We start from the raw sequence: 115343 nt of genomic DNA on the forward strand, positions 1-115343 counted from the left end.
GGCGTTTTTAGAAGCAGAACACATAGAAGCCTCCTGTCTTTAGGTGATACATATAGCTATATCCCTAAAACAGGAGGCTTCCCTTTTTCATCCCATTACAAAGTTCGGGATGACTCATGCTTTTTGATCCTAGAAGTGAGCATCATAAGTGGCGGATGACCCTAAGCTTCAATACGGTTTTAATAAGTGAAAAGAGTGTTCCTCCAGTCATTCTTTTAACATCTCTTACCAATACACGCTTAGCTCTGTCCACAATATGAGCTGGTGCATTTTGCAGGGAGCCGGTATTGAATGGGGGCTGTGGGTCGTATTCCTGTATTAACTGCAATGCCTTGGCAGTTTCCTCTCCAAATTCCAGTGAAGCCAGGTACAATGCTGCATCAATACCAGCAGAGACCCCTGCAGCAGTAATGACTTTACCATTTCTCACAAACCGCTCTGCTACCGGATGAGCTCCGAGTTTTCCCAACTGATCGTATAAAGCCCAATGAGTAGTTGCTTGCTGATCTTTAAGTATACCCGTAGCAGCTAAAATAACAGCCCCTGAACACACAGCCAATGTCCACTTTGTCTTTTGATGTACTTCACTAATCCATTCCAAAAGCTGTTTGTCTTGTATAGCCTGTAGAAAAGTGATGGTTGAGCCCGGCAACACTAGAATATCTGCACTGCTGATCTCAGAAATGGAATAATCTGCAATGAGCCTGGCATGTTTATAGTCACTTTCGATAATGCCCTTTTCTTTGGCAACAAATACCACCTGGGCACCAGGCAGACGGCAGAGTGTTTCGTATGGCCCTATTACATCTAAAGCCGTAAACCCATCATAAAGCAATATTACAATTTTCATTTTCCCCTTATTTCTTATTGCACAAAGGTATATGCTAATGGAAGCTGTCCTTTTACATCATTTGGTCAATCTGTTACATAAATTCCAAAAGTAGGCTTCAATTAATAAGGCTTCTGTGCAGGTGTATCATGCTATATATTTAAACTAATCTCCCTTCTCTTTTGGAATCTATACTTTCTCACCTATATTTGAATCGACTTTAGGGGTGTCCTTTAAACAGGGCTGAGATTTTACCCTTTGAACCTGATGCAGTTCATACTGCCGTAGGGAAAAGCGAATACATACCGGGATTTTTTTCTTTCTCTCCCCAGGTCCATTCCTAAGGTCTATTGCACCAAATCTACAGGAATGGAAATTTCAGTAAACCAAAAAGCACAAACCGTAGCCGACAATTGCTCTTTACAGCAGTTGCTTCAAACGCTATTGCCTCAGCACCAAAACGGATTTGCTGTTGCGGTCAATAACGCCATTGTTCCAAAATCCAACTGGGACGATCACTCCTTACAACCAAACGATTCAGTCACCATCATCAGAGCAACGCAGGGCGGTTAAGCCTTAGCCTTTTCATCTGTAATTATACTTTTATGAAGAAAGAAAAAATACCCCAACAACAAACCATAACGCGCGCACCGTTTCCGGCATCGAAAAAGGTGTATGTAAAAGGCCAGCTACACGACATCTCTGTGGCCATGCGCGAGATCAGCTTAACCGACACCAAAATCTTTGGCTCAGAAGGCCAGGTGGAGAAAAACGCTTCTGTAACGGTATACGATACCAGCGGACCTTATACTGATCCGAACATCGAGATCGATTTAAAGCAAGGCTTGCCCGCCCTGCGCAAAGACTGGATTCTGAACCGCGGTGATGTAGAGCAGTTGGATGGCGTTACATCGCAGTATGGCAAGCAGCGCCTGGCTAACAACAGCCTGGATTACCTGCGTTTCCAGCACCTGAGCAAGCCGCTTTGTGCCAAAGATGGGCAGAATGTAACGCAGCTGCACTACGCTAAAAAAGGGATCATCACGCCGGAGATGGAGTACATCGCCATCCGTGAGAACCAGCGTATCGATACACTGAACGAGCAGCTGAAAGACCAGAATCCTATACTTTCGCACCAGCATAGCGGCCATAGTTTTGGTGCCAACACGCCAAAAAGCCACATTACCCCGGAGTTTGTAAGACAGGAAGTAGCCGCAGGTCGTGCTGTTATTCCTGCCAATATCAACCACCCCGAAAGTGAGCCGATGATCATTGGCCGAAACTTCTTAGTAAAGATCAACGCCAACATCGGCAACTCTGCTGTTACTTCCAGCATTGAAGAAGAAGTGGAGAAAGCCGTATGGGCCTGCCGTTGGGGAGCCGATACCATCATGGACCTTTCTACGGGCAAGAACATACATGAAACCCGCGAGTGGGTGATCCGCAACTCCCCTGTTCCGATTGGCACCGTGCCGATTTACCAGGCCCTGGAGAAAGTTGGCGGTAAAGCCGAAAACTTGACCTGGGAAATCTTCCGCGACACACTGATCGAGCAGGCTGAGCAAGGGGTTGACTACTTTACCATACATGCCGGTGTGCTGCTGCGTTATGTGCCATTAACGGCTAAGCGTCTGACCGGTATCGTATCCAGGGGTGGTTCTATTATGGCAAAGTGGTGCCTGGCACATCATAAAGAGAACTTCCTGTATACGCACTTCGAAGAGATCTGCGAGATCATGAAAGCCTATGACGTTTCTTTCTCGCTGGGCGATGGGTTACGCCCTGGAAGTATAGCCGATGCCAACGATGCAGCGCAGTTTGCCGAACTGGAAACGCTAGGCGAACTCACCAAGATTGCCTGGAAACACGATGTACAGACGATTATTGAAGGTCCGGGCCACGTGCCAATGCACCTGATCAAGGAGAACATGGACAAGCAACTGAAGGAGTGCCACGAAGCACCGTTCTACACGCTTGGACCATTGACTACTGACATCGCACCTGGTTACGACCACATCACATCTGCCATCGGTGCGGCCATGATCGGCTGGTTTGGAACGGCCATGCTTTGCTATGTAACGCCAAAAGAGCACCTGGGCCTTCCGAATAAAAAAGATGTGAAGGATGGTGTGATTACTTATAAGATTGCCGCACACGCCGCCGACCTTGCCAAGGGACACCCGGGAGCACAGTACCGCGACAATGCCCTGAGCAAGGCACGCTTCGAGTTCCGTTGGGAAGACCAGTTTAACCTGTCTCTGGACCCGGACACAGCCCGTGAATTCCATGATGAGACCTTGCCTGCCGAAGGTGCTAAAATTGCCCACTTCTGTTCTATGTGCGGACCAAACTTCTGCTCTATGAAAATAACGCAGGAAGTACGTGAGTATGCCGACCAGCAGGGTGTGCAAGAAACAGCTGCCCTGCAAAAAGGCATGGAAGAAAAAGCGAAAGAGTTTGCCCAAAAAGGAAGCGAGCTATACCTGTAAATGAAGCTGATAGTTATCTCCAGTCCCGAACCGATAGCCGAAGAGGCACAGCGCATCAACGAGTTGTTTGAGGCGGGGCTGGAGTACTTTCATTTACGCAAGCCATACTTTACAACAGAAGAACTTAGGCAGTTATTGCAGCAGATAAAGCCGGAGCACTGTGCAAAAATAGCATTGCACCAGCACCACGAGTTGGCAGCTTTGTTTGAAATAAACCGCTTACACTTTATCGAAGCCAACAGAAGTATGACTACGGCAGAAGACCTGATTAAACTGCAAACCGCAGGATATCAGCTCAGCACTTCTGTGCACGAAATAGCATCGTTGCAAAGGCTAAGTCCATGTTTCTTCTATACTTTCTTCGGGCCTGTGTTCGACAGCATTTCAAAGCCAGGTTATACTTCTAAGGTGGCAGACGGCTTTTACTTAACTGCAGCAGAGAAACCTATTCAGGTGATCGCCCTGGGTGGGATTGATGCGCAGAATGTTGCCATGATCCGAAGTATGAATTTCGACGGAGCAGCTATACTTGGCAGCGTCTGGAAACAACCTGAGCAGGCAGTTACTTCTTACCTGAAAATTAAAGAGAAATGTCAGACACCAGACCTTACGTACTAAGCATTGCCGGTTTCGACCCGAGTGGCGGGGCCGGTATACTTGCCGACATCAAAACGTTTGAGCAGCATGGTGTTTATGGCTTTGGCGTATGCTCTGCTCTAACGGTTCAAAACGACACAGAATTCCTGAAGCTGCAATGGATAATTGCACAGGAGATCATAGACCAACTGGAGCCACTGGTAAGCAAGTTTCCTATACTTTCATGCAAGATTGGGATTGTGCAAAGTATGGGTGCGCTGCTGGAGATTATTTTATACTTGAAGCGACAGCAGCCTGAGATACAGATTGTTCTTGACCCGGTTTTAAAAGCCAGTGCAGGTTTTGCTTTTCATGATGCTTTACAAGAGCAGCAACTAAACGCTGTATTGCAGGAGCTAACCCTGGCTACTCCAAACTACAACGAGATACAGCAGCTCAATCCGGAGTTAGCACCAACAGACGCTGCCGGAGAAATGGCAAAGCACTGCGCCATACTTTTGAAAGGCGGCCATAATCCCGAAGCCTTAGGTACAGATTACTTTTTCTATCAGGACACCTGCACCGCATTAGAGCCAACATTATCAAATATTTCTCCTAAGCATGGTTCCGGCTGTGTGCTGTCGGCTGCCATTGCGGCCAACCTGGCATTGGGCCATACTTTAGAAGAAGCCTGCCGCCGGGGCAAGCGCTACACCGAATCATTTTTAAGCAGTAACCCTTCCCTACTCGGGTATCACAAACATGATCGCTAAACTACACTACATATCGCAGGAAACTAACACGTTAACCCATCTTACGGCCATACATAAAGCCCTGGATGCCGGCTGTGACTGGGTGCAGCTGCGGGTAAAAAACAAGCCAGAAACTAAGGTTGTCCATTACGCAGAAGCGGCTAAAGAGCTATGCGCAAAGTATGGTGGGAAGCTTATCATCAACGATTACCCGCACATAGCCAAAGCTGTGGAAGCAGATGGTTTGCACCTGGGCCTGCAGGACATGCCTATCCTGGAAGCCAGGTGTATTGTCGGGGAAAGTATGATCATTGGGGGCACCGCCAACACTTTACAGCACATCAGGCAACGCGTATCAGATGGTGCCGACTACGTTGGGTTGGGGCCTTACCGCTTCACAACCACCAAAGAAAAGCTGAGCCCTGTGCTGGGCCTGAATGGCTATACTTCCATACTTCGTCAGCTAACTCTGGAAGACATCAGCATTCCCATCATAGCTATCGGTGGCATTGCGGCAGCCGATGTGCCCGAACTGCTGCTTGCGGGGGTACATGGCGTTGCCATATCAGGGGCCATTACCAATAGCCCTACTCCTGCTGCCTTTGTCCAAACTATTCAAAAAGCAATTTCACACGCAAGTATCGCCTTATAATATGTTACAGATAGCAGATAAAACCTTCAATTCACGCCTGTTTACCGGCACGGGCAAGTTCAGTTCATCCGGTTTGATGGAAGAAGCCTTACTGGCATCAGGTTCCGAGCTGGTAACTGTTGCTTTAAAACGTGTGGATATTCATGCCGAAGAAGATGATATACTTTTTCACCTGAAGCACCCGCACATCAACCTGCTGCCAAACACTTCCGGGGTTCGAAACGCAAAGGAAGCCGTGTTTGCTGCGCAGCTGGCCTGTGAGGCACTGGAAACAAACTGGTTAAAACTGGAGATCCACCCGGACCCGAAGTACCTTTTACCCGACCCGATAGAAACCCTGAAAGCTACAGAAGAACTGGCTAAACTGGGCTTTGTGGTGCTGCCTTACATCCACGCGGACCCGGTACTGTGCAAACGCCTGGAAGAAGCCGGAACAGCCGCCGTTATGCCACTGGGCTCTCCTATTGGGAGCAACAAGGGGCTTAAAACTATTGATTTCCTGGAGATCATCATCGAGCAGAGCAAGGTGCCCGTGGTAGTGGATGCGGGTATTGGCAGTCCGTCGGATGCGGCAAAGGCTATGGAACTGGGTGCCGATGCGGTGCTCGTGAACACGGCCATTGCGGTTTCAGGAAACCCGGTGCAGATGGCAATAGCGTTCAAAATGGCCGTTGAAGCCGGACGAATGGCATTTGAAGCAAAGCTGGCTAAACCTGTACAACATGCCGCAGCAAGCAGCCCTTTAACTTCCTTTTTAGATGAGTAATTTCAGAGAGATTTTTGACAGCTATACCTGGGAGCAGGTAAAGGAAAGCATTTATGCCAAAACTGCCCGCGATGTGGAGCATGCCTTAGGTAGCCAGAAGAAAACACTGGAAGATTTTAAGGCCCTGATCTCGCCGGCTGCCGCACCCTACCTAGAGCAGATGGCGCAGTTGAGTCAGCAGATTACCCGCAAGCGCTTTGGCCATACCATGCAGATGTACGTGCCATTATACTTGTCCAACGAGTGCCAGAACATCTGCACCTATTGCGGCTTTAGCTACGACAACAAAATGCGCCGCAAAACACTTACCGATGAGGAGATCCTGCTGGAAGTACAGGCCATAAAAAAACTAGGCTACGACCACGTGCTGCTGGTTACTGGCGAGGCTAACAACACCGTGCATGTAGATTACTTCAAAAATGCGTTGCAGCTCATCCGGCCATACTTTTCGCACATCTCCATGGAAGTGCAGCCCCTGGACCAGGACGAGTATGAAGCGCTTATACCTTATGGCCTGAACACCGTGCTGGTATACCAGGAAACCTACCATAAAGACGATTACAAGAAACACCATACTAAGGGCAAGAAATCAAACTTCTACTACCGGTTAGATACCCCGGACAGGCTGGGTAAAGCAGGTATTCATAAGATGGGACTTGGCGTGCTGATTGGCCTGGAAGATTGGCGCACAGATTCCTTTTTTACAGCCTTGCACCTGAATTACCTGGAGAAAACATACTGGCAGACCAAGTATAGCCTTTCGTTCCCGAGACTGCGGCCTTTCTGTGGTGGCCTGGCCCCAAAAGTAGAAATGTCGGATCGTGAGTTGGTACAACTGATCTGTGCTTACCGCATCTGTAACGAAGAAGTGGAATTATCGCTCTCTACCCGTGAGTCGGAGAAGTTCCGGAATAACGTGGTAAAGCTTGGCGTTACATCCATGAGTGCAGGCTCGAAGACGAATCCAGGGGGTTATGCCGTGGAGCCGGAATCTTTGGAGCAATTTGAGATTTCGGATGAGCGTAGCCCCGAACAGATTGCCGCCATGCTGAAATCGCAGGGATACGAGGCTGTTTGGAAGGATTGGGACAGGGCTTTTTAAACGACAACTTAGGTGGTTTGTTATTGGAGTTGTTTTAACTGAAGCTGAAACGCTTAAACAAACCGCTGTTCCGGACATGAATGCCCGGAACTCTTTCTGCTGCGGACTCCCAAGTCCGCAAAAAGGAAAGGCTGATCAACGGGGACTAGGAAGTCCCCCCCCTGGCTCTTTCGGACATGGATGTCCGAAAGAGCCAGGGGGGGAGTTAGTATGATATTATTTGTTGGATCGCACATGCCGCAAGTTTAGCGATAGCGCAACTTGTGGCTGCCTTTACCGCAAGTTTGCAACTTGCGCAAGTTACAAACTTGCAAACATTGTCAACCACCAGTTACCGCTGCGCTCAAACTGGCGGTATTTCAGATAATATCGAACAAAGAATGTTACATCTAGAGAGCTATATCACGAATAAAATATAACATGCTACTACCAGAAGAAATAAAGCGATACAGCCGGCACCTGATACTCCCCGAGATCGGATTGGAAGGCCAGGAATTACTAAAACAGGCAAAGGTACTGATAATTGGTGCCGGGGGCCTGGGTTGTCCTGTTCTGCAATACCTTACGGCCGCTGGCGTGGGCACCATCGGTATAATAGATGATGATGTGGTAGACGAGAGTAACCTGCAGCGCCAGATACTTTACTGGCAAGAAGATGTGGGACGAAAAAAAGCCGTAGTAGCAGAAGAGAAACTAGCAAAGCAAAATCCGTTCGTTCAATTTCATACTTACACGGAGCGACTCACAACTGATAATGCAAATGTGCTATTCAAAGAGTATGATGTCATCATAGACGGCTCTGACAACTTCCCTACCCGCTACCTGGTGAACGATGTTTGTGTGGCGCTTGACAAGCCGCTGGTATTTGGCTCCATCCTTCGGTTCGAAGGACAGGTATCGGTCTTTAACTTCCAGAACGGGCCAACTTACCGCTGCATCTACCCTGCCGCTCCGGAACCCGGTGAAATGCCTAATTGCTCTGAGGTAGGTGTGCTGGGTGTATTGCCTGGATTAATTGGCTCATACATGGCAAACGAGGCGATCAAGATCATCTGCCAGGTTGGAGAGGTGTTGGCGGGCAAACTACTTGTACTGAATACACTGGAGAACAGCACCAATATTTTCTCCTTTGAACGCACAGACATTGCGACTCATACTACTCCTGTGTCAGCTGCCGCTTGTGCTAGCGCTGCATCTACAGTACGGGAAATCACACACCAGAAATTAAAAGCTTGGCTGGAAGAGAAAGGGGACATTTACCTGGTGGACGTGCGTGAACCATACGAATTTGAGAGCTTCAATATAGGTGGTGAGAACATTCCGCTTAGCACCTTGCAAGACCAGATGCAAACCTTCCCTGTTGACAAGAAGATCGTGTTCTGCTGCCAGTCGGGGCTTAGAAGTATGTTTGCAGCCAGCTTGTATGTAGCCAACAGCTTTAATCGCTCCATCTTTAACCTGAAGGGCGGCCTGCAGGCTGCAAAGGAAGTTCTTTAGCTAGAAGAGGTTCTTATTCAAAACGGATTTACCCACCCCTACCCCTCCCAAGAGGGGATTATCACAAAATTGTAAAAAATTCTCCTTCTAGGAACAGGGCCGTTTCATTCTATTTTTCTACCGCAAGTTTTCAACTTGTGGTTTGACATGGCGTTGAGTTTTCAACTCAACTGGGCCAGAGGCCCAGCTATAGCCAATTAAGAGTCGCAGATCCCGGACTTGATTCGGGACAAGGACACTCGCGCCATGACCTTGTTTTTGAAAAATGAAGTCCCTATTTCGGTTGTAAATAATCTTGCACTCAAATCGCATTTATGGCTCTCCGAGCCAGTTGAGGAAGCCTGTCCCGGGCGGAGTCCCGGGAAGACTCAACCTTACTTGTTAGTCACGAATCTGGAGATCCGCGCCAGAAAAAAATAGAATGAAACGGCCCTGCCCTCAAGGGGACAATTTCTGTTAAAACTTAACGGCACGGCTATTGGGAGGGGTGGATTAATCGCAACTTGAGCTAATATTATAACAAAAACAGCCGCTGAAGTAAAAAGCCCCATCAAATCTATATACTTGATGAGGCTTTTTTTATTTCTTACGGCCTATTACCAGAAATCAGAAGGACTGAAGATCTTGCCCCGGTTATTTACCAGGATTCCAAGTACCACTTCATGGGCACCGCCGCCTATCCTGTCCATTCCATTGGAGGCCACATCATAGGCATAGCCTACCTGCAGCAGGTTGCTCACGTTTACGCCCCCAAGTATAACCGGAGTACGGTTTTGCCTGTAAGATCCTCCCAGCCATACTTTATCATAATACATCAGCTTCAGGTTAACGTCAACGGAAGTGGGTGCGGGACTGGCATACTTTACCAGCACCGAAGGCAACACCGTAAATTTGGGCGTAACCACCAGTTTGTAGCCTCCCATAAAAGTATGGTGCGCCCTGGAACTGGCAAGGTGGCTTTCCTCGTCGTTAAACCTGGTGCTAAGCTCATCCTGAAAAAGCTGCGTGCTGGATGTTCCTACAAAGAAGCGCTTGGTGTACAGCAACACGCCTGCTGTTATGTTTGGCTTCACGCGGTTGTAATTGCCGCCCATAAAAGTAGGGTCGTTAGGGTCGGTTAGCTGCAAACCTTGCTCATCCACCCTGTACATCGAAATGCCCCCCGATAAGCCAGCCGACATTTTAAGTTCTTTTGTAAGTGGCAAATGGTAAGCATAGGTCACGCCGGCATCAGTTCGCTTAAGAGCCCCTGCCCTATCCGAGATAACCGATAAACCGACACCATGATGCGGCCGGGCTTGTTGCGTTTCTCTTTTTTTATAGTTCTGCAGCAAAGCGTTGCTGCCCGTACGGCCCCTATAAGGTACTGAGGTTGCCGTTGTGTTCAGGTTCATCTTACCAATCGGCATGTGTGCCGTAATGTAGTATGATTCCGGAGCCCCGTCAATACCGGCCCACTGGTTGCGGTAACCCGATCTCACGTCGCCGTAGTTCTCAGAGCCGGCCAGGGCAGGGTTGACCAGGTAACCGTTCAGCATATACTGGCTGAAATGCGGCAACTGCTGCGAAAAAGCTTTCAGGCTAAAGTACAACAACATCGAAAGTATACATAGCTTTTTCATTTGCGAAGTACCGTTATAGAGCCTGTAAATGCTTTTCTCCCTTTGTTGGTGTCGATCACATAATAGTAGGCCCCATCTGGCAGAGGCGAACCGTTTCGTGAACCGTCCCAGGGCGTGGTGTACCCTTTGGTTGAATAAATCTTATCTCCCCAGCGGTTGTAAATGTCAATGGTGATGTCAGGATAATCCTCAACGCCTTTTATCAGCCATACATCGTTAATACCATCCCCGTTAGGCGAAATGCCGTTCGGGATGCGTAGGCGCTGTAATACCCGCACCGTAACCTCATCGGTACTTATACAGCCTTCGGCCGAGGTCGCTGTTAACGTATAAGTTGTAGTTACTTCCGGGTTTGCCACTGGCCGTGCAACCGAAGCATTGTCCAGGCTAATGGCCGGAGACCATTTCAGGGTGCCGGTTCCGCTGCCTGCCAGGGTTATACTTTCGCCTTCGATGATCTCCAGGTCTGGGCCTGCTTTTGCCTCAGGATAAGCACTGAATTTGATCTCCACCTCATCGGTAGTTGCGGCACAAGGGCTGTTACTCACTGTCCAACGAAGGCGGTAGTTTTCCTCCATTTTGCCCGTAAAGCCTGATCTTGGGTTGGTAGGGTCTGCCAGTTGTCCGCCTGCACCTGCCACAATTGTCCAGAGGCCGGTTCCGTGTGGCGGGGTGTTGGCTTGCAATAAAGTATAAGTTAACCCGCAAACTGGCTTTTGATCAGGCCCGGCATCCGCTACAGGGGCGTGTACTATGGTCAGGGCTTGTGTCAGATCGGCTGTGCAGCCATCCGTAGTTGTAACCAGCAGCCTAACCTGGTATGTACCCGGTTGGCTATACTTGTGAGTTGGGTGCTGTGTGTCAGCTGTATTGCCATCCCCGAAGTTCCAGGCCCATGCTATAATGTTACTCCCTGCCGCCACCGTGCTCTTATCCTGAAAAGCCACGGCATCCGAAATACATCCCATTACTGGCAGGAAAGCTGCTGTCGGCTTGGCGTATACTACTACTTTCTGTTTTTCTGTGTGCTGGCAGCCTTTGTCCGTGGTAACCACCAGTATAACTTCGTAAGTACCTGCGCTGGCGTAGCGGTGTGTCGGGTTCACGGCACTCGACGTATTGCCATCGCCAAAATTCCAGGCATGTGATACAATGCTACCCTGCGCTACCGTAGAGGTACTTTTGAAGCTGGTAGTCTCCCCAAAACATACATTACCCGTTTCAAAGCCAGCTGTTGGGCTAACAAACACGGTTATTGTTTTAGTAGTAAAGCCATGACAGATGATACCGGAATAAGCTTTCAGGCTAACCTGGTAAGTGCCAGGAGCTTTGTAGATGTGCAGCGGGTTTTGCTCAGACGATGTGGTGCCATCCCCGAACGTCCATTCCCATTTCACGATCTTACCAAAAGCAATAGTAGAGGCATCCTGAAACTGAATACCATCCCGCTGGCAAGAACCTGACGTGGTAAAATCGGCCTGTGGATTTGCCCCGCTCACAATGTAATCTTCTTCTATGGTGCTGGTACAGCCTTTATCTGAAGTGGCAGTTAATTTTACCTTGTACACGCCTTCCGATTTATACTTGTGCTTCGGATTAGTTTGCGTAGAGGTGGTACCATCACCAAAATCCCATACATAGGTCAAAGTACCTGAGCTGATGGTGGTCTTGTTCACGAACTGCGCCTCATCGTTTATACATACATCAGGCAACTCGAATTTCATTTGTGGCTTCGGATAAACCACCACCTGTTTTGTTACGGATGTTTTGCAACCCTCCTCGAAGGTAAATGTGAGGGTAACATTATAAGTACCCGACTCTGCATAGGTATGCTGCGGATGCTGTGTGCTTGCCTTGTTACCATCTCCAAAGTCCCATTCCCAGGCCGTTATGGGTACCACGGAGGTAGATTTATCGGTAAAATTGGTAATAAATGTATTGCAGACTGCCGGCGCATCAAAGGCCAGTACAGGTTTAGGCAGCATCTCTACCTGTTTGCTAACCTCGTTCACACAGCCGGCACTGGTTTTGGTGGTAAGCTTAACTGTATAGATACCGGGACTGGCGTAAGCATGTCTCGGATTCTGTTCTGTTGAGATTTTTCCGTCACCAAATTCCCACAGCCACTCGGTTACCTTGCTGTTGTTACCGGCAACCGTAGAGGCATCAGTAAAAAGCAAAGCCCCGTTCAGGCATTCAGACTTATAGGTAAAGTTCGAAACCGGGTTCGGGTATACGATCAGCTCTGCGGTAGATTCATCTTTTGAATCGCAATCGTTGCCGTTGTTTTTTACAGTGGTCAGCTTAACCATGTAAGTGCCCGGTGCCGCATAAGTATGGGTAGGGTTTTGCAGCGAGGAGGTATTGCCGTCTCCGAACTCCCACAACCAGCTCTGTGGCTCGTAGTTGGCGAATCCTGTAAAAGTAACTGTCTGTCCGTCGCAATAAGATGGCTTGCCGAAGGTAATGTTCTGGTTCAGGTTTTTGATGTTTGCCCCCGCCGAGTAGCCATACGACTCCACGTTGCCAAACCCGTAAGCCATGGCATTAAAACCGATATCGGCGGTTAACCTGTGGTTACCTGCTCCTACCGTGGCTTGTGCAAAGGAGTACTCCGGGTTTGCCGCTACTGGTGTAAACGTTATCGGTTGGCCATCCAGCCTGAAAGAGGAAACAGCCTCCGTTTTGATCACCACATTAATGTAGTGCCCCGTGATCATAAAGTATGGCGATGAATAGAGTGTAATGTCGGTCAGGGTTTGCTCTACCGGGTTAAGAATGATCATCTCCGGGTCGCCGGTAACGTTATCGCAGCCCTGGGTACGAGCATATTGCAGCAGCGTGATCGGGTGGGTGGCTGTGATGTAATTGGCAGTAGCGCTGTTAAACTCATAGTACTCGCCGGCATTTAACGTTTGGTTGCTGCCATTTATCGTAACTACTGTATTTTGTTGTGAGGCAAGCACCCTGAAAATATCTCCACCGGTTCTGGTCTTGAGTGGTGCGGTAACAAAGTTTGAGCCCCAGGTACTGAGTGGGTATAGCTGCTGATACAGATTGTCCCCGCTACCGGCACCGTTACAACCAAGCGCAACAAAGCTATTACCCGAGAAAACGGCGATCTTCTTACAGTCACCTCCCCCGCTACTTACTGATATTATTTTGCTGCCTGTCAGGTCGGAGGCCGATTGCACCTGGTATACCTGCCCCTTGTTCAGGCTGACCTGGAAAGGAACGTTTGCTGCCTTGCCGCCTCTGGTTGCAGCTTTAGGAGTGATCTCTACCAGGGTATTGTCTTCAGTAGCCACTACCATAAACTCAGCATATTGGCCCGAGGTGTGGGGTTGGTAGCTAGTGGCAAAATATTCGCGACCTAAGGTATTGGTGGGTAGTACGAGGGTTGCACCGGAACGTGCTTGCGCGTAGATATGCGAGTACACCACGATCGGGTGCTCCGACACAACCTGTATCCCTTTGTCCTCGAGTTCTTCTGAAGTACCTACATAGGCAGCGGAGCTTATGGGTGCAACCGTAACGCTGTTCGCCGTTACCGTATAGGTGTTGGAGATTCCCAGTTTCGGGATAGAAACCGTGGCCGTTGTGTTTACACTCGAGGTCAAGTATAAACTCATCTGCGATTTGGTGCCATCGATATGCCCTGTATACCCCACCCAGAAGTTGGTACCACTATTGGATGTATTCTGCGCCGACACCTCCAAAGCGATGCAGCAAATAAGTAAAAGTATAAGGGGAATGTATTGCGTAAAAAGTTTCTTCAAATTACCAGTAGACTTAAGTCGTTCGCCCTTAGAACCAGATAAACACCGGAAGTTAAAAGGGTTGAGAAAAAAAAATCGCTAACAGTACACCATACATGCAGCACGAATCAAATGCTGAAAATGCACTTGCAAAAAATTAAGTCTGTGTTTTGAGATCAAGTATGGAATGGCCTGAAAAATCAGGCGCTAAATATATGAAAATCAAACAGAAATAAACAAGCAGTTTGATAGCAAAACTTTTATTTATTCAGTGTTACAACATCACATAAATAAGTAACCTCGCAGCTCTTCCCCGACCTCGCAGCGTCCGAAGGTCCTGCGAGCGTCTAAAAATTTAAAACAGGCAAATGTTGAATGAGTGGATGAGTGCATGAGCAAATCTTAAACTCTTTAACTTTCTAACTCTTTAACTCTCTAACTCTTTAACTCTCTAACTCAAAAGACGCTCGCAGGAGCTGCGCACGCTGCGAGGTCGGGGGCAAATGCGCGGTCAGGTGCTGCTGTGAGGTGGAAATTATAGTTCATCTTCGCCCAGCATGTGGTAGAGGTTAGAAAAGTCTGCCTGAATCTGCTCGTGAAACTGTTGGAATGGTTCTGGGCCGCCAAACCAGCTTAGCACCTCATCACGGCAAAGGGCGGTTTTGCTTTTCGATAGCAGGCTATGATAGGAAGAATGTTGCCAGTCTTTGAAATCAGGTAGAAGGCTGTGGTGCTGCGGGTTAAAATGAATGTAGAACACTAACCGGCTAAAGTATGCTTCTGATGTGACGGGTTTGCGCTTAAACCGCTGCTGAAAAAGCCTGCCGGTACGGCAGTTCCAGTTGTTAAATGCTTTAGCGTAGGCGTTTAGCAGATGGCTTAGTTGCCGGGGTATACTGATCATTCTCTCGGCATCTGCGACTGCTGTATGCGGTTTCAGGTCTTCTGTGGACTTAACCCTTAGCAGAAAGTGCACATGGTTTGGCAGCAGACAATAGGCAAAAGTATCTACGTAAGGCATTAAGTATGTACGGTACAAACCCAGAAAGTAGTGGTAGTTCTCTTTGCTTCTGAAAATGGTTTCGCGGTTGTTGCCACGAGTATACACGTGGTACGTTTTCCCAGGCTCCATTTCAACGGTTTTCTGCATACAAACCTATACGCAATTCACCTGTTTTGTAGGCAACACAAAAATCAAATTAGACTTCGCAGCCTGCACCCGACCTCGCAGCGTGCGCAGCTCCTGCGAGTGTCTTCGTTTCATAAGCTGCCGCTACTGATGTTAGACGCCAGCAGGACCTTCACCGACCTCGCAGCGTCCGAAGGTCCTGCGAGTGTCTTCGTCTCTGGTTTATGCTACTGGTGTTAGACGCTCGCAGGACCTTCGGACGCTGCGAGGTCATGGCGCACGCTGCGAGGTGGGGAGAGAATTGCGCCATAAGTTATACTTTGCAGCATTCAATCAATTATTGCAGACCGTTTTCCTCCCCCTCCTTGGCATCGTCGTTGTTAACTTTCTTTACCTTGCGTGGCCTGGCTTTGGCATCCTGCTTACCGAACTGGTAGTTAAAGCTTAGCCTTACCTGGCGCAAATTAATACTCATGCCGTTCGACTGATCCAGCACAAGTATGTTTTCAGAGTTATACGTTTTGATAAGGCGCTCACGGGTCACGTACTTGTTAAATGGGTTGTTAACGCCCAACGTTACGTTTCCTTTTTTGTTCAACACCTCTTTTCTCACAGCAAAGTTATAGGTTCCGTATGCAAGCGTTTTGCCCTGCAGCGTTACCTGCGACGAGTTGTAATCGCCTGCCATTTGTGCGCTGAAGCCTTTGTTAAAGTTGTACGATACATTCAGGTTGGTATTGTACACGATGCCGGTGTTCGATTGCTGCTGGCCTCCCCCCTGAATGGAAGCATAGAACAGGTTCAGGTTACTGCTAACCCTGCCCTTTTCCAAAAACTTAGTGCTGCCAGACAGGCTTAGCCCGTAGAAACTCTCCTGCCCTATATTGTCAAAACTTGTTGTTACTCTGCCTACAGAATCAGGGTTAGAACCAGTGTACGGTGTACTGAACGACTGAATGGCGTTGATTGTCTGACGCAGGTACAGTGATGCATTTATGGTTGCTCCGGACTTAGAGAAAGTGCTAAAACCCAGTTCATAGGAATCGGTTAATTCGGCCTCCAGTTCAGGATTACCACGCACCACGTTCTTCGGGTTGCTCACGTTCTCGTATGGGTTTAACAGCGAAAGTTGCGGCCGCTGAATACGTTTGGAGTAGTTAAACTTGATCGTTTGGTTCTGTTTCAGGTTTCTTGACACGGAGACGTTGGGAAAAAGATTGTTATACTCCTGCTCTACTTGTGTACCGTTGGAAATAAAGTCCCCGTCAATCTGGGTATACTCGTACCTAAGGCCCATCTTCAGGTTATACTTCTCAAGCTTTAAGCCATAGATAGCATAAGATGAAAGCACATCCTGGTTATATGTAAACAAGTCTGTTCTGTCTGGCTGCAACACAAACGGTGATGAAGCCGGACTTGCCACCAGGAAGCGGTAATCGCTTTCGGCATAGCGCCAGATGGCTTTCGTGCCAACTTCCAATGTCTGGGTTTTGTTTATAGGATGCGTATAGTCCGCCTGGGCAGTTATTTCTTCGTTGTAGGCGTCGTTGTAATTCTGCTCTTTTTGCGTTACCTGTTCGTTCTGATACAGATCCATAAAGTTCTCATTGTTTCGGGTGGTTCTGCTGATCAGTCCCAGCACCGAAAGCTCCTGACCTGGCTTTTTGAACGACCTGGTGTAGTCAAGATTGATATCGTAGTTAATCCCGTCAAAGCCGTTGCTTCCTACTCGCGTGTTTCTGTTTTCGGGCTCATTTCTGAATACATTGGTTGTTAGCTGCGTGGTTTTAAATTCAATATCAGGAATTGTCATGCGTATGCCTGTCGCAATATAGCTGGTCTTACTAAGCCCATAGTCTGCGCCAAAATGTAACAACCTGGACGAAGCCACTCTGTTCATGTCCAACTGCTGTGAACTGCTCGATATGGCTGAACCCGGACCGAAAATCGACACGATATTATTCTTACCACGCATATCGCTTACCGCATAGCCCACTGTGCTGTTTACTCCAACCTTGCCTTTGCGATAGTTCAGACCCAAACTGGCGTTACTATTAAGCGTACCTAAATTAGCTGAAACGTTTCCGGTCAGGCCCTGTACGCCATTGTCCTTCTTTAAGATGATGTTGATGATTCCGGCTGTACCTTCCGCGTCATACTTTGCTGATGGGCTGGTGATTACCTCAACGGACTGTATCTGGTCTGCCGGTATCTGCTTCAGGGCATCGGCCACACTGCTGGCCACCACAGCAGAAGGCTTGTTATTGATGAGTACCCGTATGTTTGAACTGCCACGCAACTGCACGTTGCCTTCCAGGTCCACGCTCACACCCGGCACTTTCGCCATTACCTCAGCCGCTGTCGCACCGGGGTGGATATCTTTCTCAGTATTATACACCATCCTGTCCACTTTATCCTCAATAAGTGGCTTTTCTCCGGTAACAGTAACCTCACTTAATGTTTTAGAGCTGGGCTTAAGTATAACCGTTCCCACATGCACATCGTCTTTCCCTTTCTCTAAAGCCACATTATCAACTGTTATAGTTTCGTAGCCAACAAACCTGACAGAGAGCTTATAGTGCCCTGGTGCAACCCCGGCAATACTAAACCGGCCCTTGCTGTCTGTTGTGGAGCCGTCCACAATTTTCCCTGATTCCTTATCAACAAGTGCCACCGAAGCAAACTCTACAGGCGCTTTTGTCAGTTCATCCTGAATAATACCGCTTATCTTCCCGTCGCCTTTTGCGGTGGGTTGTGTTGCAACTGGTGGCTTGGCTCCGCCGGCAGGTGGGGTTGCCAGATTTTGGGCAATAGTAGCCTGTGCAGCGAGAAAGCCCGCTACGGCTATAAGTATAATCTTTTTCATAATAAAGAGCTTAGATAGTAATGTTTATAGGTTGAATTCTGTTTAGGAAAGGGTGTTCCTGTCACATTCAGTAAGCTCCATGGCCATGTAGCAACTTGTGCAAATGTTTATCTTCAATTGTATTATTTATACTTTACAGGTTTTATTCGCTACTCTGCTCATTCGGATTTGCAATCTGGTTTAGCTGCTACTCAACAGCTGGCAAAGTATAATATCGGATTGCAAATCCTAATAGTAGATGCTTCGGGATTACAAATCCCGAAGAGCAACTGGAAGAGCAACTGCTTTATGTGTTCGAAAAAAGGCGTACCCACCCCTGCCCCTCCAAAAAGGGGAATATCTTGTCAACTCACTTCTTTCTGACAGGAGCAGAAGTGGAGCCTCGTACAAACAACTAACCTTATTATTCACCAGCACTAAGGGCGAATAGTGCTGTACTCTGTTTTAAGCGAAATTTATACTTGCAGCTGCTGCATATACGATGCGCCAACCGGTACTTCATTTCCTTTAATGCACACCTGGTGGCGCTCAATTTTATCTATCCTGTCTTTGGCAACAATGTAAGAGCGGTGCACACGTACAAACTTATCCGTTGGCAGCATATCACTTGCTTCCGTAATGGTCATGCGTGTCAGCACTTTTTTATCTTCCAGCACAAACGTTACATAGTTGCCAGCGGCCTCTAAGTATAAAATCTCATTAAAATGCACCTTCACCTGCTCATAACCGGTTTTCAGAAACACGTAATCTTTGGCTGCATCTGCTGCATTACCATTACGCAGCAGGTATAGCTCCTGCGCTTTGTTGCAGGCTTTCACGAAGCGGGCCAGCGAAAAAGGCTTCAGCAAATAGTCAATGGCATCCAGCTCAAAACTGGTAACCGCATGCTCCGAATAAGCTGTGGTAAAGATCACAAGCGGCTTTCGCTGTAAGCTGGTCACAAACTCCAGTCCTGTAATGTCAGGCATTTTAATATCCAGAAAGATCAGGTCTACAGGCTCTTTTTGCAGGTACTCCAGGGCCTGGAAGGCATCCGTGAAACTGGCCACCAGGTCTAAGTATGGAACCTTAGATGCCAGGTTTCTTACTACTTCCAATGCCAATGGTTCATCGTCTACTGCAATTGCCTTCATTTGTTTTATCCTTTGTTCTTACCAGCTTAAGGTACTAAATATTTATTTTTATGTTATCAGCAAACCTTTTCACTCCGACTCCAAAGCTAATTACCAAGTCGAGTTAAAAGCGATAATTTATATAGTTGTAAATCTTTGATGGTTAATTGGTGTTACAAATATACTTTACATACTATGTATTGCAAGGTACTATTTTTATACATACTACTATTTTATACCAACAAGCTCTTTTTATCCGTAAAAAGCAGTGAAATCCGGATAAACAGTAAGCTAAAACCTAAAGCTGCAGCGTCAGGTGCACAAAATATTCCTCTGCAGTTTCCCTGATCATCAGCTCATGCTTGCCTGGGTACAAATGCCCAAGGCGCTGCTTCACGTTTACCAGCCCAACTCCCGATTTGTCTTTCTCCGGATCCTGCTCATGCTTGGCATGTATGCTGTTGTACACGTCAAAGTATAACTTATCGCCGGCAACATGCAGTGTTATCCTGATCCAGGACTTATGCTTCAGGCTGATGCCGTGCTTAAAGGCGTTCTCCACAAATGGTATCAGCAACATAGGAGCAATAAACTTATCTGTTACCACATCCTGTATCTTGGTTTCTATACTTATGTTCGGAGAAGCCGAAGTACGCAGGGTTTGCAGCTCAATAAAGTTGCGCATGTACTCAATCTCCCGGGAGAGCAATATCTTCTGTTGCAGGTTTTCGTGCAGCATAAAGCGCATCATATCACCCAGCATTTGTATGCCTTGTGCCGTGCGTTCGCTGTTTTCCTGCAGCGCTGTGCCATAAAGCGTGTTAAGGGCATTAAACAAAAAGTGTGGATTGATCTGAGAGCGCAGGAAATCGAGATTGGCCGTAGACTTGCCCAGTTCTTCTTTCAGAACAAATAATTCTGCATTCCCTTTTAAGTGGCGCTTAAATAAAAACCAGGTGGCAGGCACAGTTATGAACAGGTGAAACACCGCATTAAAAAAGCTGATACCCAAAGCTGATTCTTCATCCTGTATCAGCAGCATCATCAGGAACGACACCGGCAAATAAGATAACAAAAGTATAAAGCCACTGATCAGGGCGTAGTACCTGAAGGGCTTCTTTTTATGCATTGCCTTCGGAAGAAGCGTGTAAAAAGACACACAGTAAAGCACCAGCGCACTCAGTGATACCAGTCCCCAGGAAACCGTCAGGTTCTCATCAACATTAAGCACCAACAACAGAAACACGCTCACCATCCAGGCAACAAAAGCAGTGAGCACATCCCGTGTTATAATTTTATACTTTGACTCTATAATAGATGAGTTTGAAAGCAGGTACATGCCGCTATACTTGATGCCGGTATAAAGCCCCAGCATCAGCAGCAGCCAGAAGGCATAGTGGAAGCTTTGCTGGAAGATGTAATTATAGGTATGATCCGCCGACTCAAACCGGGCAAACAGGTAGCCTTTGGTATAAGTATCCATAATACCGACAAAGAAGCCAACGGCCACAAAAGTCAGAAGCGTCAGAAAGACGTTCAGCCACAGGGATTGCTTTTTGAGCAGCCTTGGCACCAGCACAAAATTGGCAAACAGAAACACCAGGTACAGCAGCAGGTATCTGAAAAGCTGCGGAACAAAAAAATGCTCGTAGTAATTATACTCTATTCCTGCTTCTCTGAATAAGTACCTGTTAGGGCTAACGCCTATAGCCAGCGAAAACAAGGCAAAAACAAAAATGGTAGTGGCTGCCCAAAACTCCACCTTGTGGCGGTGGATCGGCTCAGCGATATAGCTTTTTAATGTCATATCATTCATAGAACAATGATAAAGGAATGTATAAAGTAAAAATAAAAAATGTGACGAATGTGTTAGAATTTGTGATGGAAACCGCCCAAGCAACATCCCATTAACAGCAGCTTTTAAAGCCCTTAAAAGCTTGCTGGCATTGCCTACTGTCCTCGCAGCGTTCCCGAAATTCTTCGGGAACGCTGCGAGGTTGGGGTTTAACACGCCATTAAGTTAATTTATACTTTGCCCTTACTAATGCCAGAAACCATCCAAAGTCATAACACCAAGTGAAGTAATTATACTATATTGCACTTTTAACATACTTAACCTCATATGAAACAACTTTTACTTCTTCCCACCCTTTTGCTTCTATTCATTTCCGGCGTATCGGCTCAAAACCGCCCGGGGCCTGTTGAGCAAAAGGTTACCGACAACATCTGCGACTGTATCTCTAAAGTTGACCTGGAAAAGATCAACGGGAAAAAAGATGCCGAGCAAGCCTTTGTAGACTGTTTTACACAACAGTCCAGCCTGATCGTGGACCTGGCAAAAGAACGGAACGCCGACTTTACAGACCAGGCTGCTATGCGCACCATCGGAACAGACATTGGCAAGAACCTGCTGACACAGAACTGCCAGGCCTTTTTAAAATTATCTGTGGCGATGGTTGAAAAAGAGAATATCCATACTTCGTCAGGAACAACGGAAGGCCGCCTGAAAAGAATCGAAACCAAAGATTTTAACTACTTTGTGCTTACAGACAGTGAAAACAAAGAGAGATCTTTTATCTGGCTGCGTCAGTTTCCGGGTTCAGAAAGCTTCATGAACGACAACAGCAAGCTGGCTGGCAAAAAACTGAAGATCAAGTGGAATGAAATTGAAGTATACATTCCGTCTGCTAAAAACTACTACAACATAAAAGAGATCGTGGCCCTGGAGGTATTGTAGGTATACTTTACTGGCTTAACATACGCTAAAAGCAGGTACTCTTTTGTGCCTGCTTTTTTTAATTCTGCCGTATACCAATGAGCTTACCAGGTTAGCTTCAAAGTATAATCTTCGTTTAGTTTTATATCAGTTCCAAGCTTCTGGCATTCACGGCTCAGCACCTTGGCAAGCCATTCTACATCGTCTGCTTTCATGTGGTTTAGCCGGAAATTTTTAACCTGCATTGGTACCATGTGCAACGCCAGCAGTTTGCCGGTTGTAGGGTCCAGGTCAGGGAAATACATCAGGGTCAGGTCGCCACGATATTCCTCGTGTCCTTGTATGCCTTCGTAGTCGGTAATGAAATCTCCGGCACCGTACAGGATCAGCTTATCTTTGTACACCTCCATACCCAGCGGATGATGTGAAGAATGTCCGTGGATCAGGTCTACTCCAGCCTCATCCAGCAGTTTATGCGCAAAGCTGCGCCGGGCAGCCGGAATGTCGTAGCCCCAGTTATCTCCCCAGTGCACCGAAAAAACCACCACATCGCCAGGTTGTTTTACCTGCTTCACCTGCTGCTTTATCATGCTCAGGGTCTGGGCACTCAGGTCTGGCAAAACGTTAACACCAGACAGCCGTGGCGTGGCAGCCCATTCCTGCGGTATCCCACTGGACTCCGATCCATAGGCCAGCACGATCACTCTACCGGCTTTGGTTCTATATATGGCAGGTTTCCGGGCAGCTGCCAGGTCTTCACCGGCCCCGGCGTGGGCAATACCGGCCCCTGTTAAGGTTTGCAGCGTTTGTGTCAGCCCCGGCCGCTGCCAGTCCAGTACATGGTTGTTGGCGAGGGAGGCAAAGTCTATTTTAGCGGCAGTAAGCACCTTCACGTTTTCAGGGTGCATGCGGTACTGTATCTGTTTACCGGGCCATGGTTGGTTGTGTGTAGTGATGCTGGTTTCGAGGTTGATGATCCGGAGATCGGGATTGAGGCGTTGCCATGCTTGCAGGGCATCTCCCCAGATATAGCTGTAATCTAACTTATTCGGGAGGGCGCCATTTACGCGCTCTGCCAGCCGCACATAATCCCTGGCGTCTTTTACATAAGACTCATAAATGCGCGGGTCAACCGGGTTGGGCAGCACCTGGTCTATTCCTCTTCCGGTCATCACATCGCCGCACAAGAATAACCTGATTTGCACAGAAGACTGCGAAGGTGCGCTCTGTTGCCCCGGCTTGCCGGCTACCTTGCCCGACTCCTGGCATCCGGACAGCAAAGCAGCGGCGATCACAAGTATAACTGATACCCATAACATGGTATACTTTTATACTTGCGCGGCGTCAATTTGGATGGGCAGCCACAGCAGTATTATTCTTTCCTCACCCCGAACTTGTAGATTGTGGTGTGCCTGTACTTCTCCCCCGGCCTTAAGATAGCAGATGGGAAACCGGGTTTGTTGGGAGAGTCGGGGTAGTGCTGCGCCTCCAGGCAAAGGCCGGCGTAGCGAACATAAGGCGCTTTGTTTTTCCCGGTCAGGTCGCCTTTCAGGTGGTAGCCTGTGTACAGTTGCAGACCTGGCTGGGTGGTGTATACTTCCAGAACGCGCCCCGAGCCTGGCTCATACACAGTGGCCGCGCGCTTCAGGCCATCCTTCCCGTTCCGGAGCACATAGTTCAGGTCATAGCCTTTTTCCCGGGCACCGTGCAGGCGCTTGCCAATTTGCTGCGGCGTGGTAAAGTCGTATGGCGTGCCCTTCACGGAGGCCAGCTCGCCAGTCGGGATCTGGGTATTGTCAGTAAGGGTATACTTGTCGGCGTTTAGCTGCAGCACGTGGTCAAGTATGGTCTCAGACTTACCGGCGCTCAGGTTGAAGTAGCTGTGGTTGGTCAGGTTAACGGGGGTGGCTTTGTCTGTGGTGGCCTCGTAGTCTATCTTCAGGCCGTTGTCCTCGGTCAGGGTGTAGGTTACAGTTGCCCTCAGGTTGCCGGGGTAGCCCTCCTCCATGTCCTTGCTGTGATAGGTGAGCCGCAGCGCATTCTGCCCCGGCAGTTCCTCGGCCTGCCACACCACCCTGTCGAAGCCCACATGGCCCCCGTGCAGGTGGTTGGGCGCATCGTTCACCGCCAGTTTATACACTTTGCCGTCCAGCGTGAACCTGCCCTTGCCGATCCGGTTCGCAAAGCGGCCTACAATGCCGCCAAAGTGCGGCTCGTTCGGTATATAGCCGGCCACGTTGTCAAAACCCAGCACCACATCCCCCATCTGCCCGTCCTTGTCCGGCACGGTAACGGAGGTAACGATGGCGCCATAGTTGGTGATGCACACCTGCGCCCCGTTCCGGTTATGCAGCGTGTACAGGTATACTTCTTCCCCGTCTGGGGCCTTTCCGAAAGGTGTTTTTGTGTTTCCCATGGGCAGCAAGGCTTCATTGCTCGATTCATCATCTACGGTAATTTCATCAGAAAAGAGCCAGGTTTTCTGACCTGCCGACGGGTATTTGGCAGGGCTAACCCCCACGTTCTTTGCCGTCACTTTGATATAACGCGCCTTTATGGTCGGGATAACAGCCTTGTAAGCTCGGGTAAGTATACCCTCCTCCGCCGTGGGGTCGGGGTTTGCGATCTCCTTTACCGTTCTGTAATTCTTCCCGTCCTCAGACACGGCAAAGGTTACCTGGGCAGGCAGAAAAATGCGGTAGCCAATGTTCTGCATGAAAGAGGCGCTAAGCCTTGACACCAACTTTACTTCCTCCAAATCCAGCACTACTTCCATGTCAGTACCCAGGAAGCCTGTCCAGTGGCCATCGGTCTGGTCAGTAGAGCCTTTCAGGCCATCCACTAGCCTGGCCTTGTTGTTATAGCTGGCATGTGCGGGCATTGTAAGCGTTACCGGTTTCGCAAAAGCCAGGTGCGCATCAAACGTTTTGCTACTGACCTTGCCCACTTGCTTCCCATCCACAAACGATGCTGCTTTGATTACTGCGGTTTTGTTCAGGGTAAAGGGTTTGTTGTAAATCATTGAGGACGATGTTGGCACTGTGCCATCCAGGGTATAGCGAATGGTGGTATTGGCCGCCTCGTTTGTAAAGCTGACCTGCAACATTTTCTTCTCTGGATTTACTTTAAGCTGCTGCCGCACATTAAACGGGCTGCGGGCATAGTTTATCCCCATAGCATCATAGCGTTTATACTGCTGCTGCATGCGGTTCTTAAAGCTTTCCCAGTCTTTTTTGTTTGCTGGCGTCCAGAGCACTTCCGCTAAAGCAGCCATGCGCGGCATGATCATGTATTCGATGTGGGATGTCGTCGGGATGTACTCTGTCCAGACATTGGCCTGCGCCCCAAGTATAAATTTCTTCTCTTCTGCTGATAACTCTGCCGGTGTGGGCTCAAAGTGGTATACTTTCTCAAGAGGGTTGTAACCGTGGATAGCAATCGGTTCCAGTTCACGCTCTCCCTGGTAGTGGTCAAAGTATAAATGCGTGCCCGGTGTCATCACTACATAATGCTTTTGTTTGGCAGCTTCAATCCCACCTTTGGTACCGCGCCACGACATTACATAGGCATTGGGTGCCAGGCCGCCTTCCAGTATCTCGTCCCAGCCGATGATGGTTCTGCCTTTAGCATTCAGGAATTTCTCCATGCGCTGCACAAAGTAGCTCTGCAGTTCGTGCTCATCCTTCAGGTTTTCCTGTTTTATGCGGGCCTGGCACTTCGGGCAGGCCTTCCAACGGGTTTTCGGTGCTTCGTCGCCGCCGATGTGAATGATCTTGCTCGGGAACAGGGCCAGTACCTCTGTCATCACATCTTCCAAAAAGGTAAAGGTCTGCTCGTTGCCGGCGCAGAAAATATCATGAAAAATCCCCCACTTCGACTCTACCTTGAACGGGCCACCTGTGCAGGATAACTCAGGGTAAGCAGCCAGCGCCGCTAAAGCGTGGCCCGGCATTTCGATCTCGGGTACTACAGTAATGTAACGTTCCTGGGCATACTTTACCACTTCCTTAATTTCTTCCTGGGTATAGTATCCTCCGTGGCGCTCTTTTTTGTAGGTCTGTGGTAGGTCCCAGTAATGCCCAATCAGGGTACTGTCGCGCCATGCGCCAACCTGGGTCAGTTTCGGGTATTTCTTTATCTCGATGCGCCAGCCCTGGTCATCGGTCAAGTGCCAATGGAAGGTGTTATACTTGTGCATGGCCAGGTAATCGATGTACTGCTTCACGAACTCCACCGGGTAGAAATGGCGCACTACATCCAGGTGCATGCCACGCCAGTTAAAACGAGGCTTATCTACTATGCTTAGGGCGGGTACTGCTACAGTGGCCGTGGCAGGTGCAGCCGGCAACAACTGCCTAATGGTTTGCATACCCCAGAAAATGCCGTTAGGCTTATTGGCTGCCAGCGTGATACGGCCTGGGCTTATGTTCAAAGTATAGCCTTCAGCGCCAAGCGTATCCGGGGCACCCTGCAGGGTAAGGTAGATCAGGTTTGTATTTTTGGCGCCGGGTTTGCGCTCGATTAACTCCGGCTGTATACCGGTTTTCTCTTTTAACTCAGTGGCTAGTTGTTTGCCTATCCGCTGCAGCTCGGCATTCTTCTCTCCAATATATATTTTGGTATTGGCGGTAACTGTAAAGCTCCCCTTTTGCATAATTAGCTTAGCCGGCTGCGGAATCAAGGATACAGTTTGCCCCAGCGCCGGTACCATTACCGTGGAAAGTATACTTAGTACAAAGATTACAATGCGGCTTTTGATGCTCATATGATTAAAGTAACGCGTGCTACTCTAAGGTAGTGTTTTTTAAGTTAATGTGGTAGCCATGTTGCTACCGGATTCGGACCAGATAAGTAGTACCAATGCAATAAGTTTGCCTACAAAGTATAAACTGGCGAATTGGGTGAAGATCCCGAGCAAGAAGGGTAACAAAAGAAATAGCGCGCACGAGTGGCACGCCAAAGAACACAGAGGCAAGATTTAACTTCCAGGTATGGCGTGCAGGTAATCTTACTAAAACCCCGCAACACCACACAAGGAAGTTCCCCTTAATCAAATAAAAAAACTAACTTAAAATTTCCATCGAACGAAGGCCTCCATGGCCTCGTAATCTGCCAGCCCCAGGGCATCGTAGCTTTGGGCTGTTTCGCGGGTGCGCTCTTCGGCCCTTACCCAGAACTCACGCTCATCGTCGCCGGGGAACACCGGGCGGTCTTTCTGCGACTGATGCTTGAATATGGCGAAACGCTTGCGCTGCACTTCCTGCGGCGACAACGGCACGGCCATCTCGATCTCATGCGTCTCGAACTCGTGCCATGCACCACGGTACATCCACAGCCAGCAATCATGTGCCCACTCTTCTGTTTTAAGCAGCCTGCGCAGGGCCTCCTCCACAATCCTGAAACAAACAATGTGCGTACCATGCGGGTCGGCAAAGTCGCCGGCGGCAAAGACCTGGTGCGGCTTAATTTTCTGCAACAGCTCCATGGTCAGCTGCACATCCACTTCCGTTACAGGGTTCTTAACTGTTTTGCCTGTTTCGTAGAAAGGCAGTGCCATAAAATGGATGTGGTCGTCAGGCAATCCGGCATAGCGAGCACCCGAAATGGCCTCACTTTTACGGATAAAAGCTTTCACATCACGAATCTCTTTCGGGTCCAGCTGGTTTGGTTGCTTGTCCTGCAGGAAGCAGCGCATGTTATTGTAAATTGTGTCCAGTTTGCTGGTGTCCTGCCCGATGCTGTTGTTAAAGTCAATGGCAAACTCCATGTAACGCAGCACGTCGTCGTCCCAAACGGCGGTGTTGCCTGAGGTCTGGTAAGCTACGTGCACATGGTGGCCCTGGTCTACCAAACGAATAAACGTACCACCCATCGAGATCACATCATCGTCGGGGTGCGGCGAGAAAATAACCACTCGCTTCTGGGCAGGCTCGGCACGCTCCGGACGCTGTTTGTCGTCGGCTCCGGGCTTACCGCCTGGCCAGCCAGTAATGGTGCGCTGCAGTTTGTTAAAAATGTCGATGTTTATGTTGTATGCCGGACCTTTTTCTGTTGCCAGCTGCGCCATACCGTGGTTGTTGTAATCCTCGTCAGTCAGCTTCAGGATAGGCTTGTTCACTGTTTTAGACAGCCAGATAACAGCTTTCTTGATCAGGGCATCATCCCAAATACAGTCCTTAACCAGCCATGGCGTGTTAAAGCGGGTAAGCTCCGAGGCGGCATCCATGTCAAGTATAAACTCCACGTTATCGGAAAGCTGCAGGTAAGTGGCCGGCACATCCGACGACATCTCACCCTCAACTGCTTTCTTGATGATCGGCGCTTTTTTACCGCTCCATGCCATCAAGATGATCTCGCGGGCTTTAAAAATGGTACCGATACCCATGGTAATGGCTTTGCGCGGCACGTTCTCTTTACCACCAAAATCACGGGAGGCATCACGGCGGGTCAGGTCGTCCAGGGTTACCAGTCGCGTACCAGAGTTAGGTGCAGAACCCGGTTCGTTAAAACCGATGTGGCCCGTACGGCCAATACCCAGAATCTGTAGATCCAGGCCTCCTACGGCCTCTATCTTACGCTCATACCCCAGGCAGTAGTCATGTATCTCGTCAAGCGGCAAGGTACCATCCGGAATATGCACGTTGTCTTTTTCTATATCGATGTGATCGAAAAGATTTTCGTTCATGAACGTTACGTAACTCTGAGCAGCGGTTGGCTGCATCGGGTAGTACTCGTCCAGGTTAAAGGTGATCACGTTCTTAAAGCTCAGTCCCTCTTCGCGGTGCATGCGCACCAGTTCGGCATACACCCCAACAGGCGTGGCACCTGTGGCAAGCCCAAGCACAGCCATTTCGTTGTTTTCCTGCTTTCGCTTGATCAGGTTGGCAATACGTTGCGCCACTTTTACGGATGCTATCTTCTGGTCCGGATAGATCGTGGTCGGGAGCTTCTCAAAACGTGTTTCCTCCAGGAGGTTTAATCGAGCCATAGCTTTCAAATTCGTTATTCGTTTATCGTTGGTCGTTTGTCGTATTTCGTGTTCGAACAAAAGCATATTTAAAAGTAGTGCTCAAACCCTTGTCCTTCTTAAAGCTGATCAGTTAAAAGATCCCTCTATACACGAAACTCGATCTACAAGTACTTCAGGTATAAATTGTAAAGTATAAGTTTTTCTTTCTCCGTTAGTGTGGCATTTACCTCCGACTGAATAAAATGCAGCTTGAAGGCCTTAATCGCGGCATCCATGTTACGCACATCATACCCGATAATGCGCAGGGCATCCTTTGGGTTAAAGTTGTCGGGCACTTTATACTTTGGCTCATGCTTCAACACCAAAAGTTCCGGTTGCAAAATGCTTTTATCCGCCACAGCAGTAGAGTCGAAGTATGAGCTTGCTACCAGCACACTATCCAGCGCATCAGCATCGTACCACAGCCCAAATCCCTTTTCTGCCAGCTGTTTCCAGGGGAAAGTCGGGTTGGGGTCATTTTTGCGTGTTGGTGCAATGTCGGAGTGCCCTATAAAATTGGCGGCTGGTATGTCGTGTTTCTTCTTCAGTGTTTCCAGTACTCCCAGCAAGCTGGCGATCTGGGCCTCGGCAAATGGTTCAAACCCATTGTTATCCAGCTCAATCCCAACAGAAGAGGAATTGATATCTGTGTTATTGCCCCATTTACTCACCCCACCATGCCAGGCACGCAGGTAATCGTTCAGCATCTGGTATACCTTGCCGTCGCGACCTATTACGTAATGTGCGCTTACTTTGGTGGCCGGAGTTGTAAACGTTTTAAGGGTTTGTGCTGTTGAGTTCTGCGCCGTGTGGTGTATGATCACGAAATTTGGCTTGCGCATGTTAAAGTTCGTGGCACCTACCCATTGGTCACCTTGCGGGTAAGGTATACTTTCAGGTGCAGGCTCCGGTACGGCATACAGAGTACGGGCATATACTTTGGCCTGTTTCTTGTAAACCTTGTTCGTGGCCGCATACGGATTGGTGGCACACGCGCCTACTATTAGCCCGGTGGCCACAACCAGAAATGCCTTTATTGCTGAACGCATCATACCTTATATGTAAGCTCTGTTGTTTTTATCTCTGAATGCTGCCAAACAATATTTACCCTTTAAGGGCAATCAGGTATATGCTGCCTTTTCGCTAGCTTTACCAAAGTTTGGGGCATCACAGATTCACACCCCAATATTGCTTTTATTTGCCGGAATTAAAAAATATCCTGCAAATAAAAATATAAAACATGTAAAAAGCCTTATATTGCAGTAAATCAAACCATTTTATACATTTTTAGCTTTGAAAAAATATTCTGTCCCGTTTCTGACGCTTATACTTTTAGGGTTATTAAGCCTGAATACCCTGCAGGCTCAGACAAAAAGCTCAAAAATCCGCAAGACTTCTGCCGCTAAACCGGCAGCCCTGGCTTTTGATCCAGTAAGAGACCCTGCGTTTTTGGCTGGGCTTCAGTCTAAATGGGTTGACTCAGTAATGATAACCCTTACGCCAGAAGAGCGCATTGCGCAGCTGATCATGATTCCGGTGTACTCCAACAAGAACCAGGCGCACATCGACTCAATCAGTACATTGATCAAGACCTATAAGGTGGGTGGCCTGATCTTCTTCCAGGGCGGACCGGTGAGGCAAGCTAAGATGACCAACCGCTACCAGGCTGAGAGCAAAGTGCCCTTGATGGTAAGCATAGATGGCGAGTGGGGCCTTGGCATGCGCCTGGACAGCACCATCCGCTTCCCATACCAAATGACCATGGGTGGCGTTACCGACGAAAAGCTGCTCTACGAAATGGGTGCCGAAATTGCCCGCCAATGCAAGCGCATGGGCATCCAGATAAACTTTGCCCCTACCGTTGATATTAACAACAACGCCAACAACCCCGTTATCGGATTCCGCTCTTTTGGCGAGGACAAGTATAACGTGGCGCGAAAATCCATTGCCTACATGAAGGGCATGCAGGACAACCACGTATTGGCAAGCGCCAAGCACTTTCCGGGCCACGGCGACACCAACGTAGACTCACACTATGGTCTACCGGTAATACATTTCTCCCGCATCCGCCTCGACTCTACTGAACTTTACCCATTCCGCCAACTAATGGAAAATGGTCTGGGCAGTGTGATGGTAGCGCACATGAACATACCGGTACTGGACAATACCAAAAACCTGGCCTCTACCCTGTCTAAAAAGATTGTGACGGACCTGCTTAAAAATGAGCTGAACTATAAAGGTCTGGTGTTTACCGATGCACTCAACATGCAGGGAGTTGCTAAGTTCTATCCTCCTGGAGTGGTGGATGTGAAAGCTTTAGTTGCCGGCAACGACGTGATGCTGAATACCATGGACGTGAAAACCACCATCGCGGAGGTTAAAAAGGCCATCGCGAACAAAGAGATCACACAAGAGGAAATTGATTTCAGAGTGCGTAAAGTACTGGCCGCCAAACTATGGATGGGCCTTGACAAATGGCAGCCAATCGAAACAAAGAACCTGATTGCAGACCTGAACAACCCACATGCCGAGTACCTGAACCGCCAGCTGATGGAGGCTTCCGTTACCGTGCTGCGCAACAAGCAAAACATACTTCCTATTCAGACGCTGGACACCATGCGCATTGCGGCACTTGCTATTGGTACTGACAAGGAAACAGATTTCCAGAGAGGACTGGCGCGCTATACCAACGTGGACACGTACTACCTCACACCAACAGCTACACTTGCCGACCTGCAGAAATTGAAAGAACAGCTGGCAAAGTATAACTTAGTAGTTGCAGGTGTTCATAAACTGAACCTGAAAGCCGGCAGCAGCAATTTTGGCATCACCGCCGAGATGAACCTGTTCCTGAAAGACCTTATCCGCAGCCAGAAAACGATAGTAAGCGTTTTTGGCAATGTGTACAGCCTGGCGCACCTGGAGAGCGTGGACAAAGCAAACGCCGTGATCACAGCTTACCAGGAAAATGCACTGGCACAGGATGTAGTATCTCAGATCATTTTTGGTGGTGTAGGTGCCAAGGGCAAGTTACCGGTAAATGTTTCCAGTGCCTTTAAGATTGGTGATGGCATGATAACGCAAGGCAATCTTCGCCTGGCTTATACTTCGCCGGAAGCTGTTGGATTAAAAACGGTGGACTTTGCCCGTATCGACTCTGTAGTAGCACAGGCCATACGCGAGAAAGCTACCCCAGGGGCACAGGTATTGGTGGCAAAAGACGGCAAGGTGATCTACCAGAAAGCGTTTGGCTACCATACGTACGACAACCAGACTGCCGTTAAGAACACCGACCTTTACGACCTGGCCTCTGTTACAAAGATCTCTACCTCGCTTGCTGCCCTGATGAAGCTGAAAGGCGAAGGCCGCTTTAACGTAGACAATACGCTTGGCTCCTACCTGCCCATGATGCAAGGCTCTAACAAAGAGAACTTGAAGTACAGAGATATTCTTACCCATCAGGCCGCTTTAAAAGCATGGATACCTTTCTGGAAAGAGACTGTAAAGAAGAATGGCAAGTTTAAGTGGGCTACTTTTAAAGCAGATTCCTCGGCACGTTTCCCGATTAAAGTGGCGAACAACCTGTACATCCACCGCAAGTATGCCAACAAGATTTACAAAGAGATTGCTGAGTCGCCGCTTAACGAAAAGCCGGGTTATGTGTACAGCGACCTGTCGTTTATACTTGCGCCAAAGGTTGTGGAAGGCATCACCGGGCAGGAGTTTGAGTCATACTTAAAAGAGAACATCTACAAGCCGATTGGGGCCACCTCGCTTACATTTAACCCTTACAAACACTACAAGCCATCTCAGATCGTACCAACAGAGTATGAGCCGCACTTCAGGGCACAGTTGCTGCACACCACCGTGCACGACGAAGGCGCCGCCATGCTGGGAGGTGTTAGCGGACATGCCGGTTTGTTTGGCAACGCCAACGACGTGGCTAAACTAATGCAGCTATACCTGAACGACGGCACGTATGCGAACAAAACATATATTGCAGGTAACACAGTAAGCGAGTTTGGAAAATGCCAGTTTTGCGACCAGGGTAACTACCGTGCACTGGGCTTCGACAGGCCTTCCAAGCCGGGTGCCCAGAACAGCAATGCGGCACCTTCTGCATCGGCAGAGAGCTTCGGCCACTCTGGCTTTACCGGAACTTATACCTGGGTAGATCCAGTAAACAAGCTGGTGTATGTGTTCCTGAGTAACCGCGTAAACCCAACACGTGAGAACCCAAAGTTGAGCAAGCTTAACACCCGAACCAATGTGCTGCAGGTAGTGTACGATGCCATTGAGAAATCCAAAACTGTAAAAGCTGAAGCTTCAGCAGTAACCAAGTAAGAAATAGGTCGTTCCGGTTATCCTGAACGACCTATTTTCTTTATATATTAACGCCACTGGTACAAAATCAAAACTATGCTTTTTGCTTAAAAACATCTGAGCTCAAAAATCATACACCATGAACAAGACTATTATGGTAAGCAACACAACCGAGGCAGGCCTGCTTACAAACAGCACCTACGAAAGATACCTTTCGCTGGACGTACTCCGGGGCCTGACCATCGCGCTGATGGTTGTGGTAAACAATCCTGGTAGCTGGGGCACCATTTACGCACCGTTCAAGCATGCGGCCTGGCATGGCTTCACCATAACCGACCTGGTTTTTCCTTCGTTCCTGTTTGTGGTGGGCAATGCCATGAGCTTCAGCATGCGCAAGTTTGAGCGCCAACCAGAAAGTACATTCCTGAAAAAGGTGTTCAAGCGCACTGCCCTTATCTTCCTGATCGGCCTTTTCCTGCACCTGTTCCCGTTTGTTACCCGCACCGAAGGCGAGATCGTGTTGAAAGACTTTACCGCTGTGCGCATTATGGGAGTACTGCAGCGCATTGCCCTGTGCTATTTCATAGCCTCTCTGGTGATTCACTATTTTAAACTGAAAGGGGCAGCCATTTTCAGTGCCATTATACTTTTAGGCTACTGGGCAGTAATGTACTTTTTTGGGAATCCCGTTGATCCGTATAGCCTGGAGGGAAATGCCGCCCTAAAGTTTGACAGCCTGTTAATCTCTGACGAGAACCTGTACAAAGGCTTTGGTATTCCATTCGATCCGGAAGGACTGCTGAGCACACTGCCTGCCACAGTGAATGTGATTGCGGGTTATTTTGCTGGGATTTTCATCCAGAAAAATGGCAATAACCTGAACACCATAGTAAAATTGGCACTTACTGGTGCTGTGCTCGTAGTTATTGCCCTGATCTGGGATATGAGCTTCCCAATCAACAAGCCGCTCTGGACCAGTTCTTATGTGCTGCACTCGGTTGGCCTGAGCCTGCTTATACTTGCCGGACTTATACTTGTAATAGAAGTGGCTGGGCTTACTAAATGGACAAAGTTTTTTGAGGCGTTTGGCAAGAACCCACTCTTTATCTTTGCCCTGGCCACCCTGGTTATCAAGCTGCTTAACTTTATCCGGATCGGGGAAATAAGCTTACAGAAATGGCTTTACGAAAAATTGTTTCTAACCTGGACCGAGGGTGAGACGGCTTCCCTCCTGTTTGCCCTATCCTACATGCTGGTAATGTGGGCCGTAGGTTACTGGATGGACCGGAACAAGATCTATGTGAAAGTATAGCATTGCCTGATATTCGGATTTGTACTTTTGTTGATTTAATAGAAAATATCTTATATTTGATTTTGATACTATGAGATTCGCAGAATGCTAAAGGAAGAACGGCAGGCTTTTATTATAAAGCAGATTAACCTACACAATAAGGTACTTTCATCGGACCTGAGTTTGAAACTGAATGTTTCGGAAGACACCATCCGGAGAGACCTGAATGAGCTGGCTGAGAGCGGCAAGATCCTGAAAGTACACGGAGGCGCCCTTTCCAAATCATTCCATTACCCTTTTCAGCAGGTAGAAGTATACGCCAAAGAGTCGAAGAAGGAGATTGCGGGCAAAGTAGTGAACATGCTGCAGGACAGCATGACGGTTTTGGTTGGTGGTGGCACTACGATGGTTGAGGTGGCCCGTATGGTTCCGGACAGCCTGAAATGTACCTTCTTTACAGTTAGCCCCTTGGTAGCCCTTGAGCTGGCCGAACGCTCTAACAGCAACGTAATTCTGCTGGGTGGTCAGCTTTCCAAAAGCTCTCAGATCATCATCGGCTCACAGGTTATTAACCAGCTGGCAGAGATCAAAGTAGACCTTTGCATCCTGGGCACAAACAGCCTTTCTATGGCCGACGGCCTTACCGATTCGGATTGGGAAGTGGTGCAGGTGAAGAAAGCCATGATACGCGCTGCTAAGAAAACAGCCATCATGAGCATCGCGGAAAAGCTGGGCTCGAACCAGAACATGAAAGTATGCGACCTGAGCGCCATCCACTACCTCATCACCGACCTAAGCCCAAAAGACAATTTCCTGAGTGAATATGCCCAGGTGGTTACGGTTGTGTAACTGCATTGCACTGTAATATATAAAATAGGGCCCGCTCTGGTATAGAGCGGGCCCTATTTTATTCTGTCAGGTTCAGGATTTGCTGGATTTATATAGCTTAAGAATTTTATTCAAGCATATTCCTGGCGCAAGTGTTAAACGAAGTGTCACTTGTGCCGGTGCATAGCGGCAAGTCTTCAGACTTGCGAAAGTATAAAGTATGGCACACGGAAGTCTGAAGACTTCCTTTCATGTAAAGTCACAAGTGATACTGCGTTTAACACTTGCGCCAGAACATCCTTGGTTGTGACTGAAATCGCCTTGGAGCCAGCAAGACGCAAAATATTGCGCCTCTACAATTTCCAATAACGAATAACTAAAAACAAATAACGATAATCGCGTCTCTAGATTTTCCAATAACGATCAACTAACAACGAATAACGAAATTAGATACAAGCATCAAGTAAGTATACGATCGACTCATAGTTCTTGCCTACAGCCTCCGTCATGGCCATTTCGCAGGTTTTGGCCGATGAGTAGTAGCCGTCGTATTCACGCTGCTTTACCTCGTTTGCCTCCGGTGCAGTAGCAGATGCCGTTAGTTCGGGTACCAGGAAGCCCCTGTCGCCGGCCATGCCGCAGCAGCCTGCGTGCATCGGTACTGTTACCTCTTGTGCCAGCTGTTTGGCTATACTTACAAATTTGGTTTCGATGCCCATCTTTTGCAGCGAGCAAACCGGGTGCACTACTACACTGTCTTTCTTCTTCAGCACTGTTGCTTTCGGAAGTATAAAATCAGCGATGTAGTCGATGCTGTCGATGATCTTGAGCACATCGAACTTTTGCCTGTTTTCGGGGGTAAGCACTGGGCGGCAGTTCTGCAAAGTATAGGTGCAGGAGGTAATGTCTAAAATTAATGGCAGGCGGCCTCTGTCTGTCCACTCCCATGCTTTGCTGATGGTTTCGTTGGCGGTGTAGGCAAAGGCCTTGCTGTACCCTTTGGAGGAGTAAATTTGTCCGCAGCAGCTACTTTGCACATCCCTCGGTATGGTAAATTTAATGCCCACCTTCTCCGACACGCTGATAAACGTCTCGATGATGCTTTTCTTACTTCCCTCCGGCGATCCCATCGTGCGTGAGATACAAGTCGGAAAGTATACTACCTCGGCTTCATCAACTGGAATGTCAGCTTTTTTTATCAAAGCATTAACCCCCTGAGCCGGAGCCAGTTCGTTTGTCCAGAGTGGAAATTCGGGGATGATACCTTTTGCAGATTTTGTGAGCTTTGCCATGGTGTTGGCACCGAAAAGCCTGTTTATACTTGCTCCGGCATTTAAACCAAACTTAACCGTGACGGCCACAGGCTTAAAGTTCTTGGCTACTAGCAGGGCCAGGTTATTCGCAAAATCGTTGTGACTTTCGCGGCGCAGGCGTTTTACCAGGTCACCGGTGTTAATGTCTACAGGGCAGGCAGTGGCGCAAAGTCCATCCACGGCACAGGTATCTAGGCCGTCGTACTGGTACTGGTCCAGCAGCTCCGCATGTTCCTGCTTCTCCCCTTTTCTTTTTAAATTCAGCAACTCACGGCGCACCACAATGCGGCGACGTGGGGTGAGGGTAATGTTGCGGCTCGGGCACTTGTGCTCACAGAAACCACACTCCATGCACCTGTCAACCTCTTCCTCTACCTTCGGCAGTTCCTTCAGGTTCTGGATGTGCGCGTTTTTATCATGGTTGATGATCACACCCGGGTTTAGCAAATTTTCCGGGTCTACCACTTCTTTCAGCCTGCGCATGATCTGGTAGATCTCAGGGCCCCACTCTGTTTCCACGAATGGCGCCATGTTGCGGCCCGTGCCGTGCTCAGCTTTAAGGGCACCTTTATACTTGCCAACCACCAATTCCACCACCTCTTTTATAAAGCGGTCATAACGTTCCACTTCCGAAGGCGAGTCGAAAGCCTGGGTAACTACAAAGTGTATGTTGCCATCTTTGGCATGGCCGAAAATTATGGCATTGGCGTAACTATGCTTCCGGAAAAGTTCCTGCAGGTCAAGTATGGCATCGCCCAGTTTGGCAACCGGCACGGCAATATCTTCTAAAAGCACCGTGGTACCACTGGCACGCACCGCACCCACCGCCGGGAACATGCCTTTACGCACTTTCCAAAGCAAAGCCTGCTCCGCTGCATCGGTGGTAAATACCGGCTGCTCCAGCAAGGCCAGTTCCGGAGCCATAGCCATAAAATTCAGAATCTTCTCCTGCACCTCCTCCGGTGTGATCGCCTGAAACTCCACCAGCAAAGCAGCCGCCTTATCTGGAAGCGTTTTGATCACGGAAGGCACCCCGGCCATATGCTCTATCGAGCGCAACGACGCCTTATCCATCAACTCAACTGCCTCCGCTCCGGCCTCTGTTAGAGGTACTATGGCCTGGCAGGCGGCATAAATATCAGGGAAGTATAAAAGGGCTGTGGATTTAGCCGGATAATCTGGAACGGTGTTAAGTACAGCCTCGGCAATAAACCCTAGCGTACCCTCTGCACCAATTAAGAGGTGTGCCAGTATATCCAGCGGGTGCTCAAAGTCGATAAAGGCATTAACAGAGTAACCAACCGTGTTCTTGGTTTTGTACTTGTGCCGGATGATGTCGTGCAGTTCAGGGTTAGTTTGTACCTGCTGCCTTAACTCAAGCAAAGTATGGAAAAGCTCCGGACATTCAGTCTCGAAACGGGTATAGTCAGCTTCTGCTTCTGTAGTATAGCTGTTGCCGTTCGGAAGTATAAACCGGATGTATTTAGTGGTATGGTAAGAGTTTTTGCTAACACCGCAGCACATGCCACTGGCATTGTTAGAGAGTATACCACCCACCATCGCAGAATTTATACTTGCCGGGTCTGGGCCGATCTTGCGTTTGAACGGGCGAAGATGCGTGTTTACAATTGCTCCGATAACGCCAGGTTGCACCCGAACCTGAGAACCCTCCTGCTCTACCTGTACTTTGTTCCAGAACTGACTCAAGTCAACCAGTATACCATCCGTGATGGATTGCCCTGATAAGCTGGTTCCAGCTGTACGGAAAGTTAATGGTATTCTATGTTGATGCGAGAAAGCGAAGAGTTGCTTTACTTCGTCCTCTGAAACTGGCTGCACCACCGCCTTTGGCCGCAGGTAATAAAAGCCAGCGTCAGAAGCATAGGACACCACATCGATCAGTCGTGCCCTGATGCGCGCTTTTGGCAAAATGCTCTCCAAAAGCTGTTGTATTTCCATCGGAGAGTCCTCCTTCTTAGATTGTCTGTTTAACCTTTGTGCCGCGCTCAGCCTCTTTCAAGGCGTCCATCATCACACCACCACCCTGGCTGCTGGTAACCAGCAAAAGTATAAACGTAATGGCCGCGTTCACCACGATCAGTTCAAAGCCCATGGCATACCCAAACCAGTCCACGGAGTTGCTGTCGAGCACATAAGTAAGAATTGGCGAGATGATGCAGATGTAGGGCACTAGTTTGTCGGCTACAGCGCGTTTGTTGGCCATACCAAAAGCAAACAAGCCTAGCAATGGTCCATATGTATAACCGGCAGCCCTAAAGATAGCGTTCACCACTGAGTCGTCGTTTATCATTCGGAACACCAATATAACCAGCAGCATCACTACCGAAAAGCCCACGTGAACAATGTGGCGCATACGGATAAGCTTGATATCGTCGTGGTTTTCCTTTTTCGTAAAGCCCAGAAAATCGACACAAAATGAAGTGGTAAGGGCTGTAAGCGCTGAGTCGGTGGTGGCAAAAGTGGCAGCCGTTAAACCCAGCATGAACACAATGGCCGGTATCAGCGCCATGTGGTTCAGAGCTATTTCCGGGAACAAGTGGTCTGGTGTACGGAGTGCTGTTACGTCGATGCCTTTAGCCGCTGCAAACATGTATAGCATGGCACCCACACTCAGGAAGAAGATGTTGATGGCCACGAACACCGCCGTAAAGGTCAGCATATTTTTTTGCCCCTCGCCGATGTTTTTGCAGCTCAGGTTCTTCTGCATCAGGTCCTGGTCAAGGCCCGTCATGGCAATAGTCACGAAAATGCCACCGATGAACTGTTTAAAGAAGTGGCTCTTGGCACCCATAAAATCTTCCCAGAAGAACATTTTAGCGTATGAGCTTTCTTTCACCGCCTCAAAGGTCTGCACCAGGTTCATGTCCAGGCTGCTGGCAATAAACACAATTGAAAGTATAACCGACGACACCAGGAAAAGCGTCTGCAGGGTATCGGTGATCACGATCGTTTTTAAGCCGCCTTTGTGCGTGTAGAGCCAGATAAGGATAAGGCAAATAGCCACAGTAGCGGCGAAAGGCACATTCCAGGCATCAAAAATAAACTTCTGCAACACAATGGCCACCAAATATAAACGGAAGGCAGAACCAATGGTGCGCGACACCAAAAAGATCATGGAGCCTGTTTTGTAACTCCAGTACCCGAAGCGTTTCTCGAGGTAAGTATAGATCGAGATGAGGTTCATGCGGTAATACAGCGGCAACAGCACAAAAGCTATCAACAGAAAACCAACCGCATTGCCCAGCACAAACTGGAAGTAACCAAAGCTATTGTTGCTTACGGCACCAGGCACCGAAATAAACGTTACCCCCGACAAGGCTGTGCCGATCATACCGAAAGCCACGAAATACCATTTGGAGTTGCGGTTGGCTATAAAAAAGCTTGAGTTATCGGAAGAACCTTTCGAGGTATAGTAAGATATACCGATCAGAACGGCAAAGTAACCGATGAGAAAGGACAGAAGTGTAATTGGCGACATAGGCTGCGGTTTGATCTAAGCCAAAAGCCACAAGATTCGTGCTAAAGACGAATGGCTGCAGCGGCGGCCCGGGATCTTTTAAGGGTTTAGGTTAGGTTCAGCGCCTTTTGCGAGGCAAGGGTATACTAAGTTAAAATGAAACAACGAAGTTCTCTATGGCCTGACGCACGTTGCCATACTTCTCCAGCAAGCCAGCGGCAGTCTGCTCGTCGGCACCGGTTTCGGCCATCACCATTCTCACGCCACGGTTATACAGTTTATGGTTGGTCAGCTGCATATCCACCATTTTATTGCCCTTCACGCGGCCAAGTTGTATCATCACGCTGGTGCTAAGCATGTTTAAAACAAGCTTCTGCGCTGTGCCAGCTTTCATGCGGGTGCTGCCTGTCACAAACTCTGGACCAACCACTACCTCTACCGGAAACTGCGCTGCAGCCGCCACCGGACTACCCGTGTTGCACACAATACAGCCAGTTGCAAGGCCATGCGCGTTAGCAGCTTTCAGGCCTCCGATCACATAAGGTGTAGTACCCGAAGCAGCAATGCCCACCACAATATCGTTTTCGTCAATGTCATACTTCTGCAGGTCTTTCCAGGCCTGCTCGGCATCATCTTCGGCAAACTCCACAGCTTTGCGTATGGCAGCGTCGCCACCGGCAATCAGTCCAACTACCCAGTCAAAGGGCACGCCAAAGGTTGGAGGGCACTCCGAGGCATCCACTATGCCCAAACGTCCGCTGGTGCCTGCCCCGATGTAGAACATGCGGCCACCGGCCTTCATTTTCTCAGCGGCCACAGTTGCCAGTTTCTCCAGTTGTGGAATTGCTTTTTCTACGGCTAGCGGTACAGTTTTATCTTCGTTGTTTATATTCTCCAGGATCTCCCTCACAGACATCTTCTCGAGACCGTCATATTTCGAATCTCTCTCGGTAGTAAACTCCATTATGTATCAGATTATTTTCTTTACTCAATTCCTTAAACCGACATCTCCCCCAGTTCAGAAAACATTCGTTTCTGCAATATACTGAAACAAACGTTTACTACCACTGTCTGTGCAGCTTAGCACATCCGGTTTTTTCTTTTATAAAACTAGTAAAACTATTCCAAACCTTCTGCTTTTTGCAAGATATTTTACTTAAAAATGCATAAAACCGCAAAATAGTTTAACTTGGGTCTGATTATTTCTAAATGTTGGCAAGCATACCTACTTTAAAGTATAAACCTGGCTTTAAGGCATTTCCGTTGCATCCTGCTGCCCCATACATGAAGCGTCGAAAGTATAAAGGACTTGCTGAGATGCTTAAAAACGCATGATCATATACAATACCTTATAATTTAAGATAGCCGATAAATTTCGATAAACGTAAAACAAAATATAAAGTAAATCATACTTTTAATACCTTAAATCCATTAACAGCATGAAAACGCTTAGCCTGCTATTGCTTATGGCATGTATGCTCACGGGCATCGCCAACCAGGAGGAAAAAGTTGCCACAGCCATTCCCACACCAGAGCCAAGGCAGCGCGTGTTTGTTGGGGCTGAACGTTTGTTTACACCTGAATACCTGCACCTGATAAGAGGAAAGCGCATTGGTTTGGTAACTAACCACACCGGACTGTTACCCGACGGACGCCACCTGGTGGATGTATTATACCAGTTTCCGGAGGCAAAACTGACCGTACTGTTTGGGCCGGAGCATGGTATCAGAGGCGAGGAAGACAACCATGTGGCCGACGGCAAAGACCCTAAAACAGGGCTTCCTGTTGTTTCGCTTTATGGCAAGATACGAAAACCTACGCCAGAGATGCTGCAGGAAGTTGATGTATTGCTATTTGATATCCAGGACATTGGGGCACGATTTTACACATACATCGCCACTATGAATCACGTAATGGAAGCAGCCGCAGAGCAGGGTATTCCATACCTTGTCCTGGACCGCCCAAATGCCATCGGAGGGGTGTATGTAGATGGGCCATTTCCGGGTAAAAGCGGCGAACCGATGTTTAACTATGATCTGCTGCCTGTAACCCATGGCATGACAGTAGGCGAACTGGCCCTGATGTTTAATAGCGAACGCGCCACTAAAAACCTGCCCAAAGCTAACCTTACCGTTGTACCAATGCTAAACTATACCCGCAAGCAATGGTATACCGAAACCGGCCTTCCATGGATAAAGCCGTCACCTAACATGCTAACCATTACCACGGCTGCTGTTTACCCGGCCACTTGCCTGCTGGAGGGCACTAATGTTTCGGAGGGCCGCGGCACCCTGCACCCATTCGAATACATAGCCGCCCCCTGGATAGACGGCGAAAAACTTGCAGCCAAGCTAAACAGCTATAAACTGGCCGGTGTCAGGTTTAAGCCTGTCTCGTTTGTACCTGAGGCTGTTGTGGATGGCATCAAAATTTACCCTCCTAAGTTTATGGGTGAAAGATGCTTTGGTGCGGAGATGGTTGTAACAGACCGCAAAGCCTTTAAATCAGCGAAGGCCAGCGTGTTTATACTTCATGCGCTTAAAACGCTGTACCCTGACAAACTGGAATGGAAAAATACCCGCCTGGATCGCTTGTGGGGTACCCCAGTTATCAGAGAACAGCTACAGGCCGGTACCTCGCCACAAGAGATCGTGAAGAACTGGGATAAAGAACTGGCCTACTTCAGGAATGTTAGAAGCCGGCACCTGCTCTACTAGCTCAAGTTGCGAGATATGATAAACCGGGCAGGTGTAAACACATCCCTGCACCCCTCTCAAGAGGTAGGGCCATTTCATTCTACAAAATATATTGTCATAGTACGGGCGCCCTTGCTCGTAATTAACTATAGCTGGGTCTCCCCGTGACTGCGCCCGGGGCAGGCTGGCCCAGTTGGATTACAAATCCAACGAAATATTAAGTCACGGATCACAGATCCGCGCCAGCAAAAAAATAAAATAAAACGGCCCTACTCTCAAGAGGGACAGTCATGCACGAGATCTCCCCTCCTGTTGTTAGGAGGGGTTGGGGGAGGTAAAACTCCCCTCCTCGGAGGGGTTAGGGGTGGGTTACACCTATAAGGGATCAAGTTGTTATCACATCTCGTACCTCAATTTAAATAGGCATCTACACAGCACACACAAAGCGTTATAACACCAAATAAGTGTTTATGCGTGTTTAGTTATTTGCATCTGCAAAAACATGCATTTATACTTTGAATTTACTTTCTAAATCCTGTACTTTCTGATTCTGTTTAGTTTACCCGGAAAGCTTTGAATCAGACAGGCCACATGAGCAAAACATTACTGACCTCCCTATACTTACTGTTCACTTTGGTATTTCACACCTCTGCTGCGGGGCAAGCACAACCGGACCGGCTGCTTACCCTTAACGAGGTGATTGAACTGGCGAAGGTGCAGTCGCCTAAGTTCAGGTATGCGGCGGTGCTACTGGAGAACAGGCAATGGCAGTATAAGACTTACCGCTCCAACTTTCTGCCTCAGCTTAACTTAAACGGGGTACTTCCAGAGTATAACAAAACCATAGAGCCCAGGCTAACCGACAAAGGAAGTCTTATTTTCATTAACACGCACAACGCCAGCTCGTCTATGCAGCTTTCGCTGGGCCAGGAGATTTGGCCAACTGGCGGCTATATTTCCATTAACAGCAACCTGAAGCGGATCGATGATTTTCAGGCAGATGCTAACCGCACGCGCTACTCTTCGGTGCCAGCCACTGTTACCCTGACACAGCCAATCTTTGGCTTTAATAACCGCGCCTGGGACCGGAAAATATCGCCGCTGCGCTACGAAGAAGCAAAGCGCGACTACCGCGAAGAAATGGAAGAAATTGCAAAGGAGGCCACCAATCACTTTTTCAACCTGCTGCTAACCAGATCAGTTACCAGATCGCGGAGAAAAATATCGCCACAAACGACACACTTTACCATATAGCTACCCGCAAGTATAAAACCGGCAAGATACCTGAAAACGAATTGCTTCAGGTAGAACTGGCCTTGCTAAACTCCCAGCAGAACCTGGACCAGGCCAAACTAGACGTGGAAGCCAACACGCTAAAACTTAAGGTATTTCTGGGCATCACCGCGGACTACGCCATTGTACTTACACTACCCAGCGATATTCCTCAGTTTGAGGTGGATGAACAACTGGCACTGGAACAGGCAAACCTGAACCGGCAGCGGGTAATCAGCTTAAAACGTGAGCTGCTGGAGGCCGAGATGCGCCTCGCCAAGGCCAAAGGCGAAACCGGTTTTACAGCCAATCTGTTTGCCTCCTTCGGCTTGACACAACAGGCTTTGGATGTACAGAATGCCTACAACGATCCATCGCAACAGCAGCGCGTAAGGCTGGGCTTTAATGTACCGGTAATGGACTGGGGCAGAACAGAAGCAATACAGGGCACTGCCAAAGCCAACCACGAACTGGCCAAAACAAACTATGAGTTACAAAAAAACAGCTTTGAGCAGGAAGTATACCTGCACGTGAAGCGTTTCAGGGTTTTAAGAAAGCAGATGGATGGTGCCCGCCGTGCCGACGAGATTGCGGAACGACGCTACCGGGTAACGCTGGCAAGATACCTGGATGGCAAAATCGGCTTGATAGATCTGAACATTGCCAACGAGGAAAGAGATAAGGCCAGCCGCAGCTATGTTTCCGCCTTGCGCAACTTTTGGGTGGCCTACTACACCCTTCGCAGCCTTACCCTCTACGACTTCGAAACCGGCCAGCCTTTGCCGCTTCCGTCTATGTAATGTCTCATCAATAACTCAACTAAAGTTAACCTATTCCTAACCCATTCGAGAGTTAGGGCCGTTTCATTTTTTTGTCATCCTGGAAGTGATACATCCCGAACTTGTTCCGGGAGAGCCTGGTGGATGGGAGGATAAGCTTAACCTCCGGAGGAGAGCCCAGCTATAGCCCGACATGAGCGTGGATGCACGCACCATAACTGTATAACCTACTAGAATGAAACGGCCCTGCCTTCAAAGGGAGACACTTGATTAGGAATTCTCTCATCTGTTTTAGGTTTGGGTTCTCGACAAAAGGAGAGGGCTGGGGTGAGGTAAAATTCCCCTCTTGAGAGGGGTGCAGGGGTGTGTTAATCGTTCCTGAACTATCCCCCATTTAAGGACAGGGCTGTTAAGTTCTACTGTTTATTTAGTAATAGCGCGAGCGTCCTCGCTCGTGTCGGGCTATGGCTGGGCCTCTGGCCCAGTTGGATCGCAGATCCAACGACATAACAAGTCACGGATCACAGATCCGCGCCAGCAACATATAGAATGAAACGGCCTTGCTCCGAGGAAGGGAATCTATCATCTTGCTGCCGCGAGTTTTCAACTCGTGGCTTACATTATGGCAAGCTTTCAGCTTGCACCTGTATACAGAAGTATAAAAGCGGATCACGCAAGCTGAAAGCTTGCCCTCATGGACAACCACGAGTTGAAAACTCGCGGTAGAAGACTTCGATTACACTTCTGTCCTAACTATAGACAATAAACAGGAGAGGAAATCTAATAATACCGCCAGTTTGAGCGCAGCGGAAACTGGTGGTTGTGTATGATAACCAGTTTATAACTGGCGAAAGTATAACTGGCAAAACACAATTATGGAATTCTCCTTTACAAACCGGCATTAAGTCAAGTCATAAGTTGCGCTAACGTTGAACTTGCGATATTTCTAATTTTCTCAATCAGTACGCACATTCTAAAGTCCGGCAACCATACTTCAATTCATCAAAAACTCGCCTTTACCACATTCGATGGCCCGCTTTCATTTTTTAGCCTATCAATTGCAGTAACCACGTATTTATACTTTTTACCTCTGCTTATACTTTGGTCTTCGAAGTAAGAAAGCGTTCTGTCGAAGCTTATCTGCAGGATGTTCTTAGGATTTTGGAGGTCTATTGATTCCCCTTTCTCAAAGCGGTAGATCACGTAGCCGTATACTTCATCATCCTGAGGCCTCTCCCACTCTAGTTTTGCCATCTTGTTTGACTTGAAGATAAAGAAGCTTTTTTCACGAAGCTTTACCGGCGACGCAGGGGCAGCATCATCCAGCCAGCTCATTTGTGGCTGAAGGGCCGGGTATCGGTAAAAATCATGCTGCAATGAGTCGCGGAAACCGCCCAGGTTGTTGGTTAAGGATCTAGAGCTGAAGTATACACTGCCTTGTACCGTCGGATTATTGCGCAGGTAACGTACCTGGTTTGGCAACTGCTGCCTGTCGCGCCAGCCTTCACGGTCTTCTACAGCCCGGTAAGCAGCCTGCCCCACATACAAGTGCCTGCCAAACGAGTTCGCACCCCACCAGTCCAGCAGTTTCTCGTAAGGTGCGGCTGCGTAGTAAAACGGAAAGTATAACTGCGGATTCACGTAATCGATCCAGCCTTCCTGTACCCACTTCCGGGCATCGGCATATAAACCACTATACCCCGAAAAGCCGTTGCTCTCCGAGCCAAGCGGGTCTTGCGTTTTATTGCGCCATATCCCAAACGGACTGATACCAAACTTTACAAAGCTCTTTTCGGCGTGAATCTTTTCGGATAATTCTTTAATGAGCACATCCACATTGTTACGACGCCAGTCCTCGATGTTGCTAAAGCCTTGTCCGTGCGCCTGGAAAGTTAATGAATCAGGAAGCGGCTCCTTGCCTGGGTATGGGTAGAAATAGTCATCGAAGTGAATGCCGTCGATGTCGTAGCCCTTCACGATATCCATGATCACCTCAGTGATATAGCTTCTCACTTCCGGCACCCCAGGGTTGAAGTATGTTTTATCGCCATAAGTAAAGAACCACTCCGGGTTGGTGCGGGTAATGTGCGTAGGACTGGTAAGAGAATCCACGAGGTTGGTAGTGGCCCGGTAAGGATTGATCCAGGCGTGCAGCTCAATGCCCCTTTTATGCGCCTCTTCTATGGCAAACTCCAAAGGGTCGTAGAGCGGGGTTGGTGCCAGACCTTGCTTGCCGGTCAGGAAACGGCTCCACTGCTCGCGGCTTTTAGCATAGAGAGCATCTGTGGATGGCCGCACCTGCAGCATAATGGCATTAATGCCGGTGCGCTGGTGTTCATCCAGCAGCTGCACCAATTCCTTCTTCTGCGCTTCGGGGTTCACACCTACTGCAGCCTTGGTAGGCCAGTCGATATTCTGCACCGTAGCCACCCACACACCCCTGAACTCTCTTTTAGGTGCAAGAGGCTTTTGCTGGGCAACTGCAGAATAAGCGACCAGGAGTGTAAGTATAAAAAGTATAGTTACTGTTTTCTTCATTTCAGGTCTGATTTCGGTTTATAAAAAAAGCCCTCCGGATTACACAGTAACGGAGGGCTTTCAATGGTTATCATCAAATTACATTAGGCTTAACGACACCTATCCCGGCATCGTTCAACTTACCTGTTTGCCGTAATTGACACTACCGGAGTAGATGAAGTAACAGTTGCTACATGGTTACCTCTGGTTAAATGCGTATAAACCCTGCCAGTAGTTAACGTAACTGAGCCTGAAGTATAAGCGGTCGTAGTTCCTGTAGGGTAGATATACCAGGTGTAGGAACCCGGTGCAAGATCCACGAAACCTGTGAAACCTTTAAAGCCTATGTTGGATCCTACAGTTACAGTTACATTTGGTGTTACATCCGTTCTGACATAAACAAGGTCATAGTTGGTTGGCGCGCCTACCATGGTATTCACAAAACGTACCTGCGCTTTGTTCGCATCCGCCGGGGCAAACTCGTCCTTCAATACAAGCGTTTCTACAGAAGCAAGTTTATTGATTGCGAATATGGAATAGTTTGCGCCGTTGTCAAGTTTTATCTCCTTTGCAGCGCTCACCAATTCTGAATTCGGAGCCGGTGTTGTAGTACCAGAACCAGCAGGCACAATTACCTTTGCTGCATAAGTGCCAGCCTCAACATTGGCATACCCTACCACCGGGTAAACAGCATTCAAGCCAGTGGTGTTGTAAGCTATACCTCGCTGCAGGTTAGCAGTTGTCGGGGCGGCAGAAGTTATCTGCTGACTGTTGAAATAGTAGTTTATCATTGGAGAATCCTGTGAGTTGTGGTAGAACTTAACATTCGCACCATTGGTAACAGGCTCCGCATGGTCATCAATCTCATACTTATCACAGGCTCCAAGTACTACTCCCAAAGCCAGGAAAGCAACTGCTTTATTTATAAATCTTTTCATTTCTGCTTCTGTTAATTTTGAGTGAACCACATTTCTTTGGTATGGTAGTCTGCCTCAAGGCCACCAACTTTCTTTAGTGCCTCGATATTCCACATATACTCAGAGTTATACCTTGGGCGGAACCTGTAAGCAGGCTTGCCACCGTTGTCAGGGAACAGAGAAGATGGCAGTGTAAAGCCAGTAAAGACATCTGAACTATACTGATATCTTCTCAAGTCAGACCAGGTTTCGATGAATCCCCAGCCCCACTGTGCGATATACTTTTGCAGCATAATTTTCTGCAAGGTAAGGTTAGCAGGGTCTTTCGGTAGCATCACTTCGCTTGCCTCAAAAGCAGTTCTTCTCTGGTTAAACAGCGCAACTTCATCTTCTGCTGTGGCAGGGTCATTTACAACGTACTGCTTCACAAAGTCCAGGTGTCCTTTCACGCCATTGGTATAAGCTTGCAAGGCCAGTGCCTTGTCACCTTTTCTCCAGGCTGCCTCAGCTTTGATAAATTGAAGTTGTGAGTAAGTCATCAGCGGGAATGACCCGTCGTTCTGGAACAGGTAACGGCCAACCGTGGTCGAAGCCTGTGTACCGTCTACGGTAGAGTTCCAAAGGTTTCTAGGCCTTGCAGTAGTCGGGCTGATAGCGGCAACCCCTGCGTTCGGCACTACCCCTCTGTAGCTTCCATCCGGAGCCGGCGACATCATTACCTGCAGGCGCGGGTCTTTCAGGTGCTGGCTTGTAAACAACGGGTCCTTCAGACTATTGTCCTGGAAGGTTGGGTTGGTGCCATCCAAAATGTCTACAGCAAACTTCGACTGACGGAAAGAGCCCAGGTTGCCACGTCTAGGACCAAAGAAGTTAGTGTCATCGTTTACAGAGCCGTTGAACCTTACCATAGCGTTATCAGCGTTGCTGGCAAGAGCCTGGTCTACATATTCGATCACCTTATCTGGGTTGTAAGAGGGCTTATTAGACAAATGGTGCTCGTTAATGGCAAGCAAACCGTAAGTAAACTTAAGCCACTTTGTTCTGTCACCGTTATAAATAAGGTCGCCTCTGGATAAGCCGGAAACCATTACTGCACCGTCTGTACGGTTAAGGTTTGTAACGGCAAGTTCCATCAAACGTTTTGCTTCTTTATAAACAGCCTCCTGCGAGTCGTAATCAAATGTTTTGCGCGATGGGTCAAATGCCTGCGTCAGGATGATCTCGCCATGGTAATCGGTCAGCATTTGCCAACCCCAGGCACGAATCGCATGACCTACTCCAACAAAATCCCACTTTTGCTCTTCCTCAGCCTTCGAGATCATATCGCTCAGGTTGTAGCCTAGCTTCCAGTACACGTTTCTCCAAAGCTCACCTGAGGCGTCACTGGCAGGAATATACCCATGGCGGTCCCAAGTATCACCGGCAGCGGTAGATACCCAGTTTTGTGTGTATTTACCCACATATCGCGCGTCGAACTGCACGGCTAGCGCCATAGACGACTGGATTGGAGGCAAGTATAAATAAGGTGCTACTTTCTGGTCTGGTCCGTTTGGATTAACATTTACGTCCAGGTAATTTTCGCAACCAGTTGCGGCAAACAAGCTGGCTGTTATGAGTGAGGCACAAATTAACTTTCTCATTATCACTAATAATTAAAATCCTACTTTAAAACCAAAGTTGATACCGCGCGGCATCGGGAAGTTACCGAAATCGATACCAGCGGCACCGCTACCACCTACTGCAGCAGAGTTACCGTTCACAACCGGATCAAGGCCTGAGTAATTCGTAAGTATAAACAGATCGGTGGCTGTTACAAAAAGACTCGCTGTTCTGGCAAACTTAGCGCGCTGCAACATAGCAGATGGCACATTATAGTTTAAAGTAACATCTCTTAAGCGCAGCCAGTTAATATCTCTTTCAATGAAATCAACCTCTGTTGCCCCACCTGCAGTAGACCAGTAATTCACGTCTCTGTATGGATCAACCACAATGTTGTTTTTCGTTGGGTTCTCAGAGTTTTCGTTTCCGTCTTTTAACACACCTTTATAGATGATTGGCTGCTCACGGTCAAGTGTTCTTGTGCTCAGGCCACGTGTTGTGAGGAAGTGCTCTGTTGCGTTAAAAATGTCGCCACCTTTTCTGATGTCGAGCAGGAAGCTTAAAGCCAGGTTCTTGTAACGGAAGCTATTCGTTAAACCAATGTTAAAGTCCGGCTGTCTGTCAGCAACAACTACCCACTGGCTTGTATTTCTTAAAGGATAACCGGTTGCAGGGTTGATCAGAATATCGCCATTGTCGTTTCGCATGTAATCGAAACCGGTTAGTGTGGTCAGTGACCCACCTGGTCTTGAACCGTTACGAATGTTGCCATACAACCAGGTGTCTGACACGTAGAACTCAGAAAGATCCTGTGGCAATTCTACCAGCTTGCTCCACTGCTTTGTGAAGTTTGCCAGTACATCCCAAGTAAAGTCTGATTTCGCCACAGGCGTTGCATTCAACTGCAATTCCACACCGCTGTTCTGGATCGTACCACCGTTAAACACCTGCAGAATAAAGCCTGTGCCATAGCTTAGGCGAAGGTCTTTTACGATCTGGTCAACAGCCTCAGAGTTATAGTAGGTAGCATCAAAACCTAAACGATCGTTGAAGAATTTAAGCTCTGTACCAACCTCGTAAGAAGTTTTCATTTCTGGTCTCAGGAATGGGCTAGGTGCTGTAAAGCCGTATCCAAAACCACCACCAGTAGACACTTGAGAAAGAAGGGCTGGCACAATGCTGTATGGCTGTGCATCTTTACCTACCTGTGCAACCGAAGCTCTTAGCTTACCATACGATAACACATCCTTTATTCCTTCTAATGCATCCAACTGTGTGAAGTTAAAACTTAAGGCCGCTGATGGGTAGAAGAAAGACCTATTCTCTACTGGCAAAGTGGAAGTCCAGTCGTTACGGCCTGTTACTGTAAGGTATAGTAGGTCGTCATAATTCAGAACAAGGTTACCGAACACACCTACAAGGCGACGCTGGGATACAGTGCTAACAACACGCTGCTTTGTTGGGTCAACGTTGTTAACCGTAGACAGAGAAGGATCTAAGAAACCTTGTCCGTTGGCGGCTAACGTATAAGTATGGAAATCATTCACAGCGCTACCAATTTTCAGATCAGCACTGAACTTATCGTTGAAGAAAGACTTGTTTAACTGCGCATAGTACTGCAGGTTCATGTTTCTGGTCTTATCCGTCGCTTGGTCGATGATACCACCTACAGAGCCGGCAGAGTTAGATTCCGGATGACGTAACAATGTTAACTCAGTAGTATAAAAGTCGAAACCGCCGTTACCCACAAACTTTAGCCACGAAGCCGGCTCTACTGTAAGCTGTGCATTTGTTCTGTAACGGTTTGTGATGCCTCCCATCTTGTTGCTGTTCACATTAAAGTATGGGTTTTCGAACTCAGCAGCGCCACTCGAGAAGCGTCTTCTGTTACCGCCTGCTGTCAGGTAGTTGCTGGCATCGTCTGTGATAGGCCATAGCAGCAAACCGATCATCGGACCGCCATCGCCTCTGAACACCTGGTCGTTGTCCTGGTAAGTATAATCAAAGGTCACATCCGTGGAGATATATCTGTTCAGTTTGGATGTTAAGGCTGAGTTGAAGTTCAGTTTCTGAAGTTCTGTGCCAGGCACAAAACCCTCCTGCCCTGTATAAGCACCGGAAACACGGTAAGTCGCCTTATCTGAACCGCCCTGAGTAGAAAGGTTGTGCTTCTGCGTAAAGGCTGTCTGGAAGAAGTTCTGGATATTATCGTAGAACTGTACCTCTCCGTTTGTGCCATAGCGAGGACCATTGTAACGCAGCACATCCTGGCGATCGTTAAATGAACCGGCGTCGCCTCTGTCGTACACACGCTGAATCTCAGGAAATTTATTGATCTGCTCAACTCTGAAGCTGTTGCTGTAGTTTATCTGACCATCGCCAGCCTTACCACGCTTGGTAGTAATTACGATAGCGCCTGATGCTGCATCGATACCATAAAGTGCGGCAGCCTCTGGTCCTTTAAGCACTGTTATACTTTCGATGTCCTCAGGGTTAATATCAGCGGCTCTGTTTGTAAAGTCTACCCCTCTGTTGTTGAACGCAGTGGCCGAAGTCTTGTCAGAGGCCAGTGCGCCTGTACCGAACGTTTTATTGTCGATAGGCAGGCCGTCAACAATGAATAAAGGCTGGTTGCTTCCGCTTAGCGAGCTCACACCCCTGATCATGATAGAGGAGGATGAACCTGGCAGACCGGAAGTCGAGGTTACCTGAACACCGGCCACACGACCTTGCAAGGCATTCAGGAAGTTTTCGCGTTGCGTTTCCGCCACTGCCGAGCCTTTAACGTCTGTAACCGCGAAACCAAGTGCTCGCTTTTCCTGCTTAATACCCAAAGCCGTAACTACAACCTCGCTCAGGGCTTTAGAGTCGGTTTGTAAAGCCACATTTATGGTAGTAGCCTCGCCAACTTTACGCTCTGCGGTCTTCATACCAATAAAACTAAATACCAGCACATCGGAAGGCGTTGCGCTGATGGAGTAGCTGCCCGTGGCATCGGTAACCGTGCCGCGGCTTTGCCCCTTTACTGTGATGGAAACACCCGGAAGTTTAAAATTGTCTTCGGCAGATGTTACCGTACCAGTAACAGTTTTGCTCTGGGCAAAACTCTGGTAATGAAACAGGAGAAAGCAAATCCCCCATAATAGACATCGTACACTTTTGTTCATAACAACTTAGCTATTGGTTAATTTACAGGTTAATTAATCTGAGCTATCCGGCATCCTACCGCAGCTCTTTATTATAGGTTAGTAGTAATTCCATTTTCAAATATTTCTGCCAGTCTCTAATACCTGCATATTGCTTTTGTACAAGCATCAGTGTAGTTACATGCATTGCGCATCAACGGCCTCTATACCATTCTGCTCCTGCAACAATCTCATTATTACTTTATAGCAGATTTTGCATGAACTAAAGCTAAGTATTTTTTTCTATACTTCAGTCAGGTTATTGCCATTATTTAGATTAAAAAAGACAAAACCCGCAAACATGCCTGCAAATATTCATTTTTAATCGTTCAAACATATTATAGATTATATATTTACTTATTATCGTGCTATTGCAATATATATGCTAATTCGTGCAATTAATCAATTGCAACAACCTAAGGTAAACAGGGATAAACCAGCAGCATGTTTAAACAAACAGAAGTCGGTTTATGCAGCTTCTTACAAGCTTATCTGTGCTTTAAAAATCTCCGCAGATTCATGCAAAGTAGATTTTGGAGAACTTTACCCATGCCATTTATAATCTCAAAACCAGGTTTAATACGGAAATATAAGAATCGCAAATAGTATGCATAACGAGGATTTAAAGTATGCCCAGCGGATGATCACTTTATGCTTTTAGTACAATTTTTTAAAATTTATACTTCAGCACCTGATCACTGCAAGTCTGCGCCTTTTGATTACTCATTTACTTTTGGCCTGCCATAAGGCCAGTTGTTGTTATTGCCTGAAATGCCTGGTGAAATGGGAATGCTAAATGCTTTTGCGTTACTTTGTCCTGCATTATCCCGCATGCGCAGTTAATTGCAGCAAAGGCTAAGGCATTTCACCCGTTTCATGCATTATGGACTTTTTAGACGTATCAGGCATTAGTGTAGTAGAGGAAGGAAACACCGTCTTAAAGGACATCAGTTTTAGCCTGGCCCGGCATTGCAACATGGCAATTGCCGGCGAAACAGGCTCCGGCAAAAGCACTTTGCTGCAAACAATTGCCGGGTTGGTGCAGCCAAAGTATGGCAGGGTATTATTTGAGGGCGAACTGGTACTGGGACCACAGGATGTACTGGTACCCGGCCACGAAGGCATTGCTTATTTGTCGCAGCAGTACGAGTTGCCGCAGTTTTTGCGTGTAGAGCAAGTCCTTCGCTATGCAAACACGCTGACCGATAAAAAAGCAGCAGAGATCTATGAGATATGCCGGATCAGCCACCTGCTTTCCAGGCGCACCAACCAGCTTTCCGGTGGCGAGAAACAACGGATCGCGCTTGCCAGGCTGTTAACCGCTGCCCCCACCCTTCTATTACTGGATGAGCCCTACTCTAACCTGGACACGGTACACAAAAACACCCTGAAAGCAGTGATCCAGGACCTCAGCGAAAGTCTTGAAATTACCTGCATCCTTATCTCACATGATCCGGCAGACACCCTTTCGTGGGCCGACGAAATACTGGTAATGAAAGCCGGCGAACTCATACAGAAAGGAACGCCGGCACAAGTATACCGCAAGCCGGTTAACGAATATGCAGCCGGGCTGTTTGGCAAGTATAACCTGCTGCCCGCTGCCGTTGCCCAGGCGTTTCCTGAGTTGAGCAATTCAGCTAAGGCACTACTTCTTGTCAGGCCCGAAAACATAAAGCTTTCCGGGGAGAACAGCAGTGGCCCGATGGCAACGGTAAAACAGATCAGGTATTTTGGCAGCTTTTTCGAAACAGAGCTTATACTTGGCAACACCACACTTACTGCCAGAACACTGGATAACGCTTTTCACCCAGGCGATAAAGTATACCTATCGGTGCAGCCGGAGCATGTTTCGGCAATTTAAGTTTCCAGATCAGTTAGTTACCCGATCAACATAAAAAAGGCCGCCTGCAATAAAACAGACGGCCTTTCCGATTCATCGAAACAAGTTTACTAGATCGCAGGATCGGCAGGTGTGTTCGGGTTTGTTAAGCGTTCCTGGTCTGGGTATGGGTAGAAGTTACGGTTACGCTCCACGAAGCTGCCCGGAGGGCCTGGTCTTCCAAAACGGCGGCTGTCTTCTAGGCGCAGACCAGTTAAGTATAACTCCGCAGCACGCTGCCTGTATACTTCCAGCAACAAGGCATCCCTGGTCACTGGTCCTGAGTATGGCGGTAGAGCGGCATGCACTCCAAAGGGGTCACCTGTCGTCTGTGTCCTTACCTCATTGATAAGCGCCAGCGCCTCTGTCAGCGAACCGTCGCTGCGAAGTATGGCCTCGGCATTAATCAGTTTCATCTCATCTGGCAGGTACACCGGTATCCTTTCCGTCTGGTTATCAAAGAAACCGGCCAGTGTTCTTACCGCATCTCCGTCAACCAGCACCACAGGACCAGTCAGGTAAAAATCTTCGCGCGCATCGCCTTCATAAAACAAAGGATCTGGCAAACCAAAATTATCGCGTGGCCTGTAGTACTTCAGTATAAAGATCGTGTTGTAGATCGGGTTTATACTTTGGTCACTGTAATCATACTCCGATTTCACACTAAGATCGACCTTGTTTGCATTGGTAATGGCTGCCTGGTAGTTACCGGCAAACAGGTTAAACCTCGCGTTCATGGCATACAGTGTATTCTTCAGATCAAAAAACTGGCCTGTAACCTGGTTCCTGAACTCCTGCGAAACCGGTGTCGCCTCGATCAGGGATATGCCCTGGTTAAGGTGTGAAATAGCCTCTGCAAACACCTGCTGTCTTGGCCTGAACGTTACGTTCTCGGTGGTGCTGGTTTCTGTGTTGGCCTGCTCAAAGGCCATAGCCAGTGTGCCCAACGCCATGGCTTTAAACAAGTGGGCCTGCGCTAAAACACCGCTGCGCATACCTCCAGTAAGCGAGGGCACGTTCGGAGCATTTTCCAGTATCTGCTCACTTATGTTCATGGTGCGCTGCATCCGTGACCACAGCCCTAGAATATTGCCGTTAAACGTTGGCAACGAGGCCCCGCCGGCTTCCAGTTCCAGCACATTGGTAAATGTTGCCACCCCTTTTATCTCGCGGCTGGTAACGCCAGGGTACAAATAGGCTGCCTCTATGCCTGATGTGGAGTAATACTGCCTTAACCCTACGCTCAAGCCAATCAATCCTTCACGAGAGTTTAACACTTCCAGGTCGCTGGCGGCATTGGGGTTTGGTATGTCCAGTTCGCAACTGCTCGTGAGCAGCAGGAAGCCTGCAAACACACCCGATTTTAATATTGATTTTATATTTTTCATGTTATGATCGATTTGGGTAAAGATTTTAGAATGACACCTGAACGCCTACGGCATAGGTTCTTGGTATCGGCACCTCCACAAAATCAAAGCCCCTAACGGCAGTAGATTGGCCGGCCGCGTTTACTTCAGGGTCGTAGCCGCTGTAGTCGTCAATGGAGAACAGGTTTCGTCCTGCCAGCGATAAACGCAGGCTGTTGCCTTTTAAGAACTCAGGTCTGAAATCGTATGCCACGGACACTTCACGCAGCTTGATATAGGAACCATCTTCGATGTAATTCTCGAAAATACCGAACAGTGCTGCGGAAGTTCCTTTTGGCACCTCGCCTCTTAACTCAGGCTCATATCCGGCCAGGCCGCCATAAAGGTCGCGCTCACCTACACGACGGGTAAAGTTGAACACCTCAAAGCCATACGCCGCGTCAAACTGTGTTTTGAAGGTAAGGTTCTTACCGATCATCACTTCGTTTATCAGGGAGCCTGTCCAGTCCGGGTTCGGATCGCCGATCACTTTTCGGGCAGTTGCACCAGTTGGCTGGCCTGTTGTAGGGTTACGCGCTATACGCTCGGGCTGTGGCAGACCAAACTCGTTCAGCAGCAGGGAGCCATCGGCGTTGCGGGCAAAGTATGTGCTGTAGTAGGCACCCAACGGAAACCCGTTAACAGCAGCCACCTGGCCAAAACCACCCGGGAAAGGTAATACGCCACCAGGCACATTGTTTACCTTGTTTCTGATCCTGGAGTATGTGATAGTTGTTTTCCAGTTGATATTTGAGCTTTGAACAGGCGCACCTGTCAGTAAGAACTCAAAGCCTTTGTTGGTCATGTTGCCCACGTTGGCATACTGGTTCAGGTAACCGGATGACGGGGTAAGTGAGATAAAGAGCAGCAGATCCTCAACCTCTTTTCTGAAGTATGAGAACTCAAGCCCTAACCTGCCATCCAGGAAGCTCATGTCGGCACCAACTTCTGTTTCCTTTTGTCTTTCTGGCACAATACCCGGGTTACCCAACAGCGAAGATGGCACAAAGCCAGGCAAACCTGGGGCGGCAACCGGGTTAAAGTTTGTGTAACGGTCATAAGGGCCGATGGCTGTCAGGTTACCTGCCTCACCGTAAGATGCTCTTAACTTAAGTATAGGCACGATGCTGCTGATGCTCTGCCAGAACTCTTCGTTAGATATCAGGTAGCTGGCACTCACCTTCGGATAGAACTGCCATCTGTCTTCCTGACCAAACACCGACGACACATCATAGCGGCCGGCCGCTGTCAGGAAAAGGCGTTCGCCAAGGCCAAATGTCTGCTGAGCGAAAAAGCCAAGTATGTTGATGTCGTTTCTGGACTCACTTGTCAGCACAGTCGCACCTGCATCAATGGTGCGTACCAGCGGTACAAGCTGCGTGGCTGTCGTGCCGGTTCTGAACACCTTCTCTACCTGCGCCGTGGCACCAATACCTGTAGTAGACTCCAGCCAATCAGCAAGATTGGTTCTGTAGGATACGTTCAGGTCATTGTTCAAGAGGTAAGCCGTTCTGTCCGCGCGACGTGAATAACCCTGGTCATACGAAGGGGTTGTGTTTCCAACAGGTATAAAGCCGGTTGCGATCTGGGTAGAATTGTCGTAGCCCAGCACGTAGTTGATGTTCAGGCCAGTGATCGGTGTAAGGTTAACCTGGAAGTCGCCGATAAAGCGGTTGGTGCGCTGCTGAAAATCAAAACGGGCAATTGCCTCCAGCGGGTTGGTTCTTCTAAGTATGGCGGTTGGCGCCGTAGAAGGGTACACTCCGTTTACCGGCTGCGGGTTGATGAAGTTATTACTGAAAATGAACCCGGTTAAAGCACCGTAGGCCTCGCTCAGACCACCGTTCGGTATCTCTTCGCTGGTACTGATCACGTAGTTGGCCCCAAGCGAAATGCTCAGCCAGTCCTTGATCGTTTGGTCCAGGCGCAGGCGGCCGCCTCCCCTTGTAAACTGCGTTTCATCAATAATCCCCTGGTTCCTCAGGAAGTTGGCACTAGCAAAGTATTGTGTCTTATCGCTGCCACCCGAAACGGACAGGTTGTTCTCCGTGCCAAAGGCTGTGCGGAAAATCTCATCCTGGTAATCGTAACGCTGTACCGGTTCCTGTGTCAGGTCGGTGCGATTGGTGTTTACAAAACGGAACGGGTAGTCGTTATACTCCAGTGTTTTGCGCACTTCGTTTACCCTGAATTGCGTGGAGGCAACCACTTTTGGTGCCCCGGACTTACCTCGTTTTGTGAAGATCTGCACCACACCGTTGCTTGCCCTGGAACCATAAATGGCTGCTGCTGCCGCGCCTTTTATAACCTCAATTCGCTCAATATCATTAGGGTTGATGTCTACCAGGCGATTTTGGGCATAACCACCCAGGTCGATCAGTTCCGGAGAACTGTTGTTCACGATCACACCGTCTACGATGTACAATGGGTCAGCGGAACCCACAATGGTGCTTGGCCCTCTCAGGCGCACACTAATACCGCCGGCAGGGTTACCGGAGTTCTGCGTGATCTGGGCACCAGCCACTTTACCGGCCAGCGCCTGGTCCACGGAGGTAGCCACCGTATTATCCAAAGCATCCGCCGAAACAGTGGAGATGGCATTACCCAATTGCTTTTTAGCCGTGGCAACAGAGGTGCCTGTAACCACTACCTCTTCCAGGCCAACCACGTCTTCGCTAAGCTGAGCATCCATCGTCACGTTCTCGGAAGTTGCCAGTGTAACAGACTTTGTTACGGGCTTAAATCCGATCAGAGAAAAGACAAGGTTGTATGTTCCTGCAGGTAGGTTCGCAGTCAGGTTATACTTGCCGCTGGCATCCGTAGAAGTTGCCGCGCTGCTGTTCGGAATCCTGACCACCACACCCGGCAACGGGCTTTTGCTGCGGTTGTCGGTTACGGTACCCGTAATGGTGTAGCGTGTGGTTTGCGCGTATGCCACCTGACTCAGATAGGCAAGGAAGAGCATACACAGTAAGGTTGCCCTGTAGCAGGACCGCCCACTAAAGTATAGTTTTCTCATAGTAAACTTATTTAGGTTTAACGAAAGTATAAAAGCGCTATAATGTGTCTGCCTATTCAGGCAAACTGATCTTCCCCATATGCACCGAAGGTATACGTAACAGCCCCGACCCAAAATCCAACAGCTCACCTACCAGGCACTCGTTTGCCAATGTGGCAAAAAGCACCGCCTCCTTTGCATCCGGCGAAACACCCAACTCAGCTGTGTTTCTTATAGTTACACCTTCAATAAGTTCTTTTATGTTCTCAACCAGCAGTGGGTTGTGCATGCCCCCGCCGCTCAGAAATATTTCAAATTTTTGCCCCTGCAGGGTTTTATTTAATGCGTTACAGATGCCAACAGCAGAGAACCGGTTCAAGGTAGCCATCACGTCTTCGGGTGTTAGCTGCGAGGTGCCGGTGCGGTGTTGTGCCTGCTCCAGGTATGCCAGGTTAAATAACTCCGGCCCTGTTGTTTTCGGAAAATCGTGTTCAAAGAAAGGGTGATCGAGCAGGTCATTCAGCAACTCCTGATTATACGTGCCTTTTCTGGCAACCTCCGAGTCTGCGTCGAAATATTTACCGGGAAACTTACTTTGCACATAAGCATCCATGAGGGTATTGCCCGGCCCCACGTCGGTAGAGAAAATCCGGCTTGTATCCAGGTCGCCGGGCAGGAAGGTGAAATTGGCAATGCCACCTATGTTAAGCATGATGCGGTTCTGCCCCCTTTCAGAAAAGAGCAGGTAATCACCGTACACAGCCAGGGGTGCTCCCTCTCCGCCGGTGGCTATGTGCTTCTGCCTGAAATCGCTTAGTGTAATGATGCCGGTCTTCACGGCAATATGGTCCCCGTCGCCTATCTGCAGGGTGGCATCGGGCATGCCACTGATGCGATGCAGCGAGGCCGGTGCATGGTAAATTGTTTGTCCGTGGCTAGCAATCACATCCACCTCTTCCGGCTTCACGCCCCAGTTTTGCAGGCACTGGTTTATAAGATCGGCATGAAAACGCCCGATATAGGCGTTCATCAGGCAAACTTTTTCCAGGTCTACCTGCCGTTTAGAGAAAATGGCCTTTACCTCCTGCTTAAAATCAGCATCGTAGGCCATCGTGTCAAAATTTCGAAGTGTGATGCGGGTATCAGTTCCATGACCGGCAAACTCACAGAGCGCGATATCCAGGCCATCCAGCGAGGTACCAGACATTAAACCTATGATGGTTCTCTTTTCTTTGCCGGCTATATTAAACAGCCGCTTCAGACTTTTATTCATAGTTTTTGAAGGTTTATACATTTTTTTGCCAAAAGTATAAACATTACACCATATAAACGTGACTCAATATTAAGGTAAATGTTTAAACTTTAAAAACCTTTTTTTCAGTGTCTGTGAGCTCATTTTGGTGTAAACTACACTAAAACATGCCCTGTTATACTTTATGCCGGTTTTTGCAGCCACCCATAACTAAATAGCACATACCAGAAAACGTGAGGTTTTGTTGTAAGTATAAGTTGTAGGCTGCCAAAGTATAGTATAAAGTATAGCCAGCACCTCAGGACCGAATGATCCGTCCATCCTCCATTTCGATGATGCGTCCGCTGCTTTCGGCAAAGCTCTGGTCGTGGGTAACGATGAGCAGGGTCTGGTTGTGGACCTCAGCCAGTTCTTTAAAGATATCAAATACCAAATCGCTGTTGTGGGTGTCGAGGTTACCGGTTGGCTCATCTCCCATGATAATGTGCGGATCGTTGATGAGGGCACGAGCAATGGCAACCCGCTGTTTCTCGCCTCCCGAAATCTTAAAGGCCATTTTCTTAGCCAGATGATCAATGCCCAGCATTTTAAGGCGCTCCATGGCACGGTGCTCTACTTCCTGCTGGCTATACTTGCCCAGCTTCATGCCAGGCAGCATCACGTTCTGCAACACCGTGAACTCATTCAGCAGGTAGTGGAACTGGAATACAAAGCCAATCTTCTCGTTGCGGATACGTGCCAGTTCCAGGTCATTCCTGCCGGTCATGGTTTCTTTATCGATCAGCAGTTCCCCCTCGTAATCTGTATCCATGGTGGAGAGTATGTAAAGCAACGTAGATTTGCCGCAACCCGATTTACCGATCACTGAAACAAACTCCCCTTTATTGATGGTAAAGGTGATGTCGTGCAACACCTGCACCGTTACCGGGTCGTGGAAGCATTTGTTAATGTGCCGCGCTTCAAGTATAGGCTCCTGCATGGTTGGTATCTGTTTGTGTTACTTTATTGTACTGTATTTAGAGTAGGACCATTGGCTTTTTATATTGATCAAAGTATAAGTTTCATAGCATCAGCCATTAGGCGGATAGGTGCTGTCCAATGCCTTCAATTTAAGAGTTCTGTAATGCTGATTCGGACATCCTTGTCCGAATCTTTTTCTGCTGCGGACTTCCTAGTCCGCGCATTACAGTAACACGGGGATTAGGAAATCCCCGTCAGAAAGCTTCCGGACTGAGAAGTCCGAAAGAGCTGTTTCCTAAAGTTGACGGCACTGTTTCACGACCTGTCCCTACAAGCATAAACCCTCTCATAAACCCCCTATTGCTCTTCGGGATTTGCAATCCCGAAGTTTATACTATCAGGATTTGTAATCCGACTTATCGCCCATATCGCTTTAGTAAGCTTAGAGGCATAAAAGCGGATTACAAATCCTGATAATAGCCTGCTTTCGGATTGCAAATCCGAAAGAGCTTTGGTCTGTATTTAGAGTATGACTATCGGCTATTACATAGGTCAAAGTATAAGTTTCATAGCATCAGCCGTTAATCGGACAGGTCACGACCTGTCCCTACAAGCATAAACCCTCTCATAAATCAAAAGCATAATCATTCACATCATTAAAATCCCCTTAATCACCGGTCTTATTTACCCCTGATGATCTCCACCGGATCTACCTTGCTTGCTTTTCGGGCCGGGAAAAAGCCTGCAAAGTATGTTGTTATAAGCGAGAAAGAGCCGCCAATAAAATAGAACACCGGACTGTAGTTTATCGGGTACGTTTTAATGGTTGGCAAGGCCGCTGTGTTGAACGGGATATTGTCTATGATCACAGAAAAGATAAACCCAAAGAACAGCCCGATCATGCCCCCGAAAAAGCCTATACTTAATGCAATCAGCAGGAAGATCTTGTTCACGTCCTTCCCCGAAAAACCGGTTGCCTTAAGTATGGCAATGGAGTCCATTTTTTCATAGATCATCATGTTAAGTATATTGAAGATGCCAAAGCCTGCCACAATAAGCAGCACCACCCCAACTGAGTAGGAGATCAATGAGCGGATATTACTGCCCGTCTCAAACTGCGCATTGGCTGTTTGCACGTCCTCGGCATCAATGTCGAACAGTTGCGCATACTCTTCGGCCACGGCAGGGGCCAGCTCAATATTGTGCAGCTTTACCTGAATATCCGTGATGTAACTATTGGATTTGCCCAGCAACTTTTGCACGGTGCCAATAGAGGCGTAGCTCTGCACTTTGTCAATATCCTGAATGCCAGACTGGAAATACCCCACTACCTTCAGCGAAAAGCGTTCGCCCTGCGCGGTGGTTACCTGTACCACATCCCCCACCTCGGCTGCCAGAATATCGGCCAGGCCTTTACCAAGTATAATGCTGTTCGACACGTTTTTCATGTCTATCGCGTTGCCCGCCGTAACGTAGTCTGCAAAGTTGAACAGCCGCATCTCCTCCTCCACATCTATCCCACTGATGGAGCCTGTTACGTCGATGGTGCCTTCGTTGTAGAAAACCTGTGTGTTTAGTTTTGGGGCCACGCCCAGTACGCGTTCATCCTGCCTTACAGCCTGCATTATGGGTCCGCTGTTGTAGATCTCCTGCCTCGTAAAACCGGATTTTATGGACCTGATGAAGTTATAGGAGTCCTTAAACTCTGTGGCGGCGTTGATGGGTTGGTTTTCGCTGGGCTTTATCTGGTTGTAAAGGCGCACGTGCGGCGTGCGGTTAAGTATAAGCCCGTCCAGTAAATCGTTGAGGCCGTTCATGAAACTTAGTAGTGTAATAAACATGGCAATGCTGAACGTAACCCCGATAGCCGCCACCAGCGTCTGGCGCCAGCGGGCCAGCAGCAGCGAGGTTGCTATGCCAAGTATAAGTTTGCTGTTCATCGGTCAGGCTTCACGATCACGTCTTCCTTTGTCAGGCCCTCTATGATCTCCACTTTCTGATAATCTTTTAACCCTGTTTTTACTTTCACCTTCTGCTCATCCTCTTTTAACACATAATCCCCCTCCTGCAGGTATTCCCGTGGAATGAGCAGCGCATCTTTTTTCGCCTGGATCACAATATTGGCCTCGGTGGTAAGGTTCGGGTATAATTCCGGAGGTCGTTTCGTAAAGCTGGCCTCAACGGTAAAAGAGCGGGTTCTCTGGTTCATGGATGGGTTTATCTTGTATACTTCCGCTTCAAACACTTCTCCTTTGTAGCTGTCCAGGTTCAGCAGTACTCTCTGCCCCAGCTTAACCTTGGCTATGTCGTACTCGTCTACCTGCAGCTCCACAATAAAATCATCGGCATCGCCGATAACCGCCACAGGGCTTTGCGGGTTTACCATCTCCCCCTCTTCCTTCAATACACTGTATACTTTGCCCCTGGCCTCGCTGCGGACGGTATAATCATCGGAACGGCTCTGGCTGATCTGCAGGTTTTTTCGGGCTTGCCTGGCGGCCAGATCCAGCTGTTTGCGCAGGTCCTGGTAGCGCAGCCTGGCAGAGCGGTAGGCGGTAACAGCATTTTTATAGTTGAGTTCTTTCTGCTCCAGTTCCACTTTAGTGCCGATGTTGTTTGCCCACAGGTTGCGCTGCCTTACCAATAGCAGCGAGTCGTTCTGCATTTTGGTGCGCGCCAGGTTAATGGTGGCCTCCAGGTCTTTGAGCTTCTCCTCGTTGGCAGTCAGGCTGGCATATTCGGCGGCTATCCGGGCGCTTTCGGTGCTCAGTTGGGCAGCCTCGTTTTCAACGCGCATCAGCGGTTCTCCCTGTTTCACAAGGTCTCCCTCGGTTACCAGAATGTTTTGCACAATGCCAGTCACTTTCGGAAAAACCTGGTACTGGCCGCGGCTCTTGATCACGCCGGTGGCATACACCGACTCAGAGATATCCTCCACAACAGGCTGCGTTTTTTCCTGCTTGCCAGAGCATGCGGAAAGTATAAACAGGATCAGGGTGAAGAGAAAGTCTGGCTTCATGCTACAAGGTATGGTCTGGCTGTTCCTTATCATGCAAGGTAGAGTCCTTTAAACACTTATTTTATACTTTAAAAACAGTAATTATACTGATATATCTCATTCCTGGCACGCAATATATGTTCTGAGGATTTAATCAGTGGTTAGTATCCGCTTTACCAAACAAGCATACGAGCATAAGGCCACAAGAGATAGCGCAACCCCCTTTCCTGACAACCCAGCGGCTGCGATTCGTGTACATGTATAGCAGCAAAAAGCGCGCATCTTCATGAAACATCACATATATCCTTTTGAGTCGAAGGTAAGTTACGAACAGCGTATTAAGCAGATGAAGCAGGTACCGCGCCTGATCTGGTTTACAGGGCTCTCAGGGTCTGGCAAAACCACGCTGGCCGTTCGTCTGGAGCACTACCTGTTTCACCAGGGCTATAAAGTATACTTACTGGATGGCGATAACCTTCGCAGCGGCCTCAGCAGCGACCTGGGCTTTACTATAGAAGATAGAAAAGAGAACATGCGGCGCGTAGGCGAAGTGGCCAAACTGATGATGGATTCGGGACTTGTAGTACTCTGCGCCTCTATCTCACCGTTTGAGGAGGACCGGGCCTTGATACGGGATTTGGTTGGAAGCGAAAACTTTACGGAAGTATTTGTGCACTGCCCGCTGCATGTATGCGAAAAGCGCGACACAAAAGGCCTTTACCAAAAAGCTCGTGATGGCGAGATCAATAATTTTACGGGCATCAGCGCACCCTACGAAGAACCCACCAACCCCGACCTCACCATTAAAACCGCTGATGAAAGTGTGGAGGAATCACTGGACAAGCTTATTGATTTTGTGGAACCTTTGCTTGAATCCAAAAAGGCAGAAAAAGAATAACCATTACAAACCAATCTGATACCATGCAGCCAAATGTAGCCGACCTACTTCAAACAGCATGTGCCGCCTCGCTGGAGGCTGGCGAGGCCATTATGAAAGTATACGCCTCCGGCGATTTTATCCCTACTTACAAAGCCGACAACTCACCGGTTACTGTTGCCGACCAGGCTGCTCACGACATTATCATCAAACACTTGCTGCCAACCGGAATCTCCATACTTTCAGAGGAAGGCAAGCATGCGCATTACATTAGCCGCCGGGACTGGGAGTGGTTCTGGCTCGTGGACCCCATGGACGGTACAAAAGAGTTTGTAAAACGCAGTGGGGAGTTTTCCGTGAACATTGCCCTGATGCACCGCAGCATACCCGTGGCAGGCGTGGTATATGCGCCTGTGCAGGATATTTTATACTTTGCCGGACCAGAATCAGAAGCTAAAAAGACAGAAAAAGGAAAGACTTCCTCACTGGAAATACTATCTGAAAGAAACTCACTGGACAGGATTTTGCGAAAGCAGGAAGTAACCGCCATCGTATCCAAATCACATAAAAATTCGGAGACACTCGAGTTCCTGGAGCAGTTTAAAAATGTGCAGCCAATCACAATGGGCAGTTCATTAAAATTTATGCTGCTGGCCGAAAACAAGGCTGATATCTACCCCCGCTTTGCCCCCACCATGGAATGGGACACTGCCGCTGCCCATGCTATACTCAGAGCCCTTGGCCGTGGCATTTACCACACAAACCTGCAAACCGAACTCACCTACAACAAAGAAGACCTGTTAAACCCGTTTTTCGTCGCATTTTAAGTGTTTGTGTAACTACAGTTGCGATTTCGGAAACCGGTCAGGTGTAAACCCAATCTTAGTTCCTACAGCAGTATCATTCTATTTTTTACATACCGCCCCGAAGGCTTTCGGGGTGGTTAAAATGGTGTTGAGTTTTCAATTCAACTGGGCCGGCCTGTCCCGGGCGTAGTCACGGGGAGGACCAGCCAAAGCGATGCCTTATCCTGTCCCACAACTTTTCTGGAACAGGCCTTTCTTTAGAAGAATTGTCCCCTTGAGGGCAGGGTCTTTTCATTCTAGTTCCATTCTAATTAACTCAAGTTCCGTGACTCTTATTCAAAAATTGGATTACCCACCCTTAACCCCTCCGAGGCTATGATTAGGGCACAAATTTATATTCGCCGTTATTCCTGCCGCGAGTTTTCAACTCGTGGCTTATTATATGGCAAGCTTTCAGCTTGCATAGGTATGCAAAAGTATAAAAAGCGACTCACGCAAGCTGAAAGCTTGCCTCATATACAACCACGAGTTGAAAACTCGCGGTAGAAGGTGCATTTTATACTTATATCCTAAGCGTACCTCCGAGGAGGTGAACTTTGATCATACATTTGATTCCCCTCTTGAGAGGGGTTAGGGGTGTGTTGCACATACCAGAAATAAAACTGTTTTTGTATCGCGCAACTTGAGTTAATTAAATCCCTATTTCGGCTGTAAATTATCTTGCACTCATACCGCATTTTTGGCTCTCCGAGCCAGTTGATGAGGCCTGTCCCGCGCGCAGTCCCAGGAAGACTCAACCTTACTTGTTAGTCACGAATCTGGAGATCCGCACCAGCAAAAAATAGAATGAAACGGCCCTGTCCTCAAGGGGACAATTCTTCTAAAGAAAGGCCTAGTCCAGTAAAGTTATGAGACAGGATAAGGCTGAAAGCTCGCGCCACAACAATGTATTCCTAAAATCAAACAGCCACCTTAATTCTAGCTACAAAAACCAACCTCTGATACCTTTTTTGCAGGATAATTTATACCTTGCCCCACAGGCTGCACAGCCGGATATTTTTGTTAAGCCCTTACTGCGGCAGTGCGCCAAACAAAACAGCTTGCTATGCCAACATACCAGACGCCGCACCTCCCCTCCATCCTGGACAACGATTTTTATAAGTTTACCATGCAGCACGCCGTGGTGAAGCTTTTCCCGAGAACCCGGACACGCTATAAGTTTATAAATCGCGGTCAACACGCTTTCCCGGAGGGTTTTGCTGATGCCTTGCGAAAGGCTGTGGATGCCATGGCAAACCTGAAACTGAGCAGAGAGGAAAAAGAATACCTGGCTAACACCTGTCCGTACCTCGACCCAACCTACCTCGATTTTTTACAGGGCTACCGTTACGACCCGTCGGAGGTAAGTATAGACCAACAAGGCGATCAGGTACAGCTTTTCATCGAGGGCTATTGGTACCGCACCATACTTTGGGAAGTGCCCCTGATGTCGCTTATCTCGGAGTTATACTATCAGCTTACAGAACAGCAGAGAGCCCAGGACGAGCAGGTAACCGGGGTGGCCCGCGAAAAGATAGAAAAGTATAAAACGCTTGGAGTGCACATTGCAGAATTCGGCACCCGGCGCAGGCATTCCTATAAAGTGCACCGGTTGGTAGTGGATACCCTTAAAACGTATGGCACAGGCAGTTTTGTGGGCACCAGCAACGTGCACCTGGCACACATCAACCAGATAAAGCCAATTGGTACGCATGCCCACGAATGGTTTATGTTTCATGCGGCCAGGTATGGGTATAAAATGGCCAATACACTGGGCTTGCAGCACTGGGCACAAGTATACCGCGGCGACCTGGGCATTGCCCTCTCCGATACCTACACCACCACCGTGTTCATGAGCCAGTTCGACAAAATGTTCAGCAAGTTGTTTGACGGGGTGCGGCACGATAGCGGCGATCCTATAGAGTTTGCGGAGAAGATCATCGGGCATTATAAGCGGCAAGGCATTGATCCCCGGTCTAAAACCATTGTTTTCTCGGATGCACTGAATTATGAGAAAGTGGCCCGGATCGCGGAATTCTGCAAAGACAAGATCGGCATCTCGTTTGGCATCGGCACCAACCTGACCAACGATGTAGGCCTGAAACCCATGAACATCGTTATCAAAATGACGGAAACGCAACCGGAAGGCTTCGACTGGATGCCTGTAGTGAAACTATCAGATGAGCCCGGCAAACACACCGGCAAGGAAGAGGCGATTCAACTGGCAAAGGCAATCCTGAATATTGAATAGTTTTTATCTGACAACGATTAACACACCCCTACCCCTCTCAAGAGGGGAATTTTGCTCGTGCATGTAATTCCCCTCTTGTAGACTATCTAAAACGAGGGTTTTGAGCTAGCGAGCGTAGCTATCAGGGCGTGTTTACACCTACTTGGTTTATCATATATCGCAACTTGAGTTATTTATTAGAACTTAACAGCCCTGACTTCAAAGGGGGACATTCGTTTGAGATTACCCTCTTGAGAGGGGTAGGGGTGTGTTAATCATCTGCAGAACAAGTCCACCATTTGAGGGGCAAGAAGATGATTCACATTAGCTAAATTTATACTTTTGAACGAACATACCATGAAAGCACTACTGCTGATCGACATACAAAACGACTTTTTACCCGGAGGCGCATTGTCAGTACCGGAAGGTGATCAGATCATACCTTTGGTAAACCAATTACAGGAAAAGTTTGAGCTTGTTGTAGCTACACAGGACTGGCACCCTGCCAACCACAAAAGCTTTGCCTCTAACCACCCGGATAAACAGCCTTTCGACGTAACCGAACTGCACGGCATGGAGCAGGTGCTGTGGCCGGACCACTGCATACAAGGCACAACCGGAGCTGCTTTTGCCCCTGAGCTTAACATGCACAAAGTAGAGGCCATCTTCCGGAAAGGCATGAGCCCTGAGATTGACAGTTACAGTGGTTTCTATGACAACGGCCGCCTCAGATCAACCTCGCTTTCAGACTACCTGCGGGGCAAACAGGTGCAGGAAGTATACCTGGCCGGCCTTGCTGCAGACTATTGCGTATATTTTTCGGCTAAAGATGCGTTGCACGAGGGTTTTAAAGTATATTTTATTGAGGATGCCACCCGTGCCATTGATACCATCGGATTTGAGAAAGCCAAAGAAGACCTTTTAAACCGTGGCGGAAATATAATCAACAGCGAAAGTATACTTTAACTGTTAACGTTGCATCCCCGAATCTGAACACCTTGTTTTAGCGCCATAAAGCCACTACGTATGACGACACTTATCCGGAACCTCAAAAGTATAGCCCTGCTGGTCTTGTTAATGGCCACCTCCTGCCAGAACCCGCAAAACGAAATGCAGTACGACCTGCTCATAAGGAAAGCCTTAGTTGTTGATGGTACTGGCGGCACACCCTATGTGGCCAACCTACTGATAAACGGTGACTCTATTGCCCGGGTCGACACGGACACAACTACCCGCTATGCTGCCATGCGTATTGTAGATGCCCGCGGCATGGTGCTTACTCCCGGCTTTATTGACACCCATGCGCATGGAAACCCTTTGCAGACACCGGAATTCCGCAATTTTCTGGCCATGGGGGTAACCACCATCACCCTGGGGCAGGATGGCTTCAGCCCCGAGCAGCCAGATATGAAAGCCTGGTTAGACTCTGTTGACCAGAAACAACCTGCTGTAAATGTCGCCATGTTTGTTGGCCACAATACCCTACGCATGCTTTCCGGAACAAAGTATGATACAATACCTGCGGAGGCCAATATGGTGGCCATGGAAAAGCTACTGGCAAACGCCCTGGATGCTGGTTGCTTTGGCATGAGTACCGGCCTTGAGTATAATCCAGGCTACTATACGCGCCCTGCCGAACTTAACCGGCTAGCAAAAATAGTAGGTGCCAAAAACGGGATGATCATGAGCCATATGCGCAACGAAGACGATCAGTTTGTGGAGGCCTCTATCCGGGAACTGCTGGAACAGGGGAAATATTGCCCCGTGCATGTATCGCATATAAAAGTAGTGTATGGCAAAGGTAAAGCGCGTGCCCGGGAAGTACTCCAACTACTGGATAGCGCCAGAGCAAGCGGCACAAAAGTTACAGCCGACTTCTACCCTTACACGGCCAGCTATACTACCATTGGTATCCTTTTTCCGGACTGGGCCAAGCAACCCAACGACTACCAGCAAGTGTTGAAAAACCGTGGCCCAGAACTGGCTACCTATTTACGCAACCGTGTAAACCTCCGCAACGGGCCCGAAGCCACTTTAATTGGATCTGGTCCTTATAAAGGAAAGACGCTTGCACAGATTGCCAGAGAACTGAACAAACCTTTCGAGATCGTGCTTCGGGATGATATTGGTCCGTATGGGGCCGATGGCGCCTACTTTATTATGAATGAGGCATTGCAAGAGGAGTTGCTAAAAGCACCTTATGTAATGGTTTGTACCGACGGCAGCCCTACCATGAGCCACCCCAGAAGTTACGGCGCCTTTGCCAGGATCATCGAAACATACGTGCAGCAAAAACAGCTTCTGACATTGCAGGAGGCAGTGCATAAAATGACGGGATTACCGGCTCAGACCCTGGGCATCAGCAAGCGCGGCTTCATTAAACCAGGCTACAAAGCCGATATACTCCTTTTCGACCCCACTGCTGTAAAAGAGCATGCAACGTTCGAAAAACCATTACAACTTGCCAGTGGCTTTAATTTTATACTTGTAAACGGCACGGTGGCAAAAGAAGGAGATAACTTTAATGAGGCCAGAGCAGGTTTGGTGCTGAGGAAGAGGTAATTTACTGGATCTGTATTAGCAATTCCTGATACTTCTGCTTAATCACATTCCCGGGTCCAACCACCCCTGGACCCCATACTGCTATACATTCCTACGCCATCTCTTCTACATAGACCCGAAGCTCACTGTATACTTTAGCGAGTTCTTTAGGTGGGAAATGTGCATTTAAGCCGCTTGGGTTGGGGAGTACCCAGAGTTTAGTATCACCGATGGCGTGCTCCTGCAAACCCACTGCAGCAGAAGGCTTGCCAAATGCCTCGCGATAGGCCGTAATACCTAGCAATGCCAGCACCCGTGGCTGATTTTCGATCACTTTCTCCACCAGATTAATACCACCCTCGATCAGCTCGGCAGCCGACAGTTCGGAAGCTGCGGCAGTTGCCCGGTCCACGATGTTGGTAATACCATAGCCAAGCTCCAGCAGCAGTTCCTCTTCTTCTGGTTTGTAAAGCCTGGGAGTGAAGCCGGCAGCATGCAAGGCAGGCCAGAAGCGGTTGCCTGGCCGGGCAAAGTTATGCCCTGTAAAAGCAGTATATAAACTGGGATTAATGCCGCAGAAAAGCACTTTAAGATCCGGGGCTATTATATCAGGCACAGTTCTGCCTGCAACAGCCGCCAGTTCGTCTTTGGTTGGTTTCTTAAGCGTTTGCATAACTCTGTTTTACTCATTTAAGCGCATACGGTTGTATTCTTCACTCAATAAGTAAAAAGCCGTGCTGCATTATTTTATATGCAACACGGCTTAGTTTATAGTTTTAACTTTGTACTAAAGCAGTCTATACTTATAACTCCTTTGCCGAAAAACCGGCTTTCTCAACAGCAGAGATCACTTCACCAGCCGAAAGCGAGTTAGTCTTTATAGTTAGTACCTTATCGCTGTTGTTGGTGTCTACGCTCCATTCACAAACACCGTCAGCAGCGTTTAGCGCCGGAGTAACTTTAGCCACACAGCCGCCACAGTTAATATTGGTTTTAAACCTTAGTTCTTTCATGTTCTATTCTTTTAGTGGTTATTGATTTTGAACATGACAAAGGTAGATTGCAATGAGGCTGAATCTGTTATACAATTCCTGCTGTGTGTTGTATGATTTAGGGTTATGATAGTGTTTGACTATCTTGGAATTTTTGGGATTAACAGAACAGCTATTCCTTTTATATGCTATATTGGGTATGTAGTGGGTGCGAGTACTCCTACTAGTCGAAAGTTAGGATATGTCAGAACTATGAAAACAAAGAAAATTTATCTCTCACTCTTATTTTGCTTTTTCTACTTTGCCTCGAATGCTTGTGAATGTGTCCCTAGCAGTTTAAAACAGACCTATGCGTTGTCAGATTATGTCGTGAGAGTAAAAGTAGTAGAGACAACAGATTCCATTCAATATGACCTTTACAGTAATCCAGTAATGCCCCCCTACAAGTATGGCAATCGACCAATTTTAAAAATTAAGAAAATCTATAAGGGCCAGCTTGCTAATGAAACCATCAAACTGGCAGCCACTGACTCGATGTGTGACTACTATTTTGAGATAGGAAAAGAGTATGTGATTATGATTAACGAATACAAAGGTGAGTTAGGAACTAGTGTGTGCATGAATAACTTCGAGCTCCCAAATAAGAAATCCTTAAAAGAAGTGAAGAAGCTTTCGCGCCAAAAATAACAAAACCTAACCACACCCATAAGCCAACTACGCCACCGTAAAGCCAAGCCGTTGTAAGATACTCAAAACATAAAATGATGAAGCTAATGTTTCTTTCAACTCTAATGTCAAGATTCGGTTTCTCTAAAACCTCAGCTCAGACTAATGAACCAGATTCAGAAAATGAGAGAAGAGATGTAATAACTGTGTCAATAGTTAGCTTGATTGCTACACCTGAAAAGTATCATGACAAGAAAGTACGTGTAATCGGCTATTTTCGGTATGATCAAGCAAACTTAAGAAACATCTTTTTGCATAAAGAAGACTCCGATAACTCAATCTTGAAAAACAGCTTCTGGGTATTCTTTCCTAAGGGAGTAAGTATCGATACAATAACAGAATATAAAGGATATAACCAGCAGTATGTAATTCTTGAAGGAATTTTTGATATGAACAATCAAGGCCCTTTAAGTTTCTTTAGCGGAGCTATCAAGGAAGTAACAAGGCTGGAACTATGGACACTATAGACATCTAGAATACAAAACAAACTAAAACAAGGTGCTGCTTTAACCCTTGCTAGGCTTCGGCTGCACAATTCCGTAATCCCACCTACACTCAACAAAATATAAACACATGAGAACAATCGGTTTAATCGGCGGCATGTCCTGGGAAAGCTCAGTGGTATACTACCAGCTCATCAACAGGAAGGTAAAAGAGCAACTGGGTGGCCTTCACTCCTGCCGGTCTTTGATGTACTCCGTGGATTTTGATGAGATTGCCCATTTGCAGCACCAGGGCGATTGGGACAGGCTAACTGAAATAATGGTGGATGCGGCCCAAAGGCTGGAAAGAGGGGGCGCTGATTTTATTGTGCTCTGCACCAACACCATGCACAAAATGGCTGAGGACATCGAGCAAAGCACCAACATTCCATTCCTGCACATAGCAGATGCCACGGCAGTCGAAATAAAGAAGTATAATTTCTCAAAAGTAGGCTTATTAGGCACCAAGTTTACCATGGAAGGCGATTTCCTGAAAGGGCGGCTGCAGGAGAAACACCAGATCGAAACCATTATCCCAAACCAGCAGGCGCGGGAACGGGTACACAGCATTATTTATGAAGAGCTGATCAAAGGCATCTTCACAGAAAGCTCTCGCCAGGAGTACCTTCAAATCATCCAGGACTTAGCAGCAGCCGGCGCTGAAGGCGTTATACTTGGCTGCACCGAAATTCCGCTCCTCGTATCTACAAAAGACACTGACGTGCCTCTTTTCGATACTACTACCATACATGCGGAACAAGCTGTTTTGTTTGCGCTGGAGGCAAAGAAAATGGTAAGCTAAACGGCAATTCCACTATCCCATTTTCGAGGTTTCGATCACATTGGTATCAAACGGCATCCATACTTCGTCGAAGGTGGCTACAATGTTGTTGGCACCACCAAAAAAACCGATCACCTTTGCTGTTTTACTGCCAATGTTCTTAAAATTGTGAGGCACCATTTTCGGTACAACCACCATCTGCCCTTTTGTAAGTTTACCTTTCTCCTCGCCCACTGTGCCTTCTACCTCTCCTTCGATGATGTACAGCGTTTCTTCTGCACTGTCTGTATGCCTGCCCAGTTCATCCCCAGGTTCCAGCTCAAAGTATACAGTTGCCGAATCTTTGGTGCCACGGGCACTTAAAAATGGGAAAGTAGCCCTTACATGTTGCCCGGCCCTAGACTTTGCATTGAATTCGGTGAGTTCGATGTTATTTAAATCTGCTGTTATCATGTTTTTAGCGTTTATTATACTGTACGTCTTTAACAGATGGACGTCAGCTATTTAACTTCTGTAATTAGCCGTTTTACCAATCTTTTAAACATCACTGAACAGGTATCGGCCACACCCTACAACTATACAGTTTAGCACTGTCTGATAGTGACGCATGTCATTATTCCAACTGATACTACTCATTTAGTTACCCTCTGTCTTACTGTACCTTGTGCACTCCAAGTATGGTAACTCTTGTTCAACAGCTGTCCATAAATCAGAAAGTATAAAAATGAAAATAACTGAATGCCTGAACATGAGAGGCCTTAACTTTTAACAGAGTATAAATTGAAATTCATACCAAAATGGTCACAACAACTCCGCACACATTTCACATACCTGTAATGGGTCTCGCCTTTTCAGTTGATTCACCGTTAAAAGTGGCGCGCTTTGGCATCTCCTCGGTTGTATCGCTCAGCGACGACAGTTTACTGGAACAGATGCGCCAGTACTACTGCCAGAAGTATGAGAAGCCGTTTATACCCATCACAGAGAAAACAGAAGATTACCGCGCCCAGCGAGTTACTGCTTACCTTAACCTGTTGGATGAACTTGTAACACAGCAGGTATCAGCGTTGCAGCAACAGGATTTTACTCCTGGCACAGAGCTGACACGATACTTCGAAATGCTACCGGAGGCATCCCCTGTAAAACACAAGTATAATGAGATGCTGCAGACCAAAGATCCTTACTGGAAACAAAACCTGCAGGAGGAGTTGTGTGATGCCCTAGTGCCCGGAAGTATCGACGTGAACATCATGACCAAGCTGGATAAGACTAACTATGACAAATCCGGGGAGCCGCTGCCGCAGGAATATACTGATGCGCTGGCTGCATTGCGCGGTTTTGCCAACAGCACAGTAAAGTCATCAGTGGTTTTCTCGGCTGGCATGAACATGCGCTTGTATGGCTATTTAGAAAACTTCAGTTGCTTTTTGCCAGATGCTACAGGTAAGTTTGATAAGAAGGTGATCATAAAAGTTAGTGACTTCCGCTCGGCCATGGTGCAGGGCAAAATACTAGCTAAAAAAGGCATATGGGTATCTGAGTTCAGAGTTGAGTCTGGTTTAAACTGCGGTGGCCACGCCTTTGCCACAGATGGTTACCTGATAGGCCCGATACTGGAAGAGTTTAAACAGAACCGAGAGGCCTTGCGACTGGAACTTTACAGCCTTTTCAGCTCTGCGCTAGCTGCAAAAAACATACATGTACCCTTACATGTGCCGGAGCAAAAGCTAACCGTACAAGGCGGTGTTGGTACGGCAAAAGAACACAGCTTTTTAAGAGCGTATTATGGCGCAGATACCATTGGCTGGGGCACCCCTTTCCTGCTTGTCCCGGAGGCAACCACAGTGGATGAGCCAACACTGCAGCAACTTTCTAAAGCCACGGCAGCGGATCTATACTTAAGCCCCATCTCTCCGCTGGGTGTACCGTTTAACTCGCTTCGCAACACATCTAACGAGCTTCTGAAGATAGAACGCGCTGAAAAAGGTAAACCGGGAAGTCCCTGCATTAAAAAGCACCTGGTGTCAAGTACCGAGTTCACTGAAAAACCCATCTGCACAGCATCGGGCAGGTACCAGCGCCATAAGCTAAAGCAACTACAGGCACAGGATTTGGATGCTGAAACGTACATGGCCGAGGTAACTAAAGTATTAGCGAAAGAATGTCTCTGCGAGGGTCTTGCAAACTCTGCTGCACAGCTGTACAATATGGGTAAAAAGGCTGCCACCAAGGCTATCTCTATCTGTCCGGGCCCTAACCTGGCTTACTTTTCGGGTGTATTTAAACTGCAGGAGATGGTCGGTCATATTTATGGCAGATTTAATGCTTTAAATGACACATACCGTCCGCACATGTTCATAAAGGAACTGAAGATGTATATTGATTACTGGCAGGAGAAGAAAGAAGAGCAACTAAGTACATTAACGGACAAACAGTATAAATACCTGCAGTCCTTCTGGGATAACCTGCTACAGGGCATACAGTATTACAAGCAACTGCTTCCGGCCATGTTTAAAGACGAACTGGAAAAGCAGGTGATCATGCTGGATGAGTTGCTGGAGGCTGAGGACCAGTTACAGTTAGCTAAGCTAGAGTTAGCAGTACAATAAGATGCCCAGGATCAGACTTACCCGCCTGTTTACGTTTGAGGCAGCCCATGCCCTGCTGCTACGCGCTGACAGCAACCAAGAATTAGTAGAGTCGCTTCGAAAATTAAACCATAAGCTGCTGCTCACCCCCTACCAACCTACTTGCGAAAATATGCTCATCGACTACAAGACTAGACTTAGAAAGGCAATGCCCGCCAGTGTAGCGCTCCATAGCCTAAAGCTCTGGGAAACACAGAATGCCTTTGCAGAGTGGCATGCTTCGGATGAAAGGTAAAGTCCAAGTATAATCCATTGAAACAGCCCTGCCCACTATCTGGGCAGGGCTGTTTTATTTAAATTCGTGCCAGTTTTAGATTTGAGTTCTCACAGTATTACCCAACTGTCCCAGGCTCCGCCATCTTAAATTTAAGTCTGCGGCAAAGCTCACAAACTTTTCAGCCCATTTTGCCATTTTAAAAAATTGGACTGTTTTATCGGTGAACATAGGAACTGTTTGTCACTATGATAACCTGCAGCGCCTTCATTGCACCACCTCTCTTAAATACCTAAACACCAATGTTTTAACATATAATTATTTGCTAAATTTAACTACAAATATTACAACAAAACATAAGCCAGATACGCTATAAGCCCATTACATCTCACCTTTAAGTCCAAACTAAAATTAGATAGTCATAAAAATGGCAAGTTGGAATGTGCTCCATGCGCAGCATCTTCAAGCGAGATGCGTATTTGGCTTTTCTGGAAAAGATACAGCCTCTGCCCTGGCTTATACCCTGGACGAGTATGTAGAAAAAGTGCTGCTGGCTCCTGTTGCAATCCCTTCCCCACCCGGCGACTGGATCAACGAGGAACCTGCTGCAGCCGACTCAACCATGCGATCTGCCAGGCAGAAAGAACTGACTCACTGGTGGATACAGCTGCTGCTGCAGAGCCAGAGCCTTCAGGAAAGAATGGTGCTTTTCTGGCATAACCATTTTGTGTCAGAAATGGTGAAGGTGGCCCATCCGCAGCATATGTACTGGCAAAACCATCTGTTCCGGGTAAACGCATTCGGCAACTTCAGAACTATAACAAAGGCTGTAAGCGCCAATGCCGCCATGCTTATTTACCTGGATGGTACCAGCAACCGCAAAACCAAACCCAACGAGAACTATGCCCGGGAATTGCTGGAGCTGTTTACACTGGGCATTGGCAACTACACCGACAAGGATGTGAAGGAGGCTGCCCGGGCATTTACAGGCTGGCAAATAGACAAATTAACGCCTTTCTTAAATGCCAGTCGGTTTGACAACACCCCAAAAACCTTTCTGGGTAAAACAGAAAACTACAACCACGAAACACTGATTGACGCAATTTTTAAAGAACCTAAAACAGCAGAGCACCTATGCACTAAACTTTACAAAGAATTTATCTGCGCCACCCCGGATATGGCTTTTATAAAACAAATGGCCAGCTTGCTGATCAGCTCGAATTACGAGATCAGGCCCGTGCTGGCATTCATGTTCAAGTCGGATCACTTTTTCGATGCCAGGTTTATAGGCAGTAAGATCAAGTCGCCGGTGGATGTGGTGATAGGTACTTTAAAGGCGTTCCGGACAGCTAACCCCGATGCCCTTTACCTGGCCGACACGCTCAGGCAACTGCAGCAAAACCTGTTTAACCCTCCCAATGTGCGCGGCTGGGAAGGACAACGCAAATGGATCAGTTCAGCAACTTTCCCTGTACGCCAGGCCCTGACCGACTCTTACGTGAACGGGAAAAAGACTACCGGCCAAAGTATAAAGTTTCAGGTAGATGCCCTGGCCTATGCCCGGTCATTCTCTAGCGCCGAAAACGCGGCCGCATTGGTAAACGATGTGTGTTCGCAACTGCTACGTTACCCGTTAAGCAATAGCAAGAAAAGCTTTTTGCTAAACACCTTATTGGAAGGCGCCTCTCCTTCCGACTGGTCAACAAGCAGCCCTATGGCACTGAACAGGATCAGAAACTTCCTGAAAGCGCTCATGCGTTTGCCGGAGTTCCAGTTGTGCTAGCCTTACCGGCCTGTTTATACTTTCCCAACAAAACAATTTAGCAACCATACCTTATTAAGCTGTTCAGGCATGAAAAGACGAGATTTTATCAGAAACATGGGCTTATTCGGGGGATCGTTAGCCCTGGGCTTAAACGGCATCCCTGTAAAGGCCTTCTCCTCACCGCTGTTGCTTAACCTGGAGCAAACTAACGGCAAGATACTCGTACTGCTGCAAATGAACGGCGGCAACGATGGCCTGAACACGGTTATCCCTTTCGAGGATGATCTATACTATAACAAAAGGCCTCAGATCGCCATTAAAAAAGAAGAGGTACTTGCACTGAACGAACTGACCGGTTTAAACCCAGCCCTTTCAGGTTTCCGGAAATTATATGAGGAAGGCAAACTGGGACTGGTACAGAACGTTGGCTACGAGAACCATAACCGTTCGCATTTCCGGGCAACCGATATCTGGCTTTCCGGCTCTGGCGCCGAAGAGCACGTGTATGATGGTTGGGTGGGCAGATACCTTGCCGAAGTATACCCTGATTTCTTGAATGAAGCCCCGGAACACCCTATGGCAGTGCAGCTGGGGGCCGTGGAATCGATGCTGTTGCAGAGCCCCATGGGCTCAATGAGCGTGGTATTTGAAAACCCGAACACGTTTTACCAGATGGTAAGCGGCAGCCTGGCAGACGATGACCCACCTTTAGGCACCCTTGCGGGCACAGAACTGGCATTTCTCAGAAAGGTATCTGCTCAGTCTAACAACTATGCCTCCCTGATAAAGAAGACTGCAGACAAAGGCAAGAACAGCGTAACATACCCTAACACAAGTATAGGCAAGCAACTGGCTATCGTTGCCAGCCTGATCGGCGGGGGCCTCGAAACACCGGTGTACCTCACTTCCCAATCCGGGTTTGATACACACGCCAACCAGGTTGCCTCACATGCTAAGATCCTTGGTCAGATAAGCGAGGCCATAAGTGTTTTTCAGGCAGACCTGGAGCAGTTGGGTGTAGCCGATAAGGTGGTATTGATGACCTTTTCAGAGTTTGGCAGAAGAGTGGAAGAGAATGGCAGCAAAGGCACAGACCACGGCACTGCCGCACCTTTGTTCGTGATCGGTAAGTCAGTGGTTGGTGGTATAATTGGCGGCAACCCGAACCTGGGCAACCTTGACAAAAATGGGGACCTGCTGCACCAGTACGATTACCGGCAGGTATACACCACCATACTTGAGGACCACCTGGGCTTAAGCAAGGAAAGGACAGGCACTGTGCTGGGCAAAAGCTACGATAAACTGGGCCTGTTCCAGAGATCGCAGGTGGCGGCACAAAACCATGACCCGCTCAAATTATCTCGGGTATATCCTAACCCGCTTAAACATGCAGCCGCTTTTGAGTATGAACTAAACCGCAGCATGCACACCCGCCTCTCCATCTTCGACCTTAAAGGCCGTGAGGTAGCATTGGTACAGGACGGTCCGCAGCATGCAGGTAAAAACAGCCAGTATTACGTAAACACGCTTGCCCCGGGCACATACATTGTACGCTTGTCAGGCGAAGGGCATTACAGTACCCAGAAGATAGTGGTGGTTTAACTAGCTGTTATACTGAACTATACTTTTACAGACAGACAAATCTTTTCATAGCCTCTTCTTCCAGTCTTTCGCGGTGGTCTGGGTGGGCTATGTTGATGAGTGCACGCGCACGCTGCCGCAGGTTTTTACCGTACAGGTAGGCCACGCCATACTCCGTGATCACGTAATGCACGTGCGCCCTGGTGGTAACTACCCCTGCACCTTGATTGATAAACGGTGTAATGCGCGAAATGCCTTTAGCCGTTACCGATGGCAATGCAAGTATAGGCTTACCCCCCTCCGACAAAGCAGCCCCCCGCATAAAGTCCATTTGACCGCCGATACCGGAGAACTGGTAGGTACCGATGGAGTCCGAAACCACCTGGCCTGTCAGGTCAATCTCGATGGCACTGTTAATGGCGGTTACCTTGGGGTTGGTGCGGATAACGGAAACATCGTTCACATAATCGGTGCGCAGCATGGTAATCAGCGGGTTATCGTCCACGAAATCATACAGCTGCCTGTTGCCAACTATAAATCCGGTGGCAATACGCCCAGGGTGCTTCGATTTATACTCGTTCGTGATCACCCCTTTCTCTATCAGCGGCAGCACCCCGTTCGAAAACATCTCCGTGTGGATGCCCAGGCCTTTGTGGTTGGTCAGGTTGGCAAGCACCGCATCCGGAATACCACCAATACCCATCTGCAAGGTGGCTCCATCGTCCACGAGTTCTGCTATGTACTCCCCTATCTTCCGTTCTACGGCAGTCATTTTCTGGCTATAGTCTACTTCGGGTAGCGGTTCGTTTATCTCCACCATGGCATCAAAGCGGCGGGTATGGATCAGGGCCTCTCCGTGTGTGCGGGGCATCTGGGGGTTAACCTGCGCAATTACATGCTTGGCACTCAGCACCGCTTCTCGGGCTATGTCCACGGAAACACCCAGGGAGCAGTAGCCGTGCCTGTCGGGTGGCGACACATGTACAATAGCTACATCCAGGGGCATAATGCCACTCCGGAACAACTGCGGAATCTCACTCAGGAAGATGGGCACATAATCGCCACGTCCACTGTTAACCGCCTCCCGCACATTTGCTGATACAAACAGGGAATTGATAAAAAAGGAATCAGCAAAGCGTTCTTCGGCCAGCGGCATTTCACCAAACGTACTGATGCTCACGATTTCCACGTCGCGCAGCTCATCTGCCCTCTCAGCCAGTTTCCGGATGAGGTATTGCGGTGTGGCGGCGCTGCCGTGCAAAAACACCCTGTCACCGGATTTTACTACAGATAATGCCTCTTCGGCGCTGAGGTAGTTCGGAGTTTTATTAGCCATACTTGCTTTCAGTTTCAGTTTTGTACCCGTCAGCAACTACTTACTCTATACTGCGGGGCAGGGTTTAAAAGGCTGCAAATTGAAAAGCAAAAAGCTGCTAAAAAATGAGTTTTAGCAGCTTTAAGTATGATTTATTGACTGGTAGATATCAGGAACAATACCCACCCCTACCCCTCCGAGGAGGGGATTTATTTCGCTCTCCCGGATTTGCGATCCGAGAGTACCTTGTTGCAAGGATTTGCAATCCGATAGTATACTTTGCCTGCTGTTAAGCTTCGACTAAAGGCTTTATGTCGGATTGCAAATTAGGAGTGTTCGGAAGTTGACCTAATTTAGAATGAGTACTCTTTTAAGATGATCAATGTGAGTCTAAAAGATAAACAACTATCTACATTAAGTTACTTAGGCTCTTCTTCCGACCACTCGTAATTGCAAATCCTTATAGTAGGTACATTGGGATTATAAATCTCGATGAGCAGCAATGCATTTTGTACTTGTGTACTAATGAATTACTCTGAGAACAAATAGATTTACTTAACCGGCCACGGTACGCTCGATCTCACGCAGGTTCTCCATTTTCTTATTTCTCAGGAAGCCGTTGATATCCTCGAAGTGCTCACGGATGCGCTTGTTGCCGAACTCAAATACTTTGGTAGCAAGGCCGTCCAGAAAATCCCTGTCGTGGGATACAAGTATAATGGTACCGTCAAAAGCCTTTAAAGCGTCTTTTAGGATGTCCTTGGTCTTGATGTCGAGGTGGTTGGTGGGTTCGTCTAGTATAAGCAGGTTTACCGGTTGCAGCAAAAGCTTGATCATGGCCAGTCGTGTCTTCTCTCCACCCGACAGTACCTTCACTTTTTTCTCAACGGTATCGCCGCTGAACATGAAAGCACCCAACAGGTCTTTTACACGGGTACGGGCATCGCCTACGGCAATCTCATCGATTGTCTGGAAAACGGTCAGTTCCTCGTCCAGCAAAGATGCCTGGTTCTGTGCAAAATACCCCACCATACAGTTATGGCCCAGTTGCAGCTTACCATCAAAGTCGATCTCACCCATAATGGCTTTTACAAGCGTAGATTTACCCTCGCCGTTCTTGCCCACGAAAGCCACTTTCTCTCCGCGCTCAATCGTTAAAGATGCATCTTTAAACACCGTGTAATCGCCATACTTTTTGGTAAGCTCCTCGGCTATAACCGGGTAGTTGCCAGAGCGTGGAGCCGGCGGGAATTTCAGGTTCAGGGCAGAAGTGTCTACCTCATCCACCTCCACAATTTCCATCTTCTCCAGCATCTTCACCCTGGACTGTACCTGCAGCGTTTTAGAATAAGTACCCTTAAAGCGCTCGATAAAAGCGGTAATCTCGGCAATTTCCTTCTGCTGGTCGTCGTATTGCTTTTGCTGCTGCTCACGACGCTCTTTGCGCAACTGCAGGTATTGGCTATAGTTAACTTTGTAGTCGTAGATGCGGCCCATCGTTACCTCAATGGTGCGGTTAGTGATGTTGTCTACAAAGGTCTTGTCGTGGGAGATCACGATCACGGCCTTCGCATTGTTCACCAGGAATTCTTCCAGCCACTGTATGGATTCAATGTCGAGGTGGTTGGTAGGCTCATCCAGAAGTATAAGGTCGGGCTGCTGTAACAGGATCTTGGCCAGCTCGATGCGCATGCGCCAGCCACCGCTGAACTCGTTGGTTGGGCGGGTAAAATCCTCTCTGCTAAAGCCAAGGCCTTTCAGGGTTTTCTCCACCTCTGCATCAAAATTGATTTCCTCGATAGAGTAGTACTTCTCCCCTAACTCCGATACCTGCTCTATTATCTTATAGTATTCGTCGGAATCGTAGTCGGTGCGGGTTTCCAGTTGGGCGTTCAGCTCATCCATCTGCTTTTTCATGTCCAGCACCTTGGCAAAGGCTTTCGAGGCTTCTTCAAACACGGTGCAGTTATCTTCGGTAAGCAAATGCTGCGGCAGGTAGGCGATCACGGCATCTTTCGGGGCCGATACTTTACCGCGCGTTGGCTTGTTTACACCGGCAATAATCTTGAGCAGAGTAGACTTACCAGCCCCGTTCTTGCCCATCAGGGCTATCCGGTCGTTTTCGTTTATGTTAAAAGATACATTACTGAACAGCGCAGAGCCGTTAAACTCAACACTTACCGCATCAACTGAGATCATATTTTTAATTTTAAAGCTGCAAAGATAAAGGAATTCCGCTTGCTTTTGGTACTTCGCACCAGCCGGGATTTATACTTTCAGAGCTTAACCAATGCCAGGCGCACAGAGTTCATACTAAGCTATAAAAGCCATTTATACTTTCTGGGATTATCTGGTGGGAGGCTAAGGCGGGAAATATGCTCCGGTGCGTTGAATGATAGTGCAGTTACATATGGGTCAGGGGGTTCCTGATTTCTTACTCTGTACGGTCACTTTCAGCAGGCCCGCCTCAACAGCATTCAGCAGCTCACTTTCCTGGAAAGGCTTGATAAGATAATCATCAGCACCGGCCTCAATGCCTCTTCGTATATCTTCACTCCTCGATTTGGCTGACAGGAAAATAAAAGGAATATCTTCGAGTTCAGGTCGCTTTTTAAACTCATCCAACACAGCATAACCATCCATCACCGGCATCATCACATCACATATTACGATATCGGCTTTTTGGTGCATTGCCTTGTCAAGGCCAACCTTCCCATTTTCGGCTTTCAATACCTTATAGCCAGCAAGCAACAGCATTTCGGCGATGTTTTCACGAACGAACATGCTGTCCTCAATAACTAAAACTGTTTTCATCTTGCCATAAGGTAGTGTATAAAAATCAACTTACCCCCATAGCGTTTGGTTCATTCGTGGGACTTTGTAAAGTATAAAATACTATGATGCAAAATTCAAAATTTTAATTTGAGGTAAGTATACCCGGAGGCGAAGGCAAGACCACTTTAACTACTTCAAAATCATAAGCTTTTAGTGGACGCATTTGGTTTACGCTTTAGCTGGCTTACTCGCAAGGCCATACTTTTGCTTAAACTACTGGCCGGCACTGCCGTTTAAGGAAGTGCTTTACAAACCTCTGTAAATTTTCAGATTTATACTTTTACTATGCCACAGATCGCCATTATCTCCTCAAGCGTCCGGAATGGCCGCAATACCCACCGGGTAGCCCTTTTCTTCAAAAACTTCATAACAGAAAACAACCTGGGCAATGCCGAGATACTGGACCTGAAGGCGTATAACTTTCCTGTGTTTGAGGAAAGGCTGAAAAACCTGGAGAACCCGCCCAAGGGTGCACTTGACTTTGCCGAGAAAATAAAAAAAGCGGATGCCGTTATTGTGGCCACCCCGGAGTATAACGGCGGCTACCCGGCCAGCCTGAAAAATGTGGTGGACCTGCTCTACGATGAATGGCACCGTAAGCCAATTGGCCTGGTAACTGTTTCTGCGGGGTCTTTTGGCGGAATGCAGGTAATGCGGGCCATACAGTTCACATTCTGGAAAATGCATGCGTGGGTGGTGCCGGCCATGTTTCCGGTGCCCAAAGTGGCCAGCGCATACGACGAGAACGGCACCCCATCCGATAAAGAGGCATCCGAAAAGCATGCAAAGCACTTTATGGAAGAAGTACTCTGGTGCGTCGAGGCGAATAGGAAGATGGAAGATAAGCAGAAAGTATAAGTATAACGCCTGGCCTACTTTACCGGAACGTTTTGTTGTACGGTATCAGGCAATATCACTATCTTTACTGTTAGAACGCTTAAAGCTGCTCCGGACGATGATCCTTCATCAGAATAGCATCATACAACTTACGTATAACCCTGCCGCTGACATTTTAGAGGTAAGGTACCCTGACCTCTATACTTCTTTTTTGTCTGAGGCTAGGGAAAACTTAAAATTGATGGTGGAAGCCATCCACAACTACGATGTAAAGAACCTGCTGCTTGATGCCAGCACCACCGCCATCGAAGTAAGCCCTGAAGAAAGCAGGGAGCTGACCATGCAACTGGCAAAAGAACTGGCCCAGACACGGCTAAGGAAAGTGGCACGCATCCAGCCCCAGGACCCTACCAAGGAGATAAGGGCGCAGGAGAATATCCGGCAGCTTGAAAGAGGAATCATTCTCCCCTATCAGTTGCGTACATTCGCAGACAAGGCAGCAGCCCTGAAGTGGCTTGCCAGTTAGTTACTATTTTTTATACACAGAAAAATGATTGCAGCAACAGGCGATCGGATGCACGGCTCTTTGTTTATGCTGTTGCGCCGGTTTGTAGAGTTTAACCACGGTTACAGCGGATGGGCAAACCTGACCGAAGCCGCTGGCGTGGAAAACGCGTCTTACCAGATGCACCAGATGTATCCGACCACAGAGCTGCTCGCCATTTTAAAAGCCGCCGCCGATGCCTCCAACACAAGCACCCACGACCTGCTTGAAAAGTATGGCGAGTTTCTGGTACCGGACCTGATGCTGGTGTATAAAAAGTATGTGAGGCCCGAGTGGCGCACCTACGACATGCTGCTGCACACCGAAAGCGCCATGCACGGTGCTGTTAAGCAGGAAAACGAACAGACCAATCCTCCTAAACTGCTGGTTACCAAAAAGGGGCCCAAACTACTTATTGTAGACTACTATTCGCACCGCCGCATGGCAGGCATGGCCGTTGGCATTATAAAAGGCATTGCCAAATTTTACCATGAAGGCGACCTTGTTAAAGTATCGATGCTTACCCCTGCAGACGCGGAACGCGTGCAGATACAAGTAGAGTTTGCCAGTTAGTAATTCCGAATAAACCGACTTTGCCCTGCTGCCCCGAACCTAAAACAAGTCCCGGTGTGTTGCAGCAAGCCTCTTAACCTTTCTCCTCAAAAAAGATTTTTTAACTGAGATTAAACCAAAGGCTTATACTTTAGTCTTAGTAAGGGTTTTGCGCAAAAGTAGCATACTAGCTTTGTGCTAAGCTCAATCGCTGCCTTCCAAGCATGTAAAACTACTTGTTACGCTGTGCCGCACAGGCATTTCCCACTTTTCCCAGAAAACAAACACATTCTTCAACCTTTACTAACTAAACTATCTAACATGAAAAAACGCGTACAATTGTTATTGGCGCTGTTGCTGCTTGCCGGCACACTGGTACAGGCTCAGGTAAAGAAAGACCCTGTTATTGAGAATATCCTGAAAGAGGCTAACGAGAACTCGCAACTAGAGAAGCTTGGCCACGAGCTGATGGACGTGATCGGACCGCGCCTGGTAGGCACGCCTCAGATGCAGCAGGCAAATAACTGGGCTGTTGATAAGTATAAAAGCTGGGGCATTGCAGCCAGAAATGAGAAATGGGGCGAGTGGCGCGGTTGGGAGCGCGGCATAACACACGTAGACATGGTATCGCCGCGCGTTAAAAGCCTGGAGGCCATGCAAATTGCCTGGAGCCCTGCCACCCCAGCCAAAGGCGTTACCGCAGAGGTGATCATCCTTCCGGATCTGAAAGATTCTGTTGCTTTCCAGAAGTGGTTGCCGAACGCCAAAGGCAAGTTTGTGATGATCTCGATGAACCAGCCAACAGGCCGTCCGGATTATAACTGGAAGGAGTTTGGCACCACCGAGTCGTTCGAGAAAATGAAGAAAGAGCGTGAGGCGCAGGCAGAGGCATGGCGCAAACGCATCAGCAACACAGGTTACAACAGCCGTACGCTGCCGGTAGCCCTTGAGAAAGCAGGCGCAGCAGGCATCATCATGAGCAACTGGAGCAGCGGTTTCGGGGTGAACAAGATCTTTAGTGCCAATACCAAAAAAGTGCCTACCATAGATGTAGCCCTGGAGGATTACGGTATGCTTTACCGCCTGGCCGAGAATGGCTCCAAACCGACAATAAAAGTGGTAGCTGAGTCTAAGCATGCCAAGAACCCTGTTCCGGCATTCAACACCATTGCCGAGATCAAAGGCACAGAGAAACCGGAAGAGTATGTGATGCTTTCTGCACATTTCGACTCCTGGGATGGCGGTACTGGCGCAACAGACAACGGCACCGGCACTATTATGATGATGGAAGTGATGCGCATTCTGAAGCAGGTATACCCTAACCCGAAAAGAACCATACTTGTAGGCCACTGGGGCAGCGAAGAGCAGGGCCTGAACGGCTCGCGCGCATTTGTGGAGGATCATCCGGAGATCGTGAAAAACATACAGGCTCTCTTTAACCAGGACAACGGCACAGGCCGCATCGCCAATATTTCGGGACAGGGCTTCCTGCACTCGTATAGCTACCTTACCCGTTGGTTAAACGCGGCGCCACGCAGCATCACAAGCTCCATCGAAACCACCTTCCCGGGCATGCCTGGCGGCGGCGGCTCCGACCATGCCTCGTTTGTGGCGGCAGGCGTACCGGCCTTCTCGCTAAGTTCTTTAAGCTGGTCGTATGGCAATTACACCTGGCACACCAACCGCGATACGTATGACAAGATCGTGTTTGACGATGTGCGCAGCAACGCCATACTTGCCGCCATACTGGTATACATGGCCAGCGAAGACCCGGAGACTACATCACGTGAGAAAAGTATACTACCTGTAAACCAAAGAACCGGCGAGCCCATGACATGGCCACAGGTGAGACCAGCTACCCGCAAAGGCGGACTTGATTAATATTTGGTTGTTTTTTGATTTTTACGAAAGCCGCTTGAATTTATACTTGAGCGGCTTTTGGTTTTTAGAACTACATGCAACAAACTTTGCATTGCGGTGTTAGCACTTAAGTAACTCAAGGTATAAGATTGTTACCTTTAAAAAATGGATTTGTCCGCTCTTGCCGATAGAGGCTACAATTAGGGCACAAACTTGTACCCGCCAATTTTCCTACCGCGAGTTTTCAACTCGCGGTAGACTGAACATTAAGTGCAGGAAAATTCACCACCTCTGTAATTGCCAAAATGAGCGTTGTGAGTTATCCAATACCACACTCGGGTAAATCCGTAGAGCAGACAAGTATAAACCAAGCAATTAACACAATGGAAGATAAAGCAAACAAGGAAGAAAAGTATGAACTGGCCACTTTTGCCGGCGGCTGCTTCTGGTGCATGGTAAAACCCTTCGATCAGTGGGATGGTGTGATAAAAGTAATCTCAGGCTACACCGGGGGCCATACCGAGAACCCTACCTACCAAGAAGTATGCTCCGACACGACCGGCCATTACGAGGCTGTGCAGATCACATACGACCCAAGTATAATTTCCTACAAAGAGATACTGGAAATTTTCTGGGAACAGATAGACCCCACTGACCCGGGTGGGCAGTTTGGCGACCGGGGCTCATCGTACCAGACAGCCATCTTTTACCATACCGAAGAGCAGAAAAAGCAGGCCGAGGAATCGAAGAAAGAACTGGAGGAAAGTGGCAGATTTAGCAGCCCGATTGTAACACCCATACTTCCGGCGCAAAAATTCTGGCCAGCCGAAGAGTACCACCAGGACTACTACAAAAAAAATCCGGGGCACTACAAAATGTACAGCGTGGGTTCCGGAAGAGTGGGTTTTATAGAGCGGCACTGGCCGGATAAAAAGTAAGCACAGGCCAGCCAAGCAGCACGAGCAAAGTATAAATTAAACTATAATGCCCTACTTTTGTTGATAGGTTTGATGAGTAACCATACCTTGAACATGACAAAACAAAAGATCAAAATAGACATCGTTTCCGATATAAATTGCCCCTGGTGCTATGTTGGCGAGAAAAGGCTGGAACAGGCTATTGATGCCACCCAAGACAAGTATGACGTTGAGGTGAACTTTAAACCATTTGAGCTAAACGCCAACCTGCCGCAGGATGGCCAGGACAAGCAGGAGTACTTTAAAAACGCCTATGGCCCAAGTATACTTTCGCAGCTTGGCGCCATGAACCAGCGCATGACAGAAACAGGCGCCGAGGTGGGAATTGACTTCAACTTTGACAAATCTACGAGGGTGAACAATACCTTTAACGGACACAGGCTGATCTGGCTGGCAGGTGAACATGGTGTACAGGAGAAAGTAGCCGAAGCGCTGTTCTACAGCTACTTTACCGAGGGCAACAACATGAACGACACTGAACTGCTAACCAGGATCGGTATCGAGAATGGTATTCCTGCTGAAAAGCTGGAGGGATTCTTCCAGAGTGAAGCCGGCAAAGCCGAAGTACGCGAAATGGAGCAATGGGCACAGTCCGCCGGTATTACAGGCGTTCCTGCCTTCATCATCAACGACAAGTACCTGATCAGTGGAGCACAGCCTGCCGACACGTTTCTGAATGTGTTTGAGCAAGTGGCACCTGCACTGGAATGTATAAAAACAGAAGGCAACAGTTGCGATATTAACGGCTGCTGATGCACTAAAAACAAAAAGCTGGAATTGATTCCAGCCTTTTGTTTTATACTTCAGTGACCTTTCAGTTTGTAAGATTATTCTTGCAAAGCATAGGCCACCTCTTATACTTTCAGTTTAATTGCCAGTCGCGGAAGTATTTGCATTTTCGTTTGCAATGATCTTAACGGTAGTTCTGCGATTTGCCTGGTGTTGAGCCTCGGTTTTGGCATTGGCAATTTTAGGTTTGCTTTCGCCGTATCCTTTTGCCACCAATCGTTCAGCGTTAATGCCGTTTGCCACAACATAGGCCGCTGCAGCCTCTGCCCTGCGCTGCGAAAGCTCCTGGTTGTAGGCATCTGAACCACGGTTATCGGTATGTGCGCCTAACTCTACTTTTACTCCCGGATACTTTTTCATGTAGGCTACCAGTTTATCCAGGGTTTGTGCGGCTCCTGGCCTGATGTCTGCCTTGGCAAGATCATACTCGATCTCCAACTCGATCATCTCCCCTACCTTCACGGCATTGAAAAGTTCTTTGGCTTTCAGCAACAGGCTCAGTTCATCCTCTGCCCCAAAGCCGTTTACCATGCTGGCATTTATACTTAGCAGGCCATCGTTAAAGCCCTGCTTAAAACCTTTTATCTGGTAGTTTCTGTTCGGTGAGAAAACCACCTGGGTCAGGCCACTTTCATTAACGTCATAAAGCTTTTTGGCTCCGGTTTTCAGGTCGGTCACTTCCAGCCTGCCTCCAAGTATGGACTTTCCTGCTTCATCCTGTAAAGCTACCTGCACGCGCCTGTCGCCGGCAGGTGCAGCCTTCTTCGCCATGATAACTTTAACCGTGTCGCCGGCCATATACTTAAAAAAGTCAGCTTTGGCCAGGGCAAGCTCCGCAGAAGCATAGCCTTTTTTGCTCAGCATTAGTTTATCAAAGGCTCCGTAGTTCCAGTTGATGGTGGCAGGTGCTTTGGGCAGTATGCTATTGTGGCTTATATTGCCTGCTGCGCTGGCCTGCATCTGCACATTAGTTACCGGTTTTCCATACTGGTCCACAGCTAGCAATATTAACTGCTTTTGGCGGGTAACAGCAAAGGCAAAAATATCGTCGTAAGCCGATTTATAGTTGGAAGTATAGTAGCCATCATTGCCTTTTATGATCAGTCCAAAATCATCGCCGGGTGTATTTATCGGGTAGCCAACAGACTGCACCTTACCAAAGCCTTTTTCTGTGGCCGAAGTATAAAATATATCCAGTCCGCCTAAGCCCGGGTGCCCGTTGGATGCAAAGTATAATGTGCCCTTATCATCCACAAAAGGAAACATCTCATCCCCAGTAGTATTGATCTCTGCACCCAAGTTTACAGGAGCCTGCCAAACACCGTTCACTTTTACAGACTTGTAGAGATCGGTACCGCCAAAGCCGCCGGGCATGTTGGATGTAAAGTATAGCACATTGCTGCCAGCCAGCGCCGGATGCCCCACCGAGTAATCGTTGCTGTTGAAGGGTAGTTCCTGCACTTGTTGCCATGTGCCGTTCTGCAACACCGCCATGTATACTTTCAGGTTGTTTACGCCTTCTTTGTTAAAGACAGATTTCTTCTCAAAATTGCTGCGTGTAAAGTATACCGTATCCTGGGTGGCGTTAAAGGTAAGCGGTCCTTCGTGGTACTTCGAATTCAAAACCTCACTAAACGGTACCGGGTTGGCTGCTCCATCCGCATAAAACAAGTCTATAAAACCTGAGTAGTTCTTGTCTGGTTGGTTAACTTTTGAGGCATTGCTGCGCGACGAACTGAATACAATGCCATTGCCATAAAACGCCGGACTGAAATCTGAGAACGACGAGTTGAACATGGCTCTGTTGATCGTGTACAGCAGCGAATCCTCGTAAAAAGCATTCAGGTTTTGGTAGGCCTTTTGCCACTTTATACTTTCCGCATCGTTGGCTGCAACTGCTTTGCCATAAAGTTTTAATGCCTCCTGGTAACGCGCTTTGGTTGCCAGCAAAGCAGCAACCTCGCGGTATTGTTTGCCCGTGCTCAGGTCTGCCTCAGCGGCTTTGTTTAACCAGTAATTTGCCTTTTCTGTATCCTCCAGTTTCAGGTAACTCTGGATCAGCTTCAGCATCGCCTCTGCGTTTGCAGGTTCTTTTTTCAGCGCCTTTTCGTAGGCATTGGCGGCAGCCTCAAACTGGTAGGCGTTAAAATATTTATCTGCTTTCGCTGTTTTGCTTGATTGGCCCAACACGCTGTTAGCGGCCAGCAACAAGACAGGTAAAAGGTAACGTTTTTTCATACTTATACTTTTGAAACCGGTGCATTAAAACCAGCTCTTCCATCATTAAACCAAAAATTAAAACAACCTCGGCGACACGTAACGCTGGTCACCTCTGAATGCATCAAAGCGCAGCATGACCTCGTGCGTGTTAGCCGTATACCTGCTGATGTTTGAGGTAGGATGATCATAGGCATAACCTATTCGGAGCTGCTTGGCTATCTGCATTTCCACGAGACCAACAAGCGCATTATTAGAGCGGTAAGAGGCCCCCAGACCGATAAAGTTGTGCAGCCATATATTGGCATTCACATCAAACTGCACCGGTGCACCTTCTGCCACTTTGATAATGGTGGATGGTTTTAATTTCACATTCTCACCCAGGTCAAAAACATAGCCTGAGCTGATAAAATAGTGCCTGGCGTGTTTTGGATAGGCGTCGTCGGTGTCGCTGGAAAGTTTGGTGCGGAACAGGTTTGGGGCAGATAGGTCGGCGTAAAACTTGTCGGTATAATAGTATAAACCATTGCCGAAGTTAAACGTCAGGAAATTTTGCACATCCGTGAACTGCTGATCCGGGTTATCCTGCGGGTTAAGTTTTACCTTAGTATAATCGGCACGTATCTTCGTTACACCAGCCTGCAAGCCCATCGACAAAACTCCTCTGTTCAGCTGAATGCGATAGGCATAAACACCGTTTGCACTTAACGTATTGGTTACCCCGATCTCGTCATTCACTACCGAGAGGCCAAGTCCTACTTTGTCGTTTTTCACGGGTGCGTGTAATGAGAAAGTCTGGGTTACCGGGGCTCCCTCTACGCCTACCCACTGGTTGCGGTACAGGGCAGCGGCTGTTAAGCCACCCTGGCTACCTGCGTAAGCCGGGTTCAGAATTAAACCGTTAAACATGTACTGCGAATACATTGCCTCCTGCTGGGCATAAGCCACTCCCGACACCATCATCAGGAAACCGGCTACAAGGCAGAACTTATGTAAAAAACTTTTCATAAGGTATAAAAATGTGGTAGCACAGGCTGGCAGGCATCTTGCGCCTGCCAGTTTGTACTACCGTGTTACTTATTTTCTTTTAATGATGAGTGAGTGCGTGCGAGGCTTCTCTCCGTTGTTAAGGTCCACGATGTAGAAGTAGGTACCGTCCGGCAGTTTATCGCCTAGCACAAGACCTTTCTGCGCCGTGCCGTCCCAATCGTTCTTGTACACCTTGCTTTCGTACACCACATCACCCCAGCGGTTAAATACCTTCAGCGATACTTTATACTTCTCGGCACCATAGATCACGAAGGTGTCGTTTTCGCCGTCGCCATCCGGAGAGAATCCTTCCGGAATAAACACCTGGCTTTGCACAACCTGTATGTTAACCGTGGCCTGCGCACAAAGCGCTGGGTTGCCGTTATCGCATACTTCGTAGGTAAAGGAGTCGGTGCCGGCGTAGCCTTTGTTAGGGGTGTAAGTAAAGGTACCGTTGGCCTGCATCACAATCGTTCCGAACATTGGCTGGCGAACCAGGCTCGTCTTCACCGTCAGCGGGTTGCCATCCGGATCAGAGTCGTTTGCAAGTACATTGCCTGTCAGTTTCTCGTGGTTGTTTACCGTAAACTGATCATTCTGGGCAATTGGTGCCCGGTTAGGTAGAGGCAAGGCTGTGAAGGTTACCGTTACGGTATTGCTCATGTTGGCTCCGTTCACTTTACCGCTAATTATAGCATTACCAGCTGTAATAGCCGATGTTAATGTTGCTGTATAAGTGCCGTCGTTATTATCAGTTATAGTGCCCAATGTACCCAGCGAGCTGCTTAGCGTCACGATGTCGCCACCAGTTGTGATGCGGCGGTTCTGCGCATCGAACAGCGTTACCGTAATGACAGAAGTACTCGCCCCATCCGCAGGGATTGAAGCTTTCGATGCTGTAATGGTTGAGGTAGTAGCGCTGGCACTTCCGATCACGAAGTTCACCGTTGGTTTGGCATCCAAAGTGGCAGTACCAACTTTAGCGGTAATCGTGGCTGTACCTATACTTGCCGAAGCGATGGTTGCCGTGTAGTTACCGTTCCCGTTGTTCGTTACCGCCGAAACAGTGCCGAAATTACTCGTGATGCTTACTGTTTCTGAAGAAGTGAAATTATTGCCATCGCCGTCTTTCAGTTGCACCGTGATCAGCGAAGTGCTGGTACCGTCGGCCACTACCGTGGTTGGGTTAGCCACCAACGTTGAACGCTGCAAGCTTAACGCAGGCACATGTATGAATTCAACCTGGGCCTTGCTTGCTACCAGATTTCCATCATACGTAGCCGTAACTTCTACTACAGCAGCTGTATTTCTGGCTGGAACAACAGCTTCAAATACGCCGTTTCCTTTGTCAGTCAGGGTAGCAATTACACCATTTAAAAGTATGGCCACTTTCGCAGGATCTACGGTTATTGCATTGCCGGCGTAATCCTTAAATTCAACTTTTGCCGTGGCAGTGCTCACGCCATTCGCCAATAATGAGGCTGGTGTTGCGCTTACTATAGTTGCTGCAAGGTTTACAGCAGGTATAAATGTTACAGATGCTTTGGCCGCAATGGCTACTCCGTCGTAAACTCCAGTTACCTCTACTGTTTCAGCAGTTATTCTGGCAGGCACTACTGCCGTGTATACACCTGTCGAGCCAGCTGTAAAAGTTGTTGGTACGCCATTTAGTTTTACATCCAGTTTAGCAGCCTCTACCGCAATTGGGTTACCGGCATAATCTCTGAAAGTGATCGTTGCTGTGGAGGTGCTGGTGCCATCGGCATTCACCGTAGTTGGGTTAGCCACAATGGTAGTAGCGGCCAGGTTAAGCGCCGGCACAAACGCTACTGTGGCTTTACTGCTCACAAGAGATCCGTTATACTTAGCGGTAACTTCTACTTGCTCTGCTACGGTGCGGGCTGGTATCTCAACTTCGAATACGCCATTACCCTTAGCCATGGCAACTGCAGCAACACCGTTTAGCATGAGTTCTACTTTAGCAGCCTCAACTTCAAATGCGTTACCAGCATAGTCTTTAAAACTAACTGTACCTGTTGCTGTGCTTGTGCCATCAGCGTTTACAGTAAGCGGATTGGCTGTTACGGTAGTAGCGGCCAGGTTCAGGGCAGGCACAAAGCTTACATTTGCTTTGTTTGTGGCCATTTCCCCGTCATACTTCGCTGTTACCTCAACCGTCTCAGCTATTGTGCGCGCCGGTATAGTTGCTTCGAACACGCCGTTGCCTTTGGTGGTGGCGGTAACCGGGGTTCCATTTAACAGGATGCTCACTTTAGAGGCATCTACGTTGATGCTATTGCCTGCCATGTCTTTAAATTCTACTGTTGCAAGCGATGTGCTTACGCCATCCGCATTAACTGTGGTTGGGCTAGCGGAAACAAGTGTGGCGGCTACATTTATAACCGGCGTAAACTCAACAGTTGCGCTCGGGCTCAGGGCAGCACCATCATAAGTAGCCGTTGCCGTTACAAGGGCAACTGTAGTTCTCGCTGGTACCGTGGCTGTATACTTGCCGGCACTTACCGGATCTATACTTACAGCAGCTCCATCTAAAAGTATAACTACTTTGCTGTCGTCCATGGCTATGGCGTTACCATCGTAGTCTTTAAACTGAAGGGCTACTGTTGCGGTGCTTGTACCATCTGCCACCACTACACCAGGAGTTGCGGTTAGCGTTGTTGCCGCTAAATTCACCACAGGTACGAAGTTGACAGTTGCCGTACCTCCCACTCCACTTCCGGAATAAGTTGATGTAACCTGTACTGTTTCTGCGGTAGTTCTGGCTGGTATAGTTAAAGTGTAGGTTCCGGTTGCGCTTCTGGTAACGGTGTTTGATGTTCCGTTCAGGAGCAAGGCAACGTCGGTTTGGTTCACATCGATGTTATTGCCTGCATAGTCTTTAAACACAACGGTTGCTGTTGCCGTGCTCACGCCGTCTGCTTTTACAGTTGCCGGACTCGCCGATACCACCGTTTTAGACAGATCAACAGCTGGCACGAAGGTTACAGACTCGGTGCTTGCCACTGATGCCGCATCGTAAGTTGCAGTTACCTGCACAACCTGTGCGTTGGTGCGGGCCGGAACGATAAGCTCAAACACCCCTGTTCCGTTTGGTGTAACGCTTGCAGCCACTCCATCCAAAAGTATAGTAACCTTAGCTGCATCAACGGCAATAGCATTCCCGGCATAATCCTTAAACTGAAGTGTGGCTTTTGCTGTGCTTGTACCATTGGCAGCAACCGTTGCCGGTGCAGCCTGCAGCGTGGTGGCAGCCAGGTTTACAACCGGAACAAACGTTACTGTAGCCGAGCTGCTGATAGCAGCCCCATCATACTTGGCTGTTACAGTCACGTTTTCAGCGGTAGTTCGGGCCGGCAAGATCACTTTATAAGCGCCGCCACCCAAACTCTGGAATGTTGCAGTAATGTTATTCAGAAGCAGGTTCAGTTTAGCGGGATCTACCTCCATTCCGTTGCCGGCATAGTCCTTAAACCTGATAATAGCCTCCGAAGTGCTAGTACCATTTGCCGGAACAGTTGTTGGCGTTGCAGTGATCTCGGTAGCGGCCAGGTTAAGCGCCGGCACAAAGTTCACGTTGGCTTTATCTGTTATAATTGCTCCATCGTAAGTTGCCGAGATCTCAACTGTAGCGGCACTAGTTCTGGCTGGTATGGTTGCCTCGAATATTCCATTGCCTTTATCAGTTAAACCGGCAAGCATGGCAGCATCCTCAAAGAGTTTTACCTTAGCTGGATCAACTGCAAAGGCATTGCCGGCATAGTCTTTAAAAGCTACCCTGGCTGTTGATGTGCTGGCGCCATCTGCATTAACCGTAGTTGGGTTAGCCGTTACCTCCGTGGCAGCCAGGTTAAGAGCAGCTACAAAGTTCACTGATGCAGTTGCTGTTATGGCTGTGGCATTATAAGTGGCGCTTGCCACTACAGTTTCAGCAGTTGTTCTGGCTGGCACCGTGGCGGTGTAAACGCCTGCTGCACCTGATGTAAACGCTACTCCAGTTCCGTTCAACAACACGTTCAGCTTGGCTGGGTCTATGGCAATGTTGTTTCCAGCGTGGTCTTTAAAGGTGATGGTTACTTCTGATGTGCTCGTTCCGTTTGCTGCAACTGTAGTCGGGTTGGCCTGTATTGTTGTTTTGGTCAGGTCTACTACTGCAACGAAATTAACGGAGGCGGAGCCTGCCGTTGGACTATCATTATACTTAGCTGTGATGCTTGCCGTCTCAGCAGTTATACGGGCAGGAACCGTAGCTTCAAACACGCCATTGCCTTTGTCCTGAAGTCCGGCAAGTACAGCGCCGCCTTCCAGCAGTTCTACTTTCGAGATATCCACTGCAAAGCCATTGCCAGCATAATCCTTGAAGGCCACACGTGCCGTGGAGCTGCTCACACCGTCGGCATTTACCGTTGTCGGGTTAGCCGTTACCTCCGTGGCAGCCAGGTTCAGGGTAGCTACAAACTCTACCGTAGCTGTTGCCCCTAACGTAGCGCCGTCATACTTAGCAGTTACCTGTACGGTTTTGGCCGTCGTGCTAGCCGGCACTGTTAACTCAAACACGCCATTCCCAAGCGAAGTGATTGTTGCCCCTGCTCCGTCCAGCAGCATGGTCACTTTTGCAGCATCCACCACAATGGCATTGCCAGCGTAGTCGTAAAACCTCAGGGTTGCCGTAGAGGTGCTGGTGCCGTTTGCATTAACGATAGCCGGGTTGGCCACTAGCGTGGTAGCAGCCAGGTTAAGCACCGGCACAAACTGTACTGTAGGATTTCCGCCTGTTGCAACTCCATCGTAAGTTGCGGTAACAGTAACAGTAGCAGCTGTTGTTCTGGCTGGTACGGTGGCTATGTAAGTTCCTGCAGACGCTGGCGTTATACTTGCCGAAACACCATCCAGTAATAACCTCACTTTTGCGCCATCTACCGCGATCGGATTGCCATTGTAATCTTTGAAAGCCACCTTTGCCGTGGCGGTGCTGCTACCATTGGCAGCTACCTGGTTCGGGGTAGCGGTTACCTCTGTTGCAGCAAGGTTCAAGGCAGCCACAAAGGTTACGGTAGCATCATCTGTTACTGTAGTCGCATCGTATTGCGCTGTTACATGGACTGTCTCTGCAACAATACGGGCTGGCACAGTAGCTTTGTAAACACCAGTTCCATCCGCCACAATAGCAACGGACACATTGTTTAATAAGAGTTTAACATTAGCGGTCTCAACTGCGATGGCATTACCGGCATAATCCTTAAAGCTAACGGTAGCCGTTGAAGTACTGGTGCCATCGGCATTTACTGTAACCGGCAATGCTGTTACTTCTGTAGCCGCTAAATTAAGTGCTGCAACAAATGACACGTTTGCCGTACTGCTTACCGTAGTACCCTTGTAGGTAGCCGTTGCGTTTACTGTTTCGGCTGTAGTTCTGGCAGGTACCGTTGCGGTGTATACTCCTGTCCCGTTAGCAGTTACACTTACCGGGCTTCCATTTAATAAAATGCTGGCATCAGCCGGGGCCACGGCAATCGGGTTGCCTGCATAGTCTTTGTAAGTTACGGTTACTGTGGCAGTGCTGCTGCCATTGGCGTTTACTGTTGCCGGAGAAGCAGATACCACTGTTAGTGCAGGATTAACAACTGGCACAAAGTTTACTGTGGCCGAGCTGTTTACCGCCGCACCGTCATACCTGGCTGTTACCGTAACTGTTGCCGCCGTGGTTCTGGCTGGCACAATAACCTCAAACAGTCCGTTTCCTTTATCAGTATAGCTTACAGACACACCATCCAGGAAAACATCTACTTTAGTTGCATCAACAGCCAGGTTGTCGCCGCCGGCGTCCTTAAACTGAACCGAAGCAGTAGAGGTGCTTACATTATCCGCGTTTACTGTGGTTGGGCTGGCTGTAACCGTTGAGTTTGCCATACTTGGGTTAGGCACCACTACAGGCTCCGCTATAAAATTAACAGTAGCTGAGCCGCCAGTAGCTGCACCATCGTATTTGGCGGTAACTGTAACTGTTGTAGGGCTAGCCTGGGCAGGAACCACCGCTGTGAATACGCCATTGCCAAGGTCATTTATACTTGTGCTTACACTATTTAATAATATGGATACTTTAGCCGCATCCACTGTAATCGCATTGCCGGCGTAGTCTTTAAACCTAACTGTAGCAGTGGAAGTGCTGGAACCGTTGGCATACACCGTAGTTGGAGAGGCCGTTATGGTTGTAGCAGCCAGATTAAGCGCAGGGTTGAGCGTGATCTGCGCTGTGTTGGTTAAGTTGCTGCCGTTTAAAACACCCGTAACGGTTGCCAGTCCGGATATTTTACCGGAAGTATAAGTAGCCGTATAGGTACCATCCCCGACATTTACCAGGTTGCTGATCGTTCCCTTGTCTGCGTTCAGAGTCAGGTTGCAGGTAGCAGTGTTTACATCCGTACCAAAAGCATCTTTCAACTGCACCCTGATGGTTGTTGTGCTTGTGCCGTTAGCCGCCAGGGTGGTTGCATCCGCTGAAACAGTGGTCTGTGCAACCGAAACAACTGTGATCTTTACCACATTGCTCTCGGCATTTGCACAGGCTCCGCTGCTTACCAAACGCTTAAAGTATGTTGTAGCCGAAACATTGGCCGGCGTGTAGTTTGGCGTTGTTACTGCCGGAGAGATGTCTGTATAACTCGCACCGTTATCCGTACTGATCTGCCATTTGTAAGTATAAGCGCCGTTGCCTCCTGTTGGGGTAGCACCTGTAATCTCGCCCACGCTTCCGGCAGCACAAAGTATGGTTGTAGCCGGTGCTGTGATGGTGTTGTTCGCAATGGCAGGGTTAACCGTGATGGTGATGTTAGCGCTATAGCTTTCGCAGGTACCGTTGCTCACCACTCTTCTGAAAGTAGTAGTCTGCGTCAGGTTACCCGGCGTATAGTTAGCGGCATTAGCACCTGCAATATTCTGGAACACATTTCCATCCAGGCTGTACTGCCATTGGTAAGAAGTAAACGAGCCGTCTGTGTTGCCCTGCAGCTGGCCTGGTGTACCGCTTCCGCAGAACACAGCCTGACCAGTATAACTAACATTATTGGCAATGGCGGCAAGTATCTTCACCTCCACTGAGGCGCTTGCATCTTCGTTGGAGCAGGCAGCACTAAATACTTTTCTTCTGTAAGATGTTGTAGTGGATACCTGGCCCGGGTTGTAATCTTTTCCGGTGGCACCTGAGATATCGGCCCATGTTCCGCTGGCATTGCTTTGCCATTGGTAAGTATAAGTGCCATTGCCACCAGTAGGAGTTGAACCTGCAATAGCACCCACACTGGTTGGTCCGCAATAGTTACCACCACCCGATGGCAGGCTGATGGTGTTATTCTCGATAACCGGATTTAGTGTCACGGCTACCTGCTGCGACATCTCTTTATCGCAGTTTACACCCTGTACATAAGGTATTTTAGAGGCCACTATGCGCAGATTTACCAGCGTGTTGGCAGCAGTTGCAGTAAGCGGTGTGGTTGTATTTAATACAATGTTGGACCCATTGCCCAGAACAGATGAGCTGATCGGCGTGCTGCCATTGAATAGTTGGTAGATCAGGAAGGCTTCTGAGGCGCTAACAGTAACCTGGGGCGTTGCCCCTGTACACTCTACTGTGCTTGTCGGTGTCACCGCTTTGTCGGCAGGTGGGGCACAGCGTATGGCAACCGTAGGCAAAGTAAAGTCGCTTTCGCAGCCTCCTGTGGCTGTAAAAGTTGCTGTTAGAGTGGCTCCGGCAAATAAATAAAAGTCGTTCGGGAAGGATGCCTTCGAAACCGTCCAGTTACCGCCGCTTAGGGTACCAGAGCCAATAAACATCTCATCCAGGTATAAACTGATGATGCCCGACCCACCTGGTGCCGTACCCGAAATGCTCGTCGCGCTTTCCATGATATACTTTTCGGAGGTAGCAGGGTCTGTAGTGCTATTGATGTTAATACCCGAATTGCTGGAGGTTGATTTTACGGAAACGGCTACCGAGGCAGCACTTTCTGTTTTGCCGGCAGCTGTTGCCTTTGCCGTTAAACTAGAGCCCGGCGTAACAGAAACACCCGTAATGCTCCAGCTACCATTTGCTCCGGTAGTAGTTGTAGCGAGTGCCGTTGCCGAACCGTTCAAAAACAGCCTGATCGTGGTACCTGCTGCTTCCGCCGACGTTCCGGTAATTACCGTTGCCGTACCGCAATAAGTACCCGTTATAGAAGGCGCAATGGACACAGGTTGTGTTACCGTGATAGCAGTAGTTTCGGCAGACTGGCATTTGCCATCCTCTAAAGCATAGGCCGTAATGGTATTGCCACTGGCAAGCGCCAAAGAAGAAGTTGGAACTGACCATGCACCTGTGGCAGAAGCCGTTAATCTTACTTTTTCGGCACCGTTTACTTTAAGTATAACCTGAGCGTTGGCAACTGCCGTTCCCGTAATATACTTTGTTGCCGTAGTAATTGGGCTGTTGATGGTAGGCGTGGCTGATGCCGTGGATGTGTTTACACAAAGAAACGATGAGTTGGAAGTACAACCGCCAACCGTAAGTGTAGCCCTGTAAACGCCTGCTGCCAGGTTGTTGCCTCCGTTACAACTATTAGCCGCTGTTACTAATCCTGCTGCAGGGCAATAATAATAGGTTGTTCCTGCCACAATATTCGCATTCGCTACCAATAGCTGTGAACCTAAGTATAAATTGAATACCCCTGAAACAGTAGACGAAATAGTAACATACTTATTACTATTACCATTTGATCCACTTAATACCGGCGCCGCAGGCCTTGTACACACCTGTCCTACCAGCACGCCACTGCAATTGCTTTCCGATTCCTCTTTATTGGTGGCTTTGGCTGATGCTGTGATCACATCGCCCTCTGCCAACCCTGAAACGCTGAAAGACCAGGTGCCGGAAGCCGTAACATAAGCCTTGGTACCGTACGCAACTCCGTTTTTGTAAACTGTTATGGCTGTACCAGCTGCCTCAGTAGACGTACCGGTAATACTGGTAGAGGTAACTGTAACATTGGCATCAATGGATGGGCAGAGCGTTCTGGCGCTGATGCCTGAATTGTTGTCCTGAGGGGAGGTTGGGTTATAGTTCTGAATAAAATCCTCGAACAGCTTGTCGTAGTTGCCGCCATACTTTCTGTCGTCAACACCTCCTACGTCGGATTTCGCGTTGTTGCCCATCGATGGCTTTGGGTTCATCACCGTTAAGGCCACCATACGCAACTTGGTATCTACGGGCAAGCCAAACGCAGACCACGGCATATAAAAATCATAGAAGTAGTCCATGTCGCCGCATTGCTCGGTATAAGCTATCGACTTCTGCGCATGCGAATCATAGTCCTGGTTCGAGATAAGCGTAGGCGTTGTAGTACCGTTTATGTTGTAAAGCGCCACCCCGTGGTTCGACATCAGCACCAACTCCATCTCAAAACCAGGGTTACCGGCCACCGCATTCGGGTCAGCATTCGGACCTGTAAAACCAAACTTCTGGTCAGTATCGATCAGCACGCTGTACCCCTTGGAGTTCGGAGAGGTTTTGTTAAGGCGGAAACGCACCAGGAAGTTGGTCCCGTCAAAGTAAAACATCACCGGATCGCCAACGCCGGAATCCACCATATCGGTAAAACCACAACCCGGCCCTCGCAAAGGGTCCTGAATTGGCTCGTTCTCCAGAATTGGAATAGCCTTGTAGGCAATTTCGCTTTCACCGTTTCCACGGTCGTTTGTTTTAAAGCCTGCGGTAGTTTTGGAAGTATAGCCGTCCCCGTTTGGGTCCAGTACGGCCCTTCCGGCCGCAGTAGATGCCGGTTTGTAAATCAAGCCTTTGGTTTGGCCAAAGGACATAAAACAGCAAAGAAGAAATAAGGGCAGTAAGTAAAGTTTATTCATTCAGCGGTACAGGGTTAGTAAAATAAATTCTTATAAAATTAAATTGCACTGCAAGGCCTTTCAACCAAACAGGTAATCACAGTTTTATCAATCTATCAATCAAGTGCAGAATAAAAGGAATTGTAAAAGAGGCTGGCTTAAAGGATGTTAAACTAAATGCTTAACCTTTAGTGAGAGAAACCAACGCAAACAATATTAACCTTTTGGTATATAGCTTATCAGTCTGCAAAGATAAGGCTCTTAAATACTTATGCTATTATTTTTGTGAATTTTAATAAGAAAGGTGACTGGCAGTTAATTTAGCCAACTCAAGGGCACTCAACAGTTACATCACTAACAATCAAGCGTTTAGCGCAGCTATTAGTTTATTATATCAACTATTTGTTTGCTGCATGTTCCCGCTGTCATCAGTCAGTTTAAATTACTGTACACAATAAACAAAAAAAGCCCGTGAGGGCTGATTACCTTCACGGGCTCAAAGTATAAATTAGAAGTTATCTTAAAAATTTCTGGCTCTAACCGGCATATCCTCCAACTGGGCATAACTTAATTTCCATTCGCCGGCTTCGTTTTTCTTCCATAGCAACATATAGTTACCATCGCCCACACTATAAGGCTCCTGAGGGCCGGCCGGTAACACATCTACCGTAAATTTACCGGCATCATACGCCATGGTGTTGTCAACGCCAGTGCTGGCAGAACTTGTCCTGAGGTTATTGATAGTGTTGATGGTTTCGCGCACCCAACGGTTGCCAACCTCCGACTTACCTCTCAGGTGCATCTCTCCCTGCACAAACTGTACATCTTCTCCCATCATGCTGATCACTTTTTCAGCGTCCTTGCTATTCCAGGCACCAATAAACTCCTGGCTCAACTGTTGTACATTTAACTCTTCCTTATTGGCATCACATGCCGCCAGAAGGGCAAACATAAAAACGAAAGCTATATATCGTAACGGTTTCATATCCTTTTAATTTTAAATGTTAATATGTTCAATTTTGCATATACACGTAAGATTTTAAATAAGGGTGCATTCCTTTAAAAGAAAAAAGACCAAGCGCCGGGCGCTTGGTCTTTTGATAAGTAAAGATCCAAATTACCAGCTTTTTCTCCTGTACTCAGAAGTAAAGTATGGCTTTGAAGGGTCGCCGTAGTAAGGGTTCATTACATAACCAGAACTAAAGATAGCCGGTACGTTTTCGTTAGCGGCATAAGCCATAGCTTGCTGTGGCTCTGCGGCTGCTACGTTGTTTGCCTTAGATGATCTGGCAGGTGCAGAAGACGCTCTTCTCGATGCGGCAGCTTTATACTGGTTTGATCTCTCGATAGCGGCAATACGGTCAGCGGCTGCGGCTGCCTCTTCTTTCTTACGCTTGTTGTCGATGATCTTACCAACGCCATAACCGGCACCAGCACCAACTACACCACCAACTACACCACCTACTACACGGTTACGCTTATGTATAATGGCACCTGCTGCACCACCTGTGGCGGCACCAATCACAGCACCTTTAGCTTGTGGACTCCATTTTTTTCTTTCCTGGGCCTGAGATGAGCTACTCATCACGATAAACATAAAAAAGGCCAGGCTCAATACTAAACTAATCTTTTTCATAACGATTCAATTCTGATGAAACTAAAACTAACTGTCTAGTCATTTTGCAACATACGTGCCAACAACAGAAAAAAGCGAACATTATTTTTATAAAAAGGCACAAACCATCACACAACCAATTGATTATCAATTAATAAATTTTTAACACAACACGTATTTAAAAACTTTTACTTTACCTTTAACAATGGCTCACAATTTTGATATGGCCCCTTAATTCACAAGGAAAAGCTAAAAAAAGCCCGATAACTCCACGATATTAACTCTGGATATAAACTTATTATAGAATTGCCCTTGCCCTGCCAGCTATCAGGATACCGGACCGAATAAAAAATACCGCCTCCCGAAGTATACCTGTATCATCCTTTGGGGACTAGTGCAATACTTTGCTGCAAGCAACTGGATTTTTTCAGACATTTGCATGTAATGACTCCATCTGCATTTTTTCATAGTTTACCCGATTTACCAGTAAAAGAAGCCCTGCCTGGCCTTCTGGATGCACTTCAGCGCCATACACGCGTGGTATTGGAGGCCCCGCCAGGTGCAGGAAAAACCACCCTGGTGCCGCTGGCCTTGCTACAGGCGCCCTGGCGTGAGGGCGGTAAGATACTGGTGTTGGAGCCACGCCGACTGGCTACACGTGCCGCCGCACAGCGCATGTCGGATATTATTGGCGAGGAAGTTGGCCAGACGGTTGGTTATTGGGTGCGTATGGAGCATGTGGTGTCTGCCAAAACACAGGTGGAAGTTGTTACAGAGGGTATATTAACTCGCTTGTTACAGGAAGACCCAGCCCTGGAGGGAGTAGCAGCCATACTTTTTGACGAGTTTCATGAGCGCAATCTGCAAGGAGATCTCGGCCTTGCTCTGGCACTAGATGCACAGGCTGTGCTAAGACCAGACCTCCGCATATTAGTTATGAGTGCCACTCTGGATACTGCCACCATTGCCACCTGGCTGGATGCACCGGTGGTGCAAAGTATGGGCAAGCAATACCCCGTGGAAACACATTATTTAAGTATTGCCGAGATAGCCGCGGCCGGCACTCGTCCCACCCAACGTCTTGTAAACCTGGTGCCAAAAGCGATCAGGCAGGCGCTGGAATATGAGCAGGAAGGCGATATACTGGTATTCTTACCCGGCATGGGCGAAATGCGCAAAGTAGCCGAACAGCTGGAGAACAGGTTAATGCCAGGCATAGACCTACACCTGCTGCACGGCGACCTGGCCCTGTCAAAACAATTAGCCGCTATACAGCCAGCCCCAAAAGGCAGAAGGAAGATAGTGCTGGCTACCAGCATTGCCGAGACCAGCTTAACCATTGAAGGCGTTAAGGTTGTGATCGATGGTGGTTTTGCGCGTGTACCGAAGTTTATTCCGCGCACCGGTTTAACCACACTGGCCACTGTACCGGTTTCTAAAGCCGCTGCCGACCAACGCCGTGGCCGCGCTGGCCGTTTAGGCCCCGGTGTTTGCTACCGCCTTTGGTCTACTGCCGACCAATTACAACTCCCGGATAACCAGACACCGGAAATTTGCGAAGCGGACCTAACAGGCCTTGCCCTGGAACTGGCTATCTGGGGCGTAAAAAACGTGACAGAACTAAAATGGCTTGACGTACCGCCGGCAGCGGCCCTTTCACTGGCAAATGATCTGTTGTTGCGTTTAGAGGCCATTAACACCTCCGGAAATGCCACTGCACATGGAAAGTCGATCGCTTCAATGGGTTTAACGCCACGCCTGGGGCATCTTGTTATCAGGGGCCGCGAGCTTGGTTATACTTCCACGGCTTGTGCCCTGGCTGCTATTTTATCAGAAAAAGATCTCCTGAAGCCTTTACAGACTACCTATGCAGAGCCCATGCCAGACCTGCAGGTGCGCCTGGAACTCGTGGATGGGAAACGGCCATACCTGCCTGGCTTTGCAGTAGACGAAAATGCTTTGCGCCGGGTAAAAGATCAGACACAGCACCTGCGCCAGCGACTGCGTGAGTCCTATGCTCCTCTTAATACAGATGCGCTTGGCATACTTACCGCCCTGGCCTACCCCGACCGTATAGCCCAACTGGAGAACTCTGGAAGAGTGCGTCTGGTAACCGGCCAGCGGGTAGCATTACAAACCGAATTGTTCGGCGAGGCGCCCTATTATAGTATTGCGCATTTGGAGATAGGCAACAGGACCCGCGCCTTGCTGGCTGCCCCGCTCACAAAAACCGAGATCTTAAAACACTTTGGCGAGCAGACCGAAACCCTGGATGAGGTACGCTGGGACGACACCGCCAACCGGGTAATTGCCCGAAGTATAACCAGGTTGGGTGCTTTGGTATTGGAGGAAAAAACACAGCCAAATCCGGACCCGGAACAAATTGCCAATGCCCTTTTTGAGGTTTTACAGGAAAAGGGTGTGCCACGCTTGCCCTGGTCCGAAGAAGCTTTGCGCACAAGAAAACGGCTAAACTTCCTGCACACACTGGCTCCTGACACCTGGCCTGATGCAACAGATGCAGCGCTCCAGGAAAGTATTGAAGCATGGCTTCGGCCACACCTCTTAGGCCTCAGAAGTATGGAGCAGGTTGCCCGTATTGATTTCAATGAACTGCTACTTGCTGAATTAAGCTGGGAGCAGCGGCAGGAAATGGACCGCCTGGCGCCTACACATTTACAGGTACCAAGCGGCTCCAGGATTGCCATCGACTACACTGACCCCGCCACCCCGGTACTGGCCGTGCGTTTGCAGGAAGTATTTGGTATGCTTGAAACGCCACGTATCGGGGGTGGCAAGGTGCCTGTGCTCATGCACCTGCTCTCACCTGCCTCACGCCCCGTACAGGTTACCCGAGACCTGCGCAGCTTCTGGAATACAGGTTATTTTGATGTGAGAAAGGACCTTCGCGGCCGCTATCCCAAACACCATTGGCCCGACAACCCTTTAGAGGCACAAGCAACGAGGGGCACGAAGAAAAGGCCGTTGTAGCATTCAAAACCAAACATACTTAATCTCTTCTGTCTACTAGAGTTTTTTCAACGATTAACACACCCCTGCACCCCTCTCAAGAGGGGAATCTCCGCTATTACTATATTATGATATAAGTTTCATTGTTGAGGCCATTCCTCGGACAGCTCGCGACCCAATGCCGTCAACTTAAAGCAAAAGCTCTTTCGGACTTCTTTGTCCGAAAGCAAAACTGCCAGGGGACATCCTTGTCCCCGTAACCAGCAACGCGGACAAGGATGTCCTCAACAGCTTAAAATCCGGACAAGTATGTCCAGATCAGCTTTACAAAATCCTTAAGTTAACGGCATTGGGTCGCGACCTGTCCCTACAAATCAGATTTATACTTTGCTTCCAGTTGCGACCGCCGCTAGCTAAGAAGTGTCCATCCCAGTTTCTCTGTTGAGCCGCCTTGTGAGATCCGGTGCCCGGAGGGCAGCGCGCAAGCGCAGGAGGGAACACAGCGGCGATGCAGAGAAACGAGGCCTCGCGGCCTTGAGCGCACCAAAGCCAAATGTAAAACGATAGGCAATTAAGACTAAGGAAAAACATAAACTAGATAGAAAGACGGGCTTGTTTCATCTCAAATATTCGCCACCCCATACTCCGGCCTAATTCTTGCAGCGGCCGTTTTTGCACCAAAATATATAAAACATCGTTTGTATGCAGTGTGTCCGGAAAGTATGAGCCGGCATTATCAAATGAGTTAAACCAGAACATGAAGCGTACGCTAAAGCAGCTTATAAAATTTATAGTAACCAGAATAATGGCGCCGTTTGTGCGGTTAGTGCACGGCGAGTTTTCCGCTTTCTTCCAAAGCCTGAAGCCAAAGTTCACGAAAGCCTACTGGCAGCAGAAAAGGGCCGAATGGAAAGAGAGCCGCAGCCGATCCGATTACCGTTTTCTTTTCCGGATCTTCTACAAGCTGGCATTGGTTGCCATCTTGTTCTTCGTATTATTCTACTTTGCCATCTATGCCGGCTTTTTAGGAGGAATGCCATCCACTAAAGAGCTTAAGTCGGTGCATAACAATACTGCCTCCGAAGTATACGCTGCCGGCGGCGAGTTATTGGGCCGATACTACATACAAGACCGTACCAATGTAAAATTCACAGATATCTCACCTGCCGCAATCGACGCCTTGATCGCCACGGAAGACGTGCGCTTTTACGAGCACAGCGGCATTGATGTGCGAAGTATGGGACGTGTACTGGTTAAGTCGCTGCTGATGCAGAATGAAAGCTCCGGTGGTGGCAGTACTCTAAGTCAGCAGCTGGCAAAGAACCTCTATCCACGAAAAAGGTACTGGTTTGGCGATATGCTTATAAACAAGCTGCGCGAAATGATCATTGCCCGTAAACTGGAGAGCCTGTACACGAAAGAGGAGCTTTTGGAGCTCTACCTTAACACAGTGCCCATGGGTGGAAACCTTTACGGCATCGAACGTTCTGCACAGCGCTTTTTTAACAAGCCTGCCAGCAAGCTTAAAGCCGAGGAGGCCGCTGTGCTGATCGGAATGCTGAAGGCAACCACCACCTATAACCCCAGGCTAGCCCCTGAAAAGTCTAAAATGCGTCGAAATGTGGTACTGAGCCAAATGGCAAAGTATAACTACCTTACGGCAACACAGGCCGACTCGCTGAAGCAATTACCCCTGAAACTAGATTACAATGTTGTGAGCCACAATGATGGGTTGGCGCCATACTTCAGGGAGCAATTGCGGCTGGAGCTTGTAAAGTGGGCTGCCAGTAAACGAAAGAAAAACGGTGACCCGTACAACCTGTACACCGACGGTCTTAAGATCTATACGACCATAGATGCCGGTATGCAGCGCCACGCTGAGGCAGCGGTGCGCAAGCAGATGGCACAACTCCAGAAAAAATTTGAGGCTCACTGGCGCGGCCGTAGTCCCTGGGGCCGAAACACGGATGTGCTGCAGCTAGCCATGCAAAAGTCTGACAGGTATAAAAAATTAAAGGCCGCCGGTGCCTCAGAGGCAGAAATAGCAGCGGCATTCCGGACACCGGTGCCGATGAAAGTATACGGCTGGGACGGCAGCACGCAGCGCACCATGAGCCCCATGGACTCCGTGGCCTATTACCAGCGCTTTCTGAACACTGGTTTGTTTTCTGTAGAACCACATACTGGGTTTGTGCGTGCCTGGGTGGGTGGCATCAACCACAGTGTATTCAAGTATGACCATGTGCGCTCCAAAAGACAGGTAGGCTCTACGTTTAAGCCAATTGTGTATGCTGCCGCGCTGGAAAGGGGTATTAAGCCATGTGATTATTTCCCGAACGAGCGGGTCACGTATGATACCAACGATAATTGGTCTCCGCGTAATGCCGACGAAAAGTATGGCGGCGAATACACCATGCGGGGTGCCCTGGCTAACTCTGTAAACACAGTATCAGCACAGATCATTATGAAAACCGGTGTGGAGCCAACCGTAAATATGGCGCACCGCCTCGGTGTGGAAAGCGAGCTACCCGAAGTACCATCGCTGGCTTTGGGCACTGCTGACGCCTCTCTTGAGGAAATGGTGACAGCTTATGCTACATTCGCCAACCGTGGTTTGCGGGTTAAGCCGGTGTACATTAACCGCATCACAGACCGCGATGGCAACGTTCTGCTCCAGCACTACGATGGGAAAGACGCCAAACGGGTGATCTCGGATAAAACGGCGGCCATTATGCTATACCTGATGCAGGGTGTGGTAGAAGAAGGAAGCGCCTCTAAATTACGCTCACAGTTTGGGTTGAAAATGGACATAGCAGGCAAAACAGGTACTACCCAGGATAATGCCGACGGCTGGTTTATTGGCATTACCCCTAACCTGGTAACCGGCGTATGGGTAGGAGGTGAAAGTCCGCAGGTGCGTTTCCGGACACTTGACCTTGGCCAGGGCTCCCGAACGGCACTGCCGATCTGGGGCGATTTTACCCGCCGCATCGCCTTGGACCCAGCCTATAAAGGTTACTACAACAGCAAATTTGAGCCGTTACCGCCAGGCATCCGCGCCTCCCTGGACTGTGCCTCTTTCAGGGAAGAGCCCCCTCAGGAGAATTTTCTGGAGCGTGTTTTCAATTCAGTGTCAGAAGGGGCTGCCCGTAAGTTTGAAGAGCTGAAGGATAACTGGAAAAGACGTAAGAAAGAGCGAAAGGAAAAACGCAAGAAAGGTCGTTGGTGGGATTAGATAGTGTAACAGTTGGATCTTGCCACATGAAAACATTTTAAACTTTGTCCGGTCTGCGGCATTAAAGTTCTCTGGGTACACTTATACTTTAACTAAACCGGAAGGTGGTCCAGCGCTTTTATTTCAGATTTGTACGCCCCCGGAAGTATGGCTTCTTTCAATAACCAGTCGAGGTTGAGTTTACGGGTTAGTTTATAGATAGTCAGGATGGGTATAAGCCAGTAGAATTTACCCAACCCCAGCATTTGGCTTACAAGTTTAGGCGTAACAACTTTTTGCGCTTCCAGCAGCAACAAGTACCTGACTGGCCCCAGATGCTTCCGGTACTGTTTGTACAGATCTGAAGTATACTCACTTTTCTTTAAGTTTTGTTCCAGGTGTGAGTGCCTGTCTGTTAGCCATTGTTGGTAGGTTTTTGGAAGTTCTTTTAAGCCCATACGACTACCCACCCTGTAAAAGGTATCAAACACCTCTGCCTTTTCCTTGTTGCTTAGCTTGCGTTCCAACAATTCAAAAGACCTTATAGAATAATCGATCAGCATATACAACACATCCCGGTAGGCCCAGTCAGGTATACTTTGTCCGCGTTTCTGCTCTACCCCGGCATGTATGGAGGCCATTTTATCGATAGCGTGGTGCGCTACCTGCTCCGTAGAAAAGACTATCTGGCGGGCATAGCCTACTGTAGAAAACAAGCGGCCCAATGGGTCGGCTGGCAGGCGTCCGGTAAAGTATAGCCAGTCCACGGCCTTGTTCAGGGCAAACTCGGCAGAGGCTCCTGCAAAAATAAACAGCACCGTATCGCTCTTGCCCCAGATCTGGCGCACAACCGAGTTTTCGCTTACAAACATCTTCATGTTTTTAGAACGAGACACAGGGTAAAAACGTGCAGAAACACAGGGAATTTGATATTGGTGGGGCGTGGGAATACACTTTCAAATTATTACACCGGGGAGTTTCGATTTCATGTCTTTTGATTTATGAGATAGGCTATTCCAGGACTAAACACTATCAAGACTTGACACTATATGTAATAAGTCAGAAAAACAAAAGCCCGCGCCAGTAGAGAGACTCAGTTTTAATCTATTTTGACATACCGTAAGATATTTTTATTCTCTGTCCTTAACACTAAACTGTCTTCCGAAGTATTTAGGATTTGATACGATGATATTAATTGACCTGAATCACTAATTGATAATATATTATTATCAGCATTGTAATTGTAGATATATTCATCTTCGAAATACTTAATTTGATTGTGCTCTAAAATGGTAAATTCTACATTCTCGTTCTCCCCCAGAGCCCAGTTTCCTAATAGTTGATCTGAAGCTTTAGAACAGCCAATCATTGCAATGATCAAATTGATAAAGTTTCTAAACGTCATTCTATTTCTTTTAAGGCAATAGTATTTCAAAATAAGAAGTAATACTCTTATTGTTATAAGGATAAAACACCTTAATCACATCGGTCCGGGTGGCTTACCAGCGCATAGCTAGTGCTTCGCCCCCCGCCGGGCTCTTTGACCAAAATGCCCTTCCTGATCAGATCCTGTATGTCTCTCCCGGCCGTGTCCTGGGAGCACTTGGCGATCTTGGCCCATTTAGAGGAGGTGAGTTTGCCGACGAACCCCTCCTGCAGCCTTTTGATGAGCAGACGCTGCCGCTCGTTCAAGGGCGTGGCGGCGTGCACGTCCCAGAAGCGGGCCCGCTCCAGCACCGTTTCCAGCTTTTCCTCTGCCAGATGCAGCGCGCTGTGCAGGCAGGAGAGAAACCATTCCAGCCAGGGGGTGATGTCCAGCGGCCCTTTCTGCGTTCTCTCCAGGATGGCATAGTAGGCGCTTCGCTCCTGCCGGATCTGGGCCGACATGCTGTAGTAGCGCTGGCTGCTTTGCTCTGCCCGCGCCAGCTGCATGTCGGTGATGGCCCGGGCCACCCGCCCGTTCCCGTCGTCGAAGGGATGCAGCGTGACAAACCACAGGTGCGCCACACCCGCCTTAAGCACCGGGTCTAGCTCCTGCTCTGAGTTGAACCAGGCCAGGAAGCGTCGCATTTCCGCCTCCAGCAGAGACGCATCGGGTGCCTGGAAATGCACCCTCTCCCGGCCCAGTGGTCCGGAAACCACCTGCATGGGCCCTTTGGCGTTGTCGCGCCAAGTGCCGGTGAGTATAGGATACATGCCGCTTCTGCCCGTGGGAAAGAGGGATGCCTGCCAGTTAAATAGCCGCTCTTCGGTGAGTGGTTCTTTATAGCGCTGCGTGGCGTCGAGCATCATCTCCACCACACCCTCCACGTCGCGGTCCGCTGGAATAAGCCCGGCGATGTCCAGCCCCAGGCGCCGGGCGATGGAGGAGCGCACTTGGTCGGCGTCGAGCAGCTCGCCCTCGATCTCAGTGGACTTAAGCACGTCCTGCGTCAGGGTCTGCAACATGGCCTCGGAGCGTACGGAAAAGCCCAGGGCCTCCATGCGCCCGCGGATGCGGCCCTGCGCGTAGCGCACCTCCCCCAGCAGCGGTGAGAGGCCGGCCTCGTCCCAGCTAAACTGGGGCCAGTGCGGATGGTGGTAGATGTAGTAGCTCATGAATCAAAAAGAAGAAGCGGTGAATATACACTTTATTTACCGCAAATATGCGGAGAATAAGTAAATTAATCTCCGCACCTGCTTTTTCCTACGCGCTCCTAGGCTAATTGCGGTTCAAAGTATGGATGGGTTTACTAAATGGCTGAATTGGTCATAGTATAAAATCACCTTTCCCAAGAGTAGCTGTGCCTAGCTTGAAGAGGTGTAAGTGTTCCCTAAAACTGCCGTTATTTGAGACGATATTAGAGATGGACTTTTATTTCTTCTTCACAAAGTAAAGGTGCTGTACACTCAGATGTAAGTACCCCACTTTCTGACAGTAAAAATGAGACATTTCTTATTCCTTACTACTACCACCATGAAGTGTTCATGTGGTAAACTTAGTGCGCAGGCCTACTTTAATAAATGCGGAAACAAACTTCCTATTAAACTCTGCCAACTTTAATAACAAACATTACACAACCCCTCTTTTCACCTTCTGCTCCAACCCTTTCAGATCCTGCAGCAGTTCCAGCGTAATATCACCTGTCCTGCCATTGCCGATCTGGCGGTGGTCTATTTGCACGATGGGTAAAATGCGTTTGGTAGTGCTTGTAAGAAAAGCTTCTTTGGCCTGGTATACTTCTTCCAATAAAATATCCCGATCTTCTACCTTATACTTTGCAGCAGCCAGTGCCATCACATTTTTGCGGGTAATACCTTTCAGTATGTTCCTGGAGGGTGTTACGACCACGTTATCCTGGGTGATGATGAAAAAGTTGCAGCGTGGGAATTCTGTAACGATGCCGCCGCTATGATAGAGCACCTCCTCGGCTTGCTGTTCGCGCATGTGGTGCAGCAGCCGTATGCCGGTAGTGTAGTTTATACTTTTAACCACCGGAAAATCGCGGAGGTATTCGTATGTTATTATGCTGATGCCCTTCTCCACTTTGTCTGCACCAGGCAAAACCAAGGGTTGCTGCTGCACCACCAGGTTTGGTTTGCCCGGATCAAAGCCGTTGTCAGAATAACCGCCTGTCAGGATCATCTTCACACCCGACTCTTCCAGGTTATTCAGTTTTATCAACTCCATTAATATGGCTTTTAACTCCTCTCGTTCATAAGGCACCTGCAGGTACATCTGGCTGGCAGAGCTGTAAAACCTATCTAGGTAATCCTCCAGAAACAGCGGCGTTTTCCCGTCTACTTTAAAAAAATCGAACACGCCATAACCGCGCTGAATAGCCAGGTCGCTGATATGCAAGGTGGCCTGTGGGGCAGGATGAAATGCGTTATTAATAAAAACCTGAAGTGTTGCCATATGGTCCGATTTAAGAAGCAGCTGTTTTGCGATAAATGTACCGTTTATTTAGGGTTTAGTACCTAAGCCCCTGAATCTGATTTAATCTTTTTAAATTCTTAAAATTATAAGAATCTTTGATCTGAGGCAGCAAATTATTAAAAATATACAATCATAAAAGTTTGATTTTTAAAAATTATAGGTTTTCTTCGAACTAAATACAATAATGATTCCTTTATAGTGTTTAGCTTAACAGGTACAGTTACCTGGCCGGGTGGTTAAATCCCTGATTTTGACTGCGCTGGTTATTTTCAACCTTTTAATGTACTTAAAGAATTGTTTAAGATTATGAAGGCACTTGTTTTATCCCTGGCTTTTATGTCGTCTGTTGCAGTATCTACGCAGGCTCAGGACACAGCAGCTAAAGAGGTGAAAGCTTCTGACCAGTTACAAACTCAGTTTAAGAGCCTGAAAGACGATGCCAACAGTTACAGAGAGGGCAGTAAAGAATACAAAGTGGTAAGTGTTAGTTCACTGGATGCTTTCTGGAACAGTGTAGAGAAAAATATCAAA

At 48.3% G+C, this 115343-nt stretch carries 76 protein-coding genes and 1 riboswitch (1 of these 77 running past the window's edge); of the genes, 38 read left to right on the forward strand and 38 right to left on the reverse strand.

The annotated features are described in order from the left end of the window. Window positions 1-142: 142 nt before the first annotated feature. On the reverse strand, window positions 143-850 hold the full coding sequence (locus tag AC4BAP_RS12110) for a DJ-1/PfpI family protein (RefSeq protein WP_490582919.1): 708 nt from the start codon (window positions 848-850) through the stop codon (window positions 143-145). Window positions 851-1041: 191 nt separating this feature from the next. Beyond that, window positions 1042-1137, forward strand: a riboswitch (TPP riboswitch). A gap of 61 nt (window positions 1138-1198) precedes the next feature. Between AC4BAP_RS12110 and thiS the strand changes: the two genes are divergently transcribed. From thiS to moeB, 8 genes are all read left to right on the forward strand, one after another. Next, the gene (thiS, locus tag AC4BAP_RS12115) at window positions 1199-1402 is read left to right on the forward strand and encodes a sulfur carrier protein ThiS (protein ID WP_490582920.1); all 204 of its coding nucleotides are present in this window, start codon (window positions 1199-1201) and stop codon (window positions 1400-1402) included. Between the two features lie 32 nt (window positions 1403-1434). Next, complete coding sequence (thiC, locus tag AC4BAP_RS12120) at window positions 1435-3318, forward strand: phosphomethylpyrimidine synthase ThiC (RefSeq protein WP_490582921.1); 1884 nt, start codon at window positions 1435-1437, stop codon at window positions 3316-3318. Then, window positions 3319-3936, forward strand: a complete 618-nt coding sequence (locus tag AC4BAP_RS12125; RefSeq protein ID WP_490582922.1) for a thiamine phosphate synthase — start codon at window positions 3319-3321, stop codon at window positions 3934-3936. After that, entirely contained in the window at window positions 3909-4667 is a 759-nt protein-coding gene (locus AC4BAP_RS12130) for a hydroxymethylpyrimidine/phosphomethylpyrimidine kinase (protein WP_490582923.1), read from the forward strand. Before AC4BAP_RS12125 ends, AC4BAP_RS12130 begins: the two co-directional genes overlap by 28 nt. Continuing rightward, complete coding sequence (locus AC4BAP_RS12135; RefSeq protein WP_490582924.1) at window positions 4657-5298, forward strand: thiamine phosphate synthase; 642 nt, start codon at window positions 4657-4659, stop codon at window positions 5296-5298. The genes AC4BAP_RS12130 and AC4BAP_RS12135 overlap by 11 nt, the downstream gene beginning before the upstream one ends. A 1-nt stretch (window position 5299) precedes the next feature. Next, window positions 5300-6064 (forward strand): thiazole synthase, encoded by a 765-nt coding sequence (locus tag AC4BAP_RS12140; protein ID WP_490582925.1) that lies wholly within the window; start codon window positions 5300-5302, stop codon window positions 6062-6064. Next, entirely contained in the window at window positions 6057-7166 is a 1110-nt protein-coding gene (gene thiH / locus AC4BAP_RS12145) for a 2-iminoacetate synthase ThiH (protein WP_490582926.1), read from the forward strand. Before AC4BAP_RS12140 ends, thiH begins: the two co-directional genes overlap by 8 nt. Before the next feature lie 420 nt (window positions 7167-7586). After that, window positions 7587-8663: a molybdopterin-synthase adenylyltransferase MoeB gene (moeB, locus tag AC4BAP_RS12150; RefSeq protein WP_490582927.1), complete on the forward strand. Its 1077-nt coding sequence runs from the start codon at window positions 7587-7589 to the stop codon at window positions 8661-8663. Window positions 8664-9259: 596 nt separating this feature from the next. On the opposite strand, the gene AC4BAP_RS12155 is transcribed toward moeB, so the two are convergent. The 6 genes from AC4BAP_RS12155 to AC4BAP_RS12180 form a co-directional block, all read right to left on the reverse strand. After that, window positions 9260-10285: a PorP/SprF family type IX secretion system membrane protein gene (locus AC4BAP_RS12155; protein WP_490582928.1), complete on the reverse strand. Its 1026-nt coding sequence runs from the start codon at window positions 10283-10285 to the stop codon at window positions 9260-9262. After that, the gene (locus AC4BAP_RS12160) at window positions 10282-14064 is read right to left on the reverse strand and encodes a gliding motility-associated C-terminal domain-containing protein (RefSeq protein ID WP_490582929.1); all 3783 of its coding nucleotides are present in this window, start codon (window positions 14062-14064) and stop codon (window positions 10282-10284) included. The genes AC4BAP_RS12155 and AC4BAP_RS12160 overlap by 4 nt, the downstream gene beginning before the upstream one ends. Window positions 14065-14578: 514 nt before the next feature. Continuing rightward, a complete protein-coding gene (locus AC4BAP_RS12165; RefSeq protein ID WP_490582930.1) occupies window positions 14579-15175 on the reverse strand; it encodes a transposase in 597 nt (198 codons plus the stop codon). Window positions 15176-15509: 334 nt separating this feature from the next. Further along, window positions 15510-18038: a TonB-dependent receptor domain-containing protein gene (locus AC4BAP_RS12170; RefSeq protein ID WP_490582931.1), complete on the reverse strand. Its 2529-nt coding sequence runs from the start codon at window positions 18036-18038 to the stop codon at window positions 15510-15512. Window positions 18039-18493: 455 nt separating this feature from the next. Continuing rightward, the gene (locus AC4BAP_RS12175) at window positions 18494-19171 is read right to left on the reverse strand and encodes a LytR/AlgR family response regulator transcription factor (RefSeq protein ID WP_490582932.1); all 678 of its coding nucleotides are present in this window, start codon (window positions 19169-19171) and stop codon (window positions 18494-18496) included. 277 nt (window positions 19172-19448) lie between these two features. After that, window positions 19449-20957, reverse strand: coding sequence for a sensor histidine kinase (locus AC4BAP_RS12180; protein WP_490582933.1), 1509 nt, complete (start codon window positions 20955-20957; stop codon window positions 19449-19451). Window positions 20958-21272: 315 nt separating this feature from the next. Here AC4BAP_RS12180 and AC4BAP_RS12185 point away from each other — a divergent pair, with 315 nt between their 5' ends. Then, window positions 21273-21887, forward strand: coding sequence for a hypothetical protein (locus tag AC4BAP_RS12185; RefSeq protein WP_490582934.1), 615 nt, complete (start codon window positions 21273-21275; stop codon window positions 21885-21887). Between the two features lie 83 nt (window positions 21888-21970). On the opposite strand, the gene AC4BAP_RS12190 is transcribed toward AC4BAP_RS12185, so the two are convergent. The 4 genes from AC4BAP_RS12190 to AC4BAP_RS12205 form a co-directional block, all read right to left on the reverse strand. After that, window positions 21971-23185 (reverse strand): CapA family protein, encoded by a 1215-nt coding sequence (locus tag AC4BAP_RS12190; protein ID WP_490582935.1) that lies wholly within the window; start codon window positions 23183-23185, stop codon window positions 21971-21973. A gap of 53 nt (window positions 23186-23238) precedes the next feature. After that, entirely contained in the window at window positions 23239-26631 is a 3393-nt protein-coding gene (locus tag AC4BAP_RS12195) for an aldose epimerase family protein (RefSeq protein WP_490582936.1), read from the reverse strand. Window positions 26632-26934: 303 nt separating this feature from the next. Then, on the reverse strand, window positions 26935-28920 hold the full coding sequence (gene nagB, locus AC4BAP_RS12200) for a glucosamine-6-phosphate deaminase (protein WP_490582937.1): 1986 nt from the start codon (window positions 28918-28920) through the stop codon (window positions 26935-26937). 77 nt (window positions 28921-28997) lie between these two features. Continuing rightward, the gene (locus AC4BAP_RS12205; RefSeq protein WP_490582938.1) at window positions 28998-29927 is read right to left on the reverse strand and encodes an N-acetylmuramoyl-L-alanine amidase; all 930 of its coding nucleotides are present in this window, start codon (window positions 29925-29927) and stop codon (window positions 28998-29000) included. Window positions 29928-30360: 433 nt separating this feature from the next. On the opposite strand from AC4BAP_RS12205, the gene AC4BAP_RS12210 reads away from it, so the two are divergent. From AC4BAP_RS12210 to AC4BAP_RS12220, 3 genes are all read left to right on the forward strand, one after another. Then, window positions 30361-33219: a serine hydrolase domain-containing protein gene (locus tag AC4BAP_RS12210; protein WP_490583103.1), complete on the forward strand. Its 2859-nt coding sequence runs from the start codon at window positions 30361-30363 to the stop codon at window positions 33217-33219. 118 nt (window positions 33220-33337) lie between these two features. Further along, the gene (locus AC4BAP_RS12215) at window positions 33338-34510 is read left to right on the forward strand and encodes an acyltransferase family protein (protein WP_490582939.1); all 1173 of its coding nucleotides are present in this window, start codon (window positions 33338-33340) and stop codon (window positions 34508-34510) included. 84 nt (window positions 34511-34594) lie between these two features. After that, window positions 34595-35338, forward strand: a complete 744-nt coding sequence (locus AC4BAP_RS12220; protein WP_490582940.1) for a DeoR/GlpR family DNA-binding transcription regulator — start codon at window positions 34595-34597, stop codon at window positions 35336-35338. 425 nt (window positions 35339-35763) lie between these two features. Here AC4BAP_RS12220 and AC4BAP_RS12225 read toward each other — a convergent pair whose 3' ends face one another. From AC4BAP_RS12225 to murQ, 3 genes are all read right to left on the reverse strand, one after another. Then, a complete protein-coding gene (locus AC4BAP_RS12225; RefSeq protein WP_490582941.1) occupies window positions 35764-38589 on the reverse strand; it encodes an FAD-binding and (Fe-S)-binding domain-containing protein in 2826 nt (941 codons plus the stop codon). Between the two features lie 16 nt (window positions 38590-38605). Further along, entirely contained in the window at window positions 38606-40129 is a 1524-nt protein-coding gene (locus AC4BAP_RS12230; protein WP_490582942.1) for a sodium:solute symporter, read from the reverse strand. 130 nt (window positions 40130-40259) lie between these two features. Then, window positions 40260-41072: an N-acetylmuramic acid 6-phosphate etherase gene (gene murQ / locus AC4BAP_RS12235; protein WP_490582943.1), complete on the reverse strand. Its 813-nt coding sequence runs from the start codon at window positions 41070-41072 to the stop codon at window positions 40260-40262. Window positions 41073-41317: 245 nt separating this feature from the next. Between murQ and AC4BAP_RS12240 the strand changes: the two genes are divergently transcribed. The 4 genes from AC4BAP_RS12240 to AC4BAP_RS12255 all read left to right on the forward strand — a co-directional run bounded on the left by AC4BAP_RS12240 (window position 41318) and on the right by AC4BAP_RS12255 (window position 44876). Next, the gene (locus AC4BAP_RS12240; RefSeq protein ID WP_490582944.1) at window positions 41318-41443 is read left to right on the forward strand and encodes a hypothetical protein; all 126 of its coding nucleotides are present in this window, start codon (window positions 41318-41320) and stop codon (window positions 41441-41443) included. 104 nt (window positions 41444-41547) lie between these two features. Further along, window positions 41548-42825: an exo-beta-N-acetylmuramidase NamZ family protein gene (locus tag AC4BAP_RS12245; protein ID WP_490582945.1), complete on the forward strand. Its 1278-nt coding sequence runs from the start codon at window positions 41548-41550 to the stop codon at window positions 42823-42825. Between the two features lie 570 nt (window positions 42826-43395). Further along, complete coding sequence (locus tag AC4BAP_RS12250) at window positions 43396-44058, forward strand: hypothetical protein (protein ID WP_490582946.1); 663 nt, start codon at window positions 43396-43398, stop codon at window positions 44056-44058. A gap of 41 nt (window positions 44059-44099) precedes the next feature. After that, entirely contained in the window at window positions 44100-44876 is a 777-nt protein-coding gene (locus AC4BAP_RS12255) for a TolC family protein (RefSeq protein WP_490582947.1), read from the forward strand. 981 nt (window positions 44877-45857) lie between these two features. Here the strand turns inward: AC4BAP_RS12255 and AC4BAP_RS12260 are convergent. From AC4BAP_RS12260 to AC4BAP_RS12275, 4 genes are all read right to left on the reverse strand, one after another. Then, on the reverse strand, window positions 45858-47393 hold the full coding sequence (locus tag AC4BAP_RS12260; RefSeq protein WP_490582948.1) for a glycoside hydrolase family 10-like protein: 1536 nt from the start codon (window positions 47391-47393) through the stop codon (window positions 45858-45860). Window positions 47394-47512: 119 nt separating this feature from the next. Further along, a complete protein-coding gene (locus AC4BAP_RS12265; RefSeq protein ID WP_490582949.1) occupies window positions 47513-48310 on the reverse strand; it encodes a DUF4397 domain-containing protein in 798 nt (265 codons plus the stop codon). An 11-nt stretch (window positions 48311-48321) separates the two neighbouring features. After that, a complete protein-coding gene (locus AC4BAP_RS12270) occupies window positions 48322-49929 on the reverse strand; it encodes a SusD/RagB family nutrient-binding outer membrane lipoprotein (protein ID WP_490582950.1) in 1608 nt (535 codons plus the stop codon). 12 nt (window positions 49930-49941) lie between these two features. Further along, a complete protein-coding gene (locus AC4BAP_RS12275) occupies window positions 49942-53055 on the reverse strand; it encodes a SusC/RagA family TonB-linked outer membrane protein (RefSeq protein ID WP_490582951.1) in 3114 nt (1037 codons plus the stop codon). Window positions 53056-53956: 901 nt separating this feature from the next. Between AC4BAP_RS12275 and AC4BAP_RS12280 the strand changes: the two genes are divergently transcribed. Next, window positions 53957-54934: an ABC transporter ATP-binding protein gene (locus AC4BAP_RS12280; RefSeq protein WP_490582952.1), complete on the forward strand. Its 978-nt coding sequence runs from the start codon at window positions 53957-53959 to the stop codon at window positions 54932-54934. A gap of 89 nt (window positions 54935-55023) precedes the next feature. Here AC4BAP_RS12280 and AC4BAP_RS12285 read toward each other — a convergent pair whose 3' ends face one another. From AC4BAP_RS12285 to AC4BAP_RS12310, 6 genes are all read right to left on the reverse strand, one after another. Then, window positions 55024-56340: a RagB/SusD family nutrient uptake outer membrane protein gene (locus AC4BAP_RS12285; protein ID WP_490582953.1), complete on the reverse strand. Its 1317-nt coding sequence runs from the start codon at window positions 56338-56340 to the stop codon at window positions 55024-55026. 25 nt (window positions 56341-56365) lie between these two features. Continuing rightward, complete coding sequence (locus tag AC4BAP_RS12290; RefSeq protein ID WP_490582954.1) at window positions 56366-59377, reverse strand: SusC/RagA family TonB-linked outer membrane protein; 3012 nt, start codon at window positions 59375-59377, stop codon at window positions 56366-56368. A gap of 52 nt (window positions 59378-59429) precedes the next feature. Beyond that, window positions 59430-60629, reverse strand: a complete 1200-nt coding sequence (locus tag AC4BAP_RS12295; RefSeq protein ID WP_490582955.1) for an anhydro-N-acetylmuramic acid kinase — start codon at window positions 60627-60629, stop codon at window positions 59430-59432. 277 nt (window positions 60630-60906) lie between these two features. Then, on the reverse strand, window positions 60907-61587 hold the full coding sequence (locus tag AC4BAP_RS12300; RefSeq protein WP_490582956.1) for an ABC transporter ATP-binding protein: 681 nt from the start codon (window positions 61585-61587) through the stop codon (window positions 60907-60909). Window positions 61588-62248: 661 nt separating this feature from the next. Next, window positions 62249-63508 carry an ABC transporter permease gene (locus AC4BAP_RS12305; RefSeq protein WP_490582957.1) on the reverse strand — a complete coding sequence of 420 codons (1260 nt, stop codon included), beginning with the start codon at window positions 63506-63508 and terminating at the stop codon, window positions 62249-62251. Then, window positions 63505-64587, reverse strand: coding sequence for an efflux RND transporter periplasmic adaptor subunit (locus AC4BAP_RS12310; RefSeq protein WP_490582958.1), 1083 nt, complete (start codon window positions 64585-64587; stop codon window positions 63505-63507). The genes AC4BAP_RS12305 and AC4BAP_RS12310 overlap by 4 nt, the downstream gene beginning before the upstream one ends. A 265-nt stretch (window positions 64588-64852) precedes the next feature. Between AC4BAP_RS12310 and cysC the strand changes: the two genes are divergently transcribed. From cysC to AC4BAP_RS12335, 5 genes are all read left to right on the forward strand, one after another. Then, window positions 64853-65464, forward strand: coding sequence for an adenylyl-sulfate kinase (gene cysC / locus AC4BAP_RS12315; protein WP_490582959.1), 612 nt, complete (start codon window positions 64853-64855; stop codon window positions 65462-65464). Between the two features lie 23 nt (window positions 65465-65487). Next, window positions 65488-66270 (forward strand): 3'(2'),5'-bisphosphate nucleotidase CysQ, encoded by a 783-nt coding sequence (gene cysQ / locus AC4BAP_RS12320; RefSeq protein WP_490582960.1) that lies wholly within the window; start codon window positions 65488-65490, stop codon window positions 66268-66270. Window positions 66271-67354: 1084 nt separating this feature from the next. Then, a complete protein-coding gene (gene pncB / locus AC4BAP_RS12325) occupies window positions 67355-68539 on the forward strand; it encodes a nicotinate phosphoribosyltransferase (RefSeq protein WP_490582961.1) in 1185 nt (394 codons plus the stop codon). A 336-nt stretch (window positions 68540-68875) separates the two neighbouring features. Further along, window positions 68876-69484: a bifunctional nicotinamidase/pyrazinamidase gene (pncA, locus tag AC4BAP_RS12330; RefSeq protein WP_490582962.1), complete on the forward strand. Its 609-nt coding sequence runs from the start codon at window positions 68876-68878 to the stop codon at window positions 69482-69484. A gap of 60 nt (window positions 69485-69544) precedes the next feature. Continuing rightward, entirely contained in the window at window positions 69545-71080 is a 1536-nt protein-coding gene (locus AC4BAP_RS12335) for an N-acyl-D-amino-acid deacylase family protein (RefSeq protein WP_490582963.1), read from the forward strand. A gap of 91 nt (window positions 71081-71171) precedes the next feature. On the opposite strand, the gene mug is transcribed toward AC4BAP_RS12335, so the two are convergent. Then, on the reverse strand, window positions 71172-71732 hold the full coding sequence (gene mug, locus AC4BAP_RS12340) for a G/U mismatch-specific DNA glycosylase (protein ID WP_490582964.1): 561 nt from the start codon (window positions 71730-71732) through the stop codon (window positions 71172-71174). 130 nt (window positions 71733-71862) lie between these two features. Next, window positions 71863-72072: a heavy-metal-associated domain-containing protein gene (locus AC4BAP_RS12345; protein WP_490582965.1), complete on the reverse strand. Its 210-nt coding sequence runs from the start codon at window positions 72070-72072 to the stop codon at window positions 71863-71865. Window positions 72073-72303: 231 nt separating this feature from the next. Here AC4BAP_RS12345 and AC4BAP_RS12350 point away from each other — a divergent pair, with 231 nt between their 5' ends. From AC4BAP_RS12350 to AC4BAP_RS12360, 3 genes are all read left to right on the forward strand, one after another. Continuing rightward, window positions 72304-72738: a hypothetical protein gene (locus AC4BAP_RS12350; RefSeq protein WP_490582966.1), complete on the forward strand. Its 435-nt coding sequence runs from the start codon at window positions 72304-72306 to the stop codon at window positions 72736-72738. A gap of 104 nt (window positions 72739-72842) precedes the next feature. Next, on the forward strand, window positions 72843-73244 hold the full coding sequence (locus tag AC4BAP_RS12355; RefSeq protein WP_490582967.1) for a hypothetical protein: 402 nt from the start codon (window positions 72843-72845) through the stop codon (window positions 73242-73244). A gap of 106 nt (window positions 73245-73350) precedes the next feature. Further along, on the forward strand, window positions 73351-74061 hold the full coding sequence (locus AC4BAP_RS12360; RefSeq protein ID WP_490582968.1) for an aspartate/glutamate racemase family protein: 711 nt from the start codon (window positions 73351-73353) through the stop codon (window positions 74059-74061). 12 nt (window positions 74062-74073) lie between these two features. On the opposite strand, the gene AC4BAP_RS12365 is transcribed toward AC4BAP_RS12360, so the two are convergent. After that, window positions 74074-74493, reverse strand: coding sequence for a cupin domain-containing protein (locus AC4BAP_RS12365; protein ID WP_490582969.1), 420 nt, complete (start codon window positions 74491-74493; stop codon window positions 74074-74076). A 344-nt stretch (window positions 74494-74837) separates the two neighbouring features. Here AC4BAP_RS12365 and AC4BAP_RS12370 point away from each other — a divergent pair, with 344 nt between their 5' ends. The 4 genes from AC4BAP_RS12370 (at window position 74838) to AC4BAP_RS12385 (ending at window position 80269) form a co-directional block, all read left to right on the forward strand. After that, window positions 74838-76649, forward strand: coding sequence for a hypothetical protein (locus AC4BAP_RS12370; RefSeq protein ID WP_490582970.1), 1812 nt, complete (start codon window positions 74838-74840; stop codon window positions 76647-76649). A gap of 1 nt (window position 76650) precedes the next feature. Continuing rightward, window positions 76651-76923 (forward strand): 6-pyruvoyl trahydropterin synthase family protein, encoded by a 273-nt coding sequence (locus AC4BAP_RS12375; protein ID WP_490582971.1) that lies wholly within the window; start codon window positions 76651-76653, stop codon window positions 76921-76923. Between the two features lie 406 nt (window positions 76924-77329). Then, entirely contained in the window at window positions 77330-78685 is a 1356-nt protein-coding gene (locus AC4BAP_RS12380; protein WP_490582972.1) for a DUF1800 domain-containing protein, read from the forward strand. Window positions 78686-78754: 69 nt separating this feature from the next. Beyond that, entirely contained in the window at window positions 78755-80269 is a 1515-nt protein-coding gene (locus AC4BAP_RS12385) for a DUF1501 domain-containing protein (RefSeq protein ID WP_490582973.1), read from the forward strand. A 25-nt stretch (window positions 80270-80294) separates the two neighbouring features. Here AC4BAP_RS12385 and AC4BAP_RS12390 read toward each other — a convergent pair whose 3' ends face one another. From AC4BAP_RS12390 to AC4BAP_RS12400, 3 genes are all read right to left on the reverse strand, one after another. Next, window positions 80295-81584, reverse strand: coding sequence for an acetyl-CoA hydrolase/transferase family protein (locus AC4BAP_RS12390; RefSeq protein WP_490582974.1), 1290 nt, complete (start codon window positions 81582-81584; stop codon window positions 80295-80297). A 534-nt stretch (window positions 81585-82118) separates the two neighbouring features. Further along, window positions 82119-83762 carry an ABC-F family ATP-binding cassette domain-containing protein gene (locus AC4BAP_RS12395; RefSeq protein WP_490582975.1) on the reverse strand — a complete coding sequence of 548 codons (1644 nt, stop codon included), beginning with the start codon at window positions 83760-83762 and terminating at the stop codon, window positions 82119-82121. 216 nt (window positions 83763-83978) lie between these two features. After that, on the reverse strand, window positions 83979-84377 hold the full coding sequence (locus AC4BAP_RS12400) for a response regulator transcription factor (RefSeq protein WP_490582976.1): 399 nt from the start codon (window positions 84375-84377) through the stop codon (window positions 83979-83981). 306 nt (window positions 84378-84683) lie between these two features. Here AC4BAP_RS12400 and AC4BAP_RS12405 point away from each other — a divergent pair, with 306 nt between their 5' ends. The 6 genes from AC4BAP_RS12405 (at window position 84684) to AC4BAP_RS12430 (ending at window position 89921) form a co-directional block, all read left to right on the forward strand. Beyond that, window positions 84684-85256: an NADPH-dependent FMN reductase gene (locus tag AC4BAP_RS12405; RefSeq protein WP_490582977.1), complete on the forward strand. Its 573-nt coding sequence runs from the start codon at window positions 84684-84686 to the stop codon at window positions 85254-85256. Between the two features lie 97 nt (window positions 85257-85353). Then, on the forward strand, window positions 85354-85761 hold the full coding sequence (locus tag AC4BAP_RS12410) for a hypothetical protein (RefSeq protein WP_490582978.1): 408 nt from the start codon (window positions 85354-85356) through the stop codon (window positions 85759-85761). Between the two features lie 24 nt (window positions 85762-85785). After that, window positions 85786-86352, forward strand: a complete 567-nt coding sequence (locus tag AC4BAP_RS12415; protein WP_490582979.1) for a heme NO-binding domain-containing protein — start codon at window positions 85786-85788, stop codon at window positions 86350-86352. A gap of 300 nt (window positions 86353-86652) precedes the next feature. Further along, on the forward strand, window positions 86653-88212 hold the full coding sequence (locus AC4BAP_RS12420) for a M20/M25/M40 family metallo-hydrolase (RefSeq protein WP_490582980.1): 1560 nt from the start codon (window positions 86653-86655) through the stop codon (window positions 88210-88212). 362 nt (window positions 88213-88574) lie between these two features. Beyond that, window positions 88575-89129, forward strand: coding sequence for a peptide-methionine (S)-S-oxide reductase MsrA (gene msrA, locus AC4BAP_RS12425; protein ID WP_490582981.1), 555 nt, complete (start codon window positions 88575-88577; stop codon window positions 89127-89129). Between the two features lie 93 nt (window positions 89130-89222). Beyond that, a complete protein-coding gene (locus AC4BAP_RS12430; protein WP_490582982.1) occupies window positions 89223-89921 on the forward strand; it encodes a DsbA family oxidoreductase in 699 nt (232 codons plus the stop codon). A gap of 114 nt (window positions 89922-90035) precedes the next feature. On the opposite strand, the gene AC4BAP_RS12435 is transcribed toward AC4BAP_RS12430, so the two are convergent. From AC4BAP_RS12435 to AC4BAP_RS12455, 5 genes are all read right to left on the reverse strand, one after another. Beyond that, entirely contained in the window at window positions 90036-92195 is a 2160-nt protein-coding gene (locus AC4BAP_RS12435; protein WP_490582983.1) for an OmpA family protein, read from the reverse strand. Between the two features lie 57 nt (window positions 92196-92252). Next, window positions 92253-93182, reverse strand: a complete 930-nt coding sequence (locus tag AC4BAP_RS12440) for a PorP/SprF family type IX secretion system membrane protein (RefSeq protein ID WP_490582984.1) — start codon at window positions 93180-93182, stop codon at window positions 92253-92255. 69 nt (window positions 93183-93251) lie between these two features. Then, on the reverse strand, window positions 93252-103046 hold the full coding sequence (locus tag AC4BAP_RS12445; protein ID WP_490582985.1) for an invasin domain 3-containing protein: 9795 nt from the start codon (window positions 103044-103046) through the stop codon (window positions 93252-93254). A gap of 568 nt (window positions 103047-103614) precedes the next feature. After that, complete coding sequence (locus AC4BAP_RS12450) at window positions 103615-104079, reverse strand: YybH family protein (RefSeq protein WP_490582986.1); 465 nt, start codon at window positions 104077-104079, stop codon at window positions 103615-103617. Window positions 104080-104211: 132 nt separating this feature from the next. Beyond that, on the reverse strand, window positions 104212-104730 hold the full coding sequence (locus AC4BAP_RS12455; protein WP_490582987.1) for a YMGG-like glycine zipper-containing protein: 519 nt from the start codon (window positions 104728-104730) through the stop codon (window positions 104212-104214). Between the two features lie 423 nt (window positions 104731-105153). Here AC4BAP_RS12455 and hrpB point away from each other — a divergent pair, with 423 nt between their 5' ends. Then, the gene (hrpB, locus tag AC4BAP_RS12460; protein WP_490582988.1) at window positions 105154-107700 is read left to right on the forward strand and encodes an ATP-dependent helicase HrpB; all 2547 of its coding nucleotides are present in this window, start codon (window positions 105154-105156) and stop codon (window positions 107698-107700) included. Window positions 107701-108436: 736 nt separating this feature from the next. Next, window positions 108437-110914, forward strand: coding sequence for a penicillin-binding protein 1A (locus AC4BAP_RS12465; protein ID WP_490582989.1), 2478 nt, complete (start codon window positions 108437-108439; stop codon window positions 110912-110914). A 92-nt stretch (window positions 110915-111006) separates the two neighbouring features. Here the strand turns inward: AC4BAP_RS12465 and AC4BAP_RS12470 are convergent, their stop codons facing one another. The 3 genes from AC4BAP_RS12470 to AC4BAP_RS12480 form a co-directional block, all read right to left on the reverse strand. Further along, window positions 111007-111771 carry an oxygenase MpaB family protein gene (locus AC4BAP_RS12470; RefSeq protein WP_490582990.1) on the reverse strand — a complete coding sequence of 255 codons (765 nt, stop codon included), beginning with the start codon at window positions 111769-111771 and terminating at the stop codon, window positions 111007-111009. Between the two features lie 598 nt (window positions 111772-112369). Further along, window positions 112370-113491 carry a Fic family protein gene (locus AC4BAP_RS12475; protein ID WP_490582991.1) on the reverse strand — a complete coding sequence of 374 codons (1122 nt, stop codon included), beginning with the start codon at window positions 113489-113491 and terminating at the stop codon, window positions 112370-112372. A gap of 454 nt (window positions 113492-113945) precedes the next feature. Continuing rightward, the gene (locus AC4BAP_RS12480; protein ID WP_490582992.1) at window positions 113946-114791 is read right to left on the reverse strand and encodes an aminotransferase class IV; all 846 of its coding nucleotides are present in this window, start codon (window positions 114789-114791) and stop codon (window positions 113946-113948) included. Window positions 114792-115118: 327 nt separating this feature from the next. On the opposite strand from AC4BAP_RS12480, the gene AC4BAP_RS12485 reads away from it, so the two are divergent. Beyond that, window positions 115119-115343, forward strand: the 5' end (the start) of a protein-coding gene (locus tag AC4BAP_RS12485; protein WP_490582993.1) for a hypothetical protein. Its footprint extends 447 nt past the window's final position; the window shows 225 of its 672 coding nt (coding positions 1-225); it begins with the start codon at window positions 115119-115121; the stop codon falls past the right edge of the window.

It is taken from the genome of Pontibacter sp. GD7 (genome assembly GCF_058216375.1).

Bases quoted from the DNA above. Each gene is read 5' to 3' on its own strand.
- AC4BAP_RS12195 (WP_490582936.1), bottom strand. From the start codon at position 26,631: ATGAGCATCAAAAGCCGCATTGTAATCTTTGTACTAAGTATACTTTCC.
- AC4BAP_RS12415 (WP_490582979.1), top strand. From the start codon at position 85,786: ATGATTGCAGCAACAGGCGATCGGATGCACGGCTCTTTGTTTATGCTG.
- msrA (WP_490582981.1), top strand. From the start codon at position 88,575: ATGGAAGATAAAGCAAACAAGGAAGAAAAGTATGAACTGGCCACTTTT.
- AC4BAP_RS12405 (WP_490582977.1), top strand. From the start codon at position 84,684: ATGCCACAGATCGCCATTATCTCCTCAAGCGTCCGGAATGGCCGCAAT.
- AC4BAP_RS12265 (WP_490582949.1), bottom strand. From the start codon at position 48,310: ATGAAAAGATTTATAAATAAAGCAGTTGCTTTCCTGGCTTTGGGAGTA.
- AC4BAP_RS12450 (WP_490582986.1), bottom strand. From the start codon at position 104,079: ATGAAACCGTTACGATATATAGCTTTCGTTTTTATGTTTGCCCTTCTG.
- AC4BAP_RS12370 (WP_490582970.1), top strand. From the start codon at position 74,838: ATGGTCACAACAACTCCGCACACATTTCACATACCTGTAATGGGTCTC.
- pncB (WP_490582961.1), top strand. From the start codon at position 67,355: ATGCCAACATACCAGACGCCGCACCTCCCCTCCATCCTGGACAACGAT.
- AC4BAP_RS12440 (WP_490582984.1), bottom strand. From the start codon at position 93,182: ATGAAAAGTTTTTTACATAAGTTCTGCCTTGTAGCCGGTTTCCTGATG.
- AC4BAP_RS12210 (WP_490583103.1), top strand. From the start codon at position 30,361: ATGATAACCCTTACGCCAGAAGAGCGCATTGCGCAGCTGATCATGATT.
- AC4BAP_RS12375 (WP_490582971.1), top strand. From the start codon at position 76,651: ATGCCCAGGATCAGACTTACCCGCCTGTTTACGTTTGAGGCAGCCCAT.
- AC4BAP_RS12465 (WP_490582989.1), top strand. From the start codon at position 108,437: ATGAAGCGTACGCTAAAGCAGCTTATAAAATTTATAGTAACCAGAATA.
- cysQ (WP_490582960.1), top strand. From the start codon at position 65,488: ATGCAGCCAAATGTAGCCGACCTACTTCAAACAGCATGTGCCGCCTCG.
- AC4BAP_RS12300 (WP_490582956.1), bottom strand. From the start codon at position 61,587: ATGCAGGAGCCTATACTTGAAGCGCGGCACATTAACAAATGCTTCCAC.
- AC4BAP_RS12285 (WP_490582953.1), bottom strand. From the start codon at position 56,340: ATGAAAAATATAAAATCAATATTAAAATCGGGTGTGTTTGCAGGCTTC.
- AC4BAP_RS12400 (WP_490582976.1), bottom strand. From the start codon at position 84,377: ATGAAAACAGTTTTAGTTATTGAGGACAGCATGTTCGTTCGTGAAAAC.
- AC4BAP_RS12220 (WP_490582940.1), top strand. From the start codon at position 34,595: ATGCTAAAGGAAGAACGGCAGGCTTTTATTATAAAGCAGATTAACCTA.
- AC4BAP_RS12190 (WP_490582935.1), bottom strand. From the start codon at position 23,185: ATGTTATGGGTATCAGTTATACTTGTGATCGCCGCTGCTTTGCTGTCC.
- AC4BAP_RS12130 (WP_490582923.1), top strand. From the start codon at position 3,909: ATGTCAGACACCAGACCTTACGTACTAAGCATTGCCGGTTTCGACCCG.
- thiH (WP_490582926.1), top strand. From the start codon at position 6,057: ATGAGTAATTTCAGAGAGATTTTTGACAGCTATACCTGGGAGCAGGTA.
- nagB (WP_490582937.1), bottom strand. From the start codon at position 28,920: ATGCTTTTGTTCGAACACGAAATACGACAAACGACCAACGATAAACGA.
- hrpB (WP_490582988.1), top strand. From the start codon at position 105,154: ATGACTCCATCTGCATTTTTTCATAGTTTACCCGATTTACCAGTAAAA.
- thiC (WP_490582921.1), top strand. From the start codon at position 1,435: ATGAAGAAAGAAAAAATACCCCAACAACAAACCATAACGCGCGCACCG.
- AC4BAP_RS12410 (WP_490582978.1), top strand. From the start codon at position 85,354: ATGATCCTTCATCAGAATAGCATCATACAACTTACGTATAACCCTGCC.
- mug (WP_490582964.1), bottom strand. From the start codon at position 71,732: ATGCAAACGCTTAAGAAACCAACCAAAGACGAACTGGCGGCTGTTGCA.
- AC4BAP_RS12365 (WP_490582969.1), bottom strand. From the start codon at position 74,493: ATGATAACAGCAGATTTAAATAACATCGAACTCACCGAATTCAATGCA.
- AC4BAP_RS12275 (WP_490582951.1), bottom strand. From the start codon at position 53,055: ATGAACAAAAGTGTACGATGTCTATTATGGGGGATTTGCTTTCTCCTG.
- AC4BAP_RS12350 (WP_490582966.1), top strand. From the start codon at position 72,304: ATGAAAACAAAGAAAATTTATCTCTCACTCTTATTTTGCTTTTTCTAC.
- AC4BAP_RS12280 (WP_490582952.1), top strand. From the start codon at position 53,957: ATGGACTTTTTAGACGTATCAGGCATTAGTGTAGTAGAGGAAGGAAAC.
- AC4BAP_RS12170 (WP_490582931.1), bottom strand. From the start codon at position 18,038: ATGAAAAAGATTATACTTATAGCCGTAGCGGGCTTTCTCGCTGCACAG.
- moeB (WP_490582927.1), top strand. From the start codon at position 7,587: ATGCTACTACCAGAAGAAATAAAGCGATACAGCCGGCACCTGATACTC.
- AC4BAP_RS12455 (WP_490582987.1), bottom strand. From the start codon at position 104,730: ATGAAAAAGATTAGTTTAGTATTGAGCCTGGCCTTTTTTATGTTTATC.
- AC4BAP_RS12360 (WP_490582968.1), top strand. From the start codon at position 73,351: ATGAGAACAATCGGTTTAATCGGCGGCATGTCCTGGGAAAGCTCAGTG.
- AC4BAP_RS12380 (WP_490582972.1), top strand. From the start codon at position 77,330: ATGGCAAGTTGGAATGTGCTCCATGCGCAGCATCTTCAAGCGAGATGC.
- thiS (WP_490582920.1), top strand. From the start codon at position 1,199: ATGGAAATTTCAGTAAACCAAAAAGCACAAACCGTAGCCGACAATTGC.
- AC4BAP_RS12180 (WP_490582933.1), bottom strand. From the start codon at position 20,957: ATGACATTAAAAAGCTATATCGCTGAGCCGATCCACCGCCACAAGGTG.
- AC4BAP_RS12290 (WP_490582954.1), bottom strand. From the start codon at position 59,377: ATGAGAAAACTATACTTTAGTGGGCGGTCCTGCTACAGGGCAACCTTA.
- pncA (WP_490582962.1), top strand. From the start codon at position 68,876: ATGAAAGCACTACTGCTGATCGACATACAAAACGACTTTTTACCCGGA.
- AC4BAP_RS12470 (WP_490582990.1), bottom strand. From the start codon at position 111,771: ATGAAGATGTTTGTAAGCGAAAACTCGGTTGTGCGCCAGATCTGGGGC.
- AC4BAP_RS12270 (WP_490582950.1), bottom strand. From the start codon at position 49,929: ATGAGAAAGTTAATTTGTGCCTCACTCATAACAGCCAGCTTGTTTGCC.
- AC4BAP_RS12355 (WP_490582967.1), top strand. From the start codon at position 72,843: ATGTCAAGATTCGGTTTCTCTAAAACCTCAGCTCAGACTAATGAACCA.
- AC4BAP_RS12165 (WP_490582930.1), bottom strand. From the start codon at position 15,175: ATGGAGCCTGGGAAAACGTACCACGTGTATACTCGTGGCAACAACCGC.
- AC4BAP_RS12215 (WP_490582939.1), top strand. From the start codon at position 33,338: ATGAACAAGACTATTATGGTAAGCAACACAACCGAGGCAGGCCTGCTT.
- AC4BAP_RS12225 (WP_490582941.1), bottom strand. From the start codon at position 38,589: ATGGAAATACAACAGCTTTTGGAGAGCATTTTGCCAAAAGCGCGCATC.
- AC4BAP_RS12480 (WP_490582992.1), bottom strand. From the start codon at position 114,791: ATGGCAACACTTCAGGTTTTTATTAATAACGCATTTCATCCTGCCCCA.
- AC4BAP_RS12175 (WP_490582932.1), bottom strand. From the start codon at position 19,171: ATGAAGGCAATTGCAGTAGACGATGAACCATTGGCATTGGAAGTAGTA.
- AC4BAP_RS12135 (WP_490582924.1), top strand. From the start codon at position 4,657: ATGATCGCTAAACTACACTACATATCGCAGGAAACTAACACGTTAACC.
- AC4BAP_RS12125 (WP_490582922.1), top strand. From the start codon at position 3,319: ATGAAGCTGATAGTTATCTCCAGTCCCGAACCGATAGCCGAAGAGGCA.
- murQ (WP_490582943.1), bottom strand. From the start codon at position 41,072: ATGGAGTTTACTACCGAGAGAGATTCGAAATATGACGGTCTCGAGAAG.
- AC4BAP_RS12155 (WP_490582928.1), bottom strand. From the start codon at position 10,285: ATGAAAAAGCTATGTATACTTTCGATGTTGTTGTACTTTAGCCTGAAA.
- AC4BAP_RS12475 (WP_490582991.1), bottom strand. From the start codon at position 113,491: ATGAGCTACTACATCTACCACCATCCGCACTGGCCCCAGTTTAGCTGG.
- cysC (WP_490582959.1), top strand. From the start codon at position 64,853: ATGAAACATCACATATATCCTTTTGAGTCGAAGGTAAGTTACGAACAG.
- AC4BAP_RS12230 (WP_490582942.1), bottom strand. From the start codon at position 40,129: ATGTCGCCAATTACACTTCTGTCCTTTCTCATCGGTTACTTTGCCGTT.
- AC4BAP_RS12435 (WP_490582983.1), bottom strand. From the start codon at position 92,195: ATGAAAAAACGTTACCTTTTACCTGTCTTGTTGCTGGCCGCTAACAGC.
- AC4BAP_RS12250 (WP_490582946.1), top strand. From the start codon at position 43,396: ATGAGCAAAACATTACTGACCTCCCTATACTTACTGTTCACTTTGGTA.
- AC4BAP_RS12385 (WP_490582973.1), top strand. From the start codon at position 78,755: ATGAAAAGACGAGATTTTATCAGAAACATGGGCTTATTCGGGGGATCG.
- AC4BAP_RS12420 (WP_490582980.1), top strand. From the start codon at position 86,653: ATGAAAAAACGCGTACAATTGTTATTGGCGCTGTTGCTGCTTGCCGGC.
- AC4BAP_RS12185 (WP_490582934.1), top strand. From the start codon at position 21,273: ATGAAACAACTTTTACTTCTTCCCACCCTTTTGCTTCTATTCATTTCC.
- AC4BAP_RS12310 (WP_490582958.1), bottom strand. From the start codon at position 64,587: ATGAAGCCAGACTTTCTCTTCACCCTGATCCTGTTTATACTTTCCGCA.
- AC4BAP_RS12205 (WP_490582938.1), bottom strand. From the start codon at position 29,927: ATGATGCGTTCAGCAATAAAGGCATTTCTGGTTGTGGCCACCGGGCTA.
- AC4BAP_RS12260 (WP_490582948.1), bottom strand. From the start codon at position 47,393: ATGAAGAAAACAGTAACTATACTTTTTATACTTACACTCCTGGTCGCT.
- AC4BAP_RS12110 (WP_490582919.1), bottom strand. From the start codon at position 850: ATGAAAATTGTAATATTGCTTTATGATGGGTTTACGGCTTTAGATGTA.
- AC4BAP_RS12345 (WP_490582965.1), bottom strand. From the start codon at position 72,072: ATGAAAGAACTAAGGTTTAAAACCAATATTAACTGTGGCGGCTGTGTG.
- AC4BAP_RS12390 (WP_490582974.1), bottom strand. From the start codon at position 81,584: ATGGCTAATAAAACTCCGAACTACCTCAGCGCCGAAGAGGCATTATCT.
- AC4BAP_RS12430 (WP_490582982.1), top strand. From the start codon at position 89,223: ATGACAAAACAAAAGATCAAAATAGACATCGTTTCCGATATAAATTGC.
- AC4BAP_RS12245 (WP_490582945.1), top strand. From the start codon at position 41,548: ATGAAAACGCTTAGCCTGCTATTGCTTATGGCATGTATGCTCACGGGC.
- AC4BAP_RS12305 (WP_490582957.1), bottom strand. From the start codon at position 63,508: ATGAACAGCAAACTTATACTTGGCATAGCAACCTCGCTGCTGCTGGCC.
- AC4BAP_RS12295 (WP_490582955.1), bottom strand. From the start codon at position 60,629: ATGAATAAAAGTCTGAAGCGGCTGTTTAATATAGCCGGCAAAGAAAAG.
- AC4BAP_RS12395 (WP_490582975.1), bottom strand. From the start codon at position 83,762: ATGATCTCAGTTGATGCGGTAAGTGTTGAGTTTAACGGCTCTGCGCTG.
- AC4BAP_RS12335 (WP_490582963.1), top strand. From the start codon at position 69,545: ATGACGACACTTATCCGGAACCTCAAAAGTATAGCCCTGCTGGTCTTG.
- AC4BAP_RS12140 (WP_490582925.1), top strand. From the start codon at position 5,300: ATGTTACAGATAGCAGATAAAACCTTCAATTCACGCCTGTTTACCGGC.
- AC4BAP_RS12240 (WP_490582944.1), top strand. From the start codon at position 41,318: ATGTTGGCAAGCATACCTACTTTAAAGTATAAACCTGGCTTTAAGGCA.